Consider the following 89401-nt stretch of genomic DNA (forward strand, 5'->3'; position numbering starts at 1 on the left):
GGGATGCTTGACAGAGCCCGGGTTCGCGCCCATCCACAGGCAAGATCGCCAGCGAGCCTCGATTGTCGGTGGCTGCCACTAGTGGTGCGACCCAGAACGTCGACCATGTCTCGACCCGCCCACGACGTGCCTGACGGCACCGCCGAAACGACCAAGTACATCCAGTACGAGGCCGTCCCGGCGGCACCGTCAGACACGCCGTGGACCCGCCGATACACGGCCGACGTTCTGGGTCGCACCACTAGAATGGATTCCGGGGACCGGAGGCGAGCTATTTGGCGTCCGCGTAGCACTCCACCGCGTGGGCCTGGAGCGGGAACCGCACCGCCGTGTCCGGGAACACCAGCGAACTCGCCTCCTGGGCCGATTCCGTGATCTCGCGCATCACCGCCTCCGCGAGTTCCCGGGGGCAGTGCACCAGCACCTCATCGTGTTGGAAGAACACGACATGCGCGTCCCCCGACACCCCGGCCAACCGCCGCCGCAGAGTGGCCAGTACGGCCAGGGCCCAGTCGGCGGCGCTCGCCTGCACCACGAAGTTGCGGGTGAACCGGCCCCAGTCCCGCGCGGCCTGTCGACCGGCGCGGTCTGTCGCCTCGTCGCCGGTCGCGGTGGTGCGTTCGCGCCAGGCGTCGGTCGGGGGTGGGCTGGTGCGGCCGAGGCGGGAGCGGACGACGCGGCCGTCCTCGCCCGCGCGGGCGGCCTGTTCGACGTAGTCGACGGCGGTGGGAAAGCGTTTGCGGAGGACGGCGAGCAGTGGGCCCGCCTCGCCGCTGGTGCCGCCGTACATGGCGGAGAGCATGGCGATCTTGGCGCGGTCGCGGTCGCCAGCGAAGGCGTCGGCGGCGAGGCTGGTGTAGAGGTCGTCGGTCGCGGAGACCTCGGCGAAGCGTTCGTCGCCGGACAGCGCGCCCAGGACCCGGGGTTCCAGCTGGGACGCGTCGGCCACCACCAGCGACCAGCCAGGATCGGCGCGCACGGCCGTGCGCAGGGCGCGCGGCAGTTGCAGCGCCGCACCCCCGCGCGTCGCCCAGCGGCCGGAGACCACGCCGCCGACCACGTACTCGGGGCGGAAACGGCCCGCGGTCACCCACGAGTCGAGCCAGCTCCAGCCGTGCGCGACCCACAGCCGGGCGAGTTCCTTGTACTCCAACAGCGGAGCCACCGCCGGGTGGTCCACCTCCTTGAGCACCCACGCGCGCGCCGACGAGATCTCGATGCCCTCACGGGCGAACGCGCGCACGATGCTCGCCGGGTGGTCGGGGTTGATGGTCTTGCCGCCGAACGCGGCGATGATCCGTTCGGCCAACACCGCCAGCTTGGCGGGGCGGTTGCCGGTCGCCGGGCGCGGGCCGAGCATCTCGGTGAGGAGTCCGATGTGGACATCCGCGCGCCAGGGCAGCCCGTGGTGGCTCATCTCCGCCGCCGCCAGCCCGCCCGCCGACTCCGCGGCCACCAACAGCCGCAGCCGGTCCGGATGGGCGACCGCGCCGATCCGGCGTTCCTGCTCCGCCAACACCGCGACCGCCGCCGACACCGGATCCACCCCGGACGGCGTCGTCCCCCGGTCGGCCTCGAACAACGCGGGCTGACCCGCCCGCGTCACCGGCGGCGGATCCGGCGGTTCCGGCAGCCCGCGCAGGCGCGCCCATGCGGCGGCGAGGTTGCGCGGCCTGCCCGGCCGCTCCTCGAACGCGAGCAGGATCCCCTCCGCGAGCGCCAGATCGTGGCAACGCCCCAGCCGCACACCGGCCTTGAGCAGCGTCGGGTACGCCTCGTCGAGCGCGGCCAGCACCCAGCGCGGCGACTCGCGCGCCTCCAGGTCGGCCATCCACGCGGCGAGATCGGGCACGTCGACCGGGGCCGCGCCCGGTACCTGGACGCGCCCCGCTCCCTCCACCCCCGGCACCACCACGACCCGCACGACGGCATTCTGCGGCAGACCACCGACAGTTGACTCGCCGGTAACCCTGCGGCAGGGTGTTACCACGAGTAACCCCTCCAGGGAGGTGGCGTTGTCCCGGATCCGTGCCCTCGCTACCGGTGCCGCCACCGCGGTGCGCGGCATCGACGTCCTGCGCCGGGCGGGCCTCGTGCCGCTGACCCGACCCGACCACGTGCTCCGCTCGATGATCGCCGTCCGCCGCCTCGGGCCGATCGCGGGCGCGGCTGCCGCTGCCCGGGACCGGCACGCCGTCGCGCTGGTCGACGATCTCGGCGCGCTCACCTTCGACGAGCTCGATCGCCGGTCCAACGCGCTCGCTCGGGCGTTCGCCGAGCGTGGGGTCACCGATCGGTCGGTTGTCGCGTTGCTCGCTCGTGATCATCGTGGCGCGGTGGAGACGATGCTCGCCACGAGCAAGGTGGGGGCGCGGTTGTTGCTGATGAACACCGGGTTCGCGCAGCCGCAGCTTGTCGATGTGGCGCGCCGTGAGGGGGTCACGGTGTTCGTGCACGATCAGGAGTTCGGGCCGCTGGCCGACGCGTTGCCCGCGGACCTGCCGAGTTTCATTGCGTGGACTGATGGGGCGTGTGGGAAGACCACGTTGGAGGAGCTTATCGCGGGTACTGATGGTGGGCCGGTGCCGATGCCGCGTGAGCCTGGTGGCGTGGTGTTGTTGACCAGTGGTACCACCGGTACGCCGAAGGGGGCGCCTCGGCAGGTGCGGTCGCCGTTGGCCGCCGCGCAGTTCCTTGACCGGATTCCCTTGCATGCCGGGGAGGCGACGATGATCGCGGCGCCGTTGTTTCACGCTACCGGGTTTTCGCAGTTCGTGATCACGTTGGCACTGGGGTCGACGGTGGTGGTGCGGCGGAGGTTTGATCCCGAGGGGACGTTGCGGGCCGTTCAGGACAATCGGGTCACCGCGTTGGTGCTGGTGCCGACGATGTTGCGGCGGATCGTCGATCTTGGGGCCGAGGTGCTGGGACGTTACGAGACCTCGTCGCTTCGGGTGATTTTCACGGCCGGGTCCGCGTTGTCTCCCGAGTTGGGGGATCGGGCCGGTCGGGTGTTCGGGGATGTGATCCACAATTTGTATGGGTCTACTGAGGTCTCGGTGGTCTCGGTGGCCACTCCGGAGGATTGGCGGGCCGCGCCGGGGACGGTCGGGCGGGCGCCGGTGGGGTGCCGGGTTGCGATCTATGACGATGATGGGTCGGTTGCCGCTCCGGGGGTGCGGGGGCGGATTTTCGCGGGTAGTGGGTTGGCATTCGGGGGGTATACGGATGGGCGGCATAAGGAGGTTGTCGACGGGTTGCTGTGCACGGGGGATGTGGGGCATTTTGATGCCGAGGGGCGGTTGTTTGTCGACGGGCGGGATGATGACATGATCGTCTCGGGTGGGGAGAATGTGTTCCCGGGGGAGGTTGAGAATCTGCTCGTTGCTTATCCCGGGGTGGTCGAGGCTGCCGTGGTGGGGGTGTCGGATGTGGAGTTCGGGCAGAGGTTGCGAGCGTTTGTGGTGGTGGAGGGGGGTGGGGTCACCGCTGATGAGTTGCGGGGGTATGTGAAGGATCATTTGGCACGGTTCAAGGTGCCGCGGGATGTGGTGTTCTTGGATGAGTTGCCGCGTAATGCCACCGGGAAGGTGTTGCGGGGGCGGCTTGCCGAGCTTGAGTGAAGGTCGGCGGGTATCGTTTCGGGGGTGACGACGGGTGCGCGCTCGGGGGATTCCGGTGAGTTCGGCGTGCTTGTCGAGCCGTTTCGGGGGGAGTTGCTCGCGCACTGCTATCGGATGCTCGGGTCGCGGCACGACGCCGAGGATGTGTTGCAGGAGACCCTGGTGCGGGCGTGGCGGGGTTTCGACGGGTTCGAGGGGAACCTGCGGGCCTGGTTGTACAAGATCGCCACCAATCGGTGTCTGACCTTGCTGGGGCAGCGGGCGCGGCGCGAGCTGCCGACCGGGATCGGCGGTGACGCGGTGGATCCGGTGTGGTTGGAGCCGTTTCCCGATGGCCCGGAAAGCCGTTATGCGGCAAGGGAATCCGTGGAGTTGGCGTTCATCGCGGCGTTGCAGTACATCCCTGCGCGGCAACGGGCCGTGTTGGTGTTGCGGGAGGTGCTGGGGTTCTCCGCCGGTGAGGTTGCCGGGTTGTTGGACACGACGGTTGCGGCGGTGAACAGTGCGCTTCAACGCGCTCGCAGGATTGTCGACACCCGGTTGCCGGATCGTGTGCCTGCCGTGGGGGATGAGGAGTTGCGCAGGCTGGCGGCCCGGTATGCGAGTGCATGGGAGGCGGGGGATGTCGATGCGATCGTGGGGTTGTTGACCGAGGATGCCCGCTACTGCATGCCGCCGTTGCCCGAGTGGTATTCCGGGCATGCCGACATTCGGGCGTTCCTGCTCGCCAAGCCGCTCCGGTACCGGTGGCGGATGGTGCCCACCCGCGCGAACGGTCAGCTCGCGTTCGGCACCTACCTGTGGGACGGGGTCGCGTTCGTCCCGGCCGGGCTCGACTTGCTCACCGTCCGCGAGGGGCTGGTGGCCGAGGTGGTGTCGTTCCTGACCGCCGACTTCCCGTCGTTCGGGTTGCCGGGGAATCTTCCCGCCGAGCGATGAGTCCGACGACCGGCCCGGGTTGTAGGGGCAGTCGAACGCTCGGAGGAATGATGTTGTTGCAGGGCAAGACCGCGATCATCTACGGCGGTGGGGGCTCGGTCGGTGGGGCCATCGCCCGCGCCTACGTCCGGGAGGGTGCCCGGGTGCACCTGGTCGGGCGCACGTTGGCGACGTTGGCGAAGACGGCCGACGGCATTCCGGGGGCGGTCGAGGTGGCCGTGGTGGACGCGTCGGACGAGCGGGCCGTGACCGGGCACGCGGACGCCGTGGCCGCGAAAGGCGGGATCGACGTGTCGGTCAACGTCATCTCCGACAGTGATGTGCAAGGGGTTCCGATCCTGGACATGTCCGTCGAGGACTATCTCAGTCCGGTGATCACCGCGGTCCGGTCCAAGTTCATCACCTCCCGCGCCGCCGCCCGGCACATGGTCCGGCGCGGCTCCGGGGTGATCATCGCGTTCGGTGGCAGTGCCGATCGGCATGGTGCGCTGCGGAATTACCACCTCGGTGGTCTGCAGACCGCGTTCGACGCGGTCGAGTCGTTGCGCAGGCAGCTGGCGACCGAGTTGTCGCGGCACGGGGTTCGGGTGATCACCTTGCGGACCAGTGGTGTGCCCGAGGTGATCCCGGACGGGCCCCGGGCGGCGATCGAGCGGGACATCGCGGATTCCACCCTCACGGGCTCCCCGGCGACGCTGGCGGATGTGGGTGACGTGGCGGTGTTCGCCGCCTCGGACCGGGCGCGGACGCTGACCGGCGCGGCGATCAACATGAGCTGTGGGGCGGTGCTGGACTGATGGAGGTTCGTTCCGCCGACGGCACGACGATCGCCTTCGACCGGGTCGGGTCCGGGCCGCCGGTGGTGTTCGTCTCGGGGGCCGTGCAGTACCGGGCGATCGACCCGGTGGGGGCCGAGCTGGCCGGGCGGCTCGCCGATCGGTTCACGGTGATCACCTACGACCGGCGCGGCAGGGGGGAGAGCGGCGACGACGGGCCGTACGCGGTGGAGCGGGAGGTCGAGGACCTTGCCGCGTTGCTCGCGTCGACCGGTCCGGCGCGCGTGTTCGGTGAGTCGTCCGGTGCGGTGTTGGCGCTGGAGGCCGCCGCGCGTGGGCTGCCCATCACCGCCCTGGTCGGCTACGAACCGCCGTTTGTCGTGAGTGGACAGGCGTTGCCGGATGACTTCGCCGCACGGTTCGACGCGTTGATCGCCGACGATCGCCGTGCCGACGCGTTTCGGTTGTTCATGATCGAGGCTGCCGGGTTGCCACCGGAGGCGGCCGACGGGATCGCCGATGATCCGATGTGGCCGCTGCTGCGTCCGGTCACACACACCATCGCCTACGACCGAGAGATCATGGGGGACACGCAACGCGGGGACGTGGCGGCGTTGTCCAGGTTTGCGGGGATCACCGTGCCCACGTTGGTGTTGGACGGCGGTGACAGTCCGGCCGACCAGCGCGAGGTGACTCAGGCGCTCATGGAAGTCCTGCCGAACGCGCGTGGTCGCACTGTGCCGGGGCAGAACCACCGGTTCACCGCAGACCTTGCCCCGGTCCTGGCCGAGTTCCTCGGCTAGTGGTGCGACTCAGAACGTCGGCCGTGTATCGGCGGGTCCACGGCGTGGCTGGCGGTGCCGCCGGGACGGCCTCGTACTGGATGTACTTGGTCGTTTCGGCGGTGCCGTCAGGCACGTCGTGGGCGGGTCGAGACATGGTCGACGTTCTGGGTCGCACCACTAGCCCGTTCGAGCGTCGCCGTGGCGTGGGTCGTGGCCCATGTGACGGCGACGCCCCTCAAACGGGCGCTCTGCTTCCCCCAACCCGGTACGACCCGCGCCACCCTTGAGCGATTACCAGGCACGATGCCTGTGTGCCACCACGAGGTTGCACTCCGTGATCACGGTCGGAGCAGGCATGAAGCACATCCGCGTACTGCTACTTGTCCTGGCCTCTCTCTTCGCACTCGCCCAACCCGCAACGGCGGATCCCGCTGTCGTCGGCGGATCCAGAGCGCCGCAGGGTGCATACCCGTGGCTGGCCCGGCTGTCCATGGGATGCGGCGGTTCACTGATCACGCCGCAGGTGGTGCTGACAGCGGGCCACTGTGTGTCCGCGAGCGGTCCCGAGACCCGCATCGTGGCCACGTTCGGCGTGGTCGACCTGGAGAGCTCCGCCGCCGTCAAAGTCACCTCCACCAGCGTCTACCGCCCCTCGGAGTACACCTCGCCCGCGCACGGCTACGACTGGGCGCTGATCAGGCTGGCCCGCCCGGTCACCCTCCCGACCCTGTCCCTGCAACCCGCCGTGGTCACCGCCGGACCGTTCCGCGTCATGGGCTGGGGCGCGGCCGTGGAAGGCGGACCGCAGCAGCGGTACCTCCTGCACGCGCAGGTCCCGTACGTCGACGACGCCACCTGCGGCCCCCTCTACACCCGCTACGGCTACCCGTTCATCCCCTCCGCCATGCTCTGCGCAGGCAAGGTCGCCGACGGCGGCGTGGACACCTGTCAGGGCGACTCGGGTGGGCCGATGGTCGCTCCGGACGGCAACGGCATCCCCCGGCAGGTCGGCATCGTCAGCTGGGGCGTCGGCTGCGCGCGGCCCGGCTTCCCCGGTATCTACACGGAGGTCGCCGCCTACGTGCCAGCCATCCAGGCGGCGGTCGCGCACCTGTCCTGACGGCGACGTGGACGTGAAACCCTTGTGACGCCCGGTTCGTCCGGATCCCGCACCCCCGGCACCGACCAGCCGCAACACCCCGGGGGCCGGGACCGGCCCGGCAAGAAAGCGACATCGAGGACATCTCGCCCCCCGAGGAATGTTTGGCGTGCGGTCCGCCGCCTGGTTTGCTTACCGCCGGGGTGCCCGGGGCCGGGCATCAGCGTCCAGTGGAGGCAGCAGAATGACCGCGACCGTCGACAGTGCCGAACGGGACGGGCACGGGGTCAAACCCATGTTCGGCGCGCAACGGGCCAACTGGCCGCAGTTCGGCACCTACCTGTTCATCCTCATCCCGTTCGCCGCGCTGCTCGCGGCCGCCCCGCTGGCCTGGGGGTGGGGCCTGCTCGGCTGGGTCGACATCGCGCTCGCCGTCGTCTTCTACACGCTCACCTGCCTGGGCGTGACCGTCGGCTACCACCGCTACTTCACCCACGGCGCGTTCAAGGCCAACCGGGCCGTCCGGGTGGGACTGGCCATCGTCGGCAGCATGGCGCTGCAGGGCCCGATCCTGCACTGGGTCGCCGACCACCGCCGCCACCACGCGTTCGCCGACCGTGAGGGCGACCCGCACTCGCCGTGGGCGTTCGGCACCTCCCCGGTCGCCCTGGCGCGCGGCTTCTGGCACGCGCACATGGGCTGGGTGTTCGACCGCAAGCTCACCAACGCCGAACGGTTCGCGCCGGACATGCTCGCCGACGCCGACATCCGCCGCGTCGACCGGCAGTTCGGGCTGTGGACGGCGGTCACCCTGCTGGCCCCCGCGCTGCTCGGCGGCCTGATCACCTGGTCCTGGTTGGGCGTGGTCACCGCGTTCTTCTGGGCCGGGCTGGTGCGGGTGTCCTTCCTGCACCACGTGACCTGGTCGGTGAACTCGATCTGCCACATGATCGGCGAGCGTCCGTTCCGCTCCCGCGACAAGGCCACCAACTTCTGGCCGCTCGCCCTCCTGTCCATGGGCGAGGCCTGGCACAACCTGCACCACGCCGACCCCACCTCCGCCCGGCACGGGGTGCGGCGCGGCCAGATCGACGTCTCCGCGCGGGTCATCTGGCTGTTCGAGAAGCTGGGCTGGGTCAGCGAGGTGCGCTGGCCGACCCCGCAACGACTGGCGAAGCTGGCGGTGAAGTGACCGGTGCCCAGGACCGCGACCGCGCGCAGGCCGGGACGTGACGAGCTGCTGGCGTTCCTGCGCGAGCGGGACCGCTGCCTGCTGGTGACCCGGCGGGCGAGCGGCGCGCCGCAGCTGTCCCCGGTGACGTACGGGGTGGACGCCGAGGGGCGGGTGGTGATCTCCACCTACCCGTCCCGGGCGAAGGTCCACAACATCCGTCGCGACCCGACGGTGTCGGTGTGCGCGGTGTCCGAGGACTGGAACGGCGCCTACGTCCAGGTCGACGGGACCGCCGAGGTGCTCGACCTGCCGGACGCGCTGGAGCCGCTGGTCGAGTACTTCCGGGTGATCTCCGGCGAGCACCCGGACTGGGCCGACTACCGGGCCGCCATGACCCGGCAGGGCAAGTGCCTCGTCCGGGTGACCATCAGCGGGTGGGGGCCGATCGCGACCGGCGGGTTCCCGCCCGGTCTCATCGGCAGCGACGGCGCATGATCTGCGGTGTGTGATTGCTGAGGGATGATCACGATAGGTCACCGTTTCATCGCCCGAAACTGGTACCGAGCGTGGACTTGCTCCAACATTCGGGTGACATATGGTTGCGTTGGGTAATGAGGTGCTCCATTCGGCCGATCGAGGAGATATGTCGGTGGAACTGAGGGATCTGGCCTGGGCGAAGGTCGCCGACGAGCGTCCCCCCGGGTGCGCGGCGGGCGCCGAGCGGCGCGGGCAGTCGGACGCGGACGGCGCGGTGCGGTGGCTGCGCCCGAGACCCACCGGCGAACAGGCCGCGCGCACCGGCACGCACGGCTGAGCCGGGTCGCCCGGTCCGGCGGGAATCCGCCCGTGTGCGTATGCGTGATTCACTGAATCAGACGCATTTTTCCCGTGGTCTTGCGCGCGGACTCGCGTCGATGCAGGAACCGCTGCGACAATTGGTCGGTTGATCGGGCCGTGATCCGCGAACCCGGCTCGGTTTTGTCCGGTTTCGCGCGCGAGGAGGTGCCGCCCTGGACGCGCGCGAACGGCTGGCGGTGATCACCCGGGGCACCCGCTCTGCGGTGGTCGTCAGCGCGGTCGGCCGCATCGACATGACCACCGAGGAGCTCTGGCGCGAGCAGATCGAGGACGCCTGCACCGAGAAGACCCTCAAGCGCTACGTCATTCTCGACCTGGGCCAGGTCACCTTCCTCAGCGTCGCCGCCGCCCCGCTCGTCGTCCGGGCGCACTACCACTGCCTGCACCGCGGCCGACTGCTGCGCGTCGCCGCCCCGCCAGGGCCCGCCCTGCACACCCTTCAGGTGACCGGCGTGCGCGACCTGGTCGCCGTCTACCGGGACCTCGACGCCGCCATGGAAGCCGCGGGCCGAACCCGTCGGTGATCCGATCGAGATACGTCACTTCTTTTCCGAACGTATTCCCGTCGGGTGTATTTCGCGCATCCTGGGACACATTGGCTCGTCCGGGTGATCCGGCACGAGCGGGGGCAGGCCGCATGGCCCTGCGTGGGCGGTCGCGGAGATCACCCGGCGCCAACCCGACGGGGGTCGCCCAGCGGTGTGGACATGACGGCGGAGGTGACTGCGGAGCGCGTTGTCCCGGCCACTCGCCGGACCCGCGTTCATCCTGTCGGCGCAGATGGGAGCTGGTAGCGGTGGAACGGCAGCAAAGCCGAGAAGCCGGAGAGGAACCACCCGATGAACCGTCACCTCGTTCGGATCGTGACCTCGATCGCGTCCGCGAGCGTGCTGACCATGGCGGGCGCGGGACTCGCGGCCGCCGCGCCCGTTCCCGCGCCCTCGCCGTCGGCCACCCAGAACACCATCACCGACCTGACCGGCGCCTACGGCGAGATCCACCGCGCGGCCGCCGACCAGGACAACATCGCGCTGTCCGGTGCCGTGACCAACCTGCGTACCGTCCTCAACCACGTGCGCGGCTGCGGCGCAGGCGCCTTCGCCGCCCCGGTCGCCGCCGCCGACGCCAAGGCCGCCGAGCTGGAAGGCATCCTGCCGCTGCCCGGCATGGTCGACCCGATCGTGCTGAGCGCGCTGCTCGACCTCGTCCACTCGCTGGTGGACGAGCTGGTGTCGACCCTGTCGACCAGCACGGACGTGACCGGCGGGGCCTGGCCGACCGACAACCTGCCGTCGACCGTGCCGGACGTGACCGTGCCCGATGTGACCGTGCCCGATGTGACCGTGCCCGATGTGACCGTGCCGGATGTGACGGTGCCCGATGTGACCGCGCCGACCGCACCGGATGTGACGGTGCCGGACGTGAGCACGCCGCAGCTGCCGGACATCACGGATGCGACCAGCCCCGACACCTCCGACGCGACCTCGCTGGACGTGACCGTTCCGGATGTCACCGCGCCTGACGTCACCGCGCCGGATGTGACCGTCCCCGATGTGACTGTCCCGGATGTCACGGCGCCCGCGGGCGGTGCCGGGTCGACCGACGGCATGACCGGTGACGGCACCTTGCCGATGCCCGCCGACCTGAGCAGCCCGATGAACGGGTTCCAGCTCCCGGGCGGCCCGGTGGACCTGGTCAGCCAGCCGTAACCCTCTGGACCGGTCGGGCGATCGGCCCGACCCGCGCGCGCTGCCCGTCCGCGAACGCGCCGGACAGCCATCACCGAGCCCCGGCGGCCCACAAGGCCGTTGGGGCTCGGCGCGTGTCCGGGCTCTACGCTGCCAGCCATGCGCCGCGTCACCGGGAAACAGGTCGTCGACCTCGGCCCGTCCGAGTTCGCCGAGCTGCGCGCCCGGCACGTCGGCGCGGTCCTGGACGTCGGCACGGGGGACGGCAAGCACGCCCTGCACCTGGCCCGCACCCACCCCGACCACCTGGTCATCGGCCTGGACGCGGCGAAGGACAACCTCCGCAAGTCCGCCGCGAAGTCCGCCGCCAGCCCCAGGAAGGGCGGCCTTCCCAACCTCCTCTACATCTGGGCGGCCGCCGAACAGCTCCCCGCCGAACTCCGCGAGATCACCGAGCTGCACGTCCTGATGCCCTGGGGCAGCCTTCTCCGCGGCATCCTTGGCGACGACCCGGCCATGCTCTCCGGCCTGGCGAACCTTTGCGCCCCCGACGCCCGGTTCCTGATCACCCTCAACCTGCATGCCTGGCGCCCACCCGTCCCCGAGGTCGGCGACAACCCGGAACCCACCCCCGACTCGGCCACCGAGTCCCTCGGGCCGCTCCTCGCCGCCGCGGGCTGGCACCTGGATGAGGCCGCCTACCTGGACGCGGACGCCATCGCCGCGCTGGCGACCTCGTGGACCCGTCGGCTGAACTCGTCCCGGGACCAGCTGGAGGTCCTCGCCCTCACCGGCGTCGTCAACCCTTCCCGGTGAGGCCGAGAACCAGGTCGTAGGCCTGTTTCCGAGACCAGCCGGGCTGTGCGGCGAGTGCCTTGACCACCGTCGTGGCCGAGACCTCGCCCGCCAGCAGGGTTTTCAGCAACGCCGCCACGTCCACAGCTGGAATGTCCACTTCGGACTCGACCGGGTCGACCGCGCAGTACACGTCCCCGGACCCCGCCGCAGGCGTGGTCACCGGCCCCCACACCGGACGCTCGTCATCCGCCAGCACTGCCGCGTGCGTGGTGCCGATCAGACCGGCTGCCTCGTCCAGTCTGCGGGGAAGCTCCTCCGCGGGGCAGGTGAACACCACCCGCGCGTGCCTGTGCGCGGCGAGCAACCGCGACACCTCGCGCCGGGGGCGGCCGACGGCGATGAGGGTCGGAGCGGCCAGCGGCGACGCGCAGGCCACCGCCAGCTCCGGCGGCAGGCCGATGACCTCCACCGGATGCCCGGCACCGAGCAACGCGGGCGGCTGAACATCCTGAGTGGACACGAACAGCACCCGCCCACGATCCGGCACCCCCCGAGTGGTGACCAGCTTGCGCGCCCCCGCGTCCTCCGCCACGACCGCGTCCGCGGCCGCACACTCCGCAGCCAGCCGCTCGTCGAGCTCGCTCGCGCGATAGCGGATCACGCGGCCCTCGTCGACATCCCGGGTGATCACCACCTCGATCACCGCGTCCGGATCCGCCATCGCGGCCACGAGCGCGCGCGGCAGATCCGACGAGCCGAGATCCGCGTCCGTCGCGAGCGTGTTCGGCAACCGCCGCCCACTGCGACGGATCACCGCACTCCCACCCGGCCGCCACCGCGAGTTGGCCAACGCCCGGACCGTCACGCCATGACCGCCCGCGCTGATCGTCACCGAGACCGGCCCGGCGATCCCGCCGGGAGCCGCGCCCACCACTGCGCCACCCAGTACGACACCGCCCACCCCGACCACGCAGGTGGCCCGCCCGGTGATCTCGCTGTCGGTGGTGAACTCCAACGTCTTGGCGTGCGTGGCGCGGATGTCCCGATGGCCACGGCACCGCAACCGCAGCAACTCGGCCGACACTCCGCACTCCTCCCACCCGTCAGGTCCCACCGAGCATAGCCAGCGCGGACCGGGTGCCCCGCGCGATCTCCAGGTCCTCCCGCGCCGGAACCACGAACACCCGCACCGACGACGCCCCGGTGATCTCCTCCGCGCCCGCCGCGTTGAGCGGGGAGGACACCGCGACGCCCAGGAACCCGAGCCGCTCGGCCGCCCGCGCGCGGACCGTCGCCGAGTTCTCCCCGACCCCGCCCGTGAACGCCAGCGCGTCCAGACCGCCCGCCGACGCCGCCATCGAAGCGATGCCCTGGACCAGCCGATGGATATACACCTCGACAGCGGCCGCGTCCGCCTCGCGCAGGTCGGCCGTGCCCGCCAGGCCGAGGAGGCCGGAGCGTTCTTCCAGCGCCTTCGTCAGCTCGTCCACCGGCATCCGCTCGGCCAGCCACAGCACGAGCCCCGGGTCGACCGACCCGGAACGGGTGGCCATGACCAGCCCCTCCAGCGGCGTGAACCCCATCGTCGTGTCCACGCTCCGGCCGCCCACCACCGCCGCCACCGACGCCCCCGCGCCCAGGTGGCATGTGATGACCCGCGCGTCCGACCGACCCAGCAGCTCACCCACCCGCGCGGAGCAGTACGCGTGGGACAGCCCGTGGAAGCCGTAGCGGCGGATCGCGTACCGCTCCCGCCACTCGCGCGGGATCGCGTACGTCGCGGCGGCGGCGGGGATCGTGGTGTGGAACGCGGTGTCGAAGCACGCCACGGCGGGCACGTCCAGCAGCGCGCTTACCGTGTCCAGACCGGCCAGTGACTTCGGCTGGTGCAGCGGTGCCAGTTCAGTGAGGTCTGCCAGCGCCGCACGCACCCGCGCGTCGACCACGACCGGCTCGGTGAACTGCGTGCCGCCGTGCACGACCCGGTGGCCCACCGCGTCCGGCGCGGGCCAGTCGGCCAGTGTGGCGGCGATGTCGTGGGGGCCGATGTCGGCCGTGCGCTCGACGGTGTCGTCCGGGCCGAGCAGGCGCAGCCTCAGGCTGGACGATCCCGCGTTGACCACCAGGACCCGCATGTCACGCCCAGGTCCACCCGGCGATGGCCGGGTCGTCCTCGCCGTGCTCGCGGGTGTACCGGCGGGCGGCCAACCGGGCGTCCGCCATCCTCTGGCGCAGTACCGCTGCCCGGCCGCCGAGTGTCGGGACCCGGTCGATCACGTCCATGACCAGGTGGAACCGGTCGAGGTCGTTGAGCATGACCATGTCGAACGGGGTGGTCGTGGTGCCCTCCTCCTTGTAGCCGCGCACGTGCAGGTTGCGGTGGTTGGTGCGGCGGTAGGTGAGCCGGTGGATCAGCCAGGGGTAGCCGTGGAAGGCGAAGATGACGGGTTTGTCCTCGGTGAACAACGCGTCGAAATCGCGGTCGGACAGACCGTGCGGGTGCTCGGTGTCCGGTTGCAGCCGCATCAGGTCGACGACGTTCACGAACCGCACCTTCAATTCCGGCAGGTGCTCGCGCAACAGCCGCGTCGCCGCGAGGGCCTCCAGCGTCGGTATGTCACCGGCACAGGCCAGGACCACGTCCGGCTCACCGTCGGTATTGCCCGCCCACTCCCAGATCCCCAGCCCGCGCGTGCAGTGCGCGATCGCCTCGTCCATGGACAGGTAGGTCAGCGCAGGTTGTTTACCCGCCACGATCACGTTCACGTAGTGCCTGCTGCGTAGGCAGTGGTCGGCGACGGACAGCAGCGTGTTCGTGTCCGGCGGCAGATAGACGCGGACGACCTCCGCCTTCTTGTTCACCACGTGGTCCAGGAACCCGGGGTCCTGGTGGCTGAACCCGTTGTGGTCCTGCCGCCACACGTGCGACGACAACAGGTAGTTCAACGAGGCGATCGGCGCCCGCCACGGGATGTGCCGGGTCGTCTTGAGCCATTTCGCGTGCTGGTTGAGCATCGAGTCCACGATGTGGATGAACGCCTCGTAGCTGGTGAACAGGCCGTGCCTGCCGGTGAGCAGGTAGCCCTCCAGCCAGCCCTGGCACAGGTGCTCCGAGAGCACCTCCATGACCCGCCCGTGCGGGGCGAGGTGGTCGTCGCCGGGCAGCGTCTCCGCGTTCCACGCCCGGTCGGTCTCGGCGAACACCGCCGACAGCCGGTTCGACGCGACCTCGTCCGGCCCCATGATCCGGAAGTTGTCCGGGTTCCGGCGGATGATCTCGCGCAGGAACCCGCCGAGCACGGTGGTGGCCGCGCTGGTCTCGACGCCGGGCCGGGCCACGGTGACGGCGTGCGCGCGGAAGTCGGGCATCACCAGCTCACGCAGCACCCGTCCGCCGTCGGTGTGCGGGTTCGCGCTCATCCGCCGCTCACCCTTCGGGGCCAGCTCACGCAACTCGGCCACCAGGCGGCCGTCGGCGTCGAACAGCTCCTCCGGCCGATAGCCCCGTAGCCACTCCTCCAGTCGGGCCCGGTGCGCGTCATCGGTGCGGGTGGCGGCGAGCGGCACCTGATGGGCCCGGAAGGTTCCCTCGACCGGGTGGCCGTCGACCTCCTTGGGCCCGGTCCACCCCTTCGGCGTCCGCAACACGATCATCGGCCACGCGGGCCGGGCCCCGGGCGCCGCCTTGATCGCGGCGATGTCGTCGAGCACTCTGTCCAGAGTGGACGCCAACAGCTCGTGCACCTCGGCCGGGTCGTCCCCGGTGACGAAGTGCGGCGCGTAGCCGTAGCCCCGCATGAGCGCGCCGAGCTCCTCCTCCGGGATGCGCGCGAGCAGGGTCGGGTTGGCGATCTTGTAGCCGTTGAGGTGCAGGACCGGGAGCACGACACCGTCGCGTTCGGGGTTGAGGAACTTGGTGGAATGCCAACTCGCCGCGAGCGGACCCGTCTCCGCCTCACCGTCCCCGACCACGCACAACGCCACCAGGTCAGGGTTGTCGAACACCGCGCCGAACGCGTGCACCAGCGCGTAGCCCAGCTCCCCGCCTTCGTGGATGGACCCGGGTGTCTCCGGTGCGACGTGGCTGGGAATGCCGCCGGGGAAGGAGAACTGACGGAACAGGGCGCGTAGACCGTCCGTGTTCTCCCCGATTCCGGTGTAGACCTCGCTGTAAGTGCCTTCCAGATAGGCGTTCGCCACCAGACCGGGACCACCATGGCCGGGGCCGGTCACGTAGACCACGTTCAGATCACGCTGCCGGATCGCGCGGTTCATGTGCGCGTAGAGCAGGTTCAACCCGGGGGTCGTACCCCAGTGCCCCAACAGGCGGGGCTTCACATGCTCCGCCCGCAGCGGCTCCCGCAGCAACGGGTTGTCCATCAGGTAGATCTGGCCGACGGACAGGTAGTTCGCCGCGCGCCAGTAGGCGTCGATCAGGCGCGACTCTTCGGATGTGAGCGCGGGCATGGGCTTTCCCTCTCCCGAGTGACCTGCGCTCCACGCTAGTGGCGCCGCTCGCGCCCCGCAGTCGACCAAGGTCCCGCCTCGGCCGGGTCCTTCACCCCAACAGGGTGGAAGCGTGGTCGGGCACGTGGTGCTCCACATCCCGCGACGGCCGAACGTACCCGTCCCCGGCGGGCCGCTCGGGCAACTTGAGCCCCGGCCGGTCGACCTCCTCCCACGGCATGCTGTCCAACAGGTGCGCGATCATGTTCAACCGGGCCCGCCGCTTGTCCTCCGCCTCCACGATCATCCACGGTGCCACCTCGGTGTCGGTGTGCACCAACATGTCGTCCCGCGCGCGGGAGTAGTCGTCCCAGTGCGCGATCGACTCCAGATCCATGGGCGACAGCTTCCACTGCTTGAGCGGGTTGTCCAGCCGTTCCTTGAACCGTTTGCGTTGTTCGTCCTGGCTCACCGAGAACCAGTACTTGCGCAGCAGGATCCCGTCGTCGACGAGAAGCTGTTCGAAGATCGGGCCCTGGCGGAGAAACCGCTGGTACTCCAGCGGCGTGCAGAACCCCATGACGCGCTCGACCCCGGCCCGGTTGTACCAACTCCGGTCGAACAGCACGATCTCGCCCGCCGCGGGAAGGTGAGCGACATACCGCTGGAAATACCACTGGGTCTTCTCGCGCTCGGTGGGCGTCGGCAGCGCGGTGATGCGACAGACACGGGGGTTGAGGTGCTCGGCGACCCGCTTGATCGTGCCGCCCTTGCCCGCCGCGTCCCGGCCCTCGAAGACCACGACCAGGCGGGAGCCGGTGGCGCGGACCCACTCCTGCATCCGCACCAGGTCGCCTTGCAGGCGCAGGAGTTCCCGCTCGTAGAGGTCGCGCGGGTAACGCTGGGTGGCCTTGCCGCTGTCCTTCGCCATGGGGACAGCTTCCCCTGGGAGCGGACCGGCCGCACGGAACGGTCTCGCGCCCGTGTCCGGCGGTACGAGGGCCGCCTGCCCCGACACGGGCAGGCGGCCCTGGTCGCGCACGAACACCCCGCGCCGGGTGTGGGTACGCGTCGGTCTTCACATCCCTCGCTACAGCCCTAGCGTTTCAACCGCCACCCGATCGTGCACTCGCCGTCACGCCGGGGCGGTTCGACCACCCTGGTCCGTTCGACCATCCACATGCACGACCGCGAACTCACCACGGGCCGTGCCAGGTCGACCACGCAGAGACACGGATCCCGCACGCCGCAACGGATCCAGGGTGACAGGCGGTGAAAAGCCCGGCACCCGTGGTGAAACCCACAGGTCCGGGCGCACTTCTCAGACAGAGCGCCCTCGGCAGGACTCGAACCTGCGGCCAAGAGCTTAGAAGGCTCCTGCTCTATCCGCTGAGCTACGAGGGCTGGTGGAGTGACTACTCGACCGGAGTCGCGAAGCTTCCACGGGACTGATCGTTCCAGGCGCCTCTACCGTTTCCGCTCGGGACTGATCGGGTGATGAACACCGCTTTTCGCGCCCGTTCGGGGGAGCGGTGGTTGCGCTAAGCGCGCGGCAGTCTGCGGAGGGCACCCTCGGTCAGGGGTTGCAGCAACCGCAGCAGGGTGCCCTCGGGGGTGTCGCGTTTGTCCATCGCGACCAGCAGGGATCTGTCGTCCCGCACCGCGACCGACGCGGTGCACGTGCGGTAGCCGTCGGATACCGCGCAGTGCAGCCAGGTGTCGTAGCCCAGCGTCCGTTCCGCGTGGCCGCCGGGCTGGTCGTGCCGGACCTGGGCGAGCGGCTTGTACAGGGCCACCAGCACATAGTCGCCCGCGGCACCGCCGCGCAGCGGGTAGCCGCAGGAGTCCGGGAACGTGTCCGCGCGCCTGCCGGGCGTGCCCGCGAGACCGCCCGCCGGGGTCAGGTCGTCGGGGGTGAGCAGCGCGCACAGGTCCACCCCGGTGAGGGACCGCGGCGCGGTGTCGGTCACGGCCGGTGACGACGCCGGGCCGAAGCCCGCGGCGGGTACCGGGGCGCCGGACACCCGGGCGCCACAGGCCGCCACCAGCGCGACACCCGCCGCCACCGCGACCGCCCGGCCCAGTACGCCGCTCACCCGACCCGCCCTCACCCGACTCAGGGTAGTGCCTGGTCCACAGTGCCTGGTCCACCCACCGTGCTCGGACCGGGTGTGAACCGGACTGGGAATCATGGCGCCGACGGGCCCGCGAACCAGGCGATTACGCTCGACCTCGTGGTTCAGGACAGCTCAACCGACACCCGCCGCGCCGGGTCGTCGGGTCTGGCGCCGTTGCTCGTCGTCGGCGGCCTGCTGGCCGCCCTCATCGGGGCCGCGCTGGTCGCGGCCTCCGGGGGGAAGCGCTACGTCCTGCAGGGCCTGCCGACCCCGGACGCGTTCACCGAGCACGCGCTGACCGTGGTCCGGGTGACCACCGAACTGGGGAGCGTCGTCACCGTCGGTTCGCTGCTGTTCGCCGCGTTCCTGGTGCCGCCGCGGGCCACCGGCGTGCTGGACGTCAACGGCTACGGCGCCCTGCGCATGGCGGGCTGGGGCGCGGCCGTGTGGTTCGTCGGCGCGCTGGTGTCGGTGCCGTTCACCGCCGCGGACGCGGTCGGCCAGTCGATCACCACCGTGCTGCGCAGCGACGTGCTGCTCGACCTGGTCGGCACGCTGGAGCAGACGCAGGCGTGGCTGTTCACCGCCGCGCTCGCGCTGGTCGTGCTGGTCGGCACCCGGTTCGCGCTGACCTGGGGCTGGACCGCGGCGCTGTTCGCGGTGGCGCTGGCCGGGATCGTGCCGGTCGCGGTCACCGGCCACTCCTCCAGCGGCGGCCAGCACGACGTGGCCACCAACAGCCTGCTGTTCCACCTGGTCGCCGCCGCGCTGTGGATCGGCGGCCTGGTCGCCCTGCTCGCGCACGGCCGCAGGCGGGTGGCGCACCTGCCCGTCGCGGCGACCCGGTTCTCCCGGATGGCCCTGGTGTGCTGGATCGTCATGGCGGTCTCCGGCGTGGTCAACGCGTGGGTGCGGCTGCCGCTCGCGGACCTGTTCGGCACCTGGTACGGCGTGCTGGTCCTGATCAAGATCGCGGCCCTGCTGGTGCTCGGCGTGTTCGGCTACCTCCAGCGCGAACGCGGCGTCCGCGCGATCACCGAGCACGGCACCTGGCGCGCGCTGGTGCGGCTGGCCGCGGTCGAGGTGCTGGTGATGATGGCGACCGTGGGCGTGGCCGCCGGGCTGGCCCGCACCCCGCCGCCGCAATCCGCCGACAGCGCGCCCGACCGGGTCGAGCTGGCCCTTGGCTACCCCATGTCCGAGCCGCCGAACCTGGCCCGGCTGCTCTTCGACTGGCGGTTCGATCTGGTCTTCGGCACCGCCGCGATCGTGCTGGCCGCGGTCTACCTGCGCGGGTTCCTGCGGCTGCGCGCGCGCGGCGTCGCCTGGCCGGTGGGCAGGCTGGTGTCCTGGCTGGCGGGCTGCTTCGTGGTCCTGTTCGCCACCTCGTCCGGGTTCGGCCGCTACTCGCCCGCGATGTTCAGCGTGCACATGGAATCGCACATGATGCTGTCCATGCTCGCGCCGGTGTTGCTGGTACTCGGCGCACCCGTCACGTTGGCGCTGCGGGCACTACCGGCCGCGGGCAAGGACAACCCGCCCGGACCGCGCGAGTGGCTGCTGGCGTTGGTGCACTCACCGGTGTCCCGGTTCCTCACGCACCCGATCGTCGCGCTCGTGCTGTTCGTCGGCTCCTTCTACGGTCTCTACCTGACCGGCCTGTTCGACGAGGCCCTCCAACGACACTGGGCGCACCTGCTGATGAACGCCCACTTCCTGTTGGTGGGCTACATCTTCTACTGGCCCGTCCTCGGCACCGACCCGGCGCCGCGCAAGCTGCCGCACCTGGGCAGGCTCGGCCTGGTCTTCGCGTCCATGCCGTTCCACGCGTTCTTCGGCGTGATCCTGATGAGCACCCAGACCGTCATCGGCGAACGCTTCTACCAGGGCCTCGGCCTGCCGTGGAACACCGACCTGCTCGCCGACCAGCGCCTCGGCGGCGGGATCGCCTGGGCCTCCGGGGAGATCCCGCTGCTGGTCGTGCTGATCGCGCTGCTGGTCCAGTGGTCCCGCGCGGACGACCGGGAGGCCCGCCGCGCCGACCGCCGCGTCGACACCGGCACCGCGGACGACCTCGACGCCTACAACGCCATGCTCAAACAGCTCGCCGAAGGCCGCGAACACCGCTAGTGGGTCGCACCACTAGTTGTCCACAGCCCCGCCAATCCATCCACAGGTCCGTATCGCCGCTCGTCCGTCGCCCCCCGCCCCGGCCACCCTGGGACGTGCCGACACCGAGCGAACGGAGGACCCGATGAACGAGACGATGGTGACCCTGGCGGGCCGCGTGGTCAGCGAGATCACCAAGCGCCGCTGCCCGGACGAGCGCGACCTCACCCAGTTCCGCCTCTACGTCAAGGAACGCCGCTACGACCCGGACACCGGCTCCTGGCGGGACGGCGACTCGCTGTTCATCGGGGTCCGCTGCTGGGGACGGCTCGGCGAGCACGTCGACACCAGCGTCCGCCGCGGCGACCGGGTGATCGTGTTCGGCAGGCTCTACCACCGCGAGTACCGGTCCGACGCCGTGCAGCGGATCGACCCCCAGGTCGAGGCCCGCGCCGTCGGCATCGACCTCGGCTACGCCCCGGTGACCGTCACCCGCACCGCGTGGACGCCCGCCAACGACGAGCCCGAGCAGACGAAGGCGGCGTGAACCATGACCACCACCCGCACCCCGCCGACCACGTTTGCCGAACAGCCCACCCGGGCACGTCCCGGGCGGCCGATGGCGGGCATCGACCATTGCCAGAGCGGGGTCCGACCGACGATGCTCTCCCTCGACACCGACCCGAACGCAGGCCGGGTAACCCGATCGGCGGTACGCGACCCGTCCGCCGAGCCGTCCCCCCGGTCGCGCTCAGCGGCCCCGACCCACCACTCTACGATCGCGACCATGGCCGAGTTCATCTACACCATGAAGAAGGTGCGCAAGGCGCACGGGGACAAGGTCATCCTTGATGACGTCACCATCCAGTTCCTGCCCGGGGCCAAGATCGGCGTGGTCGGCCCCAACGGCGCGGGCAAGTCCAGCGTGCTCAAGATCATGGCCGGGCTCGACCAGCCCAACAACGGCGAGGCGTACCTCTCCCCCGGCTACACCGTCGGCATCCTGCAGCAGGAGCCGCCGCTCAACGAGGAGAAGACCGTCCTGGGCAACGTCCAGGAGGCGTTCGGCGAGATCAAGGTCAAGCTCGACCGGTTCAACGAGATCGCCGAGCTGATGGCCACCGACTACTCCGACGCGCTGATGGAGGAGATGGGCAAGCTCCAGGAGGAGCTCGACCACGCCGACGCCTGGGACCTGGACTCCGCGCTGGAGCAGGCCATGGACGCGCTGCGCTGCCCGCCGCCGGACGCCGACGTGAGCGTCCTGTCCGGGGGCGAGCGCCGCCGGGTCGCGCTGTGCAGGCTGCTGCTGTCCAAGCCCGACCTGCTGCTGCTCGACGAGCCCACCAACCACCTCGACGCCGAGAGCGTGCTGTGGCTCGAACAGCACCTCGCCCAGTACCCGGGCGCCGTCCTGGCCGTCACCCACGACCGGTACTTCCTGGACAACCTCGCCGAGTGGATCCTGGAGATCGACCGCGGCCGCACCTACCCGTACGAGGGCAACTACTCCACCTACCTGGAGAAGAAGGCCGAACGGCTCGCGGTGCAGGGCAAGAAGGACCAGAAGCTGCAGCGCCGCCTCAAGGAGGAGCTGGCCTGGGTCCGCTCCAACGCCAAGGCCCGGCAGACCAAGTCCCGCTCCCGCCTGGAGCGCTACGAGGAGATGGCCGCGGAGGCCGAGAAGACCAGGAAGCTCGACTTCGAGGAGATCCAGATCCCGCCCGGCCCGCGGCTGGGCAGCATCGTGGTCGAGGTCGACAAGCTGAAGAAGGGCTTCGGCGACCGGCTGCTGATCGACGGCCTCAGCTTCGACCTGCCGCGCAACGGCATCATCGGCGTCATCGGCCCCAACGGCGTCGGCAAGACCACCCTGTTCAAGACCATCGTCGGCCTGGAGAAGCCGGACCAGGGCAACGTCAAGATCGGCGAGACGGTCACCCTGTCCTACGTCGACCAGGGCCGCGCCAACATCGACCCGGCCAAGACCGTGTTCGAGACCGTCTCCGGCGGCCTCGACTACATCCAGGTCGGCCAGGTCGAGATGCCCTCCCGCGCCTACGTCAGCGCGTTCGGCTTCAAGGGCCCCGACCAGCAGAAGCCCGCGGGCGTGCTGTCCGGCGGCGAGCGCAACCGGCTCAACCTGGCGCTCACCCTCAAGCAGGGCGGCAACCTGATCCTGCTCGACGAGCCGACGAACGACCTGGACGTGGAGACCCTCGGCTCGCTGGAGAACGCGCTCGAACAGTTCCCCGGCTGCGCCGTGGTCATCTCCCACGACCGCTGGTTCCTCGACCGCACCTGCACGCACATCCTGGCGTGGGAGGGCACGGCGGAGCACCCGGCCAGGTGGTTCTGGTTCGAGGGCAACTTCGAGGGCTACGAGAAGAACAAGATCGACCGAATGGGCGCGGAGGCCGCCCGCCCGCACCGGGTGACCTACCGCAAGCTGACCCGGGACTAGGCGCGGCGACGTGGCGGCGGCCTGGAACGAGTTACCGGCGGCGGTGTCGGCCGCGTCCGAGTGCGCGGCACTGCTGGACGCGGCCGAACACCTCCGCCACACCGCACCCGAGCTCACCGAGCGGTTCGCCGCCCGCGCCCTGGCCCGCACCACCACCGTCCCCGTCCGCTCCGCGAACCCCCGCCCCACCCCGTCGGATTCCCCGGGTCCGGCCGTCGGCACCGACTCGACGACCGACCCGGAAAGTCCGACGGGGGACCGGGCCACCCAGCCCACGATCCCGGCGGCCCGGACCGCCGGGAGCATCGACGCCGCCATCGGGACCCGGGCACGGGTGCTGCTGAGCACGTCCCTGGTGCGGCTGGGGCGGCACGCCGAGGCGGTGGAGCCGGGGCTGGTCGCGCTGCACGCGGTGACCGGGGGCGGGCGGGTCGAGTGGGCCGCGACGTTGCGGGTCGCGCTGGCCGCGTGTGCCCGGGTGCTGGGCGAGCCGTTGGCCGGGTGCGAGTTCCTGCGCCCGGTACTGCGGCTGCGCGAGGCCGCGCCCGCCATCCGGGCGGCGGCGCTGGCCCAGTTCGTGGCCTGCGCCGTGCACGTGGGCAACCGCGACGACCTGGAGGACGCGCTCGCCGAGGCCGACCGGCTGTTCGCCGCGGACGAGGCCGCCGGTCCCGACGGGCGACGCGTGCAGCGGGCGCTGCTGTCCGCGCGCACCGCCTCCTACCACCGCAGACACGGCGACACCGAGGCGGCGACCGAGGCCGCTCGCGAAGGACTCTCGCTGCTCAACCGCCTCGCCGACCCGCACGCGGAAGGCGGCCTGGCCCGGCCCCGGCTGGTGCTGGAACTGGTGTGCGCGCTTCTCGACGAGGGCGACCTGGACGAGGCGGCCCGGGTCGCGGCCACGGCCCTGGACGAACCGGTCCGCGCCACGTCCGCGCTCGCGCTCGGCAGGCTCCGGCTGGCCGTGGCCACCCGCGTGCACCTGCCCTCCGGCCGGTCCGCGCCCGGCCGGGCACTGCTGGTCGACGTGGTCCGCGTCGCCGAACGCCACGGCCTGGACTCACTGCTCGCCGACGCCTGGACTTTCCTCGCGCACGCCGAGGAGGAGGCCGCCCGCCCCGGCGACGCCCTGCACGCCCTCCGCTCGGCCCGCGCCGCCGAGTACCGCCACCTGCGCGCCGCCGAGGCGGCCCGCGCCCTGCTCATCGCCGAGGTCGGCGCCGTCCGCGACCCGGAGAGCGCGGTGTCCCTGCTCCGCGACACCGTCCGCCCAGCGACCCCGCCCGCCCCGGCCGTTCCCCGCCAGACCCGTCCCGCGACCGCCACCTTCGCCGCGGTCCTCGTCCGGGTCACCCCCCAGGGCCTGGCCGAACCCGTCGAGCCTGCCGAACCCCCGCTCCCGGTGGGCGGCGAGGTCTCGCTCAACGCCCTGGCCATCCACGTCCGCGACCTGGCCCCCCAGGACGCCGAGCTCCTCCGCTCCGACCGCGGCGAGTTCGCCGTCCTGCTGCCCGCCACCGACCGCCCCACCGCCGAGGCCCTGGCCACCGCCATCCGCGACACCGCCACCGAGGCCCAGTGGCTGATCGACGACAACGGCCACGAACTCACCCTCGCCACCGGCGTCGCCGTCACCCCCACCACCCCCGACGGCAACCCCCGCGACGGCGTCGAACCCCTGCTCCTGGCCGCCCGCAAGGCCATGCGGGTACCGGAGGTCATCAGCCCGGCCCCCGCCGTACTCCGCCGCACCGACCGCTTCCACCGAGCCCCCACCACGGCCAAGACGGTCCCGGTCGGCCAGGACACCATCCCGTCGCACGCCGCGACACCCGGCGCGGAAACCCGAGCCCCCCGCGAGTCGGCCCCGGCAGGCACCAGGGCAGCCACGGAACCCAGCCCGCCAGCGGCGAACCCCGTGCCTGAAACGCCCACGCCGGAACCAGTCGCACCTGAACAGGCGACCGCCGGACAGCACTCGCCCAGCCCATCGACCGATCCCGTGGCGCCCCCCGCGACAGGCGCAGGCCCGTCACCAGCACACAGCGCACCGGTCGCTTCCACGACCCCGGCCGATGCGACGGGTGACAGCCCTGCCGCCTCGCCTGACGTTCCGGCGGTGTCGCACGCCGCTCCCACATCGTCCGGTCCCGCAGGCACATCGGACCCGGCGACCGATGACAGTCCCGTCGCCGCTTCAGGTGTTCCGGGGTTGTTCCCGGCGCTGTCCGCCGGTCTCGTGGACCCCTCCGACGCGGATGGCGGTCCAGCCCCCACCCCTGATGTCCCGTCGTCGCCATCCGGTGGGTCGAGGACCAGTTCCACCGGTGCGGCGGGCAGTGCCGGTTCCGTTGCCGCGTCAGGTGTTTCGCCGTACTCGGCGCCCGGATCGCCTGCTTCCGCCGCTGTGACCGGGGACGCGGGCTCCGCCACCGCAGGCGTACCGCCGTCGCACACCGCGCCCGGGGCAGTCGCACGCTCGGCACCCCCGGGCTCGGCAGGCGTGGCGAGCGACCATGCCGTGCCCCCCGGCGAGTCGGCGCTACCGCACCCGCCTGCGGACCCACCGGTCGCCACCGGCCCCGGTGCGCCGCACGCCGCGCAGGCCGAGTCCCTCGCCCCGGGAGTCCCGGCGGCACGGGACTCCACCGAGCGTCGGGCCGACGCGGCGACGGGTTCCGACGCGTTGTCCGCCTCCTCGCGTTTCGGGCACGCGGCGGAAACCCTGCCCAGCCAGGAGTCCGCCACCCCCCGCCACGGCGGCGGCGCCGGTTCCATCCCGGCCCGGCACCTGTCCGGCGGTCTGCGGCGCCGTCGCGCGGCCGACGAGGAGCCCGCCGCCGAGCCGATACCCGTGTCCCCGCGGGCCGGGGCCATCGAGTCGGTGCTCAACGCCGACGAGGTCGACGAGCCCACCCCCGGCCGCCGCGCCGCCCGCCGCGCCCAGGACCCCGAGACGTCCACTGTGGACACCGAGGCCGCCGCCCAGTCGGTGCTCAGCCGGTTCGGCGTCACCGCCGAGGGCGGCGGCAGGCGCCGGGCCCCCGACGACGACGGCTACCCGGTCGACGACCCGGTACCCGAGCCCGACCCGTACGACCTGGGTTCCGTGTCGCTTCCCGCCCCGCCGATGTTCCCCGCCTCCATGGCCCCCCCGAACACCCCGTGGGACGACACGGAACCCACCATCCCCATCCCCGGCGCCCGCCGCGCCGACTCCGGTGTCCTGCACACCTCCGGCTCTCTCGACGCCCCCCGCCTGGGCGCCCCCGCCGACGAACCCGAACCGACCCCCCCACTTGGTTCCCCCCTCCCCGAACCCGCCACCGCGTTCGCCCCCGGACTCCCGGCCGCCGACCCGGGCCCCGCACCCACCCCGAAGCCCGTTCTCGACAACCCGGACCCAGCGCCCGGCACCCACGGACTCACCGGCCGCACACCCACCGCCCCGAGCTCGTTCCTCAGCGCGCCCACCGCCCACGGGCCCACGGATCCGGAACCCGCTCCGGCGACGGGTACCCATGGGATCTCGGCAGCGAAGTCCTCCTACGGCGCCCAGGGCCCCGTGCCCGGCCTTCATGGATCGGTGGCGCCCGTTCCGGGTCCACCGCGCGGTGAGGCGGGGCCCGTTCCCGGTACTCAGGGCCTCCCGACCGATGACTCGGGATTCGTGCCCGTCGCCCCCGGTTCCGCGCCCGGTGACCCGGGACAGTCGGGCACCCACCGACCCGTGGCAGGCATGCCCGGCGACCCGGGACCCATGGCGGCTGCCGGACCGACCCTCGACGATCCAGCACGTGCGACCGCGAGCAGGCCTGCCGGGTCGGGTCCGGCGCCGCGTACCCCGGGCGCCGATCTCGAACCGTTGTTCGCCGCCGGGTTCACCAGGGTCGACCCGCCCGCCACGGCGTCCACGCCGATCGTGCCCCCGGAACCGCGAGCGCCCGAGGCGATCCCGCGCACCCCCGAGGGCGACGTGCCCCCACAGGTCAGCGACGCCGACCGGCGGGCCATCGACTTCGCCGCCCGGCTGCGCGGCCTGCCCAGGTCCGCCGCGTTCGCACAGCGCGAGCCCGAGCCCGAACCGGACCCCGAGCAGGCGAGCGCGACCGACCCCGACGACGACCGCCCCGCGCTGCCCACGCGCAAGCGGCGCACGCCAGGGAGCAGGCGGGAGCGGACCGATCCCAGCGGTCTCGCCGACCTGCTCGCCGAGGCGCTGGTCGCCTTCCAAGCCACCCAAGCAACTCAAGCCACCCAGGCCGAGCAAGCCGAGCAGCCCACGCCGACCGCGCCCGCCGACCCAGGCCTCGACGTGCCCCGCTGGTCCGACGGCTGGGCCGACCTCCCGTTGTTCGGCGCCGAGCCCGACCGCCTGCCCGAGCCGTCCCGCCCCGTCGGCACCCAGGTAGACAACTCCGGCGAGCTGCGCCGCCCCGAGCCCGCCCGCTGGCCCCCGCCCGCCGACGCCCGCCCGCCCGCGGCCGCCGCCGAGCCCGACCGCCGACGCTCCTGGGCCACCGACGCGCGCGCCGCCGAACCGGCCGAACGTGCCGAGCCGCGCCGCACCGATCTCTCCGGCCTCCCCACCCCGCCCTCGGGCATCCGGGGCAGGCACCGCTCCTCCGAATGGGCGCCCGCCGACCTCGACAGCGGCTGATCCGGACGCACCCGGAACCACGGTCAGCCCCGCTCGGCCCGGGCGGGTCCCCGCCCGGAGGATCCCTTGCGCCCGGCGGGCACGGGCGGGAATGCGGCATCGCGCTACAGCCAGGTGACGCCGTCCCCACCTGCGGCCGAACATGCCGTTCCGACCTCGCAAAACGCCATGTGGGAGATGATCCCGAGATGCGGGGCCCGGCCGGGGCGGCACTAATGTGGGGGGCGTATGCGGCACAGCGGCGTGCCGCCAAAGCGTGGAGTCAGGGAACACAATGACCTCGACTGGAGTCTCGTCCCGCACCGATGGAGCCGTCAGCGTCGACGGCTCGGCGTCGGCCGGACGACCGGTCAACACCAGCCCGGAACAGATCAGAGACGACCTCATCGAGCGGGCCGCCCGACAGGCGCCCGACATCGCCGACCTCATCCGCCTCTACTTCCGCTACATCCCGCCGGAGGAGGTCATCGACGACGACCCCGTCGACCTCGTCGGCGCGGTCCGCTCGCACGCGCAGCTGGCAGGTCAACGGGTCCAGGGCAGGCCCGCGGTGCGGATGCTCAACCCCACCGGCGCCGTGGACGGCTGGAGCACCACCGGCTCGGTCGTGCAGATCGTCACCGACGACATGCCCTACCTCGTGGAGTCCGTGAGCGCCGAGCTCGTGCGCCGCGGCGTCCAGATCCAGCGGGTCGTGCACCCCATCGTGGTGGTGCGCCGCGACCTTGCGGGCGAGCTCAAGGACGTGCTGCCGACCTGCGACCCGGACGCGCCGCCCGGCGAGGCGTTCGCCGAGTCGTGGATGTACATCGAGGTCGACCTGCTCACCGACGCCGACCGGGCCCGCGAGATCGAGACCGGGCTGCTCGCCGTGCTCAACGACGTGCGCGAGGTCGTCGAGGACACCGACCGGATGGCGGGCACCGCGCGCGCCCTCGCCGACGAGCTGGAGGCCGACCCGCCGCCGCTGGACGCCGAGCAGGTCCGCGATGGCGCCGCGCTGCTGCGCTGGCTGGCCGATGGCCACTTCACCTTCCTCGGCTACCGCCGCAACGACCTCGTCGCGGGCGAGGAGGACGGCGAGCCCGCGCTGCGCGCCGTGCTGGCCAGCGGCCTCGGCGTGCTGCGCCAGGACAGCCTCGCCGCGCGCAGCCTCACCGCGGGCCCCGACACCGTCGCCTACGCGCTGGCGCCGCGCCTGCTGGTGCTCACCGAGGCCAGCGCCCCCTCGACCGTGCACCGCTCCACCTACCCGTACTACGTGGGCGTCAAGACCTTCGGCCCGGACGGCGAGGTCACCGGCGAACACCGCTTCCTCGGCGTGTTCACCACCAGCGCGCTGCACGAGGACGTGCTGGACATCCCGGTGGTCTCCCGCCGGGTGCGCGAGGTGATCCACCAGGCCGGGTTCCCCATGGAGTCCTACTCCGGGCAGCGCATGCTGGAGGTCATCCAGAACTGGCCGCGCGCGGAACTGTTCTCCACCACCGCCGACGCCCTCTACTCCACCACCACCGGCGTGCTCGCCCTCGCCGACCGCCGCAGGCTGCGGCTGTTCCTGCGCCGCGACCCGTACGCGCGGTTCTTCTCCTGCCTGATCTTCCTGCCCCGCGACCGCTACACCACCACCTCCCGCATCGCCATGCAGGAGGTTCTGCTCGACGAGCTGGGCGGCACCAACCTGGAGTTCAGCACGCGCCTGGGGGAGACCCCGCTCGCGCAGGTGTACTTCATCGTGCACACCGACCCGGGCCGCCACGTCGACCCGGACGTGCAGCGCATCCAGGAACGCCTCACCGAGGCCGTGCGCGGCTGGGACGACCGCCTCGTCGAGGCCGTGTTCGCCGAACAGCGCGAACAGGCCGACGCCGGATCCACCCTCGGCCCGGAGTCGGCCACCGAACAGGGCCAGCGCTACGCCAGCGTGTTCCCGGAGGCCTACAAGGAGGACTTCACCGCCGCCGAGGCCCTCGCCGACCTGCACAAGCTGCGCGCGCTGACCGGCGAGGACGACCTGGCCATGTCGTTCTACGTGCCGCAGGGCGCCAGCCCCGGCGAGCGCCGCTTCAAGCTCTATCTCAGCGGCCGCGGCATCACCCTGTCCCAGGTGCTGCCGGTGCTGCAGAACATGGGCGTCGAGGTCGTCGACGAACGCCCCTACGAGCTGCGCCGCGAGGACGGCACCCGCTGGTGGATCTACGACTTCGGGCTGCGCATCGAACCGAGCGTGCTGGAGGCGCCTGCCGAGGAGCTCGACCGGCGCAGGGTCGGCTTCCAGGAGGCGTTCGCCGCGATCTGGCGCGGCGAGGCCGAACCCGACCGGTTCAACGCCCTGGTCCTGCGCGGCGGCCTCACCTGGCGGCAGGCGGTCGTGCCGCGCGCCTACTCGCGCTACCTGCGCCAAGCGGGCACCCCGTACTCGCAGGAGTACATCGAGGACGCCGTCCTCGCGCACACCGCCATCGCCACCGCCCTGGTCCGCCTGTTCGAGGTCGGCTACGACCCGGCCCTGTCCGACGACGCCCGGCACGCCCAGGCGGACACCCGCATCGCCGAGATCACCGAGCTCATCGACGGCGTCACCAGCCTCGACGAGGACCGCATCCTGCGCAGCCTGCTCACCCTCATCCGGGCCACCCTGCGCACCAACTACTACGTCCGCGACACCGACGGCGCCCCCCGCCCCTACCTGGCGGTCAAGCTGGAACCACGCGCCGTGCCCGAGCTGCCCGAGCCCCGGCCCCGGTTCGAGATCTTCGTGTACTCCCCGCGCGTGGAGGGCGTGCACCTGCGCTTCGGCGCCGTCGCCCGCGGCGGCCTGCGCTGGTCCGACCGCCGCGAGGACTTCCGCACCGAGGTACTCGGCCTGGTCAAGGCGCAGGCGGTGAAGAACGCGGTGATCGTGCCGGTCGGCGCCAAGGGCGGCTTCGTGGTCAAGCGCCCGCCCGCCCCCACCGGCGACCCCAGCCTGGACCGCGAGGCCTTCCAGACCGAGGGCATCGCCTGCTACCGCATGTTCATCTCCGGCCTGCTCGACCTCACCGACAACCTGCAGGGCGGCGAGGTCGTGCCTGCCCGCGGCGTCGTCCGCTACGACGGCGACGACACCTACCTGGTCGTCGCCGCCGACAAGGGCACCGCCACCTTCTCCGACATCGCCAACGAGCTCGCCTGCAGCCGCGGCTTCTGGCTCGGCGACGCGTTCGCCAGCGGCGGCTCCGTCGGCTACGACCACAAGGCCATGGGCATCACCGCCAAGGGCGCCTGGGAGAGCGTCAAACGCCACTTCCGCGAGCTCGGCGTCGACACCCAGTCCCAGACGTTCACCGTGGTCGGCGTCGGCGACATGTCCGGCGACGTGTTCGGCAACGGCATGCTGCTGTCCAAGCACATCCGCCTGGTCGCCGCCTTCGACCACCGGCACGTCTTCCTCGACCCCGACCCGTCCCCGGCCGTCGGCTTCAACGAGCGCAAGCGCCTGTTCGAGCTGCCCCGCTCCTCCTGGGACGACTACGACCGCACCCTGATCAGCGAGGGCGGCGGCGTCTTCCCGCGCACCCTCAAGGCCATCCCGGTCAGCGCCCAGGTCGCCCGCTCGCTCGGCCTGCCCGAGGACACCGGCAAGCTCTCCCCGCAGGAGCTGATGAAGGCCATCCTGCTCGCCGAGGTCGACCTGCTCTGGAACGGCGGCATCGGCACCTACGTCAAGGCGAGCACCGAGAGCCACGCCGACGTCGGCGACAAGGCCAACGACGCGCTGCGCGTCGACGGCTCCGCGCTGCGCGTCAAGGTCGTCGGCGAGGGCGGCAACCTCGGCCTCACCCAGCGCGGCCGCATCGAGTTCGCGCGCACCGGCGGCAAGGTCAACACCGACGCCCTGGACAACAGCGCGGGCGTCGACTGCTCCGACCACGAGGTCAACATCAAGATCCTGCTCGACCACCTGGTCCGCGAGGGCGAACTGGCCTCGCACGCCCGCGACGAGCTGCTCGCCGAAATGACCGAGCAGGTCTCCGACCTGGTCCTTGGCGACAACTACAGCCAGAACGCCGTCCTCGGCGTCAGCCGCGCGCACGCCAAACCCATGCTGTCCGTGCACGCCCGCCTCGTCGACGCCCTGGACAAGACCGACGGCTTCGACCGGCGGCTGGAGGCCCTGCCCTCCCGCGAACAGTTCCGCGCCCTGGACAAGGCGTGCGACGGCCTCACCTCGCCCGAGCTGGCCACCCTGCTCGCCCACGTCAAGCTCGCTCTCAAGGAGGACGTGCTGGCCAGCGAGCTGCCCGAGCAGGACGTGTTCGCCCGCCGACTGCCCGAGTACTTCCCCACCCAGCTGCGCGACCGGTTCGGCCCGGCCATCAGCGCGCACCCGCTGCACCGGCAGATCACCACCACCCTGCTGGTCAACGAGGTCGTCGACGGCGGCGGCATCTCGTATGCCTTCCGCCTCGCCGAGGAGATCAGCGCCAGCGCCACCGACGCCGTCCGCGCCTTCGCCGTGGTCACCGGCGTCTACGACCTGCGCGACATCTGGTCCCGCATCCACGCCCTGGACAACGCCGTGCCCACCGACGTGGCCGACGACATGGTCCTGGAGATCCGGCGGCTGCTCGACCGGGCCGCCCGCTGGCTGCTCACCAACCGGCCGCAGCCACTCGCCGTCGGCGCCGAGATCAACCGCTTCCACCGCGTCGTACGCGACCTCGCCCCCCAGGTCGGCGACCTGCTGCGCGGCCGCGCCCGCGAGGAAGCCGACGCGGACGCCGAGAAGATGATCGCCGCGGGCGTGCCGGACGAGCTGGCCAGGCGCATCGCGGGCCTGCTCGACTCCTACAGCCTGCTCGACATCACCGAGGTCGCCGAGCTGGCCGAACGGGACGCGGGCACCGCGGCCGGGGCCGAGGTGGAACGCAGCCCGCTGGAGGCCGCGCAGCTCTACTTCGAGCTGTCCGACCACCTGGACATCGACCTGATGCTCACCTCGATCAGCGGCCTGGAACGCGGCAACCGCTGGCACGCCCTGGCCCGCCTCGCCCTCCGCGACGACCTCTACGGGTCACTGCGCGCCATCACACTCGACGTGCTGCGGCAGAGCGAACCGGGCGAGTCGGCCGCCGAGAAGATCGAGTCCTGGGAACGGGTCAACGCCTCCCGCCTGGCCCGCGCCCGCACGGCGCTCGGCGAGATCCGCGCGTCCGGCAGGCTCGACCTGGCCACCCTGTCGGTGGCCGCGCGACAGGTCCGCAGCATGGTCCGCTGAGCGTTCACCGAGTCACCCCGACCCGCCGCCCTGGGCAGAGTCCCCGGGCGGCGGGCCCGTTCCCGGACGGGGATAAAGTCAGCGCGAACCGGCTGGGAGGGGACATTCCTTTGGGTGCGTTCGTCGCCGAGGTGCGACCGCGGTGGTCCGACATGGACGCCTTCGGCCACGTCAACCACGCCAACACGGTCACCCTGCTGGAAGAGGCCCGGGTCGACCTGCTCTTCCGCGAGGCCGCCCTGCGCGGCGCCGACGACCTGGCCAGGGGAGTGGTGGTCGCCCGCCTTGAGGTCGACTACCGCGCCCCCCTGTTCGCCGACGGCGGCGTGTTACGCGTGGAGATGTCGGTCCGCGAGATCCGCGCCGCCTACTTCGTCCTCGACTACCTCGTCCGCGGCGGCCCGTCCGAGACCGACACCGTCGCCGTCACCGCCGCCACCACCCTCGCCCCCTACGACCTGGCCAGCGGCAAACCCCGGCGGATCACCGACCTGGAACGCGACTTCCTGGCCGCCTGGCACAGCGGGGGCAACGGTGCCTGACCTGCACTTCGCCGACCCGTCCGAACGAGCCGACCTGGGCGCCTTCGTCGCCCGCGCCGTCCGCCTCGACCCGCAGGCCGTGGTCCGCCTCCGCGGCCGCGACGAGGGCCTGATCGACGCCTGGGTCGCCACCCCGTTCGACGTCCTGGCCACCCGCACGGCACGGGGGAGTGTCGACCCCACGGACATGACCGTCTCCGGCAACGAACTCCTCGCCGCCCTGGCCGTCGTCCGCGGCGACCGCCTCGACCCCGGCCCACCCCGCGACCTGCTCTGGCGCTCCGCCCTGCCGCCCACCCGGCACTGGCAGGTCGTGGACCGCCTGCCCGCCCGCATGGTGTCCGACCTGGCCGACAAGGGCATCGCGGTGGCCAGGGAGAACGTCGGCCCCCAGGGCACACCCCCGGCGTCCCTGCTGGACCAGAACGTCCTCACCGTCACCGGCGACGGCCTGGAGATCAAGGTCCCGCTCCGCTGCCTGTTCGCCCTGTCCGGCATGGGCTTCCTCGCCGACACCGACACCGATTCCGACACCGACGACCACATCCGGGTCACCGCCACCGACTCCTGGATGCGCCTCGACGCCCGCTACGGCGCCGTCGTCCGCCGCCGCCACGCCCTACTCCCACTCCTGGTCTGACCCCGGCCTCGGCACTGGCCTTTCGCAGGCCAGTGCCGAGTTCATACCAGCCAGACAGCCGTCTCCGGCGGCAGGTCCGTGCCGTCCAACGGCCCCGAAGCCAACAACACCTCACCCGGCGGCAACGGCACCGGCCCACCCGAGGTGTTCAACGCACAGATCAACCCCCCACCCTTCCGCCGATAAGCGAAACACCCCGGCGGCGCCCCATACCACTCCAGTTCCGTCCCCCCGAACCCCGCATGCGTCTTCCGCAGCTCCAACGCGTGCCGGTAAAGCGACAGCATCGACTCCGGATCCTCCAACTGCGTCTCCACCGTCAACCCCGCCCACTCCTCGGGCACCGGCAACCACGGCTTACCCGCGGAAAACCCGAACGGAACCGACGACCCCTCCCAAGGCAACGGGACACGGGAACCATCCCGTCCCCGATCCGTGTGCCCGGTGCGCTCCCACAACGGATCCTGCAAAGCCCAGTCCGGCAACGAGACATTCGGCAACCCGAGCTCCTCGCCGTTATACAGATAGACCACCCCGGGCAGCCCCAACTGCACCAAAGCCATCGCCCGAGCCCGACGTAACCCCTGCGACCCGCCCCCGTAACGCGTCACATGCCGGTCCACGTCATGGTTCGACAACGTCCACGTGGCAGGCGAAGGAGAACGCGACACCGCCTCCAGCGAATGGTCGATCGCCCGCCGCACCGCGTCCGCGTCGAAATCCGTCGTCGTCAACGTGAAATTGAAACCCAGGTGCAGCTCGTCCGGCCGCACATACCGCGCGAACTGCTCGTCCGTCTCCACCCAGATCTCACCCACCGCCATCGAACCCGGGTACTCGTCCGCCACCTTCCGGATCAGGCGGTGGATCTCGTGCACCTCGTCCGCGTCGAACCGCGGGTCCGCCGGGCTGTGCGTGGCCGAACGGTCGATCGACAGCAGGTACTCCGGCATGTCCGGTAAACCCTGCGGCTTCGCCATCCCGTCCGCCACGTCCACCCGGAACCCGTCCACGCCGCGATCCAGCCAGAACCGCAACGTCTCCACCAGGTCCGCGCGGACCTCCGAGTTGTCCCAGTTCAGATCCGGCTGCCGCGGCGAGAACAGATGCAGATACCACTGCCCGTCGTGCACCCGCGTCCACGCCGGACCGCCGAACACGCTCGGCCAGTTGTTCGGCGGCACCGACCCGTCCGGGCCACGACCATCCCGGAACACATACCGCGACCGCTCCCGGCTGTTCGGCGGCGCCAACAACGCCGCCCGGAACCACGGGTGCTCGTCGCTCGTGTGGTTCGGCACCACGTCGATCGTCACCTTGATCCCGTGCCCGTGCGCCTCGGCCACCAACCGGTCGAACGCCGCCAGATCACCGAACAACGGGTCCACCGCGCGCGGATCGGACACGTCGTAACCGTGATCGGCCATCGGGGACCGGAAGAACGGGGTGAGCCACAACGCGTCCACACCCAGCAGCTCCAGGTAGCCCAAACGGGACCGGATGCCCTCCAGGTCGCCCACCCCGTCGCCGTCGGAGTCGGCGAAGGAACGGACATAGATCTGGTAGAACACCGCCCGCTGCCACCACAGCGGCGCCGGGTCGTCACCCTCGGGCTCGGCGGTTCGTCGCACGATCAGTCATCCTGCCATCGGCCGCCGACGGACTGGACCAGTCGCGCCGGTCTGTGATCTTGAACCCGTCAGACCCAGCTGTTCAACAGGCTGTTCGCCGCCATCTCCAGGTACTGCCAGAGCTTCGTCCGATGCTCCTCGGCCAACCCCGCCGAGTCGACCGCCACCCGCATGCACCGCAGCCACGCGTCCCGCTGCACCGGCCCGATCACGAACGGCTGGTGCCGCATCCGCAACCGCGGATGCCCGCGCCGGTCCGAATAGGTGTGCGGGCCACCCCAGTACTGCATCAGGAACAACCGCAGCCGCTCCTCCGCCGGACCCAGGTCCGCCTCCGGGTACATCGGCCGCAGCACGTCGTCCGCGGCCACCTCCGCGTAGAACCGGGCCACGATCCGGTGGAACGTGTCCTCGCCGCCGACCGCCTCGTAGAAGTTCTCGATGTCCGCATCGCTCGGGGTACCCACCACCCCATCCTCGCGCACCACTACGCGGACGGCGCAGGCGGGAACAACCTGCCCATCGGCGGCTGGATCCCCGACTCCTCGATCGCCCCCATCGCCCGCGCCCGCAACGCCCGCTGCACCGCCCACTGCCTGCCCGGCCGCACCTTCACCGTCATCCGGATCGTCACACTCTCCGGCGTGACCTTCTCCACACCCAACACCTCCGGCGGCTCGATCACGTCCGCCTTGTACGCGTCCTCACCGGACAGCTCGGTCGCCACCCGCGCCAACAACCCCGACACCGCGTCCACATCCGCGCCATAGCCCACCGGCAGGTCCACAACGGCCACCGCGAAACCCTGGCTGGAGTTGCCGACCCGCAGGATCTCCCCGTTCCGCACATACCACACCGTGCCGTTGACATCGCGCAACGTGGTCACCCGCAGCCCCACGGCCTCGATCGTGCCGCTCGCCGGACCCACGTCCACCACATCGCCGACGCCGTACTGGTCCTCCAGCATCATGAAGATGCCGGACAGGAAGTCCTTCACCAGGTTCTGCGCGCCGAACCCCAACGCCACACCCACGATCCCGGCCGAGGCGATGATCGGCCCCAGCTGCACCCCCAGCTCGCCAAGCGCCAGGATGAACGCCAGCCCGTAGACCAGGAACGTCACCACCGACTTCAACACCGAGCCGATCGTGCGCGCCCGCTGCGTGCGCCGCTCCGAGATCAACGACCCGAGCGCGGGCGCCCGCTCCTTCAACGGCCGCAACAACGCGGGCATCTTCCCGTTGCCCGAGGTCAACCGGTCGATCAGGCGCCGCACCACGAGCCGGATCAGGAACGCCACCACGAAGATCATCAGGATCTTCAGCGGCTTCGCCACCAGCCAGCCTGCCGAGGCCGCCAGCCACTCGTTGCCGGTCAGCCGCCACACCTCCGCACACCACGAACCGTCCTCGGTGATGCACTTCGGGGGTTCCATCGGAAACGGCAACTGGGTCGGGATCAGCGCGGGAGTCATCGCCGCCGACGATAGCCGGCGGCCGCCCGCCCGGTCGACGCACCCCGCGGTCGCGTAACCCGCTCGCGTTCACCCCGATTTCGACGGGTGATCCAAGACACGTCACAGAACACACGTGCGCTCCGGCCCGGGTATGTGGTCGACTTAGGCAGCACCGGTGGAGGTGGTCGAGTGCCAGACCGACAACCGACCCGCTCCGGCGCGCCCGCGGGGCACGCGCCGGGGCCGACGCTATGCCCGGACCCGGGGGAGACCCCGGGACCAGTCGCCGCGCGCGACCGGGCCGCCCCGAGCTGCGTGGTGGTACCCGACCCGCCGCACCCGCGACCCGTCCCGTCCTGGGGCAGGCGCCGCGTGCTGCTGCTCAACACCACCTTCGAGCCGCTCACCGCGCTCTCGCTGCGCCGCGCGGTCGTGCTCGTGGTCTGCGGCAAGGCCGAGGTCGTGCACGGCGACCCGGCGGGCATGGCCGTGCACTCCGCGACGTCGAGCGTGGTGATCCCCTCGGTCATCCGCCTCAGCAGCTATGTCCGCGTGCCCTACCGCGGCCGGGTCCCACTGACCCGAGCCGGATTGATGCACCGCGACCGCTACCGCTGTGCCTACTGCGGCGGCCGAGCGGAGACGATAGACCACGTGGTCCCACGCAGCCGCGGGGGGCAACACACGTGGCAGAACTGCGTCGCCTGCTGCGCAAAGTGCAACCACCGCAAGGCCGACAAGATGCTCTCCGAACTGGGCTGGCGGCTGCGCGTGATCCCCACCGCGCCACGCGGCCCACACTGGCGACTACTCGCGGGCGTGGTCGACGCCGACCCGCTCTGGCTGCCCTACCTGGGCGAACCGGCCGCCTGAGACTTCTTTTCGTCCCGCCCTCGCACCGGGGGCGGGACGGCCTGCTCAGGCGGCGGTGACGCGCGTCCCGCCGGTGACCCGAGTGCCCCTGGTGACCCGGGTGCCCCGCTCCTGAAGGGTGACCCGAGTACCGCGCGTGACCCTGGCACCACGGTGCCCGGCGGTGACCCGCGTACCGAACTCGACAGCCGTGACGCGGGTACCGAACTCCGCGGTGACCCGAGTACCGGACTTGGCGGTGACCCGGGTGCCGAAGGCGGCGGTGACCCGCGTACCCCGGTCAACAGAGGTGACCCGCGTGCCCCGGTCGGCTGCCGTGACCCGCGTTCCGCGATCGTTCGCCGTGACGCGAGTGCCCCGGCCGGTGGCGGTGACCCGAGTGCCCCGGTCGAGAGAGGTGACCCGAGTTCCCCGGTCGCAGGCGGTGACGCGGGTGCCGCGGCTGACGGAGGTGACTGGCGTGCCGCGATCGGCGGACGTGACTCGCGTGCCGCGCCCGCCCGCGGTGACGCGGGTGCCCCGATCGGTGGCGGTGACTCGCGTGCCCCGGTCGGTTGCCGTGACCCGGGTGCCGCGAGTGATCGCCGTGACCCTGGTGCCACGCTCGATGGCCGTGACCCGGGTCCCTCGGTCGCTCGCCGTGACCCTGGTACCGCGAATGATCGCTGTGACTCGCGTGCCGCGTTCGGCCGCTGTAACCCGCGTGCCTCGGTCGTTCGCCGTGACCCGGGTGCCACGAGTGATCGCCGTCACCCGCGTGCCCCGATCCGCCGCCGTGACGTCAGTGCCCCGGTCGGTCGCGGTGACCCGCGTACCGCGCTCGATCGCGGTCACTCGCGTACCGCGCTCGGCGGCCGTGACCCGGGTGCCGCGTTCAATGGACGTCACCCGAGTACCCCGGTCACTCGCCGTGACCCTGGTCCCGCGCTCGGCGGCCGTGACTCGCGTGCCGCGCTCGATGAAAGTGACCCTCGTCCCGCCCGTGACCCTGGTGCCACGCGTGACGCGGGTGCCGCACTCCAGCCCGGCCGTGACCCGGGTACCGCGGTCGACCTCGGCGGTGACCCTCGTGCCGCGGTCGACCTCGGCCGTGACCCGGGTGCCGAGCAGTGCGGTCACCCGAGTACCCCGTGCGTCCGGTCCGGTGATCTCCGCGGTGACCCTGGTGCCGCGGGTCACTCTCGTGCCACGCTGGAGATCGGTGCCCCGGGTCACCCGGGTCCCCATCCGCCCGCCATCCCACCGCGCACGACCACCGGGTTGCGTGTTGTCGGCCATCCGGGTGATGATCTTTGCCGCGTCGTGGGAAGCGAGGGTGTCCATGGCATGGCCTCCTGAGGGCGGTTGCGCATCAAACGAGCGGAAGGTCGACTTCGCAAGGGCCGTACAGGTGAAAGCTATGACTCAGATCGGTAACCGACAAGACGTCAGGCCGCGCCGAGGGGCCTGACGTGCGCGTTTGAGGCCATTCGCCCCTTGTCGATAGGCAGAAAGAGCTACCGCTCAGGACGGCACTCGGCCGATCAGCCTTACCAGGGGAGCACCAACCGCCACCCCGTGCGACCACGCCGCCCGAGCGGTGTCCGCACCCACGGGCGACCCGCCCGGCGCGACCCCCGCCGATGAGACCGGACGTTATCCGGGTTATCGGCCTTTGGTGGTCGGATCTGGAGAGTCTGTCCGTTTTCCCCCGCCCGACCGGCGCGAATATTGTCTGAAATATCTGTTTTGTGACGGAAATAGATACCCTGTCCGCTTTCGGGCCGCGCACAAGCCCGCGTCCGACGGCCCGCACGGCAAGGATGACCGCGGGCAGCTCACCCGCTTGCCCATGATCGGACCCTCCGGCGGAGAGCCTCGCCGATCCAAGCCCACGTCCAGCGGCTCCGACGGCACGAGGCGATCCCAGGCCGTGCGCCGGGACGTCGCCCCGGTGGCCGGATCCGGGCAGTCCGTCCGATTCCCCCCGGCCGTGGTCGGGTTGTCGGCCGTGCGAGGTCGGCCCGTCGGCGGTCGGTTACTGTATCGGCTGTGACGCTCGTCGAGACCCTTCTCGTCTTCGCGGCGATCCCGCTGGCCATCTACGGCGTGGTCGCCCTGTTGACGCTGCGCGAGAAGTTCGCCAAGGCCCCGCGCTACCGCCCCGGCCAGGAGTGGGCGCACGAGCCGGTGTGGTGGACCGCCAACCCCGCGGGCCTGGGCCCCGCCCACGCCGCGGCGTCCCACCACGCCCCGGAGACCGGCGCGGACCTCCCGCGCACTGCCAAGGGAGGAGCCCGCGGTGGCTGGTGACCTGGTCCGCCACGCGGACACCATCGTCGAGGACCCGGAGCACGGCTACGGCGCCGCCCGCACCAACAGCGGCCGCATCTCCGTCGCCAAGCAGCGCGAGCCCGCCGCCCCCGGCCTCCCCTTCACCACGGTCCAGCTGACCCGCCTGGACGAGGCCCTGACCCTGTCGTCGCGCGCCACCGGCCTCGCCTTCAGCGTCTACCTGGGCGACCTCGGCCAGGACCCGCGCGACCGCGCCGAGGACCTGCACGCCGCCATCGGCCCCAACTCCGCGGAAGCCGTACTCCTGGCCGTCTCCCCCGGCCAACGCCGCGTCGAGATCGTCACCGGCACCGACTCCGCCCGCCGCCTCCCCGACCGCGGCTGCAACCTGGCCGTGATGAGCATGGTCGCCTCCTTCAAGGAAGGCGACCTCATCGGCGGCCTGGTCAGCGCCCTCCGCATGCTCGCCGACCAGGCAGGCCACGCCCCCCGCCGCTGACCCCCGAACACCCCTCGAAGAGCCCGGCCCACCCAGTGGGACCGGGCTCTTCGCCATCCGCCCCGCTCCCACCCCACCCCGCGACCGGCCCTGCCCCGCGACCGCCCCGACCTCCGACCAGCCTGGCCTCCCACCCCCGGCTCCTGGCCCGCGTCACCCTGCGACCCGCCGACCCACTCGCCACCCTGCGGCCACCTGAAGGTCAATCCGCCCCCTGCCATCGCCCCGAAGCCACTCGCGCCCCCTGTGGACAACTCCGCGCGCCAGATTCCCTTCGCTGGAAGAATGAACCTCGGGGGGTCCCCGGGCGGCTATCCACAACCCCGTCGAACCATCCACAGGCCGAGCGCATCCCTTGACATCACCGCAGGCCCCAGGCTCCACCCAGTGACCACCCGAGCGCCGCCGGAGCCTGCGGCCGTCAGACAGGTCCAGCCCGCCGATCTTCACGTGGCCAGGTCGAGTCCGCCGATCTCACGCGGCCGAGGGCGCGCAATCCTCACCTGGCCGCAGGCTCCCATCCGCCGCAGGTCAACCGCTTCTTCGTCGACTACTTCACCACCGCGCTGCGCCCCGACGAGATCCCCACTTTTGCCCGCCAACCCAGCTCGGCAGGCTCGGTCCCACCTCGTGCCTGTCTGCCTGCCCGCCCCCCATTTGCCTGCAGCCTGAGGCCAATGCCGCCTGGCCCCTCAGCGACGCCCAGCGCCGTCAAGCCGGCCTGTCCGCCAACCCGGCCGCAGGCCGCGCCAACTCCGCCACCACCCAGCCCAACCGACTCCGGACCAGCCCAACCGACTCCGGACCACCCAGCGCAGTCGATTCCGGCGCCCCACTCCGCAGGGCACACGGGCCCCAGCGGCCAGCATCCCTGCCGACCTCCTACCGCCCCGGCAAAGGCCCCTCAAGCCCGCCCGTTCACGCGCCCCCCTGCCCGCACTCCCTCGACATGCCCGCACTGCGCGCATTCCCGCACTGTCCACATTCCCGACGTGCCCCGCAGGCAAGCCCCTCCGCCCCATCCCCGCGCACTCCCACGCCCCATCCCCCGCGCTCTCACGATTCCTTTCCCTCGCGCTCGCACAACCTCAACTCGCAACGAACGACACGCCGACGAAAGTTCCGCGTCCACAGCGCCCGATGCGGTGAAGAAAACCTGACTCTCCGAACACAAACCACCCGATAGAGCACAAAAAACCGGGCCGGCCCCCACGGAGCCGGCCCCGGAATCAACACACAGTCAGGACCCGTCGAACTCCCGCGCCGCCAGCGCCCGAAGGATGCCCGCGCGCCCCTCCGACACCAGCCGCCGCAGGGCCGGGGGATGATCACCGGCCAGCCACTCGTCCGCCGCCGCCACCGTCTCCGCGGTCACCGCCCAAGCCGGGAACAGGCCGAGGGCAACCGACTGCGCGCGCTCGCTCGACCGCCGCGCCCACACGTCGGCCACGTCCGCGAAGTACGTCCGCGCGTAAGGCGCCAGCAACGGCCGCTGCGCCGGGTGCGAGAACCCGCCGATGATCGCCTCGTTGATCGCGTTCGGCAGGTCGTCGTCGTGCACCGCCCGCCGCCACGCGTCCGCCTTGCCCTCCGGGGTCGGCCGCAGCGACCGCGCCCGCTCCGCCTGCCGGTGGCCCGCGGCCGTCGAGTCCCGCTTCAGCTCGTCCTCGATCTCGGCCTCGCCCACCACCCCGTGCGCGACCTGCGAGTGCAGCAGCCGCCACCGCAGGTCCGTGTCGACCACCAGACCGGGCAACGGCGCCGACCCGTCCAGCCAGCCGCGCAGCACCTCCAGCTTCGCGGAGTCCAGCACCGACCCCGTCAACGAGTTCACCAACGCCAGCTGATGATCGGAACCAGGCTCGGCCGCGCGCGCCAGCTGCAGGATCCGGTCCGTGAACAGCTGCCACCCCGTCGGCGCCCAGGCCGGCGCCGCGTACGAGGCCAGGGCCGTCTGTGCCTGCAGCAACAGCCGCTGCACGACACCCACCTCGGTCTCCGCGTCCAGGCCGTGACACACCAGCGTCACGAAGTCGCGGGCCTTCAGCTCGGCCTCGCGCGTCATCTCCCACGCCGCCGACCAGCACAGGGTGCGCGGCAGCGGTTCGGTGATGTCGCCGATGCGGTCGATCAGCGTGGTCAGCGAGCCCGGGTCGAGCCGCATCGTGCAGTAGGTCAGGTCGTCGTCATTGACCAGCACGAGCTTGCCCTGCTCGATACCGACCAGGTCCGGCACCTCGGTCCGTTCGCCCGCGACGTCGATCTCCACCCGGTGCGTGCGCACCAGCTTGCCCACCGCGTCCGCCGCGTCGTCGTACACGCCGATCGCGACCCGGTGCGTGCGCAGCTCGCCGCGGCCCGGCTTGGCGCCGCCCTGCAGGATCGCGAACTCGGTGAACCGGCCGTCGTCACCAACCTCGAACCGGGCCCGCAGCGAGTTCAGGCCGGTGGTCTCCAGCCACTGCGCGCTCCACCACGACAGGTCCCGCCCGGACGCCTCCTCCAGCGCGTTCAGCAGGTCCGCCAGCGTCGCGTTGCCCCAGGCGTGCTTGCCGAAGTACACCCGCAGCCCGGACAGGAAGTTGTCCAGCCCCACATAGGCGACCAGCTGCTTGAGCACGCTGGCGCCCTTGGCGTAGGTGATGCCGTCGAAGTTGACCTCGACCGCCTGCACGTCCGGGATGTCCGCCGCCACCGGGTGCGTCGAGGGCAGCTGGTCCTGCCGGTACGCCCACGACTTCTCGATGTTGGCGAAGCTGGTCCACGCGTGCTCGTACTCGGTGGCACTCGCCTGCGCCAGCACACTCGCCCACGTGGCGAACGACTCGTTCAGCCACAGGTCGTCCCACCACCGCATGGTCACCAGGTCGCCGAACCACATGTGCGCCATCTCGTGCAGCACCGTCTCGCAGCGCCGCTCGTACGAGTAGCGGGTGACCCGGCTGCGGAAGACATAGTCCTCCAGGAACGTCACACAGCCCGCGTTCTCCATCGCGCCCGCGTTGAACTCCGGCACGAAACACTGGTCGTACTTGCCGAACGGGTACGGCACACCGAAGTTCTCGTGGTAGAAGGCGAAACCCTGCTTGGTCTCGGTGAACAGCCGCTCGGCGTCCATGTGCTCGGCCAGCGACGCCCGGCAGTAGATGCCCAGCGGGATCGTGCCGTGCTCGTCGGTGAACCCGTCGTGCCACTCCGCGTACGGGCCCGCCACCAACGCCACGAGATACGTCGACATCCGCTGTGTGGTCTCGAACACGTGCCGGGACACGCCCTCGGCACCCTCGGCCGCGCCCACCGACACGGCCGCCGCGTTGGAGATCACCTTCCACGACTCCGGCGCCACCACTGCCATGTCATAGGTGGCCTTCAGGTCCGGCTGGTCGAAACAGGCGAACATGCGCTTCGCGTCCGCCGTCTCGAACTGCGTGTACAGGTACACGCCCTTGTCGACCGGGTCCACGAACCGGTGCAGGCCCTCACCGGTGTTCATGTAGGTGCACCGGGCCACCACGGTCAGCTCGTTCTCGCCCGCCAGCGCGGACAGCTCGATCCCGACGGCCGGGTCGTACCCGGACACGTCCAGGACGGTGCCGTTCAGCTCGGCGGAGAGCACCTCGTCGGCCACGATGTCGACGAACGTCGACCCGCCCGGCTCGGCACTGGTGAACCGCACCGTCGAGCGGGACCCGAAGGTCGTCTCGCCGGGCTGGCCGAGCCCGTCGGTGAGGTCCAGCTCGATGGAGTACGACGCCACCTCCAGCAGCGCGGCGCGCTGTTGGGCTTGGTCACGGGTCAGGTTGGGCGCGGCCACTCGAACACCTCGGCGAACTCGTCGGTCGGACTTCGGGGGACTAGCGGGGAACTGCTGAGCGCCCCGCCCGCGGGGTCGCCGCGCGCGGGGTTCGGAACTGACAATCGCATCCAATCACGCCGTACCACCCCGTGGTGCCAAGGTGTGGCCGGGAAGGTTTCCCAGAGCACACACGTTGCACCGACCGGGGGCGCCCGCGGCGACCCCCGGCCGGCGAGGATCCACACACCTGGAGACGTTCGATGACCGCTGTTCGGGAAACCGAGAGCACCGAGAGCACCCCGACCCGCACCAAGGTCGACTTCTACTTCGACCCGGTCTGCCCGTTCGCCTGGATCACCTCCCGCTGGATCCTGGAGGTGGAGAAGCACCGCGACCTCGACCTGCGGTTCCGCGTGATGAGCCTGTCCGTCCTCAACGAGGGCCGCGACAACCTCCCCGAGGTCTACGTCGACCTGCTCAAGCGCGGCTGGGCCCCGGTCCGGGTCGCCATCGCCGCCGCCCAGGCCCACGGCGAGGAGGTGCTGCGCGACCTGTACACCGCGCTCGGCACCCGCATCCACAACCAGGGCGAGAAGGACTACCTCAAAGCCATCGAGGGCGCCCTCGCCGAGGTCGGCCTCCCCGCCGAACTGATCGAGGCCGCGAACGGCACCGACCACGACGACGCCCTCCGCAAGTCCCACCACGAGGGAATGGACCCGGTCGGCGACGAGGTCGGCACCCCCACCCTGCACATCGACGGCGTCGCCTTCTTCGGCCCCGTCCTCACCGAGATCCCGCGCGGCGACGACGCCCTGAAGGTCTTCGACGGCGCCGTCGCCCTGGCGAGCTACCCGAAGTTCTTCGAACTCAAGCGCAGCCGCACCGGCGAGCTCAAGTTCGACTGACCCCCGGGGGATCGGGGACACCCGCGGCGCGCCCACGGTCCGGGCCCGCCGCGGGTGCCTACCCCTCGGCGGCCCGGTGCGCGCGTCCCTGTGGACAACTTCCCGACCCGCGCGCCTTTTGCCGGTAACGTGGATTTCGGGGGCCCCCGGGCAGGTTGTCCCCAACCCGCCGAATCGATCAACAGCCGCCCCGCCGCCCTTGACGACGGCCCACCCGGTCAGCGCGGTCGGCTGCGCCAAGCCGAAGCCCGCCGCTCCTCGGCGCCGACCCGACTGCACACCCCCTTGCGGTTCGGCCACGACAGGCCCAACGGCCACTCGCCTCTGCTGGACTCTCCACGGGTCACCGGACCTTCGGCGGCCCGGACCCGCACCCCCTGCCCACCAAGCGTCGCGCCCGCTCCTCGCCCCTGTGGACAACTTTCCAGCTCAGGGCCCGCTCACCGGTAAAGTGGAATCCAGGGGTCCCCCGGGCGGTTGTCCACATCCCCCCGAAACGATCAACAGATACCGCGTAGGTCTTGACTGGCCGCTCTCGCTGTCCCTGCCTCGGTCCCCTTGCGGGTCACGGCAACCGCCGAGCATCCCGTGGGCGACCATGCGCCATCACGTGTCCACCCTCGCCGCACCCGCCTTCCAAGCCCTGTGGACAACTTTCCGACCCGCGAGCCGTTCACCGGTAGAGTGGATCTCGGGGGTCCCCGGGCGGTTATCCACAGCAGGTCGAAACGATCAACAGGTGCCGCGCCGGTCCTGACGACGACGATTCCCGTTGCAGGCGAGCGGGTCGTGGCGGTCGCCGGGCATCGGCAGGGCCGCGTGCCACGAGCAGCGCGATCATCCTGCGGCCCTTGTGGACAACTTTCCAGCTCGGGGCCCACTCGCCGGTAAAATGGATTTCGGGGGTCCCCAGGCGGTTGTCCACAGCCCGCCGAATCGATCAACAGATGCTGTGCGGGTCTTGACAGCGCGGCGACTTGCCTGGTGCACGCACGCGTCGGTGGTCGGAGCTGGTCGGGCGCGGTCGTCGTGCTGGCCGGTGCTTCCATGGGCGACCAGGTACCGGGTCGCATGCCCACAGCACCAGTGCGTCCGCTCCACGGCCCCCTGTGGACAACTTTCCGGCCCGCAGGCCGCCGGCCGGTAGAGTTGATTTCGGGGGTCCCCCGGGGCAGTTGTCCACAGCGGGCCGGATCGATCAACAGACACCACGCGCGTCTTGACGAAAGACTCGCGTGTGAGCGGATGACCGCCGAGGCCCGAGCAGACGAACCCGTGCCGCCGAAGAGTCCCGTCGTTCCCAACCGCGCGTCTCCGTGATCACGGCAGGCGTGCGAACTCCCGTCCACTTGTGCCACGCTGACGTCCAGGCAGGCGTGCAAAGTGTCACACGGGAGGTCGCCATGGCCGTTCGCGTCGGTCATGTCATCGGGGGGCGGTTGATCGAGCAGGCCGGGGAGCGGATCGACGTGGTCGACCCGGCGTCCGGGGAGGTCGTCGCGGCCGTCCCGGCCGGGACCGCGGCCGATGTGGACACCGCGGTCGCCGCCGCGGCCGAGGCGTTCCCGGGTTGGTCGGCGGTCGATCCGCGCGAGCGGGCCGCCGCCGTGCGGCGCGTGTCGGCGGCGTTGGTCGAGCGGCGCGAGGAGATCGCCGACGTGATCACCGCCGAGATGGGGGCGCCGCTGCTGTTCTCCCGCGCCGTCCAGGCCGGTCTGCCCGCCGCGACGTCCGCGGGCATCGCCGACCTGGTCGAGGGCGGCTACGCGTTCAGCGAGGAGATCGGCAACTCGCTCGTGCTGCGCGAGCCGGTCGGCGTCGTCGGCGCGATCACCCCGTGGAACTACCCGCTGCACCAGATCGTCGCGAAGGTCGCGCCCGCGCTCGCCGCGGGCAACACCGTCGTACTCAAACCCAGCGAGGTCGCCCCGCTCAACGCCAACCTGTTCCTGGAGATCCTCGCCGCCGCGGGCGTGCCGGACGGCGTGGTCAACCTCGTGCACGGCACCGGGCCCGTCGTCGGCGAGGCCATCGCCGCGCACCCCCGCGTCGACATGGTGTCGTTCACCGGGTCCACCGCGGCGGGCAGGCGGGTGTCCGCCGTCGCCGCCGCGACCGTGAAGCGGGTCGCGCTGGAGCTGGGCGGCAAGTCCGCCAACGTGATCCTCGACGACGTCGACGGCGACGCGCTCACCCGCGCGGTCAAGATCGGTGTGGCGAACGCGTTCATCAACGGCGGCCAGACCTGCACCGCCTGGACCCGCATGCTCGTCCCCGCGCACCGGCATGACGAGATCGTCGAGCGCGTCGCCGCGGCCGCCGCCAAGTACACCGTCGGCGACCCCCGACAGACCAGCACCCGCATCGGCCCGATGGCGTCGAAAGCCCAGCAGGACCGCGTCCTCGGCTACATCCGGCTCGGCATCGACGAAGGCGCCACCCTCGCCTACCGCGCCGACGACATACCCGACCACGGCGCCTACGTGCCGCCCACCGTGTTCGCCGACGTGCGCCAGGACATGCGCGTCGCCCAAGAGGAGATCTTCGGCCCCGTCCTGTGCGTGCTGCCCTACACCGGCGACGACGAGGCCGTGGCCATCGCCAACGCCAGCGTCTACGGGCTCGCGGGCGCCGTGTTCGGCGCGGACGACGACCGCGCGCTCGCCGTCGCCAAACGCCTGCGCACCGGGCAGGTCGACATCAACGGGGGAGCGTTCAACCCCGTCGCGCCCTTCGGCGGCTACAAGCAGTCCGGCAACGGCCGCGAGCTCGGCCGCTACGGCCTGGAGGAGTTCCTGGAGGTCAAGTCCCTGCAGCGCTGACCCGGCCACGCTCCAGCGCCGGACGCGTCGCGTCCTCCGGGTACGGGCTCTGCGCCAACGCCTCCTCGACCGTCATCGAACCGCTGCGCACCCCGTCGAACAGGCCCGCGACCGTCGCCAGCTCCGCCCGCTGCGTCCGCACGAAACCCGCGTCCACCGGCTCACCGTGACCGGGCACCACCACCTGCGGCGCCCACTCCAGGATCGCGTCCAACGCGGCAGGCCACTCCAGCGGGAACCCGTCCTTCCCGAGCGACGGCGGCGCGCCCTGCTCCACGTCGTCACCGGCGAACAGCACCCCGGCGTCGGGGACGTGCACCACCACATCGTGATCCGTGTGACCGTTCCCGGGATGCGCCAACGTCACCCGACGGCCACCCAGGTCGAGCTCCGTCTTGTCCACCAGATCCCACGTCGGCAGCACCACGCGCGCGGCAAGCAGCCGCTCGGCCTGCTCCGGTTTGCCGTCCGCGCGGTACTTGTCGGCCCAGAACCGCGCCTGCTCGGCGGCGGTCCCGGCGATCACCGCCGTGCACCTCGGATGCGCCCACACCTCGGCACCCGGGAACGCCGCCGTGCCCAGGAAGTGATCCCAGTGCGCGTGCGTGATCACCACCGTCCACGGCAGATCCGTGACCGCGCGGACCGCCGCCGCCCACTCCGCGCCATGCACCTCGTCGGTGCCGGTATCGATCACCAGACAGCGGTCGTCGCCGAGCACGAGCCCCAGCGTCTGGTCCAGTTCGGCATAGCGACGGGCGAACACACCGTCGGCAACCTCCAGCCATCGCATCCGCCATTACTACCCGATCGGCCGACCGGCCGGGGAACGATCGGTCACGCCCCGTGGTGGTAACCGGCGCCACTGCGCGCTCGCCCGGTCGCGCACCCGGCACCACCGGATGGCACACTTCCCGCCGTGCGTGTCTACCTGGGTTCCGACCACGCGGGCTTCGAGCTGAAGGCCCACCTCGCCGAACACCTCACCGCCGCGGGCCACGACGTCGTCGACGTCGGCCCGCACGCCTACGACGCCCTCGACGACTACCCGCCGTTCTGCGTCGAGACCGCGCGCCGCGTCGTCGCCGACCCGGGCAGCCTCGGCGTCGTGCTCGGCGGCTCGGGCAACGGCGAGCAGATCGCGGCCAACAAGGTGCCCGGCTGCCGCGCCGCGCTGGCCTGGCAGCCGGAGATCGCGAAACTCGCCCGTGAGCACAACGACGCCCAGGTCATCGGGGTCGGCGCGCGCATGCACACGGCCGAGGAGGCCGCCGAGATCGTGGATGCCTTCGTCGCCACGCCGTTCTCCGGCGACGAGCGCCACAGCCGCCGCATCGCCCTGCTGACCGAGTACGAGCGCACCGGCGAACCGCCCGCCCTGCCCGCCTGATGCCGGAAGGCCACACCCTCCACCGCCTCGCCCGCCTGCACCAACGCCGCTACGCCGGTACGGAGGTGTCGGTCTCCAGCCCGCAGGGCCGCTTCGTCGCGTCCCCTGTGGACGGTTCGGTGTTCCGCCGGGCGGAGGCGCACGGGAAACATCTGTTCCACGTGTACGGACCGGACCGGGTGGTACATGTCCACTTAGGACTGTACGGGACGTTCGCCGAGGCCCCGCTACCGGTCGCGGCCCCGGTCGGCCAGGTCCGGATGCGCCTGGTCGGCCCGACGCACTGGACCGACCTGCGCGGCCCGACCCGCTGCGAGCTGCTGACCGACGTCGAGGTCGACGCCCTCCGCGCCCGCCTCGGCCCGGACCCACTGCGCCGTGACGCCGACCCGGCGCGGGCGTGGGACCGGATCTCGCGCTCCCGCAGCTCACTCGCCGTGCTCCTGATGGACCAGTCCGTGATCGCGGGCGTCGGCAACGTGTACCGGGCCGAGCTCCTGTTCCGACACGGCATCCACCCGTCCCTGCCCGGCCGCGCCCTGGACCCCGCGCTGTGGTCCGACATGTGGGCCGACCTGGTCACCCTCATGCGCCTGGGCGTCCGAAGAGGACGGATCGACACGGTCCGCGACGAACACCTCCCCGAGGCCACCGGCCGTGCCCCGCGCCAGGACCGCCACGGCGGCGAGGTCTACGTCTACCGCCGCGCGGGCCTGCCCTGCCTGGTGTGCGGGACCGAGGTGCGGACGGAGGTCCTGGCGGGCCGCAACAACTTCTGGTGCCCCACCTGCCAGCCCGCCTGACCCGCCGAACCCGCACCCCGGCGAAACAGGACCCGGATCACCCGATCGGGATTCGGTCGACTCACGGGCTCACTCTCCGCGCCCACAGGCCGATTTTCGCGACCCCGGCCTGTGGCGGCGCCCGGCCTCGATAGCGACATCGGCCGCCGTCCAGCTGGTCCGCTCGCTGAACGGACGTCCCCGGGTGGTCTTGTCATGCCGGGCGGGGGGCTAGTGGCTCGACCCAGGGCGTTGGCCGTGTATCGGCGCGTCGTGGGCGGGTCGAGACGCGGTCGATATTCTGGGGCGCACCACCAGGTGACGATCATGATTGCCCGACCGGCCGCGTTCCCGTCCACACGCGACGCGCGAAAGGTCGCCGGGTGAACGGCGGTCCGCTCACGGAGTCTGCCTCGGTGGCGTGGCCGCCTGGCCCATCGGGAGTACAGGCGAGTGAGCCACGGGAGCGCGAGATCTGCTCCAACACCCGCGTCGTGCGGGTCCGACCGCGTGCCGGTCGCGGGAACTCCTCGCGGTCGTGTGACTCGAACCCGTGACCCGAACCCGGTGAGCCGAAGCTCGGGCTGGGCGCTCGTCGGCGGGCATGCGGCGCGTGCGGAACGCAGGCCCGAGCTCGTCGTGGTCTTGGACATGATCCCGGGGAGTGTTCGCCATCGACGCTGTCGGCACGGTGGGTCGGGGTGGCACCGGCTGTCGGGGCGGGCGGCGCTTCCTCTCGCCCCGTCCCTCGGCGCCTGCATGGCCGCGCTCCCGCGTCTCCTGTCCCTCGCGCTCGCACAACCTCAACTCGCAACGAACGACACGCCCGGGAAAGTTCCGCGTCCACAGCGCCCGATCCGGTGAATCCGACAGGACGCTCCGTGACCGACAGGATCAGAAGTCCCCGCCGAAGTCCCCACCGCCGAAGTCCCCGAAGTCGCCCCCGCCGAAGTCACCACCACCGTCGTAGCCACCGCCGTCGAAACCCTGGTCGCCGCCGCCGAAGCCGTCCGCGTTCATGTCCGCGAAGGCGTCCGCCTGCCCCGCGTCGAACCCGGCCTCCCACGCCGACGAGTCCGGGATCCCCGACATCCCCGAGAACATCGCGTCGAACAACAGCACCGAACCGAGGCCCCACGCCCCCGCCACCAGCGCGGGCTTCCACCACGGCTCGCTGTACCACCCCTCCGGCACCGGCCGCCCCGCCACGCGCCCGCCCGGGTAGTAGTGCGGGGTGCCCGCGCCGGGCATCGGGGATGCCTGGTAGTCGTGGCCCTCCACATGCACCCTGCGGTCCGCCTCGACGCGTCCGGCGCGCTGCTGGTCGGGGTCGGCGGGCAGGTCCGGGCCCGGGTCCAGGCCCATGGCCAGGCGCGCGGCCCGCACGTAGTACAGGCCCTCCAGCGCCGTGCGCGTCACCAACCGGCACTGTTCGGCCGTCCTGGCCTGTTCCATCTGCGACCCGGCCGCCGTGTAGCGCTCCGCCGCGTCGGCCATGGCCTGCTGGGAGGCGGTGTCCGTGCCGGTCAGGTTGATCACCTGGCCGCCCAGCCGCTCGACCCAGCGGCGGGCGTCGGCCTGGGCGTCGGCGAGTGCGCGGGCGCGTGCCGCCGCCTGGTTCCGCATGACCACGACGCCGACCGCCACCAGGGCGACGACGATCACGACCAGCACGATGCCTGTACCCATGGGGCCCTCCTCGTTCGCTTGCCCAGCACAACGCCGGACGCGGGCGAGGAGGTTCCCGTGCGGACCGGAATCCCCCGGTCGTGCTCAGAAGATCTCGTGGCAGGCGGGCTCCCGGTCGTGCAGGAACGCCGCTGACAGGGCCGAAACCGACCCGGGTGTGTGTTCGCGCACTCGCCCCGCCGAGGCCAGCACGGTCAGCCGGGTGCCGCCGAGGTAGGCGGCCGCCAGCTCCAGCGTGGTCAGGGACAGGTCGGCGGTGTCATCCGTCCGGGCAACCGTCATCGAGCCGTCGGTGACCGTCAGTCGCCACGTGCCGGTGTTCCATGGGCAGAACTCGTCCGTCACGTCCACGACGACGTCCACCGGCGCGCTATAGGCCCGCAACGGCAGCGCGTCCGCGAGCCGGGTGAGCCGGATGTGCAGCGCGTCGGAGGTGTTGCGTTCCATGGCGCGCGGGTCGCGCAGCAGCAGCGTCAGCGGTTCGTCGACACTGCCGTTGTAGTCCACTGAACTGACCAGGTCCATGTCGAGCACGTACCGCCACAGGCTCGCGTACGCCTGGGGCGTGTTCGCGATCAGTTCGTGTACGGAGAGCTTCGTGGTCGGCCCGAAGTCCCCGGGCTTCATCTCCGTCCGGAACGCCACGAAGCCGTCCGGATGCAGGGCGTACCGGTAGGGACTGCGTCCGCGCTGGGCCGTCACGGAGTCGTAGTAGTGGTACCCCCAATGCCCTTCCGCACGCCCCAGCATGCCCGCGCGGGTCGGCGCGAACCGGTCGTAGAGTTCGCGGATCAACGGCATGGCCGCCTCCCGCGACAATTCCCGCACCCGTGCGGAACCCAGGTCGACACCCGCCCGGAACGGGATTTTCGTCGGCATGGACAAATGGGTCCATTCACTCGCCGGGGCGTAACCGTAACGGCCGTAGATCACCGGTTCGGACGCCCACAATCCGCCCAGTGGCGCGCTCTCCTCGGTCAGCCAGGACCGCATCATCGCGCGCAGCACGCCGCGCCGCCGCTGGTCCGCCGCGACCGCCACCGCGCTGATCGCGTCGAACGGCACCAGGCCCCGGCCAGGCACCGACACCGTCCTCGGCAACAGCCGTGACGTGCCGATCAGCGTCTCCCCGTCGAACGCGCCCACCGTCTCGGTGGTGTCGAACAGCAGGTCCTCCTTGGCCGCCCACTCGTCCCTGCGGTGCTCCAGCAGGAACGCGCGGGCCAGCACGGCGGCGTTGGCAGGCAGGTCGTCGCGGGTCAGTCGGCGCAGCGTAAAGGTGTCCACGATTGTGCTGTCTACGCGAACGCCCATGACCCGGCCAAGCGATTTGTCCACCGCGCACACGTCTTGACCGATGTGTGATCACCGATATGGTGACCGCATGGGGAATCACGCGGCAATTCCCGGTGTGGCTCTCGCTACCCGGGTGGTGCGTGGGGAGGGCGACTCGTGCGGGTGAGCGCGCCGGTACTGGTCCGCGAGGCGACCGCGGCGGACGCGGCGCAGATCGGCGACGTGCACGCCGAGTCCTGGCGGGTCGCGCACCGCAACCTGTTCGAGGACCGGTCACTGGCCGTGTTCGCCGAACGGCGACGCGCCCGCTGGATGGCCGGACTGGCCGAGCTGGCCGCCGCGGGCACCGACACCGTGCTGCTCGCCCAACGCGGCGACCGGACCATCGCGTTCGCCTGGTACGGCCCGCACCGGGTCAAACCGCACGACGCCGAACTGCACGCCTTCTACGCACACCCGCACGTGTGGGGCACGGGCGTCGCGCAGACCCTCCTTGACGAGGTCTTCACCGGCCTCGGCGACTACCGCCGTGTGCGGCTCTGGACGCTGTCCGGTGCCACCCGCGCGCGGCGCTTCTACACCCGCGCGGGCTTCACCGAGAGCGGTCTGATCCGCGAACGCGACTACGGCGACGGACGCCCGGTGCTGGAGGTCGAGTACGCGCGCCGCCCGCCCGTCACCCGCTGAGCCTGAGTCTCAGCCGAAGTAGGCGTCGCCGGACCGGGCGAGCCCGTGCTCCAGGATCAGCCGCGTCGCCTCCGGTACGCCGAGCGCGCCGAGCCGCTCCGGCTCGACCCACACCGCCGTGCCCACGCGCAGCCGACCGCCCATCGGCCGACCCCGGAAGCACACCGCCAGCTCCGTGCTCCACGACCGCTCCGGGTCGCTGTACATGCCCACCAGCCCGGTGATCTCCGCCATCACCCCGGTCTGCTCCTCCACCGCGCGCACCGCCGCCCGCGGCAGCGTCTCCCGCGCCGGTTGCGGTCCGCCGGGCAGCCGGTGCCCGGCCCGCTCGCGCAGCATGAGCAGCAGACCCGCGTCGTCCAGGACCATGATCGAGGCCCCGACGGCGGTACGGCGTGCGGCAGTGGTGGTGGTCGGGTCGAAATAGCCGGATTGCGACATGGCTACTGCCTACCGAAGACCGCGGCCCCGGCACCACGGCCATTGACCGGTTCTTCACGACCGACCGCCGAAATCACCCGGCTGGCTGTGGCGTACGCCACTCTGCTCGGCGGATGTCCGGCCGCGGACGCCCGTTCCCAGAGATCCTCCCGCTGGGAACGGTCCCAGGTAACGAAAATCGGCCGAACCCGAGCGAGGTTCGGCCGATCGTGGAGCGGGCGACGGGAATCGAACCCGCGTAGCTAGTTTGGAAGACTAGGGCTCTACCATTGAGCTACGCCCGCCTGTGGGACCCCTCGGCCCCGCGCGAAAAATAGCCTAGCGGACCCCGCTAGGCTGGCGATGTACACCCCCGGGCTGTGGCGCAGTTTGGTAGCGCATCCGCTTTGGGAGCGGAGGGTCGCAGGTTCAAATCCTGTCAGCCCGACGAGGGGGCATCTGCCCAGGTAGATGCCCCCTTTGCCGTCTCTGACCCCGCGTCGGGGGCTAGCACAGCGCTCTGGTGACACTCCGCTTGGAGCGTGTGCGCGTGCCCCTGATGATGCCTCCCGACCCCTATCCCGGCCTGATCAGAGAGTGGTCTCGGTCACTCAAAGCAGAGAGTAAGAGTGAGCGTACAATCCGTAACTATACGGATTCGGTGCGCTGGTTCTACCTCTGGACCTTCGACCCGATCGCCCCGCCGGACGTCGACACCCCGGACGAGTGGCTGGCCGACCTGCCACCCGCGCCCGACGAGCCTGACGAAACCACCGTCTCGCATGTCCGGGCCTGGATCGCCTATCGCATCGCCACGACGAGCAAGGCGAATGCGAACAACAACTACCGGAGCCTACGCCCATGGTTTCGATGGCTGCTCAATGAGCAAGAGATCGACGTGGACCCAATGGATAGAATGAGCCCCCCGGAGGTTCCGAAAAAGCGCCCCACGATCCCTACGTTAGATCTGGTGCAAGCCATTCTCGCAACCTGTGGCCGCGATTTCGTCGGCAGGCGGGATGAAGTGATCATTCGAATTATTTATGACGGAGGTGAGCGTCTTTCTGAGGTTGCGGGCCTGGACATGCCTGATATTGACTTCGATCTCGACACGATCGACGTGGTTGGCAAGGGAGACAAGATGAGGCGTGTCCCGCTCTCGCCCAAGACAATGCAGGCTGTGTCTCGATATGTCCGCATGCGAGCGAAGCACCCCTTGGCGAATCTCACCACTGCTCTGTGGCTCGGCGATCGTGGTCGTGGCCCGCTCAGTCCGAACGGCGTAAAGCTGATGCTCAGGCGAAGAGGCGAGCGGGTGGGGGCGAAGGATATTCTCGGTCGACCGCCGCGGACCGGCCCGGTTCGGGCTGGCGCTGCGCAACATCCGGTCGCTCCGCTGGCAGCTCACCGCACCGGCCGCGACCCACATCGTGGGCGGCGGCCGGGGTGAGGAGGACGCCCGAGAGTTCGTCGAGGTTGGAGACATCGACTCCGCGACGGCGTGGGGCCGGGTCGAGGACTTCTACGACTACCGCGCCGCCAACGATTCCGACGGCGGCGCCGAGCTGGCCGCGGGCGCGGCGAAGCGGCTGACCGAGTAGGGCGAGACGCAGCTGGTCGAGATCGAGCCGGTTGACACCGCGAGGTTGCGGTACGGCAGGGACTACAGGCTCGGCGACATCGTCACGGTCGACGTCTACGGCGGGGTGACCGTGGATGAAGTGGTGCGTGAGGTCGAGATCACCGCGGACCGACGCGGCCGAGTGACGCGGCCGCGAATCGGCATGGTCGGCGCCACCCGCACCACCCGGACCGCGCTCCTGCTGCGAGATGCGCTCGCCCGGCTGGCCTCGATCGAGCGACGCTAGGCGCGCCTCCACCCTCCACACCCCTTTGTGGTGAACGATCCATCGGTTGCCCGGATTGTGACGGTAACTTGTTTCGCAGCTGTCACGAAATTGTTGTCGATGATTTCACCGCCAGGCGTTGTCCTCTCCCAGTAGCACTCCTTTGCCGTTTCGACGGTCTTGTATGTACCTGGTTGAATGTCATTCGGGATGAAGTAGCTTCCGTCGAAGATCGTCCTGTTAACCTTGCCGGTTTTCGCTGCATCGACAAGGTTTTGATGCTGTGGGCAAAAGATAGGAACGCCAGCTTCGAACATCTCTGGATTCGCTTTCCATTCGACTTCCATACGTTCCGAGCGTGTTATTTCCGGACTTTCGGGCCCGTCCATCTCTTTGCAGATCTCTTGGACGTACTCAGAGGCTGAACCTGGTGCGGAGCGTCTCGCAAGCCAACCCTCACTCACTGCGCGAGCGTCGAATTGTTCAGTGGCTGTGAGAGCGCGGGTCGTGGTTGTCGTTGTCATCGTTGTGGTCGTGGCCGCGCTAGCGGTGGTCGTGGTCGGCCTGGTCGTGGTGGTGACGTTGCTCGATGCCCCAGTGGGGTGGGTTGTCGAGCAACCTGCCAGACCGAGGATGAGGGCCGCGCTGGCGGAGAGAGGCAGAGCGGTACGTCGCATGACGCGATGATCGTGTGACTTTGGGTGGTTGTTACGAGCGGCCCCCGGCTCTCACCGGGGGCCGCGGTGCTCAACGGATGATCCGGCCAGCCTGAACGGCCGTCAAGAGCGCCGAGACATCGGCGCGCAGGATCGGGCCCGCCGGGTTCTTGCTGTCCCGGACCGCGTCTCGGTCGCTGCGGACCTCGATGCAGCTGTTGTTCGCGCCGCTCCGCTGTGCCTTACGCCACTTTTCAGCCTCCACTTGTGTCCTCCAGTTGTGCGATGCGCCTACGCACGATGGTCGCAGATGACTCGTCGTCGAGCGCCGCTGACCAGCGCCGTTCGAACGCGGTCCGATAGATCTCGACCTCCGCCTGTTCGTGCAGGTAGGTGGCGTCGGTCAATGCCTCGATGTAGACCCGAGCGATCGAGGGTTCGGCCAACGTGATGAGGGTGAAGTTCACGCCGAGCGCGCGGTGCGCGCCTGAGGCGAACGGAAGGATTCGGATCGCGACCGCTGGCGACCGAGTGACCTCCAGGAGGTACGCGAGCTGGTCGTGCAATGTCCGAGGGCCGCCGACCTCGCGATGGAGCGCGGCCTCGCCGAGTAGCACTCGGAGACGTGGCGGGTTCGGGCTGGACAGGATGGCGCGTCTGGCGGCGCGGGCGGCAAGTCGGTCGCCGAGGTCGTCGTCGCCTTCAGTCGCGAGTACGGCCGCGCTGTATTCGTCGGTCGCGACGAGCGCGTGCAGCAGCGTCTCGTCGAAGTAGTCGATCGACATGGCTTGACGTTCGAGCGTGACGTAGGTCTGGGCGAAGTCCGCGACGCGGCTCGGGGTCTCGCGCTTGCGGGCGGCATCGTCGAGCAGGTGCAGGGTGGCTCGCTCGTCGGGCGTGACGCCGTAGAGGTCGGCGAGCTTGTCGACCTCCGCCTTCGCCAGTGTTCGGTCGCCTGCCTCGACTCGTGCGAGTTTGCCGGTGTACCAGCCGAGCGCTCGGTCGGGGACCGACACCGTGGGCCGGGTGCGTCCGGCGGAGGAGGGCAGGGGGCGGCACGGCGGGAGGTCGCTTCCCGCGGGGAGTGGGCACGCCCCCTGCCGGGCTCAGCAGTCGCGCAGTTCGGGCGACTGGTTCAGGAGCTGGCCGCGCGGCGAGATGAACGCGCGGTACCGGTCGCCATCCACCGCGGCGGGGGTGAACGCGGCCACCCGGTGGCAGTTCTGGAACGCCAGCTTCACGCCGAAGTGCCGTTCCAGGCCGCCGCGGATGGCGTCGGAGGCCAGCGCGCGCAGCAGCTGCCCGCGTTCGGCCTCGCTCGGCGGCGGGGTCTCGTTGTCGGCGAAGCCGCTCGCGTCGACCGAGGTCGCGACCGACGAGATCACCTGCCAGGCGTACGGCAGCGAGTCGCGCACACAGGCGACGAACTCGGCGTCGTCCACCGGACCGGCTTCCGCGCGCGCCAACAGGTCCGCGGGCACATCGAGAGACATCCGCACCTCCACACCCAGGTAGGCAGGCTTGCCTCACTCCGTCGTACCGTCCCCTTGAACACTGGACAAGATCCGCGCGCACACGCCACTGGAACGGCCCAACCGCGATCACCCGGACGCCGCTTGCCCCGGCGGCCACCCGGTCGGTACCCCCTGGTTCCCATGTCCCAGCCCGATTTCCGGCTCGGCGCGTTCCTGCTCGCGCCGCGCTTCCCCGGCCAGACCGACCACGCCGCCCTCGACCGCGCCACCCGCCTCGCGGTGGCCGCCGAACACGCGGGCCTGGACGAGGTGTGGGTCGCCGAGCACCACTTCATGCCCTACGGCACCTGCCCCGACGCCCTGACCCTCGCCGCCTACCTGCTCGGCCGCACCGAGCGCCTGCATGTCGGCACCGCCGTCAGCGTCCTCACCACCGCCCACCCCGTCGCGCTCGCCGAACGCGCCCGCCTGCTCGCCACCGTCGCCAGCGGCCGCTTCCGGCTCGGCGTCGGCCGCGGCGGCCCCTGGGTCGACATCGAGGTCTTCGGCTCCTCCCTCGACCGCTACGACCGCGGCCTGCCCGCCGCCCTCGACCTGCTGCGCGCCGCCCTCGCCGACCCCACCGTCACCGGCACCGCCGACTTCCCCTTCCGAGAGGTCCCGCTCGTGCCCACCCCGGCCGCCCCGCCCACCCTCCACCTGGCCTGCACCTCCACCGCCTCCGTCGAGCTGGCCGCGGCCCGCGGCCTGCCCATGCTGCTCGGCATGCACATGACCGACCAGGAGAAACGCGCCTTCGTCGACCACTACCGCGCCCACGGCGGTCCCACCGACGCCGACCACGTCTCCACCGTCGTCGCACACGTCGCCGACACCCGCGAACAGGCCGTCGCCGACGTCCTCGCCGCCGCCCCCGGCTGGCTCGCCGCCGGCCTCGCCGCGCACATCCCCGTCGACGACCGCCCCCGCCCGAGCCGTGATCCACTGGCATACGCCCGGCTGCTGTGCGACCTTCACCCCGTCGGCGATCCCGCCCACTGCGCGCGCAGGCTCGCCGAGGGCGCGCGGGTCAGCGGGATCGACCACGTCATCGCGATGGTCGAGGCGACCGGCTCGGCCGAGCACGCCCGCCGCACGCTCGACCACCTCGGGGCCCGGCGTACCCCACCCGGGCCCGACCTGGGCAAGCTCGCCTAGACTCGGGGGCTGATCCGGGCCCGGTGCCGAACCAGGCGAGCCGGCCGGTCGCCACAGTCCCTACGCAGTCCCAGTCAGCCGCACGAGGAGACCACGTTGAAGAGCACCGTCGAGCAGCTGAGCCCGACGCGGGTCCGGATCAACGTCGAGGTGCCGTTCGACGAGCTCAAGCCGAACTTCGACCGCGCCTACCGCAAGCTCGCGAGCCAGGTCCGCATCCCCGGCTTCCGGCCGGGCAAGGCCCCCGCCCGGGTCATCGAGTCCCGCATCGGCCGCGCGCCCATCCTGGACGAGGTGGTCAACGAGGCGATCCCGGCCAAATACCTTGAGGCCGTCAACGCGGGCGAGGTCAAGACCCTCGGCCAGCCCGACATCGAGGTCACGAAGCTGGAGGACGGCGACCACATCGCCTTCACCGCCGAGGTCGACGTGCGCCCCGACATCACCCTGCCCGCCTTCGGCGAGTTCGCCGTCACGGTGGACGACCTTGAGCTCGCCGACACCGAGGTGGACGAGCAGCTCGACGAGCTGCGCGCCCGGTTCGGCACGCTCACCGGCGCCGACCGCCCGGTCGAGGACGGCGACTTCGTCTCCGTCGACCTGTCGGCCACTGTGGACGGTGTGGACGTGCCGGAGGCCAAGACCGGCGGCCTGTCCTACGAGGTCGGCTCCGGCGAGCTGATCGACGGCATCGACGCCGCCCTCGTCGGCGCCGCCGCAGGCGAGACCAAGACCTTCGGCACCACCCTGGTCGCAGGCGAGTACGCGGGCCGCGAGGCCGAGGTCTCGGTCACCGTGCAGACGGTCAAGGTGCGCGAGCTGCCCGCGCCGGACGACGAGTTCGCCCAGCTCGCCAGCGAGTTCGACACCATCGAGGAGCTGCGCGCCGACCTGCGCGAGCGGCTCACCCGGGTCAAGCGCATGCAGCAGGGCGTGCAGGCCCGCGACAAGGTCCTCGACGCGCTGCTTGAGGTCGTCGAGGTGCCGCTGCCGGACAAGGTCGTACAGGCCGAGGTGGACAACCGCATGCACGACGCGGTCCACCCGTTCGACCACGACGAGGCCAAGCTCGACGAGTACCTCGCCACCCAGGACAAGACCCGCGAGGACTTCGACACCGAGGTGCGCGAGGACTCCGAGAAGTCGGTCAAGACCCAGCTCATCCTGGACGCCATCGCCGAGGCCGAGGGCGTGCAGGTGTCCGACGCCGAGCTGACCGAGCGGATCATCTACCAGGCCCAGCGCTTCGGCGTCAGCCCGGACGAGTACGTGCAGCGGGCCCAGCAGTCCGGCCAGCTCGGCGCGATCTTCGCCGACGTGCGCCGGGGCAAGGCGCTGGCCACCGTGGTGCGCCAGGCCACCGTCACCGACGCCACCGGCAACGCCGTCGACCTGAGCGAGCTGTTCGGCGCTCCCGACAATGACGCCGACGACGACACCGACACGGCCGTCGAGGCTGTGGAGTCCGTCGAGTCCGGTGAGGACACCGGCACCACCAAGGCGGACAGCGAGACCGTCGCCGGGTGACACCCGGTCGGGTGGGAACTCTTTGACGCTCTGAGCGAAAGTGGGCGGTGTCGGGAAGTCGGCGCCGCCCGCCTTCGTTAATGTCGGATCGTAGAGATCAGTAGTACCGAGCCAGAGACTCTCCGGAGAAGGCAGGCAGACGTGTCGCAGCACCACTCGCCCCACATGCGGTCCGCCACCGCGGGGCTCAACCTGAACGACTCGGTGTACGAGCGGCTGCTCCGCGAGCGCATCGTCTTCCTCGGCTCCGAGGTCGACGACGACATCGCCAACCGCATCACCGCGCAGCTGCTGCTGCTCGCCGCCGAGGACCCCGAGCGGGACATCACGTTCTACATCAACTCGCCGGGCGGCTCGGTCACCGCGGGCATGGCGATCTACGACACGATGCAGCTCATCGAGCCGGACGTGGCGACCTGGGGGATGGGCCTGGCCGCCTCCATGGGCCAGTTCCTGCTGGCCTCCGGCACCCCCGGCAAGCGCTACGCCCTGCCGCACACCCGGATCATGATGCACCAGCCGTCCGCGGGCGTCGGCGGTACGGCGTCCGACATCGCGATCCGCGCCCAGGTCTACGCCAAGTGGAAGTACGAGATGGCGCTGATCACCGCGGAGCAGACCGGCCAGACGGTGGAGAAGGTCACCGCGGACGCCGACCGCGACCGCTGGTTCACCGCCGAGGAGGCCAAGGAATACGGCTTCATCGACCACATCGTGAGCCGGGTCGCGCAGACCCCCTCCTCGAACTGACCGGCCGCGGACGCAAGAGAAACCCAGGAGCACCACGTGAGTGAACTTCACCTCCCGCAGTCCCGGTACGTGCTGCCGTCCTTCGTGGAGCGCACGAGCTACGGGGTCAAGGAGTCCAACCCGTACAACAAGCTCTTCGAGGAGCGGGTCATCTTCGTCGGCGTCCAGATCGACGACGCCTCGGCGAACGACGTGATGGCCCAGCTCATCTACCTGGAGTCCACGGACCCGGACCGGGACATCCTGATGTACATCAACTCGCCGGGTGGCTCGTTCACCTCGCTGATGGCCATCTACGACACCATGCAGTACGTCCGGCCCGACATCCAGACGTTCTGCCTGGGCCAGGCCGCCTCCGCGGCCGCCGTGCTGCTCGCCGCGGGCACCCCCGGCAAGCGGTTCGCGCTGCCCAACGTGCGCGTGCTCATCCACCAGCCGTCCACCGAGGGCGTCTACGGCCAGGTCTCCGACCTGGAGATCCAGGCCGCCGAGATCCAGCGGGTGCGCGCCGCCCTGGAGACCACCCTGGCCCGGCACACCGGCCGGGACCTGGAGCAGGTCCGCCAGGACATCGAGCGGGACAAGATCCTCACCGCGGCCGAGGCCAAGGAATACGGCATCATCGACGAGGTGCTGCCGTACCGGAAGGCCTCCGCCAAGGGCTGACTGGGCGAAATCCCTCGCCTGGGGAGGCGAACGGTCGAAAAGACCCGACACGCGGGCCGTACCCGGCCTACCGTGTTCGACTAGGTCAGATGGGCAGATCGGGCCGCGTCGGTCGTCTGCTTCTCCCGCAGGGCGGGGGAGGGCGGGTACCGTCGAGGGCAACGGTCGCGACCGGTCCGGCCACGCGGCGGATTCCCGGAGCACATCCGGGCTTCCCGCGGCGCGGCCGGCCGGGCGTAGCCGACACACAGCAGGCGCACACCCCTGTGCGCCGGAGGGGACAGAGGTCAGCGGTCATGGCACGTATCGGTGACGGCGGAGACCTGCTCAAGTGTTCTTTCTGCGGGAAGAGCCAGAAGCAGGTGAAAAAGCTCATCGCCGGTCCCGGCGTGTACATCTGTGATGAGTGCATCGACCTCTGCAACGAGATCATCGAGGAGGAGCTCGCCGAGGCGGGCGACGTCAAACTCGACGAGCTGCCCAAGCCCGCCGAGATCCACGACTTCCTCGACCAGTACGTCATCGGCCAGGACGACGCCAAGCGCTCGCTGGCCGTGGCGGTCTACAACCACTACAAACGCATCCAGGCCGGTGACCGCGCCCGCCCCGAGGGCCGCGAGTCCCGCGAGGAGACCGTCGAGCTGGCCAAGTCGAACATCCTCATGCTCGGCCCCACCGGCTGCGGCAAGACCTACCTCGCCCAGACCCTGGCCAAGCTGCTCAACGTCCCGTTCGCCATCGCCGACGCCACCGCGCTGACCGAGGCGGGCTACGTCGGCGAGGACGTCGAGAACATCCTGCTCAAGCTGATCCAGGCCGCCGACTACGACGTCAAGCGCGCCGAGACCGGCATCATCTACATCGACGAGGTCGACAAGATCGCCCGCAAGAGCGAGAACCCGTCGATCACCCGCGACGTGTCGGGCGAGGGCGTGCAGCAGGCCCTGCTCAAGATCCTGGAGGGCACCACCGCCAGCGTCCCCCCGCAGGGCGGCCGCAAGCACCCCCACCAGGAGTTCATCCAGATCGACACCACGAACGTCCTGTTCATCGTGGCGGGCGCGTTCGCGGGCCTGGAGAAGATCATCCAGGACCGGGTCGGCAAGCGCGGCCTCGGCTTCGGCGCCGAGATCCGCTCCAAGGCCGACATCGACGCCGCCGACATGTTCGCCGACACCATGCCCGAGGACCTGATCAAGTTCGGCCTGATCCCCGAGTTCATCGGCCGCCTGCCGGTCCTGGCCAGCGTGACCAACCTGGACAAGGTCTCCCTCGTCCAGATCCTCACCGAGCCGCGCAACGCCCTGGTCAAGCAGTACCAGAAGCTCTTCGAGATGGACGGCGTCGAACTGGAGTTCACCGACACCGCCCTGGAAGCGGTCGCCGACCAGGCCATCCTGCGCGGCACGGGCGCTCGTGGGCTGCGGGCCATCATGGAGGAGGTCCTGCAGTCGGTCATGTACGACATCCCGAGCCGCACGGACGTGGCCAAGGTCGTCATCACCGAGCAGACGGTCCGCGAGAACGTGAACCCCACGATCGTCGCCCGCCAGCCCTCCCGCCGCGAACGCCGCGAAAAGTCCGCCTGACCTGTTGACAAACGCTCCAGCAGCGCCCCGCCTTTCGGCGGGGCGCTGCTGTTTACCAGGGGTCATATCCGGCTTCACCCCGTCGTGTTCTTGTCACCTGAGAGTGCTTCCTCGGCTGGCTTGCGACGGAGGATTGTGCACTCAGGGTCAGGTTTTCCTCACCGCATCAGGCGATGTGGACACGGAACTTTCGTCGGCGTGTCGTTCGTTGCGAGTTGAGGTTGTGCGAGCGCGAGGGAAAGTAATCGTGAGCGCGGGAAGGGGCGTGGGAGCGCGGAGATCATCGGACGAAGGCTGTGGGGACATGGCAGGCGGGGCGTCGGGACGTGACTGAGGGCGCGGCCAGGACAAGGAACCGGCGGAAACGTGAGTCCAAGCGGCCCGGCCCCAGCAGCCACACCGTCAGCCGCGACTGACGTTGGCTGCGACCGGCAGCCGCCTTACCGCCCTACCGGCCTGAGGGCCCACCCCCGACGTCCCACTGACGTCCTAGCGTGGCGACTGGCCGTGGCTGCCCAGCATCCCGGCCGGGATGCTGGGCCCGGGGACGCCGGGCGGTGGGCCTGCCCAGCTAGGCAGGGTTGTCCATGGGAAGGCTCCGGGCCGAACCGCCACAGGGAAGCCCGCGTGGCTGGCCTCCCCGCGATGGACCACCGGCCCTGATCCCTACACGCCGCCGAGCTGGCCGCCGACTCCCCAAAGCCACGCCCGGCCTCTGGCCCGCGCGACAGGCGCTGTCCCTGGCCGCCGTGCCTACTCAACCCTGGCCTGCAACCCGGTTCAGTCGGCACGCTGAGCTGCCAGCACAGCAAGCGGCCAGTCGGCACACCGGCCTGCCCGAGCCAGTTGCGGTTCCCGTTTGGCTGGCGGCGCCACGTCCGCGTCCACCGCGCTAGCGATCGCCGCGACTCGGATGAGCTGGGGCGGACCCCAGCGGGGATCTGGGCACGGTCAACGGCTGGGTGGCGGCGTCCATCGGGCAGACAAGCCTGGGGCACGAGCGACCGGACGCCGTCCGGTCATCGAGCCGCCGATACAGCCATGCACCGATCGGATGAATCAGGTCTCCGAAAGCCGAGTTGCTGCTCAGCGCAAAGCTGGCTCAGCGGCAAGCCCGAACAGCAGCCTCAAGCCTTGGCAGCCGAAACCGGAACGTGTTTCCCCAGGAAGTCCAGCACCGACGGCACGATCCCCCGATAGAACGAATCCCCATGCCCCCCAGGCCCCGTGAACGCCACCTCCGGCCGCGCCAGCCGGATGAACTTGCGCGCGCCCTCGATGAAGTGGTCCTCGGTCCCACACCAGATCCCCACCGGTGTCCGCCCCAGCTTGTCCGTGTTGCGCAGCGGATCCAGCTGCGCCCACTCCTGGTTGTTCTTGAACGCCCGCCGAGTGCTCATCTCCCGCCACGACATCAACAGCCCAGGCGAGATAGCCGCCACCGCCGCCACCGGCTGCCGTACCTCCTGTCGCCGCCGCGCGTACAGCAAAGCCCCGAACCCGCCCATCGACACCCCCGCGCACGCGAACGGCGTACCGGACGCGTCTCCCAGCCCGCGCTCACGCAGCCACCGAGGCACCTCGTCCAGCAGCATCCCCATCGGGTTGTCACCCACATGGTTCTCGTGCCAGTAGTTGTCCCCCCCGTCCAGGGCGACGAACGCGAACGGCGGCAGCGAACCCTCCTGCACCCGCGTCGCCAGTGTGCGGGCCAGGCCGGACGGTGCGGCATGGGCGGCGTCGCCGCGTAGGCCGTGCAGGAACAGGCAGACCGGCAGGTTCCGGGGAGCGTCCGCAGGCAGGATCGTGACCATGGTGACGTCCGTGCCGCGCGCCATCGAACGCACGCGTTCGGTCCGGATGATCGGGTCCGTGTCGTCGGCGCCCAGGGCCCGCGCCATCACGTCCAGGACGGGCAGGGTGCCGGTGGCGGCGCCGAGGGCGATGCCGGAGGTGGCGGCGGCGGCCGCGCCCGCGACCAGTAGTGACCGCCGTTTCAGCATGACCCCTCCGTGGTTCCCCGCCACCCACTGGACGGAAGTGGGTCACCGCGACGTGCAGTTCCCACCGCCTGACCACCTCATCGTGGGAAGTGGTCCAGACGTTTCTCGGTTCAGACACGCAGTGTGCCCGCGATCGGGTGAAATGTCCCCTGAACAGCCCAATGTCTCGACGGTTGTCGCTTACCTCACGTTCCCGTCGACCCGGGCAACCTCAGGCAATACGGGCATCCCCGGTGTAAAGGTTCATCGTGTCGCCGCGCAGGAACCCCACCAGGGTCATGCCCTGCTCCTCGGCCAACGACACGGCGAGTGACGACGGCGCCGACACGGCCGCGAGCACCGGCACCCCCGCCATCGCCGCCTTCTGCACCAGCTCGAACGACGCGCGCCCCGACACCAACAGCACCGTCCCCGTCAACGGCACCCGGTCCTGCAACACCGCCCACCCCAGGACTTTGTCCACCGCGTTGTGCCTACCGACGTCCTCGCGCACCACGAGCACGTCACCGTCCGCCGTGAACAGACCCGCCCCGTGCAGGCCGCCCGTGCTGCCGAACACCTTCTGCCGCTCCAGCAACACCTCCGGCAACCCGGCCAACACCGACGGCGACACCCGCACCGGATCGGCGGCGGGGGAGTGGCGCGTCTTCAGCCGCACCGCGTCCAAAGCGGCCTTCCCGCACACCCCGCACGACGACGTCGTGTAGAAGTTGCGCTCCACACCGGTCTCCGGCGGCGGCACCCCCTCCGCCAGCGCCACGTCCAGCACGTTGTAGGTGTTGCGTCCCTCGTCGTCCACCCCGTCGCAGTACCGCGCCACGGCCACATCGGACCGGTCGCCGATCACGCCCTCGGTGAGCAGGAACCCGTGCGCCAGCTCCACATCGTGGCCCGGCGTGCGCATGGTGACCGCCAGTGCCCGACCACCCACCCGCAGCTCCAACGGCTCCTCCGCCGCCAGCGCGTCCGGCCTGCTGTGCCGCCCCTGCGGCGTCACCCGGACCACCGGCCTGCGCACCGTCACCCGTCCCATGTGTCCAGAGTAGGTCCGGGCGAGACGAAAGCCGCCCCCGACGGTGGACGTCGGGGGCGGCTTCGCCTAGCGGGAGCTGTTTACTGACGCGCCCACAGCGAGGGCACGTTCGGCGGCTCCCAGCCCGGGAGCGAGTAGTGACCCTGGATGGCCCGGTAGGACACACCGCTGTAGGTCACGGTCGCGCCCGCCGCGTAGTTCGTGTACGGCGCCCACGAGGTGTTGCCCGGCGGGGTGCCCGGCGTGGTCGTGGTGGTGTTGCTGGTCGGCGGCGTGCTGCCACCGGTCAGCAGGCGCGCGCCGGTCGCCGACAGGATCGGCAGCAGCGGCTGGAAGTAGAAGGTGCCGCCCGAGGTGCAGTTGCCGGAGCCACCGGAGGTGACGCCCTGCGCCTGGTCGCCCGCCAGCCACGAACCACCCGAGTCGCCGGGCTCGGCGCACGCGTTGGTCCGGGTCAGGCCGTTGACGGAGCCTTCCTGGTAGTTCACGGTGGCGTTCTTCTGCTGGATGGTGCCGCAGTGCCAGCCGGTGGTGGAGCCCGAGCGGCACACCGACGCGCCGATGGCGGCCTCGGTGCTGCCCCCGACGGTCACGTTCGTGCCGCCGTAGTGGTTGACCAGCGGCCGCGGGGTGTTGCCCGCCGCGACGCGCACGTAGCCGTAGTCGTTGCCCGGGAAGCGCGAGGTGACGACCGAGCCGGTGGGCTGGGTGGTCGCCGTGCCCGGGGTGCCGCAGTGGCCCGCGGTGACGAAGCCGTCGGTCACCGGGAAGCCGATGGAGCAGCGGCTGCCGCCGTTGAAGTAGTACGCGTTGCCGCCGATGACGTCGATCAGCGTCCGGGGCTGCTCGGCCGAGGCCTCCACCCGGATCGCCGACGCGTCCACGCCGCTGGCCTTGGCCCACGCCTGCGCCGCGCCCTCGCTGCCCGGCTTGGCCAGCACGACCACCGCGTTCGTGCTGACGTCGACGTACCAGCCGGGGATGCTCTTCGGCGCGGCCTGCGAGTTGCCGTCCAGCCGGGACTTGCCGGAGTTCAGCGCGGCCTCGCTGCGGGCCACCACCTTCGGGGTCGCGCCGAGGCCGCGAACCTGGTCGGCCTTGCTCGCGTCGGTCAGCGCGACGGTCAGCCTGTCGGCTCCGGAGTCCAACCACGCGCCACCGAACGCGCTGCCCAGGGAGCCGCGCAGGGCACCCTCGGCCGCGACGGCCTTGTGCTCCCGGGCCAGGCGTTGGCGCGCCTGCTCGGGGCTGAGCTTCAGGTCACGGGCCATGGCCACGAGCATGTCGGGGCTGGCCGCGTCGGCCACTGCGATCGGGGCGGCGCTCTGGCCAGCGGTCGCCGAGGGGGTTAGGACGAACGCGGTCGTCAGACCGGCCGCCGTCAGTGCTGCCATGGCGGCAGCGGTCAACTTTCGATTCATCACGCTCTCCTAGCGAGGGCGAGTTGTGCAGGGTAGACACCGACGGTAAGAGCCGGATGACCCATATTGGTACATACCAATAGAGTCATACCTCCTTATTCCGACATTAATGGGAAGGTGGGAATGTGAACGCGCCCAACGATTTCCCCGACGGCGACCGGCGACCACCGCGCCGGGTCCTGGTCTCCGGGGCGTCGAGTGGTATAGGCGCGGCGATCGCGCTGGCCTTCGCCGAACGTGGCGACCGGGTCGCTGTGCACTACTTTTCCGGTGCCGGACGGGCGGAACGCGTCCGCGACGCGCTTCCGGGAACGGGACATGTGGCGGTCGGCGGCGACCTCGCCGACCCGGCCGCGATTCCGGCGCTGGTGGGAACGACCGTGGACGGTTTGGGCGGAATCGACGTACTTGTGAACAACGCGGCGGTGCTCACCGGAGCGCAACCGATAGACGCCATGCCTTACGCCGAATGGGCGAAGGTATGGACCGAAGTGCTGGCGGTGAACCTGCTCGGCGCCGCCAACCTGACCCACCAGGTGGCGGCCCGGATGTTGGCGCAGGGAACCGGCGGTCGGATCATCAATGTCGGGTCGCGTGGCGCGTTCCGCGGCGAACCGGGCCACCCCGCCTACGGCGCGAGCAAGGCCGGGCTGCACTCGCTCGGCCAGTCGCTCGCCGTCGCGTTGGCGCCGCACGGGATCGCGGTCGCCTCGGTCGCGCCCGGGTTCGTCGAGACCGACCGGGTCGCGGACCGGTTGTCCGGTGAGCAAGGCGCGGCGATCCGGGCGCAGAGCCCGTTCGGCCGGGTCGCGGACCCCGCGGAGATCGCCGCCGCGGTCGTCTACCTCGCCTCGCCCGAGGCGCTGTGGGCCTCCGGCGCGGTCCTGGACCTCAACGGCGCGTCCCACCTGCGATGAACCGCCACGACGTGGTGGTGGTCGGCGGCGGGCACAACGCGCTCGTCGCCGCCGCGTATCTCGCGCGGGCCGGGCGGTCCGTGCTGGTGGTGGAACGGCTCGACCGGGTCGGTGGGGCGGCGGTCAGCGCGAGCCCGTTCCCCGGCGTGCGGCTGTCCCGCTACTCGTACCTGGTCAGCCTGCTGCCGGACCGGATCGTCGCCGACCTCGGGCTGCGGCTCACCCTGCGTTCTCGCTCGGTGTCCTCGTACACGCCGATCGTCCGCGACGGCGTGCACACCGGGTTGCTGGTGGGGGACGAGGCCGAGACGACGGCGTCCTTCCGGGCCCTGACCGGCTCCGATGCCGAATACGCGCGCTGGCGCGAGTTCTACGCGGGAATCTCGCGCATGGCGGTGGCATTGGCGCCTACTCTGCTGGAACCGTTGCCTACCAAGGAAAGCGTTCGTGATCTGGTCGTTTCCGCGGCCGGGCGGACGGTGTGGCGTCAGGTGTTCGAACAGCCGTTGTCGGAAACGCTCACCACGACGTTCACCGACGATGTGGTGCGGGGCGTCGTCGCCACCGACGGGCTGATCGGCACGCACGCCTCGTTGACCGACATGCGGGCCAACCGGTGCTTCCTCTATCACGTCATCGGGAATGGCACCGGCGAATGGCGAGTCCCGGTCGGCGGAATGGGCGCTGTCACAGCGGAATTGACGCGCGCCGCGCGCGAGGCCGGGGCACATATCGTGACCGGCGCCGAGGTCGTGCGCGTGGACGTCGACGGGAAGACCGCCCAGGTGATTTACCGGGCCGGTGACGAGGAAGTGGCCGTTGACGCCGGATATGTGTTGTCCGGGGTCGCTCCCGCCGTGCTGGATCGTGTGCGGGGACGCGTTGGCACGCCGCCGGTCGGGGCGCAGTTGAAGGTCAATGTGCTGCTGGATCGGTTGCCGCGCTTGCGTTCCGGCATTTCACCTGAGCAGGCCTTCGCGGGCACCTTCCATCTCGACGAGTCGTATACGGAACTGGAGGAGGCCTATCGGCTGAGCGCGGCGGGCTCGCTGCCCGAGCGGCCGCCGGGGGAGATGTACTGCCACACGCTGACCGATCGGTCCATTGTGGACTCGCCGACCGCGCACACGCTGACCCTGTTCGGCCTGCACCTGCCCGACACCCTGTTCACCGACAACGACGCCACCCGCGACGAGCTCGTGCGCCGCTACCTCGCCGGGCTCGACCGCCACCTGCTCGACCCGATCGCCGACTGCCTCGCCACCATCGACGGCCGCCCGTGCGTCGAGGCCCGCACACCGCGCGACCTCGAAGCCGAGCTGGCCATGCCGGGCGGCAACATCTTCCACGGCGACCTGGCCTGGCCGTTCGGCGACGGCGGCTGGGGCGTCGAGACCGACGTGCCCAACCTGCTTGTCTGCGGCAGCGGCGCGCGGCGGGGAGGAGGTGTCAGCGGCATCGCCGGGCACAACGCGGCGATGGCCGTGCTCGCTCGTCCGGTGTGACCGGCGCGCGTGCGGCACCCTGGACGGGGTGAGAGGGGACGACGATGGCCTGGAGCAACCGCCGAGTGGCCCGCAGGATCACCCTCGGCTACATCGGCGCGGTGACGGCGGTGTTCGTGGTGGTCGCGGTGATGCTGGCCGTGACCGAGCGGACCGACGCGTCGTTCGCGCCGGTCCTGGCCATCGCCGCCACCCTGCCCGCGTCGCTGGTCGTGGTGCTGCTGCCGACGTTCTCGCAACCGTGGGACGGCATCGTCGCCAGCGCCGTCCTGGTGGCGGCGGCGCTGGCGCAGGCCTGGGTGCTGTGGCTGCTCTTCCGCGGCCACCGCGTCCGGTGACTGTCGGCCGGTCGGGCCTTTGCCTACTGCGCCAGCTGTGCCTTGACCTGCGCCAGCGACGGGTTGGTCAGCGCCGACCCGTTCGGGAAGTGCAGCGTGGGCACGGTCTGGTTGCCGCCGTTCACGCTCATCACGAAGTCGGCCGCCGCGGGCGTGTGCTCGATGTCCACCTCGACGAACTCGATCCCCTCGGCGTCGAGCAGCGTCTTGAGGCGGCGGCAGTACCCGCACCAGGTCGTCGAGTACATGGTGAGCGTGGTGGGCGCGGACATCTCGTCTCCCCGGCAGTCGGTTCGGTCCTGCTGTCCAACGCCCGGCCGGGCCCGGTGATGCCGCCCGGCCGGTGAGGCGATCGTCACACCGGGGCCAGCCGCACCACGATCGACTTGGAGGTCGGGGTATTCGAGGTCTCCGCGGTGGAATCCAGTGGGATCAATGAGTTCGCCTCGGGGAAGTAAGCCGCCGCGCAGCCCTTGGCGGTCGGGTAGGAGACGACCCGGAAGTCCTTGGCCTCGCGCTCGGTGACCCCGGTCGGGTCGTCGGCCCACTCACTGGTGATGGTGACCAGCTGCCCGTCCGCGAGGCCGAGCTCCGTGATGTCCTCGGGGCTGACCAGGACCACCCGGCGGGCGTCCTTGATTCCCCGGTATCGGTCGTCGAGGCCGTAGATGGTCGTGTTGTATTGGTCGTGGCTGCGCAGGGTCTGCAGCAGGAGCCGACCTTCCGGCACGCGGAGAATCGTCAACGGATTGACCGTGAATACCGCTTTGTCATTGCGGGTTCCGGTGAACTCGCGGGAGTCCCGTGGTGCGTGCGGGAGGACGAATCCGTTCGGGCCGCGCACCTTCGCGTTGTAGTCCGCGCAGCCGGGGACCACGTTCGCGATGTGGTTCCTGATCAGGTCGTAATCGCGGGTCAGCTCGGCCCACGGAACGGAATGATCAGACCCGAAAAGCGCTTCGGCGAGCCCGCAAATGATGCCGACCTCGGACATCAGGTGTTCCGATGCCGGTTCCAACCGCCCCCGCGACCGGTGCACGACCGACATCGAGTCCTCGACGGTGACGAACTGCTCACCCGATTCCTGCTCGTCCCGCTCGGTACGCCCCTTCGTCGGGAGAATGAGCGCGGTGCGGCCGTGGACGACGTGGGAGCGGTTGAGCTTGGTGGACACGTGCACGGTGAGATCGCATTTCCGGAGCGCGGCCTCGGTGACGTCGGTGTCCGGCGCGGCGGAGACGAAGTTGCCGCCGACCGCCATGAACACCCTCGCCTTGCCGTCCCGCATCGCCCGGATCGCGGCCACGGTGTCGTAGCCGTGCTTGCGCGGGGCGGTGATGCCGAACTCGGATTCCAGGGCGGCCAGGAACTTCTCCGGCATCTTCTCCCAGATACCCATCGTCCGGTCACCCTGCACATTCGAATGACCCCGGACCGGGCAAAGTCCCGCGCCCGGCTTGCCGATCATCCCCCGGAGTAGCACCACATTGGCGATCTCGCGGATCGTGGGCACCGAATGGCGGTGCTGCGTCAACCCCATCGCCCAGCAGACGACCGTCCGCTGCGACTCGACGAACATTCGCGCGACCCGCTCGATCTGGTCTCTTTCCAGCCCGGTCGCGATCTCGATATCCGCCCAGTCGATTTCCCGGACACTCTCGACGTATTCCGCGAACCCCTCGGTCCGCGTGTCGACGAAATCCTGGTCGACCACGGTGCCGGGATTCTCGGCCTCCCACTTCAGCAGCAGATGCCCGATAGCCTGGAACAACGCCTGGTCCCCGCCGAGCCGGATCTGCGCGAACTCGTCCGCGAGCGCCGTCCCCTTCCCGATCACCCCACGCACGTTCTGCGGATTCTTGAACCGCAACAACCCGGCCTCGGGCAACGGGTTCACCGCGATGATCCGCGCCCCATTCCCCTTGGCCTCCTCCAACGCGCTGAGCATGCGCGGGTGGTTCGTCCCCGGGTTCTGCCCGACGACCACGATGAGGTCGGCGTGCGTCAGATCCTTCAGCGAGACCGACCCCTTGCCGATCCCGGTGGTCTCCGCCAACGCCGCACCGGACGACTCGTGGCACATGTTGGAGCAGTCGGGCAGGTTGTTCGTGCCGAAGCTCCGGACCAGCAGCTGGTAGAGGAACGCGGCCTCGTTGCTGGTGCGCCCCGAGGTGTAGAACACGGCCTCATCCGGGTCGGCCAACCCCCGCAGGTGCCCCGCCACCAGCTCGAACGCGTCCCCCCACGAGATCACCTCGTAGTGCTCCGCGCCCGGCCATAGCACAACCGGCTCGGTGATCCGCCCCTGCTGCCCCAACCAGTAATCGGTGCGCTCCGCCAAGGCGGCCACCGAATGCTCCGCGAAGAACTCCGACCCCACCCGCCGCCGCGTCGCCTCCTCGGCAACGGCCTTCGCCCCGTTCTCGCAGAACTCGGCCACCTTCCGGTGCTCCTGCGACTCCGGCCACGCACACCCCGGACAGTCGAACCCCTCCCGCTGATTGAGCAACCGCAACGTCCCCGCGGTCCGCCCGACCCCCATCTGCTCAACCCCACGCCGGAGCGACACCACCACCCCAGGAATCCCCGCCGCCCACGTCTTGGGCGCCGAAACCCCCAGATCCCCCTCGACAACATCCCGCTCCGGCGGCTTCCTACCCATACCCCCCATCGTCGGTCACGACCACCCCCACCGCAAAGACGGACCGTCCCCACTTCTTGGACCACAATGCCCAGGCGGACACCCCAGCTCGACAAACCGATATATCGATAGTTATCGAACTTGTGGACGACCCGCGCAGATGTCGCCCCAAGCCGATGGATCGACACTCTTCCTCGATGCCCCGACTCCTGCGCCCGCCCGTCCGGCCATCCAGATGATCATCGCTAGGGGGAGCCGTCCGCCGCGTCTCCTGTCCCTCGCGCTCGCACAACCTCAACTCGCAACGAACGACACGCCGAGGAAAGTTCCGCGTCCACATAGCACGACCGGATGAACCATTCGTCACCGGACGCGACCGGGGAAACCCCCAGGACGAGCCCCCGCCCAGGGGCCCGACCAGGGGGTTCCCGCCGGATCAGGCAGGGCAGCTGGCGGCGGGGATCTTCGCGTTCGGGTCGAAGAAGGTGTCACGTTCCTGCCGTGCGCCACTCACCGTGAGTTCCTGGTCGGTCATCGGCGCCAGGAAGCCCCGCTTGTACGCCGCGCACGAGATCGAATACGCGTAGCCGTCCACATCGTCGCCGTACCAGAGGCCCTGGCTGCCCTTCGTCCAGCGCGGTCCCTGTCGGAAGATGTACTGCACGTCGGCCCGTACCAGCACGATGATGTCCATCGGGTCCGTGGCCCTCGTCGCCGTCGTCCCGGCGAAGGCGTAGACGAACAGGTAGTTGGTGTGCACCACGAGCTCGCCGACCCCGCCTGCCTCGACGCGCATCGTGCCCTTGACCTTCGGTGCGGCGGGCAGCAGTGGGCTGCCGTCCGCGATCAGGCTCACCAGGGCCTGCGCGTCGCGTTCGCGGCCGGTGCCGAACAGTGGTTCCAGCTGGCGGCGGGTGTCCGGCGCGAGCAGCGAGAGGTACCGGCTCGGGTCGTGTTTGACCAGCATCGTCGGGTCGAGGCGGCTGGCGACCAGGGCGTCGCGCACCAGGCCGGTCGCGTGTGCCACGTCCTCGGCGCTGAACTCGCCGACGCGCATGGCCGGTGGGGCCTGGATGCCGTCGGCGCCGTCCGCCCAGGTGTCGGCCGGGGTGTGCGCGAAGGGGTGGGTCGGGTCGATGACGTGCAGGGTCGGCGCGGTCGCCCCCGGCTCCGGGGCCCGGTCGCCCGCGGGCGAGTCGTTGTCGAAGACGCCGACGCCGAGCAGCAGCATCACCAGGGCGACCACGGCGACCAGCGCCATCGCGGCCACCAGCCAGCGCTCGATCCGGCGGCGCCGCGCGCCGCGCAGCATCGCCTTCACGTCGGCTCTGGCCGACTCCTGTACACGGCTGCGCCACGCGGCATCCTGTAACGCCGCGTGATCGCCGTACTCACGTTGGTCCACCGGCCCCCCAAGGGCGATCCAGACCGGCTGGCCGGGCTGGTTGAGGTGTCGACTGCCTGGTGAACACCACATCGATACGGCCACAGCCGGTGTTAACAAACCGGTCTCACGGACCCCGTTCGGTGCGGTGAACGGCACCCGGGAGCGGACCAACGGTCGGGCCGGTGGGAAACGGTTGCCCTGAGTCACCCGATTGGCGCAAACAAAGAGTTTCGAGCGTCCTCGGACATACCCGCGGTATGTCCGAGGACGTCCGGGTGTCGGGTAATAACCGCCGAGTGGCGTGGATCACTCGGCTATTCCGGCGAAAGGGTGACGGCCACCGTGAGCGCCGATTCGGGCGTGCGGATGCCGCGCAGCGTCCGAACGGAGCCCGCCGCGCGCAGATCGGCCTCGATCTGGGGCAGCAGGTCGATCGCCGCCGGGGGCCCGGAGACGATCACCGACGACACCGGCCACCGCATGGACCGCCGGGCCGCCGACTTGGCGCGGCGAATGGCCGCCAGCACCTCCGTGGTGATCGACAACAGCCGTGGATTCGATAACTCTCCGTTAGCGGTCGGCCAACCCGTCCGGTGCACCGACCCCTCCTGCCACCATGACCACGTCTCCTCCGCCACGAACGGCAGAAACGGCGCCAGCAGCCGCTGCACCGCCGACAGCCCCATCCGCAACGCGGCGCGCGCGGAGTCGCTGTCACCGTAGGCGCGGTCTTTGACCAGCTCCAGGTAGTCGTCACACCAGAACCAGAAGAACCGCTCCACCCGCTCCAACGCGTCCGTGTACTCGCCTGCCTCCAACGACGCGGTCGCGTCGGCCACCACCGCGTCCAGCTCACCCAGCACCGCCAGGTCCAACGGCTCACTGACGACCGCCCCGGCCTCGAACCCGAGCACGAACCGGCTCGCGTTGAGCAGCTTGTTCGCCAGCCGCCGACCGTCGCGCATCTTCGTCTCGGTGAACCGCGTGTCCACGCCCGGCCGCCCCGACGCCGCCCAGTACCGCACCGCGTCGGCCCCGTACTCGGCCAGCACCAGGTCGGGCGCGAACGCGTCGCCCGCCTTCTTGCTCATCTTCCGCCAGGTCGGGTCCATCACCCACCCCGACAGCACCGCCCGCCGCCACGGCAGCACCCCGGTCTCGGCGTGCGCGCGCAGCACCGAGCCGAACAGCCAGGTCCGGATGATCTCGTGTCCCTGCGGCCGCAGGTCCATCGGATAGGTCCGCGCGAACAGGTCGGGATCCTCCCCGTACCCGCACACCAGCAGCGGCGTCAGTGACGACGTCGCCCACGTGTCCATCACGTCCGGGTCCGCCACGAACCCGCCGGGCACGCCCCGCTGCTCCGCGCGGAACCCCGGCGGCGTGTCCGATGCCGGGTCGACCGGCAGCCGATCGGGCCGGATCGGCCGCCCATGATCGGGTTCCCCGTCCGCGCCGATCGGGTACCAGACCGGGAACGGCACCCCGAAGAACCGCTGCCGACTGATCAACCAGTCCCCGGCCAGCCCCTCGACCCAGTTCTCGTAGCGCACCCGCATGTGCTCCGGCTGCCACGACAGCTCCCGCCCACGCGCCAGCAACGTCGCCCGGTGCGCCGTCGACCGGATGAACCACTGCCGCCCGGACACGATCTCCAGCGGCTTGTCCCCGCGCTCGTAGAAGGCCACCGGCCGCTCCACCGGCACCGGCTCGCCCGCCAGCGCCCCCTCGGCCCGGAGCAGTGCCACCATCCGCTCCCGTGCCGTGTGGATGGTCGCGCCCGCCAGCCCCGCGTACGGCTCCGCAGGCACGCCATCGGGCGCGTCCGCCAGGAACCGGCCGTCGCGCCCGATCACCGCGCGCACCGGCAGGCCCAGCTCACGCCACCACCGCACATCGGTCAGGTCACCGAACGTGCAGCACATCACCAGTCCGCTCCCGCGTTCCGGCTCCGCGTCCGGGTGCGCCAACACCGGGACTGGCACGCCGAAAACGGGCGTACGCACCGTCGTCCCCACCAACGCCGCATGCCGCGCGTCGTCGGGATGCGCGATCAACGCGACGCACGCTGGCAGCAGCTCCGGCCGCGTCGTCGCGACCTCCACCGGACCGAACCGCAACGTGTGCAGCGCTCCACGCACAGGCCGGTGTTCCACCTCCGCCTGCGCGACCGCGGTCTTGAACCCGACATCCCACAGCGTCGGCGCATCGGCCTGATAAGCCTCACCGGCGTCCAGCAGCCGCAAGAATGACGCTTGGGCAAGCCGCCGCGCGCGCGTACCGATGGTCGTATAACCGCGTGACCAATCGACCGATAGCCCTATCTCACGCCAAAGCCGCTCGTAGTCGGCCTCTCTCTCCGTCGTCAACCGCTCGCACAGCTCGACGAAGTTGCGTCGCGACACCGCCATCGGTTCACCGGACGGCGAGAAGTCCGGGTCATAGGGCAACGACGGATCACACCGCACCGCGTAAGCGTTCTGTGTCATCCGTTCCGTGGGCAGCCCGTTGTCGTCCCAGCCCATCGGGTAGAGCACGTCCTTGCCGCGCATCCGCTGGTACCGCGCCACGATGTCGGTCTGCGTGAACGAGAACACGTGCCCGATGTGCAGGGCCCCGCTGACCGAGGGCGGCGGCGTGTCGATGGAGAAGACCTCCTCGCGCGGCCGGTCCCCGGCGAACCGGTATACACCGGACTCGGCCCACCGCTGCGACCAGACGGCCGCCAACCCGTCGAGCGACGGTCGGCTGGGGATCGAGGGGTTCGGGTTCGCCATGAACGGACGGTAGTGGCCTGCCCGCTCCCGGTTCGACCCGTTTTCGCAGGCCTCCGTAGACTCGGCGTGTGACTGAGATCCCCACCTTGCCGAGCACTGACCTTCCCGCGGCCTGGGAGCCTGCCGCGGTCGAGGCGGAGCTGTACCAGGGTTGGGTAGCCGCCGGGTACTTCACCGCCGACGTGACCAGTGACAAGCCCCCCTACACGATCGTGCTGCCGCCGCCGAACGTCACCGGCAGCCTGCACATGGGCCACGCGCTCAACCACACCGTGATGGACGCGCTCACCCGCCGCCGCCGCATGCAGGGCTTCGAGGCGCTGTGGCTGCCCGGCATGGACCACGCGGGCATCGCGACGCAGAACGTGGTCGAGCGGCAGCTGGCGGGCGAGGGCCTGTCCCGGCACGACCTGGGCCGGGAGAAGTTCGTCGAGCGGGTCTGGGAGTGGAAGGCCGAGTACGGCGGCAAGATCCTCGACCAGATGCGCCGCCTCGGCGACGGCGTCGACTGGTCGCGCGAGCGCTTCACCATGGACGACGGCCTGTCCCGCGCCGTGCAGACGGTGTTCAAGCGCCTCTTCGACGACGAGCTGATCTACCGCGCCGAGCGGATCATCAACTGGTGCCCGCGCTGCCGCACCGCGCTCTCGGACATCGAGGTCGAGCACTCCGAGGACGAGGGCGAGCTGGTCTCCATCCGCTACGGCGACGGCGCCGACTCGATCGTGGTGGCCACCACCCGCGCGGAGACCATGCTCGGTGACACGGCGGTGGCCGTTCACCCGGACGACGTGCGCTACCGCCACCTGATCGGGACCGAGGTCGCGCTGCCGCTCACCGGCAGGCGCATCCCGATCGTGGCGGACGCGCACGTGGACCCCGAGTTCGGCACCGGCGCGGTCAAGGTCACCCCGGCGCACGACCCGAACGACTTCGAGATCGGCCGCAGGCACGACCTGCCGTCGTTGACGATCATGGACGAGCGCGGAGTGATCACCGTGCCCGGCCCGTTCGAGGGCCTGGACCGGTTCGAGGCGCGCCCGGCCGTGGTCGCGGCGCTGCGCGAGGGCGGCCGGGTCGTCGCGGAGAAGCGCCCCTACCTGCACTCGGTCGGCCACTGCTCGCGCTGCGACACGGCCGTCGAGCCGCGCCTGTCGTTGCAGTGGTGGGTCAAGGTCGAGCCGCTCTCCCGCGCGGCGGGCGACGCGGTGCGGGACGGCCGCACGAAGGTCCACCCGCCGGAGCTGGCCAAGCGCTACTTCGACTGGGTCGACAACATGCACGACTGGACGATCTCGCGCCAGCTGTGGTGGGGCCACCGCATCCCGGTCTGGTACGGCCCGAACGACGAGGTCGTGTGCGTGGGCCCGGACGAGCAGCCGCCGTCCGGCGAGGGCTGGCGGCAGGACCCGGACGTGCTCGACACGTGGTTCTCCGCCGGCCTGTGGCCGATCTCCACGCTCGGCTGGCCCGAGTCGACTCCGGACCTGGCGAAGTTCTACCCGACCAGTGTCCTGTCGACCGGCTACGACATCCTGTTCTTCTGGGTCGCCCGGATGATGATGTTCGGCCTGTACGCGATGGACGGCAAGCAGCCGTTCGACCACGTCTACCTGCACGGGCTCATCCGCGACGCGCAGGGCAAGAAGATGTCCAAGTCGCGCGGCAACGTCATCGACCCGCTCGACTGGCTCGACCGCTTCGGCGCCGACGCCACCCGCTTCACCCTGGCGCGCGGCGCGAACCCGGGCAGTGACATGGCGCTGGCGGAGGAGTGGGCGGCGGGCTCGCGTAACTTCTGCACGAAGCTGTGGAACGCCAGCCGGTTCGCCCTGAGCAACGGTGCGACGGTCGCGGTCGCGTTGCCCGCGCGCGACTCGCTGACCGACGCCGACCGCTGGATCCTGGACGCCGCCGACAGCCTGGTGTCCGAAGTGGACTCCCTGTTCGAGGCCTTCCAGTTCGCCAAGCTCTGCGACGCGCTCTACCACTTCGTCTGGGACCTGTACTGCGACTGGTACCTGGAGCTCGCCAAGGTCCAGATCGCCGAGGGCGGCGCGCGCGCGGACGCCACGCGCGCGGTGCTGGGCCACGTGCTCGACACGGTGCTGCGGCTGCTGCACCCGATCACGCCGTTCGTGACCGAGGTGTTGTGGAAGGCGTTGACGGGCAAGGAGTCCGTGGTCATCGCGGACTGGCCGGTGCCTGCGGGCGTCCCGGCCGACGCCGACGCGCGCCGTCGGGTCGAGGGCGTGCAGAAGCTGATCACGGAGATCCGCCGGTTCCGCGCCGACCAGGGTGTGAAGCCCGGTCAGCGAGTCGCGGCCCGTCTGTCCGGTGTGGACGAGGCGGGTCTTGCCGCGCATGTCTCGGCGGTGACCTCGCTGGCTCGGCTGACGGCTCCGGAGGATGGGTTCACTGCCGGTGCTTCGCTGGAGGTGCCGCTGGTGGGGGGCACGGTGACGGTCGAGCTGGACCTGTCCGGCGCGGTGGACGTGGCGGCGGAGCGCAAGCGCTTGACCAAGGACCTGGGCGTGGCGGAGAAGGAACTCGCCCAGTGCGAGGCCAAGCTCGGCAACCCGAAGTTCACCGACAAGGCCCCGGCCGACGTCGTCGACAAGATCCGAACCCGCCGGGACGCGGCCGCCACCGAGATCACCCGCGTCCAGGCCCGCCTGGCCGCGTTGCCTGCCTGAACACGTCGGTCGACACCGCCCGGACGGCCTGTCCGGGCGGTGTGATCACCTCCGGCAGGCCCTACCGGGAACACGGGTGCTGACCGGATCGTGGCGGTGCCGGTCGTCCCCTAGCGTCAGTTCATGATCAAATCCATTCTGGTCGTCATCCTGTCGATCGGCCTGGTCACGACCGCGACCGTCCCCGCACCGGCCGGTCCCGCCCGCCGCGGCGAGCTGCTCTCGGCAGTGCCGATCACGAGCCGGACCCCGGCCCAGGTGACCGAACTGCTCGCCGGACAGTCGATCGACACCCGGTGGGTGCGCTACGGGGTCGACGCCTACCGGCTGGAGTACCGGACAGTCGACCCGACCGGCAGGCCGATCACCGCCAGCGGCGCCGTCGCCCTGCCCCGGGGCGGCGGGCACCGGCTCCCGACGATCGACTTCCAGCACGGAACCATCGCCGCCAAGGCGGAAGCCGGTTCGGTGAGTGCCGACACCAACCGACTCGCTCCGATCACCTTCGCGGCGGCGGGCTACGCCACCGTCGCCCCCGACTACCTCGGCCTGGGCACCGGCGACGGTGCACACCCCTACCTCGACCTGCCCACCGAGACGAGTGCGTCGGTGGACCTGCTGCGCGCGGCCGACACCTTCGTGCGCCGGGCAGGCCGGACGTTGGACCGCCGTGTCCTGCTCACCGGCTTCTCCCAGGGTGGGCCTGCCGCCATGGCACTCGGCCGTGCACTGCGGGAAGGTGTAGACCGACGCTTCTCCGTGCGCGCCATCGCCGGTGTCAGCGGCGTTTACGACCTGTACGGCACCCAGTTCCCCGCAGCCCTGGACGGAACGATCGTGCCCAAACTCGCCACGATCTCCATCGCCTACTACCTGGTGGCGATGAACCGGCTGTACCGCCTGCCCGCCCAGGCTTTTCGCGCCCCGTACGACACCGTCGTGCCGGATCTCTTCGACGGGACGCACTCCGGGGCCGATATCGCCGCCAAGCTGCCGGACACTCCTGCGGACCTGCTCACCGACTGGGCGGTGCAGCAGCTGCGACACCCGACGGGCCCGATGCTCCGCGCGGCCCAAGCCAGCGACGGATCGTGCGCGGGCTGGACGCCGCGCGCCTCCGTTCGGCTGTTCACCGCCACCGACGGCGACGAGCTGGTCCCGATCGGCAACTCCGTCCGGTGCCAGGAGGCATTCCGGAGCCGGGGCGTCGACGCCCCCATCACCGACCTGGGGCGCGTGGACCACAACACGTCCGCGAAGCGCTCCTATCCCCTGATCCTCGACTTCTTCGCCGATCTGCCCTGACCGACAGGTCCGACGAGAGTCCATCGAGGACACTCCGACGAACCGCCGACCAGCCTCGTCCACGGCAGGTTCGGGGAGTTGTCCACAGGAGGTGGCGACGGGAGTGCCGCGCCGTTCAGTGGTTCTGTTCGTTCAGCAGTTGCATCACGTTGTCGGGGGCGTTGTCGCCGAACAGGCTTTCCAGCAGAACGGCGTCCTTCCCAGCGGCGATCTCCGCGCAGCGCGCGAACATCGCGTCCTCATACGAAGCAAGCGCCTCCTCGATATCGCCCCCGGAAGCCAGAGCGCGACCAAGCTCGGCCCCGTCCAACATCGCCAGGTTGGCGCCTTCCCCGTTCGGCGCCGTCAGATGCGCCGCGTCTCCGACCAACGTCACCCCAGTCACCCGCTTCCACTGTTGCCCGGCAGACAACGCATAGTGCGGGCGGAGGACCGGGGCCGTGTCCCCTGCTGTGATCAATGTGGTGAGTTCGGGTGCCCACCCGTCGAACTCCGCCGCGATCCGGGCGGCGGCGGCCATCGGATCGGTGAAATCGATCGCGGCGAACCACTCCAACGGTCGGCTCAGCTCCACGTAGGTGTGCAGGGTGTCCCCGCGCTCCCGGTGCGCGAAGATTCCCTGTCCCTTGCCGGACACGAGCATCGACCCGCCGCCCACGGCGCGCGCGGTGGCCGGATAGCGGGTGTCGGCGTTGAACAGGTAGGTCTCGACGGAGGCGATGCCGACGTATTCGGGTGCGGCGTCGCACAGCAGTGGGCGGATACGGGACCACGCGCCGTCCGCGCCGACCAGGAGCCCAATAACAACGCTGGTGCCGGACGTGAAAGTCAGCGAGTAGCCGCCGTCCACGGGACGGGCGTCGCGGATCTTGTGGCCCCACCGGACGGTGCCGGGCGGGAGTGAGTCGAGCAGAAGTTGGCGGAGTTCGGAGCGCAGCACCTCCGGTCGGCCGCCGGTTCCGTCGTCGGGCTTCGAGAGCAGGACGGAGCCGTCCGGGGACAGGATCCGCATTGCCTGGCGGCCGTCCAGGACGAGGTCGCGGAAGCCGGGCATCAGGTCGGCGGCCTCGATCGCGAGCTGGCCGTTGTAGTCGTGGATGTCGAGCATGCCGCCCTGCGACCGCGCGGTCGGCGACGTCTCCGCCTCGTACACCACGGCCGGAACGCCGTGCAGGTGCAGGACGCGGGCGAGGGTGAGGCCGCCGAGACCGGCGCCGACGATCGTGACTGGTGTGTTCATGGTGACTCCCCCTGGATTGGAACGACATTCCAATGTTGGAACGACATTCCAGATCTGTCAAGATGCCCGCATGCCACCACGGACCCGGCGCGTGGACGCCCTCTCCCGGGAGCGGATCGTCGCGGCCGCCGTCGCCATCCTCGACACGGCGGGTGAGAGCGGTCTGACGTTCCGCGCGCTGACCGAGCGCCTCGCGACCGGCGCGGGGGCGATCTACTGGCATGTCGCGAACCGCAACGAGTTGCTCGACGCCGCGACGGAGGCGGTCATCGCCCCGGTCGTCAAGCCGGTCGAGGCCGACGAACCGGCGGACGGGATCCGGGCAATCGCGCTCGGGTTGTTCGATGCGATCGCGGAGCATCCCTGGCTTGCCACGCAACTTGCTACGCAGTTGTCGCGCAGTCCGTGGGGATCGGTGACGCCGCGCATCTTCGAGAGCATCGGGCGGCACGTCAGTGCAATGGGGGTGCCCAAGGCCGGGTGGTTCACGGCGGGCTCGGCGCTGGTGCACTACATCCTCGGCGCGGCGGGGCAGAACGCCGCGAACGCGCGGGTGTTGGGGGCCGGGGGTGACCGTGCCGAGTTCCTGGCGGCCGCGTCGGCGGCGTGGGAGCGGCTCGATCCCGAGGAGTACCAGTTCACCAGGGCTGTGGGAGATCAAGTGCGGGAGCACGACGACCGGGAGCAGTTCCTCGCGGGCGTCGATCTCGTGCTCGCGGGCATCGCCGCGTCGCGCTGAGGTGGATCCGCCCGAGCGGCCTGTCCCCTCGAACGGGCCGCTCGGGCGGGGCTCGGGGGTTCAGTCCAGAATGGGTTCGGGGTCGAGCCACCTGACCTGGGCCGGGTGGTTGCCGCACAGCACGCGGCCCGCCGACTCCGGGGTGGCGAACTGGCCGCGCGTGCGGGCACCGCGCCGGTCGGGCATGCCGACGAGCTCGACGTAGTCCTCGCCGAGGCCGTCCGCGACCTCCAGGCCCCAGCCGAGCACGGCGAAGTCGAGCGCGTTCCCCTCGGCATCGCGTTTGACCTGGTAGACCGCGAAGCGGCGGGGCGCGCACTGGTCGGTGACGGCGGCGATCTGCCTGCTGAGCTCGTCCTCCGGGATGGTGCCGGTGTGCATCAGGACCTCCATTGGTCGCAACGTTGCGATTTCACTCGGGGCAGCATCGCACCACAGGGGTGTCAACAACAATGACTCCATCGAGTGAATGCGCCCATCACACTGTTGCGGAAGACTGTCGGCGACCAAGATCGGGAGGGGATGGACGATGGCGACTCCGAAACAGCCCACGGTGATCGGCCGGGGACTCGGCGGGGAACTGCGGGTACTGCGCCAGAACGCCAAGCTGAGCTGCAAGTACGTGGCCCAGCGGCTGGGCTGGCAGGCGTCCAAGATCTCGCGGATGGAGACGGGCCAGCAGGGGATCAAGTCCGCCGATGTGGCCTCGCTGCTGGTGGTCTACGGGGTGATCGGCAAGGACCGGGACCGCCTGGTCAAGCTGGCCGAACGCTCCGACGACTTCGGCTACTGGGAGAACCAGCCCGCGTTGTCGGACGAGTCCAAGACCCTCATGCGTATCGAGCGCGAGGCCACGGAGATCATCATCTTCGAGCCGCTGGTGATTCCCGGCCTGGTGCAGACCGGGGACTATGTCCGAGCGATGATGCGCGTTTGCAACGTGCCTGACCAGGACATGGACTCGCGCGTCGCGGCAAGGCTGGCACGCCAGGCGCTCCTGACGAAGGAGAAGCCACCCAAGCTGCGGTTGATCGTCGACGAGTTCGTGTTGCGCCGCGTGCTCGCCAGCCCCAAGACCATGGCGCGCCAGTTGAGGCACATCCTGGAGGTGGTCGAGCGGGGCGCGACGACTCTGCACGTGTTGCCCCTGTCGCTACGCGGGCACTCTGGCCTGGATGGTTCGTTCACCCTCCTGGACTTCGAGCGGAACAAACCGGTCGTCTACTTGGATCACAAGGTTTCCGGTCTCTTCCTGGAGGAAGACGCGCACATCGCGTTCTTCCGCGCTGAGACCGATACCCTGGCCGAGTTGGCTCTGAGCCCCGCCAAGTCGGCGGAACTCGTTGCGACCATCGCACGAGAGCACGACCGAGAGTGAGGAAGTTGATGGACGCGGTGGACCGGGCTTCGATCGTTTGGCGCAAGTCGACCCGGAGCGGGTCAAACGCGCAGTGCGTCGAGGTGGGCTTCGTGTGGCGCAAGTCGAGCCGGAGCGGCACGAACGCAAACTGTGTCGAGGTCGGTTACCCCTGGCGGAAGTCCAGCCACAGCGGTGTCAACGAGGACTGCGTGGAGATCGCGCACACGCCGTCGGTCGCCGCCGTGCGGGACTCCAAGAACCCCGACGGCCCCACCCTGGCCTTCCCCGTCGCCTCGTTCGCGCAGGCCCTCCGTACGCTCTAGGCGTGAGTCTGGACGAACTGCGCCAGGTCGAGGCGGAACTCGACACCCGGTGGCCCGAGACCAAGCTGGAACCGTCGCTGACCAGGATCGCCGCCCTGGTCGACCTGCTCGGGTCACCGCAGCGCGCCTTCCCGGTCGTGCACGTCGCGGGCACCAACGGCAAGACGTCGGTGACGCGCATGATCGACGCGTTGTTCACCCGCCTCGGCCTGCGCACCGGTCGGTTCATCAGCCCGCACCTGCAGGTGGTGACCGAGCGCATCTGTCTGGACAACGCACCGATTGATCCGGAGCGGTACATCGAGGTGTACCGGGACATCGAGCCGTACATCGAGATGGTGGACGCCCGGTCCGACATCCGGATGAGCAAGTTCGAGGTGCTGACCGCCATGGCCTTCGCGGCCTTCGCGGACGCCCCGGTCGACGTGGCGGTCATCGAGACCGGCATGGGCGGCAGCTGGGACGCGACGAACGTGGCGGACGGCAGGATCGCGGTGATCACGCCGATCGGGCTGGACCACACCGAGTACCTGGGTCCGGACATCCTGGGCATCGCGGGGGAGAAGGCCGGGATCATCAAGCCGGACGCGGTCGCGCTGCTGGCCGAACAGACCCCGGAGGTGGCGCGGGTGCTGGTGGAGCGGGCCACCGAGGTCGACGCGACGGTGGCGCGGCAGGGTCTGGAGTTCGGCGTGCTCGCGCACGATGTCGCCGTCGGCGGCCAGGTCCTGCGGTTGCAGGGCCTGGGCGGGGTCTACGATGACATCTTCCTGCCCTTGCACGGCGAACACCAGGCGGCGAACGCGGTACTGGCCCTGGCCGCAGTCGAAGCCTTCTTCGGCGCCGGTGCCGAGCGGCAGCTGGACGTGGAGGCCGTCCGCGAGGGGTTCGCGTCGGTGATCTCCCCGGGCCGCCTGGAACGCGTCCGCACCGCCCCGACCGTCTTCATCGACGCCGCCCACAACCCGCACGGCGCCGAGGCCCTGGCGCGCGCGCTCGACTCGGAGTTCGACTTCCGGAAACTCGTGGGTGTGGTCGGTGTGATGGCCGATAAGGACGCCGTGGGCATTCTCTCCGCCTTGGAACCGGTTCTCACCGAGGTCGTCATCACCGCCAACTCGTCGACCCGGGCCATGGACCCGGACCACCTGGCCGATATAGCCACAGAGATTTTCGGCGACGACCGGGTCACCGTCTACCCGCACCTGCCCGACGCCATCGAAGCCGCCATCCAGCTCGCCGAGGAAACCGACGACCCGGCCGAGCCCCTGTCCGGCGCGGGCGTCGTGGCGACCGGTTCGGTGTTCACCGCGGGCGAGGTCCGCACCCTGCTCGGGAAGGTCCCGGCATGACCGCCCCCGACCCGATGAGGGGTTTCCGCGGCGTCATGTCCGCGATGTTGTGCCTGGAAGCCATCGTGGTTCTCCTGGCCTTGCTGGTGGTCGCCAAGTCCGATGGTGGGCTGGCCACGTGGCAGGGGTGGTCGGTCGGCGTCTTCGCGGTGGTCCTGATCGCCGCCTGCGCCTTCGTGTCCCGGCCGTGGGGCATGGGGCTGGCCCTCGTCTTGCAGGTGGTCAGCCTGCTGGGCTTCTTCGTCGTCACCGCCCTGGGCGTGGTGGGCGTGTTGTTCGGGCTGGCCTGGGCGTGGATGCTCTGGGCCCGCAACGACGTCCGCAAACGCATGGCAGAAGGCCGACTCACCAGCCAGCAACCACCCGCCGACCAGTCTTGAGCTACATGGGTGCCGCGTAGTAGGTGGGGAGAATGAACATCTCCACCGCCGCTGCCGTGCACTCCACTGCCGTCTCGGGTCCAGTGAAGGCAGCCATTACCAGGTCTCCATCGCGGGCAATGGTGACCCGGTCGACCGGGATGTGACTCCAGGCGGTGACCCGCATGGCCGAGACGCCGGTGAACGAGAGCCGCACCCGCATGTGGTCATGGCCCGGTTCATCCGGCGTGAAGGGCGGGTGGATGGGCCCTTCGAACGACGCCGACACCTCCTGCCCTCGCTCATCCCAATGAAGATTGACGAGATCGAGCCCCGCGACAGCGGCGACGTACTCAGAAACGCTCATGAAACGTCTCCGCTTCCGGCCCGGGAACGGTGGTGAACCGTCCACGCTCAAGTTTCCCCAGATAGGCGTGTTCGGCAGTGCCGCGGTGTGCGCCTATGCGCCCGAGATGGATCCGCTCATACGCGGTGAATGCCATGTTGACACCCCCGACCATGGAGACGGAAACCCGATTCGCCCGCACGTCGACGATCTCGATCGTGGCGGTCGCCGGGAGCTGCCCGCCCGACACCGACAATCCGGCCACGTCGTGAAACAGGAGCTGACACTGCAGATACTCCATTGTCTCCCACTCGGCGGGCGGGCGGTCCGGAAAGCGAGGCAGATCCAGCCGAAGCCCCACCATGGGACCGAAACACGACAGCCGAACATGCCGGATGATCACTCCGACCAGGTCCGGCACCACGGTGTAGAGCCCCGCCAGGTCAGTACGGCGGCCCGGAGTAACCCGGTCGGCCCAGTTCGGGGTCATAGTAGTAATGCTCCTGTGCGCCGGGGATCGTTCCGCCACGGGGGTCCGAGTAGGGACGAACGTGCACGTGCGGGGGCTGGTTGCCGACGCCGTTGGGGTCGCCGAAGTCGTGGCCGGTGTAGTGGTCCTGGAAGACGATGAGGTCACCGTCGGCGTTCTCGTACACCTCGGTGGGGAAGTTGACCGGCTGGTGATCAGTTCCCATGATTCGCTTGTTGCCGGATGTCGTCGCCGGATCCATGTATGCGTCCAGTGGTTCGGCGCCCTCGGGAACCCCCGCGTCGCGGAGTGCCTGTTGTTTCGCTGCCTCGCCGCAGATCAGGCCGAGAGGGTCGATCTGTCGGTTGGGGTTGGGTACGTACGTGGTCGGATTTGGCGCCGGTGACAGGCCGAGCGGGTCAAGGCTGGCGTAGCGGCCGGTCTCCGGGTCGTAGTAGCGGTGCAGGTTGTAGTGCCAGCCGGTCTCGGCGTCGAAGTACTGGCCGGGAAAGCGCAGTGGGCACGCGTCCGAGGTGGCCGTGGTGCGGCCCCACAGGGTGGTCCGGGCTCGCCAGGCCACCGTTCCGTCCGGTGCGACCAGTTCGGTGGGGGTGCCCAGGTGGTCGGCGACGATGGCGTGGAAACGGGCGTCGACCTCGGTCCGGGTGAGCTGACCGACCGGGGTGAACGTACCCGGGCCGTACTCCCAGGTCGTGGTCGTCGCCCCGGTGGATTCCTTCCGCGCGCCGTACACGCCGTAGTTCTGCTCGAAGACACGGCGGATCTCACCTTTGAGTTCACCGTCGCGGACCGCCCTGGCCGACGGCGGCCGGTCTTTCGCGGCGTAGTAGGTCGACGGAGCGATCTGGATCTCTCGGCAGATCGGCTCGACTCCGAAAGATTCCTTGTGTTCCTCGATGAATTCGACTACCGTGGCGGTCGCGGGTCCAGCTCCCGCGCGAAAAAAGCCGATGCGGCT

Annotated in this window: 73 protein-coding genes, 3 tRNA genes, 1 pseudogene and 1 other annotated feature; of the genes and pseudogenes, 44 read left to right on the forward strand and 33 right to left on the reverse strand. The window is 70.6% G+C overall.

Annotated features, from left to right (window positions below; genetic code table 11):
• Positions 1-271: 271 nt before the first annotated feature.
• Positions 272-1924, reverse strand: coding sequence for a bifunctional 3'-5' exonuclease/DNA polymerase (locus tag C503_RS0125865; protein WP_018685126.1), 1653 nt, complete (start codon positions 1922-1924; stop codon positions 272-274).
• Between the two features lie 85 nt (positions 1925-2009).
• Between C503_RS0125865 and C503_RS0125870 the strand changes: the two genes are divergently transcribed.
• The 11 genes from C503_RS0125870 to kamB all read left to right on the forward strand — a co-directional run bounded on the left by C503_RS0125870 (position 2010) and on the right by kamB (position 11758).
• A complete protein-coding gene (locus C503_RS0125870) occupies positions 2010-3623 on the forward strand; it encodes an AMP-binding protein (RefSeq protein WP_018685127.1) in 1614 nt (537 codons plus the stop codon).
• A 24-nt stretch (positions 3624-3647) separates the two neighbouring features.
• Complete coding sequence (locus C503_RS0125875; protein WP_018685128.1) at positions 3648-4562, forward strand: sigma-70 family RNA polymerase sigma factor; 915 nt, start codon at positions 3648-3650, stop codon at positions 4560-4562.
• Between the two features lie 47 nt (positions 4563-4609).
• Positions 4610-5359: an SDR family oxidoreductase gene (locus C503_RS0125880; RefSeq protein ID WP_018685129.1), complete on the forward strand. Its 750-nt coding sequence runs from the start codon at positions 4610-4612 to the stop codon at positions 5357-5359.
• The gene (locus tag C503_RS0125885) at positions 5359-6141 is read left to right on the forward strand and encodes an alpha/beta fold hydrolase (RefSeq protein WP_018685130.1); all 783 of its coding nucleotides are present in this window, start codon (positions 5359-5361) and stop codon (positions 6139-6141) included. The genes C503_RS0125880 and C503_RS0125885 overlap by 1 nt, the downstream gene beginning before the upstream one ends.
• 316 nt (positions 6142-6457) lie before the next feature.
• Positions 6458-7243 (forward strand): S1 family peptidase, encoded by a 786-nt coding sequence (locus tag C503_RS0125890; RefSeq protein ID WP_245572588.1) that lies wholly within the window; start codon positions 6458-6460, stop codon positions 7241-7243.
• Positions 7244-7466: 223 nt separating this feature from the next.
• Positions 7467-8414: an acyl-CoA desaturase gene (locus C503_RS0125895; RefSeq protein WP_018685132.1), complete on the forward strand. Its 948-nt coding sequence runs from the start codon at positions 7467-7469 to the stop codon at positions 8412-8414.
• Positions 8415-8417: 3 nt separating this feature from the next.
• Positions 8418-8891: a PPOX class F420-dependent oxidoreductase gene (locus tag C503_RS0125900; protein WP_018685133.1), complete on the forward strand. Its 474-nt coding sequence runs from the start codon at positions 8418-8420 to the stop codon at positions 8889-8891.
• Positions 8892-9045: 154 nt separating this feature from the next.
• Positions 9046-9210, forward strand: coding sequence for a hypothetical protein (locus tag C503_RS46215; protein ID WP_156893482.1), 165 nt, complete (start codon positions 9046-9048; stop codon positions 9208-9210).
• A gap of 220 nt (positions 9211-9430) precedes the next feature.
• On the forward strand, positions 9431-9778 hold the full coding sequence (locus C503_RS0125910; RefSeq protein WP_018685135.1) for an STAS domain-containing protein: 348 nt from the start codon (positions 9431-9433) through the stop codon (positions 9776-9778).
• A gap of 315 nt (positions 9779-10093) precedes the next feature.
• Positions 10094-10963, forward strand: coding sequence for a hypothetical protein (locus C503_RS43605; RefSeq protein WP_018685136.1), 870 nt, complete (start codon positions 10094-10096; stop codon positions 10961-10963).
• A 138-nt stretch (positions 10964-11101) separates the two neighbouring features.
• Positions 11102-11758: a 16S rRNA (adenine(1408)-N(1))-methyltransferase KamB gene (kamB, locus tag C503_RS0125920; protein ID WP_018685137.1), complete on the forward strand. Its 657-nt coding sequence runs from the start codon at positions 11102-11104 to the stop codon at positions 11756-11758.
• Here kamB and C503_RS0125925 read toward each other — a convergent pair.
• From C503_RS0125925 to C503_RS0125955, 6 genes are all read right to left on the reverse strand, one after another.
• Entirely contained in the window at positions 11742-12824 is a 1083-nt protein-coding gene (locus tag C503_RS0125925) for a DUF371 domain-containing protein (RefSeq protein WP_018685138.1), read from the reverse strand. The two genes, kamB and C503_RS0125925, sit on opposite strands and share 17 nt — an antisense overlap.
• A 19-nt stretch (positions 12825-12843) precedes the next feature.
• Positions 12844-13875 carry an acetate/propionate family kinase gene (locus C503_RS0125930; protein WP_018685139.1) on the reverse strand — a complete coding sequence of 344 codons (1032 nt, stop codon included), beginning with the start codon at positions 13873-13875 and terminating at the stop codon, positions 12844-12846.
• Between the two features lies 1 nt (position 13876).
• Entirely contained in the window at positions 13877-16207 is a 2331-nt protein-coding gene (locus C503_RS0125935; RefSeq protein ID WP_018685140.1) for a phosphoketolase family protein, read from the reverse strand.
• Between the two features lie 91 nt (positions 16208-16298).
• Positions 16299-17117 (reverse strand): polyphosphate kinase 2, encoded by an 819-nt coding sequence (gene ppk2 / locus C503_RS0125940; RefSeq protein ID WP_018685141.1) that lies wholly within the window; start codon positions 17115-17117, stop codon positions 16299-16301.
• Positions 17118-17517: 400 nt separating this feature from the next.
• Positions 17518-17590: transfer RNA gene (locus C503_RS0125950), tRNA-Arg, on the reverse strand.
• A gap of 137 nt (positions 17591-17727) precedes the next feature.
• The gene (locus C503_RS0125955) at positions 17728-18297 is read right to left on the reverse strand and encodes a DUF3558 family protein (RefSeq protein WP_169514613.1); all 570 of its coding nucleotides are present in this window, start codon (positions 18295-18297) and stop codon (positions 17728-17730) included.
• Between the two features lie 123 nt (positions 18298-18420).
• Here C503_RS0125955 and C503_RS0125960 point away from each other — a divergent pair, with 123 nt between their 5' ends.
• The 7 genes from C503_RS0125960 to C503_RS0125990 all read left to right on the forward strand — a co-directional run bounded on the left by C503_RS0125960 (position 18421) and on the right by C503_RS0125990 (position 33981).
• Positions 18421-20433: a bifunctional copper resistance protein CopD/cytochrome c oxidase assembly protein gene (locus tag C503_RS0125960; protein ID WP_018685144.1), complete on the forward strand. Its 2013-nt coding sequence runs from the start codon at positions 18421-18423 to the stop codon at positions 20431-20433.
• Positions 20434-20557: 124 nt separating this feature from the next.
• Positions 20558-20959 carry a single-stranded DNA-binding protein gene (locus C503_RS40890; RefSeq protein WP_018685145.1) on the forward strand — a complete coding sequence of 134 codons (402 nt, stop codon included), beginning with the start codon at positions 20558-20560 and terminating at the stop codon, positions 20957-20959.
• Positions 20960-21199: 240 nt separating this feature from the next.
• Positions 21200-22876, forward strand: coding sequence for an energy-dependent translational throttle protein EttA (ettA, locus tag C503_RS0125970; protein WP_018685146.1), 1677 nt, complete (start codon positions 21200-21202; stop codon positions 22874-22876).
• A 10-nt stretch (positions 22877-22886) separates the two neighbouring features.
• Positions 22887-27539, forward strand: a complete 4653-nt coding sequence (locus C503_RS43610) for a hypothetical protein (RefSeq protein WP_026316707.1) — start codon at positions 22887-22889, stop codon at positions 27537-27539.
• A gap of 274 nt (positions 27540-27813) precedes the next feature.
• Complete coding sequence (locus C503_RS0125980; protein WP_018685147.1) at positions 27814-32799, forward strand: NAD-glutamate dehydrogenase; 4986 nt, start codon at positions 27814-27816, stop codon at positions 32797-32799.
• 152 nt (positions 32800-32951) lie between these two features.
• Complete coding sequence (locus tag C503_RS0125985; RefSeq protein ID WP_156893485.1) at positions 32952-33341, forward strand: acyl-CoA thioesterase; 390 nt, start codon at positions 32952-32954, stop codon at positions 33339-33341.
• The gene (locus tag C503_RS0125990) at positions 33334-33981 is read left to right on the forward strand and encodes a DUF8010 domain-containing protein (protein ID WP_018685149.1); all 648 of its coding nucleotides are present in this window, start codon (positions 33334-33336) and stop codon (positions 33979-33981) included. Before C503_RS0125985 ends, C503_RS0125990 begins: the two co-directional genes overlap by 8 nt.
• A 41-nt stretch (positions 33982-34022) precedes the next feature.
• Here C503_RS0125990 and C503_RS0125995 read toward each other — a convergent pair whose 3' ends face one another.
• The 3 genes from C503_RS0125995 to C503_RS0126005 all read right to left on the reverse strand — a co-directional run bounded on the left by C503_RS0125995 (position 34023) and on the right by C503_RS0126005 (position 37086).
• The gene (locus tag C503_RS0125995; protein ID WP_018685150.1) at positions 34023-35612 is read right to left on the reverse strand and encodes a glycoside hydrolase family 13 protein; all 1590 of its coding nucleotides are present in this window, start codon (positions 35610-35612) and stop codon (positions 34023-34025) included.
• A gap of 68 nt (positions 35613-35680) precedes the next feature.
• On the reverse strand, positions 35681-36079 hold the full coding sequence (locus tag C503_RS0126000) for a globin (protein ID WP_026316708.1): 399 nt from the start codon (positions 36077-36079) through the stop codon (positions 35681-35683).
• Positions 36080-36099: 20 nt separating this feature from the next.
• Positions 36100-37086, reverse strand: coding sequence for a mechanosensitive ion channel family protein (locus C503_RS0126005; RefSeq protein ID WP_018685152.1), 987 nt, complete (start codon positions 37084-37086; stop codon positions 36100-36102).
• A gap of 171 nt (positions 37087-37257) precedes the next feature.
• On the opposite strand from C503_RS0126005, the gene C503_RS0126010 reads away from it, so the two are divergent.
• Positions 37258-37941, forward strand: a complete 684-nt coding sequence (locus C503_RS0126010; protein ID WP_211222467.1) for an HNH endonuclease — start codon at positions 37258-37260, stop codon at positions 37939-37941.
• A gap of 45 nt (positions 37942-37986) precedes the next feature.
• Here C503_RS0126010 and C503_RS48950 read toward each other — a convergent pair whose 3' ends face one another.
• On the reverse strand, positions 37987-39264 hold the full coding sequence (locus C503_RS48950; protein WP_018685154.1) for a hypothetical protein: 1278 nt from the start codon (positions 39262-39264) through the stop codon (positions 37987-37989).
• Between the two features lie 708 nt (positions 39265-39972).
• Here C503_RS48950 and ctaJ point away from each other — a divergent pair.
• Both ctaJ and C503_RS0126030 read left to right on the forward strand, forming a co-directional pair.
• Positions 39973-40233, forward strand: a complete 261-nt coding sequence (gene ctaJ / locus C503_RS0126025) for an aa3-type cytochrome oxidase subunit CtaJ (RefSeq protein WP_018685155.1) — start codon at positions 39973-39975, stop codon at positions 40231-40233.
• Complete coding sequence (locus C503_RS0126030) at positions 40223-40714, forward strand: DUF5130 family protein (RefSeq protein ID WP_018685156.1); 492 nt, start codon at positions 40223-40225, stop codon at positions 40712-40714. The genes ctaJ and C503_RS0126030 overlap by 11 nt, the downstream gene beginning before the upstream one ends.
• 1240 nt (positions 40715-41954) lie before the next feature.
• Here the strand turns inward: C503_RS0126030 and pepN are convergent.
• Positions 41955-44528: an aminopeptidase N gene (gene pepN, locus C503_RS0126035; protein ID WP_018685157.1), complete on the reverse strand. Its 2574-nt coding sequence runs from the start codon at positions 44526-44528 to the stop codon at positions 41955-41957.
• Between the two features lie 242 nt (positions 44529-44770).
• On the opposite strand from pepN, the gene C503_RS0126040 reads away from it, so the two are divergent.
• Both C503_RS0126040 and C503_RS0126045 read left to right on the forward strand, forming a co-directional pair.
• Positions 44771-45418 carry a mycothiol-dependent nitroreductase Rv2466c family protein gene (locus C503_RS0126040; RefSeq protein WP_018685158.1) on the forward strand — a complete coding sequence of 216 codons (648 nt, stop codon included), beginning with the start codon at positions 44771-44773 and terminating at the stop codon, positions 45416-45418.
• A gap of 1403 nt (positions 45419-46821) precedes the next feature.
• On the forward strand, positions 46822-48240 hold the full coding sequence (locus C503_RS0126045) for an aldehyde dehydrogenase family protein (protein WP_018685159.1): 1419 nt from the start codon (positions 46822-46824) through the stop codon (positions 48238-48240).
• On the opposite strand, the gene C503_RS0126050 is transcribed toward C503_RS0126045, so the two are convergent.
• Positions 48221-49033, reverse strand: coding sequence for an MBL fold metallo-hydrolase (locus tag C503_RS0126050; RefSeq protein WP_018685160.1), 813 nt, complete (start codon positions 49031-49033; stop codon positions 48221-48223). The two genes, C503_RS0126045 and C503_RS0126050, sit on opposite strands and share 20 nt — an antisense overlap.
• 126 nt (positions 49034-49159) lie before the next feature.
• On the opposite strand from C503_RS0126050, the gene C503_RS0126055 reads away from it, so the two are divergent.
• Together C503_RS0126055 and C503_RS0126060 are read left to right on the forward strand one after the other, a co-directional pair.
• Entirely contained in the window at positions 49160-49630 is a 471-nt protein-coding gene (locus tag C503_RS0126055; RefSeq protein WP_018685161.1) for a ribose-5-phosphate isomerase, read from the forward strand.
• Entirely contained in the window at positions 49630-50433 is an 804-nt protein-coding gene (locus C503_RS0126060; RefSeq protein ID WP_018685162.1) for an Fpg/Nei family DNA glycosylase, read from the forward strand. Before C503_RS0126055 ends, C503_RS0126060 begins: the two co-directional genes overlap by 1 nt.
• A gap of 873 nt (positions 50434-51306) precedes the next feature.
• Here C503_RS0126060 and C503_RS0126065 read toward each other — a convergent pair.
• Both C503_RS0126065 and C503_RS0126070 read right to left on the reverse strand, forming a co-directional pair.
• Entirely contained in the window at positions 51307-52101 is a 795-nt protein-coding gene (locus C503_RS0126065) for a hypothetical protein (RefSeq protein WP_018685163.1), read from the reverse strand.
• An 84-nt stretch (positions 52102-52185) separates the two neighbouring features.
• Positions 52186-53388, reverse strand: coding sequence for a GNAT family N-acetyltransferase (locus C503_RS0126070; RefSeq protein ID WP_018685164.1), 1203 nt, complete (start codon positions 53386-53388; stop codon positions 52186-52188).
• A gap of 165 nt (positions 53389-53553) precedes the next feature.
• On the opposite strand from C503_RS0126070, the gene C503_RS40910 reads away from it, so the two are divergent.
• Positions 53554-54084 (forward strand): GNAT family N-acetyltransferase, encoded by a 531-nt coding sequence (locus C503_RS40910; protein ID WP_018685165.1) that lies wholly within the window; start codon positions 53554-53556, stop codon positions 54082-54084.
• Positions 54085-54093: 9 nt separating this feature from the next.
• Here C503_RS40910 and C503_RS40915 read toward each other — a convergent pair whose 3' ends face one another.
• Both C503_RS40915 and C503_RS0126085 read right to left on the reverse strand, forming a co-directional pair.
• On the reverse strand, positions 54094-54525 hold the full coding sequence (locus C503_RS40915) for an NUDIX hydrolase (RefSeq protein ID WP_018685166.1): 432 nt from the start codon (positions 54523-54525) through the stop codon (positions 54094-54096).
• A gap of 210 nt (positions 54526-54735) precedes the next feature.
• A tRNA-Gly gene (locus C503_RS0126085) sits at positions 54736-54809 on the reverse strand.
• Positions 54810-54878: 69 nt separating this feature from the next.
• On the opposite strand from C503_RS0126085, the gene C503_RS0126090 reads away from it, so the two are divergent.
• The 3 genes and pseudogenes from C503_RS0126090 (at position 54879) to C503_RS48090 (ending at position 56372) form a co-directional block, all read left to right on the forward strand.
• Positions 54879-54952, forward strand: a tRNA-Pro gene (locus tag C503_RS0126090).
• A 114-nt stretch (positions 54953-55066) separates the two neighbouring features.
• A complete protein-coding gene (locus C503_RS44935) occupies positions 55067-55954 on the forward strand; it encodes a site-specific integrase (protein ID WP_245572590.1) in 888 nt (295 codons plus the stop codon).
• Positions 55887-56372: pseudogene (locus C503_RS48090) on the forward strand (Gp37-like protein). Before C503_RS44935 ends, C503_RS48090 begins: the two are co-directional and overlap by 68 nt.
• Here C503_RS48090 and C503_RS46230 read toward each other — a convergent pair.
• From C503_RS46230 to C503_RS0126115, 4 genes are all read right to left on the reverse strand, one after another.
• Positions 56369-56698 (reverse strand): Rv1352/Rv1906c domain-containing protein, encoded by a 330-nt coding sequence (locus C503_RS46230; protein ID WP_156893488.1) that lies wholly within the window; start codon positions 56696-56698, stop codon positions 56369-56371. The pseudogene C503_RS48090 and the gene C503_RS46230 overlap by 4 nt on opposite strands.
• Positions 56699-57098: 400 nt before the next feature.
• Positions 57099-57272 (reverse strand): DUF397 domain-containing protein, encoded by a 174-nt coding sequence (locus C503_RS44945; protein WP_018685169.1) that lies wholly within the window; start codon positions 57270-57272, stop codon positions 57099-57101.
• Complete coding sequence (locus C503_RS40925) at positions 57262-58023, reverse strand: DUF5753 domain-containing protein (RefSeq protein ID WP_018685170.1); 762 nt, start codon at positions 58021-58023, stop codon at positions 57262-57264. Before C503_RS40925 ends, C503_RS44945 begins: the two co-directional genes overlap by 11 nt.
• A 90-nt stretch (positions 58024-58113) precedes the next feature.
• A complete protein-coding gene (locus C503_RS0126115; RefSeq protein ID WP_026316711.1) occupies positions 58114-58500 on the reverse strand; it encodes an SCO5389 family protein in 387 nt (128 codons plus the stop codon).
• Positions 58501-58662: 162 nt separating this feature from the next.
• On the opposite strand from C503_RS0126115, the gene C503_RS0126120 reads away from it, so the two are divergent.
• The 5 genes from C503_RS0126120 to clpX all read left to right on the forward strand — a co-directional run bounded on the left by C503_RS0126120 (position 58663) and on the right by clpX (position 64211).
• Positions 58663-59679, forward strand: a complete 1017-nt coding sequence (locus tag C503_RS0126120; protein ID WP_018685172.1) for an LLM class flavin-dependent oxidoreductase — start codon at positions 58663-58665, stop codon at positions 59677-59679.
• Positions 59680-59775: 96 nt separating this feature from the next.
• Positions 59776-61206 (forward strand): trigger factor, encoded by a 1431-nt coding sequence (gene tig, locus C503_RS0126125; protein ID WP_018685173.1) that lies wholly within the window; start codon positions 59776-59778, stop codon positions 61204-61206.
• Positions 61207-61347: 141 nt separating this feature from the next.
• Complete coding sequence (locus C503_RS0126130; protein ID WP_281170536.1) at positions 61348-61956, forward strand: ATP-dependent Clp protease proteolytic subunit; 609 nt, start codon at positions 61348-61350, stop codon at positions 61954-61956.
• A 36-nt stretch (positions 61957-61992) separates the two neighbouring features.
• The gene (locus C503_RS0126135) at positions 61993-62622 is read left to right on the forward strand and encodes an ATP-dependent Clp protease proteolytic subunit (RefSeq protein ID WP_018685175.1); all 630 of its coding nucleotides are present in this window, start codon (positions 61993-61995) and stop codon (positions 62620-62622) included.
• Between the two features lie 296 nt (positions 62623-62918).
• Positions 62919-64211, forward strand: a complete 1293-nt coding sequence (gene clpX / locus C503_RS0126140) for an ATP-dependent Clp protease ATP-binding subunit ClpX (RefSeq protein ID WP_018685176.1) — start codon at positions 62919-62921, stop codon at positions 64209-64211.
• 1127 nt (positions 64212-65338) lie between these two features.
• On the opposite strand, the gene C503_RS0126145 is transcribed toward clpX, so the two are convergent.
• The 3 genes from C503_RS0126145 to C503_RS0126155 all read right to left on the reverse strand — a co-directional run bounded on the left by C503_RS0126145 (position 65339) and on the right by C503_RS0126155 (position 68668).
• Positions 65339-66214: an alpha/beta hydrolase gene (locus C503_RS0126145; protein ID WP_018685177.1), complete on the reverse strand. Its 876-nt coding sequence runs from the start codon at positions 66212-66214 to the stop codon at positions 65339-65341.
• A 211-nt stretch (positions 66215-66425) separates the two neighbouring features.
• Entirely contained in the window at positions 66426-67247 is an 822-nt protein-coding gene (fdhD, locus tag C503_RS0126150; RefSeq protein WP_018685178.1) for a formate dehydrogenase accessory sulfurtransferase FdhD, read from the reverse strand.
• A gap of 80 nt (positions 67248-67327) precedes the next feature.
• Positions 67328-68668 carry an alpha-lytic protease prodomain-containing protein gene (locus C503_RS0126155; RefSeq protein WP_026316713.1) on the reverse strand — a complete coding sequence of 447 codons (1341 nt, stop codon included), beginning with the start codon at positions 68666-68668 and terminating at the stop codon, positions 67328-67330.
• Between the two features lie 125 nt (positions 68669-68793).
• On the opposite strand from C503_RS0126155, the gene C503_RS0126160 reads away from it, so the two are divergent.
• The 3 genes from C503_RS0126160 to C503_RS40930 are packed head-to-tail and all read left to right on the forward strand — an operon-like array spanning position 68794 to position 71428.
• Positions 68794-69585: an SDR family NAD(P)-dependent oxidoreductase gene (locus tag C503_RS0126160; RefSeq protein WP_018685180.1), complete on the forward strand. Its 792-nt coding sequence runs from the start codon at positions 68794-68796 to the stop codon at positions 69583-69585.
• The gene (locus tag C503_RS0126165; RefSeq protein WP_018685181.1) at positions 69582-71090 is read left to right on the forward strand and encodes a phytoene desaturase family protein; all 1509 of its coding nucleotides are present in this window, start codon (positions 69582-69584) and stop codon (positions 71088-71090) included. The genes C503_RS0126160 and C503_RS0126165 overlap by 4 nt, the downstream gene beginning before the upstream one ends.
• 44 nt (positions 71091-71134) lie before the next feature.
• Positions 71135-71428, forward strand: coding sequence for an SCO4225 family membrane protein (locus C503_RS40930; protein ID WP_156893490.1), 294 nt, complete (start codon positions 71135-71137; stop codon positions 71426-71428).
• Positions 71429-71451: 23 nt separating this feature from the next.
• Here the strand turns inward: C503_RS40930 and C503_RS0126175 are convergent, their stop codons facing one another.
• From C503_RS0126175 to valS, 4 genes are all read right to left on the reverse strand, one after another.
• Complete coding sequence (locus C503_RS0126175; RefSeq protein ID WP_018685183.1) at positions 71452-71700, reverse strand: mycoredoxin; 249 nt, start codon at positions 71698-71700, stop codon at positions 71452-71454.
• An 83-nt stretch (positions 71701-71783) separates the two neighbouring features.
• Complete coding sequence (locus C503_RS0126180; protein WP_026316715.1) at positions 71784-74090, reverse strand: FdhF/YdeP family oxidoreductase; 2307 nt, start codon at positions 74088-74090, stop codon at positions 71784-71786.
• Between the two features lie 415 nt (positions 74091-74505).
• Complete coding sequence (locus tag C503_RS0126185) at positions 74506-75474, reverse strand: hypothetical protein (protein WP_156893491.1); 969 nt, start codon at positions 75472-75474, stop codon at positions 74506-74508.
• Between the two features lie 296 nt (positions 75475-75770).
• Positions 75771-78233, reverse strand: coding sequence for a valine--tRNA ligase (gene valS / locus C503_RS0126190; protein ID WP_018685186.1), 2463 nt, complete (start codon positions 78231-78233; stop codon positions 75771-75773).
• Between the two features lie 68 nt (positions 78234-78301).
• On the opposite strand from valS, the gene C503_RS0126195 reads away from it, so the two are divergent.
• A complete protein-coding gene (locus tag C503_RS0126195) occupies positions 78302-80929 on the forward strand; it encodes a valine--tRNA ligase (protein ID WP_018685187.1) in 2628 nt (875 codons plus the stop codon).
• A 123-nt stretch (positions 80930-81052) separates the two neighbouring features.
• Positions 81053-82234: an alpha/beta hydrolase family protein gene (locus C503_RS40935; protein ID WP_018685188.1), complete on the forward strand. Its 1182-nt coding sequence runs from the start codon at positions 81053-81055 to the stop codon at positions 82232-82234.
• Positions 82235-82349: 115 nt separating this feature from the next.
• Here the strand turns inward: C503_RS40935 and C503_RS0126205 are convergent, their stop codons facing one another.
• On the reverse strand, positions 82350-83474 hold the full coding sequence (locus C503_RS0126205) for an FAD-dependent oxidoreductase (protein ID WP_018685189.1): 1125 nt from the start codon (positions 83472-83474) through the stop codon (positions 82350-82352).
• 70 nt (positions 83475-83544) lie between these two features.
• Here C503_RS0126205 and C503_RS0126210 point away from each other — a divergent pair, with 70 nt between their 5' ends.
• Complete coding sequence (locus C503_RS0126210; RefSeq protein ID WP_026316716.1) at positions 83545-84213, forward strand: TetR/AcrR family transcriptional regulator; 669 nt, start codon at positions 83545-83547, stop codon at positions 84211-84213.
• Positions 84214-84273: 60 nt separating this feature from the next.
• Here C503_RS0126210 and C503_RS0126215 read toward each other — a convergent pair whose 3' ends face one another.
• On the reverse strand, positions 84274-84594 hold the full coding sequence (locus C503_RS0126215) for a hypothetical protein (RefSeq protein WP_156893493.1): 321 nt from the start codon (positions 84592-84594) through the stop codon (positions 84274-84276).
• Positions 84595-84742: 148 nt separating this feature from the next.
• On the opposite strand from C503_RS0126215, the gene C503_RS0126220 reads away from it, so the two are divergent.
• From C503_RS0126220 to C503_RS0126235, 4 genes are read left to right on the forward strand one after another with little or no spacing between them, the layout of a single operon-like run.
• On the forward strand, positions 84743-85591 hold the full coding sequence (locus C503_RS0126220; protein WP_018685192.1) for a helix-turn-helix domain-containing protein: 849 nt from the start codon (positions 84743-84745) through the stop codon (positions 85589-85591).
• 8 nt (positions 85592-85599) lie between these two features.
• Entirely contained in the window at positions 85600-85896 is a 297-nt protein-coding gene (locus C503_RS0126225) for a DUF397 domain-containing protein (RefSeq protein WP_018685193.1), read from the forward strand.
• A gap of 2 nt (positions 85897-85898) precedes the next feature.
• Entirely contained in the window at positions 85899-87248 is a 1350-nt protein-coding gene (gene folC, locus C503_RS0126230; protein ID WP_018685194.1) for a bifunctional tetrahydrofolate synthase/dihydrofolate synthase, read from the forward strand.
• Positions 87245-87628, forward strand: coding sequence for a DUF4233 domain-containing protein (locus C503_RS0126235; RefSeq protein WP_018685195.1), 384 nt, complete (start codon positions 87245-87247; stop codon positions 87626-87628). Before folC ends, C503_RS0126235 begins: the two co-directional genes overlap by 4 nt.
• 1 nt (position 87629) lies before the next feature.
• Here C503_RS0126235 and C503_RS0126240 read toward each other — a convergent pair whose 3' ends face one another.
• From C503_RS0126240 to C503_RS0126250, 3 genes are all read right to left on the reverse strand, one after another.
• Complete coding sequence (locus tag C503_RS0126240; protein ID WP_018685196.1) at positions 87630-87974, reverse strand: hypothetical protein; 345 nt, start codon at positions 87972-87974, stop codon at positions 87630-87632.
• A complete protein-coding gene (locus tag C503_RS0126245) occupies positions 87961-88443 on the reverse strand; it encodes an Imm50 family immunity protein (RefSeq protein ID WP_018685197.1) in 483 nt (160 codons plus the stop codon). The genes C503_RS0126240 and C503_RS0126245 overlap by 14 nt, the downstream gene beginning before the upstream one ends.
• Positions 88397-89401: RHS repeat-associated core domain-containing protein (locus C503_RS0126250; RefSeq protein WP_018685198.1), on the reverse strand; the 1005-nt coding region annotated here is incomplete at its 5' end. The genes C503_RS0126250 and C503_RS0126245, both read right to left, overlap by 47 nt.
• Positions 89279-89392, reverse strand: a sequence feature (AL1L pseudoknot). It overlaps the preceding gene by 114 nt.

Source organism: Actinokineospora enzanensis DSM 44649 (assembly GCF_000374445.1).
GTDB lineage: Bacteria > Actinomycetota > Actinomycetes > Mycobacteriales > Pseudonocardiaceae > Actinokineospora > Actinokineospora enzanensis.

Excerpts from the sequence above, each read along its gene's own strand:
- C503_RS0126060 (WP_018685162.1), top strand. The coding sequence starts at position 49,630 with ATGCCGGAAGGCCACACCCTCCACCGCCTCGCCCGCCTGCACCAACGC.
- C503_RS40930 (WP_156893490.1), top strand. The coding sequence starts at position 71,135 with ATGGCCTGGAGCAACCGCCGAGTGGCCCGCAGGATCACCCTCGGCTAC.
- C503_RS0126065 (WP_018685163.1), bottom strand. The coding sequence starts at position 52,101 with ATGGGTACAGGCATCGTGCTGGTCGTGATCGTCGTCGCCCTGGTGGCG.
- C503_RS0126235 (WP_018685195.1), top strand. The coding sequence starts at position 87,245 with ATGACCGCCCCCGACCCGATGAGGGGTTTCCGCGGCGTCATGTCCGCG.
- C503_RS0126040 (WP_018685158.1), top strand. The coding sequence starts at position 44,771 with ATGACCGCTGTTCGGGAAACCGAGAGCACCGAGAGCACCCCGACCCGC.
- C503_RS0126155 (WP_026316713.1), bottom strand. The coding sequence starts at position 68,668 with ATGAATCGAAAGTTGACCGCTGCCGCCATGGCAGCACTGACGGCGGCC.
- C503_RS0126215 (WP_156893493.1), bottom strand. The coding sequence starts at position 84,594 with ATGCACACCGGCACCATCCCGGAGGACGAGCTCAGCAGGCAGATCGCC.
- C503_RS0126175 (WP_018685183.1), bottom strand. The coding sequence starts at position 71,700 with ATGTCCGCGCCCACCACGCTCACCATGTACTCGACGACCTGGTGCGGG.
- C503_RS0126240 (WP_018685196.1), bottom strand. The coding sequence starts at position 87,974 with ATGAGCGTTTCTGAGTACGTCGCCGCTGTCGCGGGGCTCGATCTCGTC.
- C503_RS0126180 (WP_026316715.1), bottom strand. The coding sequence starts at position 74,090 with ATGGGTAGGAAGCCGCCGGAGCGGGATGTTGTCGAGGGGGATCTGGGG.
- C503_RS0125895 (WP_018685132.1), top strand. The coding sequence starts at position 7,467 with ATGACCGCGACCGTCGACAGTGCCGAACGGGACGGGCACGGGGTCAAA.
- ettA (WP_018685146.1), top strand. The coding sequence starts at position 21,200 with ATGGCCGAGTTCATCTACACCATGAAGAAGGTGCGCAAGGCGCACGGG.
- C503_RS0126045 (WP_018685159.1), top strand. The coding sequence starts at position 46,822 with ATGGCCGTTCGCGTCGGTCATGTCATCGGGGGGCGGTTGATCGAGCAG.
- ppk2 (WP_018685141.1), bottom strand. The coding sequence starts at position 17,117 with ATGGCGAAGGACAGCGGCAAGGCCACCCAGCGTTACCCGCGCGACCTC.
- C503_RS48950 (WP_018685154.1), bottom strand. The coding sequence starts at position 39,264 with ATGGACACCCTCGCTTCCCACGACGCGGCAAAGATCATCACCCGGATG.
- C503_RS0126225 (WP_018685193.1), top strand. The coding sequence starts at position 85,600 with ATGGACGCGGTGGACCGGGCTTCGATCGTTTGGCGCAAGTCGACCCGG.
- C503_RS0126050 (WP_018685160.1), bottom strand. The coding sequence starts at position 49,033 with ATGCGATGGCTGGAGGTTGCCGACGGTGTGTTCGCCCGTCGCTATGCC.
- C503_RS0125885 (WP_018685130.1), top strand. The coding sequence starts at position 5,359 with ATGGAGGTTCGTTCCGCCGACGGCACGACGATCGCCTTCGACCGGGTC.
- C503_RS0125935 (WP_018685140.1), bottom strand. The coding sequence starts at position 16,207 with ATGCCCGCGCTCACATCCGAAGAGTCGCGCCTGATCGACGCCTACTGG.
- C503_RS40915 (WP_018685166.1), bottom strand. The coding sequence starts at position 54,525 with ATGTCGCAATCCGGCTATTTCGACCCGACCACCACCACTGCCGCACGC.
- C503_RS0125930 (WP_018685139.1), bottom strand. The coding sequence starts at position 13,875 with ATGCGGGTCCTGGTGGTCAACGCGGGATCGTCCAGCCTGAGGCTGCGC.
- C503_RS43605 (WP_018685136.1), top strand. The coding sequence starts at position 10,094 with ATGAACCGTCACCTCGTTCGGATCGTGACCTCGATCGCGTCCGCGAGC.
- kamB (WP_018685137.1), top strand. The coding sequence starts at position 11,102 with ATGCGCCGCGTCACCGGGAAACAGGTCGTCGACCTCGGCCCGTCCGAG.
- fdhD (WP_018685178.1), bottom strand. The coding sequence starts at position 67,247 with ATGGGACGGGTGACGGTGCGCAGGCCGGTGGTCCGGGTGACGCCGCAG.
- C503_RS0126210 (WP_026316716.1), top strand. The coding sequence starts at position 83,545 with ATGCCACCACGGACCCGGCGCGTGGACGCCCTCTCCCGGGAGCGGATC.
- valS (WP_018685186.1), bottom strand. The coding sequence starts at position 78,233 with ATGGCGAACCCGAACCCCTCGATCCCCAGCCGACCGTCGCTCGACGGG.
- C503_RS0126165 (WP_018685181.1), top strand. The coding sequence starts at position 69,582 with ATGAACCGCCACGACGTGGTGGTGGTCGGCGGCGGGCACAACGCGCTC.
- C503_RS0125880 (WP_018685129.1), top strand. The coding sequence starts at position 4,610 with ATGATGTTGTTGCAGGGCAAGACCGCGATCATCTACGGCGGTGGGGGC.
- C503_RS0125985 (WP_156893485.1), top strand. The coding sequence starts at position 32,952 with ATGGACGCCTTCGGCCACGTCAACCACGCCAACACGGTCACCCTGCTG.
- C503_RS0126245 (WP_018685197.1), bottom strand. The coding sequence starts at position 88,443 with ATGACCCCGAACTGGGCCGACCGGGTTACTCCGGGCCGCCGTACTGAC.
- C503_RS0126115 (WP_026316711.1), bottom strand. The coding sequence starts at position 58,500 with ATGTCTCTCGATGTGCCCGCGGACCTGTTGGCGCGCGCGGAAGCCGGT.
- C503_RS40935 (WP_018685188.1), top strand. The coding sequence starts at position 81,053 with ATGATCAAATCCATTCTGGTCGTCATCCTGTCGATCGGCCTGGTCACG.
- C503_RS0126205 (WP_018685189.1), bottom strand. The coding sequence starts at position 83,474 with ATGAACACACCAGTCACGATCGTCGGCGCCGGTCTCGGCGGCCTCACC.
- C503_RS44935 (WP_245572590.1), top strand. The coding sequence starts at position 55,067 with ATGCCTCCCGACCCCTATCCCGGCCTGATCAGAGAGTGGTCTCGGTCA.
- C503_RS0126220 (WP_018685192.1), top strand. The coding sequence starts at position 84,743 with ATGGCGACTCCGAAACAGCCCACGGTGATCGGCCGGGGACTCGGCGGG.
- C503_RS40890 (WP_018685145.1), top strand. The coding sequence starts at position 20,558 with ATGAACGAGACGATGGTGACCCTGGCGGGCCGCGTGGTCAGCGAGATC.
- C503_RS46230 (WP_156893488.1), bottom strand. The coding sequence starts at position 56,698 with ATGGAAGTCGAATGGAAAGCGAATCCAGAGATGTTCGAAGCTGGCGTT.
- C503_RS0126120 (WP_018685172.1), top strand. The coding sequence starts at position 58,663 with ATGTCCCAGCCCGATTTCCGGCTCGGCGCGTTCCTGCTCGCGCCGCGC.
- C503_RS0125980 (WP_018685147.1), top strand. The coding sequence starts at position 27,814 with ATGACCTCGACTGGAGTCTCGTCCCGCACCGATGGAGCCGTCAGCGTC.
- clpX (WP_018685176.1), top strand. The coding sequence starts at position 62,919 with ATGGCACGTATCGGTGACGGCGGAGACCTGCTCAAGTGTTCTTTCTGC.
- C503_RS0126145 (WP_018685177.1), bottom strand. The coding sequence starts at position 66,214 with ATGCTGAAACGGCGGTCACTACTGGTCGCGGGCGCGGCCGCCGCCGCC.
- C503_RS0126005 (WP_018685152.1), bottom strand. The coding sequence starts at position 37,086 with ATGACTCCCGCGCTGATCCCGACCCAGTTGCCGTTTCCGATGGAACCC.